The organism is Paenarthrobacter sp. NPDC057981, from assembly GCF_042886835.1.
Classification (GTDB): Bacteria; Actinomycetota; Actinomycetes; order Actinomycetales; family Micrococcaceae; genus Arthrobacter.
The window spans coordinates 1-112,748 of the sequence record NZ_JBHVQI010000010.1; the positions used below are offsets into that span (position 1 = coordinate 1).

Annotated in this window: 112 protein-coding genes and 1 tRNA gene (1 of these 113 running past the window's edge); 65 read left to right on the forward strand and 48 right to left on the reverse strand. The window is 63.5% G+C overall.

Annotated elements, in window-relative coordinates; all coding sequences use genetic code 11:
• Positions 1-88 precede the first annotated feature (88 nt).
• From ACFVSI_RS11000 to ACFVSI_RS11010, 3 genes are all read right to left on the reverse strand, one after another.
• Positions 89-922, reverse strand: a complete 834-nt coding sequence (locus tag ACFVSI_RS11000; protein WP_387823110.1) for an alpha/beta fold hydrolase — start codon at positions 920-922, stop codon at positions 89-91.
• Between the two features lie 81 nt (positions 923-1,003).
• Positions 1,004-1,858 carry an alpha/beta fold hydrolase gene (locus tag ACFVSI_RS11005; protein ID WP_387823112.1) on the reverse strand — a complete coding sequence of 285 codons (855 nt, stop codon included), beginning with the start codon at positions 1,856-1,858 and terminating at the stop codon, positions 1,004-1,006.
• Between the two features lie 9 nt (positions 1,859-1,867).
• Complete coding sequence (locus ACFVSI_RS11010; protein WP_387823115.1) at positions 1,868-2,764, reverse strand: alpha/beta fold hydrolase; 897 nt, start codon at positions 2,762-2,764, stop codon at positions 1,868-1,870.
• Between the two features lie 75 nt (positions 2,765-2,839).
• Between ACFVSI_RS11010 and lysS the strand changes: the two genes are divergently transcribed.
• From lysS to ACFVSI_RS11040, 6 genes are all read left to right on the forward strand, one after another.
• Positions 2,840-4,369: a lysine--tRNA ligase gene (gene lysS / locus ACFVSI_RS11015; protein WP_387823118.1), complete on the forward strand. Its 1,530-nt coding sequence runs from the start codon at positions 2,840-2,842 to the stop codon at positions 4,367-4,369.
• 2 nt (positions 4,370-4,371) lie between these two features.
• Complete coding sequence (locus ACFVSI_RS11020; RefSeq protein ID WP_387823120.1) at positions 4,372-4,545, forward strand: hypothetical protein; 174 nt, start codon at positions 4,372-4,374, stop codon at positions 4,543-4,545.
• A gap of 130 nt (positions 4,546-4,675) precedes the next feature.
• On the forward strand, positions 4,676-4,999 hold the full coding sequence (locus ACFVSI_RS11025; protein WP_144663185.1) for an Lsr2 family protein: 324 nt from the start codon (positions 4,676-4,678) through the stop codon (positions 4,997-4,999).
• Between the two features lie 358 nt (positions 5,000-5,357).
• Positions 5,358-7,850 carry an ATP-dependent Clp protease ATP-binding subunit gene (locus ACFVSI_RS11030; RefSeq protein WP_144663184.1) on the forward strand — a complete coding sequence of 831 codons (2,493 nt, stop codon included), beginning with the start codon at positions 5,358-5,360 and terminating at the stop codon, positions 7,848-7,850.
• 146 nt (positions 7,851-7,996) lie between these two features.
• Positions 7,997-9,223, forward strand: a complete 1,227-nt coding sequence (locus ACFVSI_RS11035) for a glycosyltransferase (RefSeq protein WP_387823124.1) — start codon at positions 7,997-7,999, stop codon at positions 9,221-9,223.
• 65 nt (positions 9,224-9,288) lie between these two features.
• On the forward strand, positions 9,289-11,385 hold the full coding sequence (locus ACFVSI_RS11040; RefSeq protein WP_387823126.1) for a prolyl oligopeptidase family serine peptidase: 2,097 nt from the start codon (positions 9,289-9,291) through the stop codon (positions 11,383-11,385).
• 21 nt (positions 11,386-11,406) lie between these two features.
• Here ACFVSI_RS11040 and ACFVSI_RS11045 read toward each other — a convergent pair whose 3' ends face one another.
• Entirely contained in the window at positions 11,407-12,645 is a 1,239-nt protein-coding gene (locus ACFVSI_RS11045; protein WP_387823129.1) for a Fic family protein, read from the reverse strand.
• A 149-nt stretch (positions 12,646-12,794) separates the two neighbouring features.
• Between ACFVSI_RS11045 and ACFVSI_RS11050 the strand changes: the two genes are divergently transcribed.
• From ACFVSI_RS11050 to ACFVSI_RS11100, 11 genes are all read left to right on the forward strand, one after another.
• A complete protein-coding gene (locus tag ACFVSI_RS11050) occupies positions 12,795-13,304 on the forward strand; it encodes an amino-acid N-acetyltransferase (protein ID WP_387823132.1) in 510 nt (169 codons plus the stop codon).
• Between the two features lie 125 nt (positions 13,305-13,429).
• Positions 13,430-14,878 (forward strand): FAD-binding oxidoreductase, encoded by a 1,449-nt coding sequence (locus ACFVSI_RS11055; protein ID WP_387823135.1) that lies wholly within the window; start codon positions 13,430-13,432, stop codon positions 14,876-14,878.
• Between the two features lie 14 nt (positions 14,879-14,892).
• A complete protein-coding gene (locus ACFVSI_RS11060; protein WP_387823138.1) occupies positions 14,893-15,081 on the forward strand; it encodes a hypothetical protein in 189 nt (62 codons plus the stop codon).
• A 73-nt stretch (positions 15,082-15,154) separates the two neighbouring features.
• Positions 15,155-15,757 (forward strand): type IV toxin-antitoxin system AbiEi family antitoxin domain-containing protein, encoded by a 603-nt coding sequence (locus ACFVSI_RS11065; protein WP_387823141.1) that lies wholly within the window; start codon positions 15,155-15,157, stop codon positions 15,755-15,757.
• Positions 15,754-16,623 (forward strand): nucleotidyl transferase AbiEii/AbiGii toxin family protein, encoded by an 870-nt coding sequence (locus tag ACFVSI_RS11070; protein WP_387823144.1) that lies wholly within the window; start codon positions 15,754-15,756, stop codon positions 16,621-16,623. Before ACFVSI_RS11065 ends, ACFVSI_RS11070 begins: the two co-directional genes overlap by 4 nt.
• A 161-nt stretch (positions 16,624-16,784) precedes the next feature.
• Positions 16,785-17,786 carry a dihydroxyacetone kinase subunit DhaK gene (gene dhaK, locus ACFVSI_RS11075; protein ID WP_387823147.1) on the forward strand — a complete coding sequence of 334 codons (1,002 nt, stop codon included), beginning with the start codon at positions 16,785-16,787 and terminating at the stop codon, positions 17,784-17,786.
• A gap of 2 nt (positions 17,787-17,788) precedes the next feature.
• A complete protein-coding gene (gene dhaL, locus ACFVSI_RS11080; RefSeq protein WP_387823150.1) occupies positions 17,789-18,445 on the forward strand; it encodes a dihydroxyacetone kinase subunit DhaL in 657 nt (218 codons plus the stop codon).
• Positions 18,442-19,140 carry a dihydroxyacetone kinase phosphoryl donor subunit DhaM gene (dhaM, locus tag ACFVSI_RS11085; protein ID WP_387823153.1) on the forward strand — a complete coding sequence of 233 codons (699 nt, stop codon included), beginning with the start codon at positions 18,442-18,444 and terminating at the stop codon, positions 19,138-19,140. The genes dhaL and dhaM overlap by 4 nt, the downstream gene beginning before the upstream one ends.
• An 89-nt stretch (positions 19,141-19,229) precedes the next feature.
• A complete protein-coding gene (locus tag ACFVSI_RS11090) occupies positions 19,230-19,406 on the forward strand; it encodes a CsbD family protein (protein ID WP_144663172.1) in 177 nt (58 codons plus the stop codon).
• 103 nt (positions 19,407-19,509) lie between these two features.
• Positions 19,510-19,770, forward strand: coding sequence for a DUF4235 domain-containing protein (locus tag ACFVSI_RS11095; RefSeq protein ID WP_377547784.1), 261 nt, complete (start codon positions 19,510-19,512; stop codon positions 19,768-19,770).
• Positions 19,771-19,773: 3 nt separating this feature from the next.
• The gene (locus ACFVSI_RS11100; protein WP_387823157.1) at positions 19,774-20,133 is read left to right on the forward strand and encodes a VOC family protein; all 360 of its coding nucleotides are present in this window, start codon (positions 19,774-19,776) and stop codon (positions 20,131-20,133) included.
• A 48-nt stretch (positions 20,134-20,181) separates the two neighbouring features.
• Here the strand turns inward: ACFVSI_RS11100 and ACFVSI_RS11105 are convergent, their stop codons facing one another.
• Positions 20,182-20,694, reverse strand: coding sequence for a glyoxalase/bleomycin resistance/extradiol dioxygenase family protein (locus ACFVSI_RS11105; protein WP_144663169.1), 513 nt, complete (start codon positions 20,692-20,694; stop codon positions 20,182-20,184).
• 65 nt (positions 20,695-20,759) lie between these two features.
• On the opposite strand from ACFVSI_RS11105, the gene ACFVSI_RS11110 reads away from it, so the two are divergent.
• Positions 20,760-21,566 (forward strand): helix-turn-helix domain-containing protein, encoded by an 807-nt coding sequence (locus ACFVSI_RS11110; RefSeq protein WP_387823160.1) that lies wholly within the window; start codon positions 20,760-20,762, stop codon positions 21,564-21,566.
• Here ACFVSI_RS11110 and ACFVSI_RS11115 read toward each other — a convergent pair.
• The 3 genes from ACFVSI_RS11115 to ACFVSI_RS11125 form a co-directional block, all read right to left on the reverse strand.
• Entirely contained in the window at positions 21,526-22,905 is a 1,380-nt protein-coding gene (locus tag ACFVSI_RS11115) for a cation:dicarboxylate symporter family transporter (RefSeq protein ID WP_387823163.1), read from the reverse strand. The genes ACFVSI_RS11110 and ACFVSI_RS11115 overlap by 41 nt on opposite strands.
• A 140-nt stretch (positions 22,906-23,045) precedes the next feature.
• Positions 23,046-23,528 (reverse strand): hypothetical protein, encoded by a 483-nt coding sequence (locus ACFVSI_RS11120; RefSeq protein ID WP_387823166.1) that lies wholly within the window; start codon positions 23,526-23,528, stop codon positions 23,046-23,048.
• Between the two features lie 31 nt (positions 23,529-23,559).
• Entirely contained in the window at positions 23,560-24,510 is a 951-nt protein-coding gene (locus tag ACFVSI_RS11125; protein WP_387823169.1) for an A/G-specific adenine glycosylase, read from the reverse strand.
• A gap of 125 nt (positions 24,511-24,635) precedes the next feature.
• On the opposite strand from ACFVSI_RS11125, the gene ACFVSI_RS11130 reads away from it, so the two are divergent.
• Complete coding sequence (locus ACFVSI_RS11130; protein WP_387823172.1) at positions 24,636-25,337, forward strand: hypothetical protein; 702 nt, start codon at positions 24,636-24,638, stop codon at positions 25,335-25,337.
• A gap of 51 nt (positions 25,338-25,388) precedes the next feature.
• On the opposite strand, the gene disA is transcribed toward ACFVSI_RS11130, so the two are convergent.
• The 5 genes from disA to ACFVSI_RS11155 form a co-directional block, all read right to left on the reverse strand.
• Positions 25,389-26,465 carry a DNA integrity scanning diadenylate cyclase DisA gene (gene disA / locus ACFVSI_RS11135; protein ID WP_144663141.1) on the reverse strand — a complete coding sequence of 359 codons (1,077 nt, stop codon included), beginning with the start codon at positions 26,463-26,465 and terminating at the stop codon, positions 25,389-25,391.
• A 181-nt stretch (positions 26,466-26,646) separates the two neighbouring features.
• Positions 26,647-27,270 carry a Pr6Pr family membrane protein gene (locus tag ACFVSI_RS11140; RefSeq protein WP_387823175.1) on the reverse strand — a complete coding sequence of 208 codons (624 nt, stop codon included), beginning with the start codon at positions 27,268-27,270 and terminating at the stop codon, positions 26,647-26,649.
• A gap of 54 nt (positions 27,271-27,324) precedes the next feature.
• Positions 27,325-28,698 (reverse strand): DNA repair protein RadA, encoded by a 1,374-nt coding sequence (gene radA / locus ACFVSI_RS11145; RefSeq protein WP_262276865.1) that lies wholly within the window; start codon positions 28,696-28,698, stop codon positions 27,325-27,327.
• Positions 28,699-28,708: 10 nt separating this feature from the next.
• A complete protein-coding gene (locus tag ACFVSI_RS11150) occupies positions 28,709-29,434 on the reverse strand; it encodes a phosphatase PAP2 family protein (RefSeq protein ID WP_387823179.1) in 726 nt (241 codons plus the stop codon).
• Between the two features lie 113 nt (positions 29,435-29,547).
• Positions 29,548-30,675 (reverse strand): aromatic acid exporter family protein, encoded by a 1,128-nt coding sequence (locus ACFVSI_RS11155; protein ID WP_387823181.1) that lies wholly within the window; start codon positions 30,673-30,675, stop codon positions 29,548-29,550.
• A 249-nt stretch (positions 30,676-30,924) separates the two neighbouring features.
• Between ACFVSI_RS11155 and pstS the strand changes: the two genes are divergently transcribed.
• From pstS to pstB, 4 genes are all read left to right on the forward strand, one after another.
• Entirely contained in the window at positions 30,925-32,046 is a 1,122-nt protein-coding gene (pstS, locus tag ACFVSI_RS11160) for a phosphate ABC transporter substrate-binding protein PstS (protein WP_387823183.1), read from the forward strand.
• Positions 32,047-32,176: 130 nt separating this feature from the next.
• Positions 32,177-33,109, forward strand: a complete 933-nt coding sequence (pstC, locus tag ACFVSI_RS11165) for a phosphate ABC transporter permease subunit PstC (protein WP_387823186.1) — start codon at positions 32,177-32,179, stop codon at positions 33,107-33,109.
• Positions 33,110-34,213 (forward strand): phosphate ABC transporter permease PstA, encoded by a 1,104-nt coding sequence (gene pstA, locus ACFVSI_RS11170; RefSeq protein WP_387823188.1) that lies wholly within the window; start codon positions 33,110-33,112, stop codon positions 34,211-34,213.
• Between the two features lie 60 nt (positions 34,214-34,273).
• Positions 34,274-35,053, forward strand: coding sequence for a phosphate ABC transporter ATP-binding protein PstB (gene pstB / locus ACFVSI_RS11175; RefSeq protein WP_039239203.1), 780 nt, complete (start codon positions 34,274-34,276; stop codon positions 35,051-35,053).
• 159 nt (positions 35,054-35,212) lie between these two features.
• On the opposite strand, the gene ACFVSI_RS11180 is transcribed toward pstB, so the two are convergent.
• Positions 35,213-36,229: an anion permease gene (locus ACFVSI_RS11180; protein WP_387823191.1), complete on the reverse strand. Its 1,017-nt coding sequence runs from the start codon at positions 36,227-36,229 to the stop codon at positions 35,213-35,215.
• Position 36,230: 1 nt separating this feature from the next.
• Positions 36,231-36,848, reverse strand: coding sequence for a DUF47 domain-containing protein (locus tag ACFVSI_RS11185; RefSeq protein ID WP_144663131.1), 618 nt, complete (start codon positions 36,846-36,848; stop codon positions 36,231-36,233).
• 191 nt (positions 36,849-37,039) lie between these two features.
• Between ACFVSI_RS11185 and ACFVSI_RS11190 the strand changes: the two genes are divergently transcribed.
• Positions 37,040-37,759, forward strand: coding sequence for a hypothetical protein (locus ACFVSI_RS11190; RefSeq protein WP_387823193.1), 720 nt, complete (start codon positions 37,040-37,042; stop codon positions 37,757-37,759).
• A 234-nt stretch (positions 37,760-37,993) separates the two neighbouring features.
• Here ACFVSI_RS11190 and ACFVSI_RS11195 read toward each other — a convergent pair whose 3' ends face one another.
• On the reverse strand, positions 37,994-38,653 hold the full coding sequence (locus ACFVSI_RS11195; RefSeq protein ID WP_387823195.1) for a hypothetical protein: 660 nt from the start codon (positions 38,651-38,653) through the stop codon (positions 37,994-37,996).
• Between the two features lie 239 nt (positions 38,654-38,892).
• Between ACFVSI_RS11195 and ACFVSI_RS11200 the strand changes: the two genes are divergently transcribed.
• Positions 38,893-38,965, forward strand: a tRNA-Lys gene (locus ACFVSI_RS11200).
• Between the two features lie 194 nt (positions 38,966-39,159).
• Here ACFVSI_RS11200 and ACFVSI_RS11205 read toward each other — a convergent pair.
• Entirely contained in the window at positions 39,160-39,486 is a 327-nt protein-coding gene (locus tag ACFVSI_RS11205) for a class I SAM-dependent methyltransferase (protein ID WP_387823197.1), read from the reverse strand.
• Positions 39,487-39,610: 124 nt separating this feature from the next.
• On the opposite strand from ACFVSI_RS11205, the gene ACFVSI_RS11210 reads away from it, so the two are divergent.
• Complete coding sequence (locus ACFVSI_RS11210) at positions 39,611-41,143, forward strand: alpha-N-arabinofuranosidase (RefSeq protein WP_387823200.1); 1,533 nt, start codon at positions 39,611-39,613, stop codon at positions 41,141-41,143.
• Here ACFVSI_RS11210 and ACFVSI_RS11215 read toward each other — a convergent pair.
• On the reverse strand, positions 41,140-41,511 hold the full coding sequence (locus ACFVSI_RS11215; protein ID WP_387823203.1) for a hypothetical protein: 372 nt from the start codon (positions 41,509-41,511) through the stop codon (positions 41,140-41,142). The two genes, ACFVSI_RS11210 and ACFVSI_RS11215, sit on opposite strands and share 4 nt — an antisense overlap.
• Positions 41,512-41,629: 118 nt before the next feature.
• Positions 41,630-42,400, reverse strand: a complete 771-nt coding sequence (locus ACFVSI_RS11220; RefSeq protein WP_387823205.1) for a GAF and ANTAR domain-containing protein — start codon at positions 42,398-42,400, stop codon at positions 41,630-41,632.
• Positions 42,401-42,649: 249 nt separating this feature from the next.
• Between ACFVSI_RS11220 and ACFVSI_RS11225 the strand changes: the two genes are divergently transcribed.
• The gene (locus ACFVSI_RS11225; RefSeq protein ID WP_387823208.1) at positions 42,650-43,654 is read left to right on the forward strand and encodes a LacI family DNA-binding transcriptional regulator; all 1,005 of its coding nucleotides are present in this window, start codon (positions 42,650-42,652) and stop codon (positions 43,652-43,654) included.
• 33 nt (positions 43,655-43,687) lie between these two features.
• Positions 43,688-44,788: a D-TA family PLP-dependent enzyme gene (locus tag ACFVSI_RS11230; protein WP_387823210.1), complete on the forward strand. Its 1,101-nt coding sequence runs from the start codon at positions 43,688-43,690 to the stop codon at positions 44,786-44,788.
• Here the strand turns inward: ACFVSI_RS11230 and ACFVSI_RS11235 are convergent.
• Entirely contained in the window at positions 44,785-45,306 is a 522-nt protein-coding gene (locus ACFVSI_RS11235) for a flavin reductase family protein (RefSeq protein WP_387823213.1), read from the reverse strand. The genes ACFVSI_RS11230 and ACFVSI_RS11235 overlap by 4 nt on opposite strands.
• A gap of 197 nt (positions 45,307-45,503) precedes the next feature.
• On the opposite strand from ACFVSI_RS11235, the gene ACFVSI_RS11240 reads away from it, so the two are divergent.
• The 14 genes from ACFVSI_RS11240 to ACFVSI_RS11305 all read left to right on the forward strand — a co-directional run bounded on the left by ACFVSI_RS11240 (position 45,504) and on the right by ACFVSI_RS11305 (position 57,352).
• Positions 45,504-45,806, forward strand: a complete 303-nt coding sequence (locus ACFVSI_RS11240) for an urease subunit gamma (RefSeq protein WP_214857918.1) — start codon at positions 45,504-45,506, stop codon at positions 45,804-45,806.
• An 8-nt stretch (positions 45,807-45,814) separates the two neighbouring features.
• Complete coding sequence (locus ACFVSI_RS11245) at positions 45,815-46,183, forward strand: urease subunit beta (RefSeq protein ID WP_387823217.1); 369 nt, start codon at positions 45,815-45,817, stop codon at positions 46,181-46,183.
• A complete protein-coding gene (gene ureC / locus ACFVSI_RS11250; protein WP_387823220.1) occupies positions 46,180-47,910 on the forward strand; it encodes an urease subunit alpha in 1,731 nt (576 codons plus the stop codon). The genes ACFVSI_RS11245 and ureC overlap by 4 nt, the downstream gene beginning before the upstream one ends.
• An 8-nt stretch (positions 47,911-47,918) precedes the next feature.
• On the forward strand, positions 47,919-48,392 hold the full coding sequence (gene ureE, locus ACFVSI_RS11255; RefSeq protein WP_387823223.1) for an urease accessory protein UreE: 474 nt from the start codon (positions 47,919-47,921) through the stop codon (positions 48,390-48,392).
• 132 nt (positions 48,393-48,524) lie between these two features.
• Positions 48,525-49,196 (forward strand): urease accessory protein UreF, encoded by a 672-nt coding sequence (locus tag ACFVSI_RS11260; RefSeq protein WP_387823226.1) that lies wholly within the window; start codon positions 48,525-48,527, stop codon positions 49,194-49,196.
• Positions 49,197-49,209: 13 nt separating this feature from the next.
• The gene (gene ureG / locus ACFVSI_RS11265) at positions 49,210-49,827 is read left to right on the forward strand and encodes an urease accessory protein UreG (RefSeq protein ID WP_387823229.1); all 618 of its coding nucleotides are present in this window, start codon (positions 49,210-49,212) and stop codon (positions 49,825-49,827) included.
• On the forward strand, positions 49,824-50,786 hold the full coding sequence (locus ACFVSI_RS11270) for an urease accessory protein UreD (RefSeq protein WP_387823232.1): 963 nt from the start codon (positions 49,824-49,826) through the stop codon (positions 50,784-50,786). Before ureG ends, ACFVSI_RS11270 begins: the two co-directional genes overlap by 4 nt.
• Positions 50,786-51,832 (forward strand): HoxN/HupN/NixA family nickel/cobalt transporter, encoded by a 1,047-nt coding sequence (locus ACFVSI_RS11275; protein WP_387823234.1) that lies wholly within the window; start codon positions 50,786-50,788, stop codon positions 51,830-51,832. Before ACFVSI_RS11270 ends, ACFVSI_RS11275 begins: the two co-directional genes overlap by 1 nt.
• A 104-nt stretch (positions 51,833-51,936) precedes the next feature.
• On the forward strand, positions 51,937-52,443 hold the full coding sequence (locus ACFVSI_RS11280; RefSeq protein ID WP_144663114.1) for an RNA polymerase sigma factor: 507 nt from the start codon (positions 51,937-51,939) through the stop codon (positions 52,441-52,443).
• A gap of 5 nt (positions 52,444-52,448) precedes the next feature.
• Entirely contained in the window at positions 52,449-53,492 is a 1,044-nt protein-coding gene (locus ACFVSI_RS11285; protein WP_387823238.1) for a hypothetical protein, read from the forward strand.
• A gap of 173 nt (positions 53,493-53,665) precedes the next feature.
• Positions 53,666-54,289, forward strand: a complete 624-nt coding sequence (locus tag ACFVSI_RS11290) for a hypothetical protein (RefSeq protein ID WP_387823241.1) — start codon at positions 53,666-53,668, stop codon at positions 54,287-54,289.
• A gap of 27 nt (positions 54,290-54,316) precedes the next feature.
• Positions 54,317-56,791 (forward strand): Ig-like domain-containing protein, encoded by a 2,475-nt coding sequence (locus ACFVSI_RS11295; RefSeq protein ID WP_387823244.1) that lies wholly within the window; start codon positions 54,317-54,319, stop codon positions 56,789-56,791.
• A gap of 136 nt (positions 56,792-56,927) precedes the next feature.
• Positions 56,928-57,125: a hypothetical protein gene (locus tag ACFVSI_RS11300; protein ID WP_144663110.1), complete on the forward strand. Its 198-nt coding sequence runs from the start codon at positions 56,928-56,930 to the stop codon at positions 57,123-57,125.
• Entirely contained in the window at positions 57,122-57,352 is a 231-nt protein-coding gene (locus ACFVSI_RS11305) for a hypothetical protein (RefSeq protein WP_387823247.1), read from the forward strand. The genes ACFVSI_RS11300 and ACFVSI_RS11305 overlap by 4 nt, the downstream gene beginning before the upstream one ends.
• A gap of 72 nt (positions 57,353-57,424) precedes the next feature.
• Here the strand turns inward: ACFVSI_RS11305 and ACFVSI_RS11310 are convergent, their stop codons facing one another.
• The 5 genes from ACFVSI_RS11310 to ACFVSI_RS11330 all read right to left on the reverse strand — a co-directional run bounded on the left by ACFVSI_RS11310 (position 57,425) and on the right by ACFVSI_RS11330 (position 62,244).
• Positions 57,425-58,459: a lactonase family protein gene (locus ACFVSI_RS11310; RefSeq protein ID WP_387823250.1), complete on the reverse strand. Its 1,035-nt coding sequence runs from the start codon at positions 58,457-58,459 to the stop codon at positions 57,425-57,427.
• A 10-nt stretch (positions 58,460-58,469) separates the two neighbouring features.
• Positions 58,470-59,300 (reverse strand): aldo/keto reductase, encoded by an 831-nt coding sequence (locus ACFVSI_RS11315; RefSeq protein WP_387823253.1) that lies wholly within the window; start codon positions 59,298-59,300, stop codon positions 58,470-58,472.
• 95 nt (positions 59,301-59,395) lie between these two features.
• Positions 59,396-60,430: an NAD-dependent epimerase/dehydratase family protein gene (locus tag ACFVSI_RS11320; protein ID WP_387823255.1), complete on the reverse strand. Its 1,035-nt coding sequence runs from the start codon at positions 60,428-60,430 to the stop codon at positions 59,396-59,398.
• Entirely contained in the window at positions 60,427-61,398 is a 972-nt protein-coding gene (locus ACFVSI_RS11325) for an aldo/keto reductase (protein ID WP_387823258.1), read from the reverse strand. Before ACFVSI_RS11325 ends, ACFVSI_RS11320 begins: the two co-directional genes overlap by 4 nt.
• Positions 61,399-61,422: 24 nt before the next feature.
• Entirely contained in the window at positions 61,423-62,244 is an 822-nt protein-coding gene (locus ACFVSI_RS11330; protein WP_387823261.1) for an aldo/keto reductase, read from the reverse strand.
• 216 nt (positions 62,245-62,460) lie between these two features.
• On the opposite strand from ACFVSI_RS11330, the gene ACFVSI_RS11335 reads away from it, so the two are divergent.
• A complete protein-coding gene (locus ACFVSI_RS11335; protein ID WP_387823264.1) occupies positions 62,461-63,339 on the forward strand; it encodes a helix-turn-helix transcriptional regulator in 879 nt (292 codons plus the stop codon).
• A gap of 52 nt (positions 63,340-63,391) precedes the next feature.
• On the opposite strand, the gene ACFVSI_RS11340 is transcribed toward ACFVSI_RS11335, so the two are convergent.
• On the reverse strand, positions 63,392-63,601 hold the full coding sequence (locus ACFVSI_RS11340; protein ID WP_387823267.1) for a dodecin: 210 nt from the start codon (positions 63,599-63,601) through the stop codon (positions 63,392-63,394).
• Between the two features lie 107 nt (positions 63,602-63,708).
• Positions 63,709-64,515 (reverse strand): SDR family oxidoreductase, encoded by an 807-nt coding sequence (locus tag ACFVSI_RS11345; protein WP_387823270.1) that lies wholly within the window; start codon positions 64,513-64,515, stop codon positions 63,709-63,711.
• Between the two features lie 160 nt (positions 64,516-64,675).
• Between ACFVSI_RS11345 and ACFVSI_RS11350 the strand changes: the two genes are divergently transcribed.
• A complete protein-coding gene (locus ACFVSI_RS11350; RefSeq protein WP_387823273.1) occupies positions 64,676-65,107 on the forward strand; it encodes a universal stress protein in 432 nt (143 codons plus the stop codon).
• Positions 65,108-65,186: 79 nt separating this feature from the next.
• On the opposite strand, the gene ACFVSI_RS11355 is transcribed toward ACFVSI_RS11350, so the two are convergent.
• The 7 genes from ACFVSI_RS11355 to ACFVSI_RS11385 form a co-directional block, all read right to left on the reverse strand.
• On the reverse strand, positions 65,187-66,881 hold the full coding sequence (locus ACFVSI_RS11355) for a thiamine pyrophosphate-binding protein (RefSeq protein WP_387823276.1): 1,695 nt from the start codon (positions 66,879-66,881) through the stop codon (positions 65,187-65,189).
• Positions 66,878-67,654 carry a cyclase family protein gene (locus ACFVSI_RS11360; RefSeq protein WP_387823279.1) on the reverse strand — a complete coding sequence of 259 codons (777 nt, stop codon included), beginning with the start codon at positions 67,652-67,654 and terminating at the stop codon, positions 66,878-66,880. The genes ACFVSI_RS11355 and ACFVSI_RS11360 overlap by 4 nt, the downstream gene beginning before the upstream one ends.
• 7 nt (positions 67,655-67,661) lie before the next feature.
• The gene (locus ACFVSI_RS11365; RefSeq protein WP_387823282.1) at positions 67,662-69,290 is read right to left on the reverse strand and encodes a phytoene desaturase family protein; all 1,629 of its coding nucleotides are present in this window, start codon (positions 69,288-69,290) and stop codon (positions 67,662-67,664) included.
• A 15-nt stretch (positions 69,291-69,305) separates the two neighbouring features.
• The gene (locus ACFVSI_RS11370; RefSeq protein WP_387823285.1) at positions 69,306-71,060 is read right to left on the reverse strand and encodes a flavin reductase; all 1,755 of its coding nucleotides are present in this window, start codon (positions 71,058-71,060) and stop codon (positions 69,306-69,308) included.
• Between the two features lie 25 nt (positions 71,061-71,085).
• Entirely contained in the window at positions 71,086-72,327 is a 1,242-nt protein-coding gene (locus ACFVSI_RS11375; RefSeq protein WP_387823287.1) for a styrene monooxygenase/indole monooxygenase family protein, read from the reverse strand.
• A gap of 33 nt (positions 72,328-72,360) precedes the next feature.
• Positions 72,361-73,149 carry an SDR family oxidoreductase gene (locus ACFVSI_RS11380; protein ID WP_387823289.1) on the reverse strand — a complete coding sequence of 263 codons (789 nt, stop codon included), beginning with the start codon at positions 73,147-73,149 and terminating at the stop codon, positions 72,361-72,363.
• Positions 73,150-73,272: 123 nt separating this feature from the next.
• Positions 73,273-73,422, reverse strand: a complete 150-nt coding sequence (locus ACFVSI_RS11385) for a hypothetical protein (protein WP_387823292.1) — start codon at positions 73,420-73,422, stop codon at positions 73,273-73,275.
• A gap of 150 nt (positions 73,423-73,572) precedes the next feature.
• Between ACFVSI_RS11385 and ACFVSI_RS11390 the strand changes: the two genes are divergently transcribed.
• Positions 73,573-74,541, forward strand: a complete 969-nt coding sequence (locus ACFVSI_RS11390) for an AraC family transcriptional regulator (protein ID WP_387823295.1) — start codon at positions 73,573-73,575, stop codon at positions 74,539-74,541.
• A gap of 13 nt (positions 74,542-74,554) precedes the next feature.
• On the opposite strand, the gene ACFVSI_RS11395 is transcribed toward ACFVSI_RS11390, so the two are convergent.
• The 4 genes from ACFVSI_RS11395 to ACFVSI_RS11410 all read right to left on the reverse strand — a co-directional run bounded on the left by ACFVSI_RS11395 (position 74,555) and on the right by ACFVSI_RS11410 (position 77,197).
• The gene (locus ACFVSI_RS11395) at positions 74,555-74,845 is read right to left on the reverse strand and encodes a hypothetical protein (protein WP_387823298.1); all 291 of its coding nucleotides are present in this window, start codon (positions 74,843-74,845) and stop codon (positions 74,555-74,557) included.
• Positions 74,846-74,934: 89 nt separating this feature from the next.
• A complete protein-coding gene (locus ACFVSI_RS11400; RefSeq protein ID WP_387823300.1) occupies positions 74,935-75,555 on the reverse strand; it encodes a nucleotidyltransferase domain-containing protein in 621 nt (206 codons plus the stop codon).
• A 66-nt stretch (positions 75,556-75,621) separates the two neighbouring features.
• Complete coding sequence (locus ACFVSI_RS11405; protein ID WP_387823303.1) at positions 75,622-76,323, reverse strand: FadR/GntR family transcriptional regulator; 702 nt, start codon at positions 76,321-76,323, stop codon at positions 75,622-75,624.
• Positions 76,324-76,393: 70 nt separating this feature from the next.
• A complete protein-coding gene (locus tag ACFVSI_RS11410; RefSeq protein WP_387823306.1) occupies positions 76,394-77,197 on the reverse strand; it encodes an alpha/beta fold hydrolase in 804 nt (267 codons plus the stop codon).
• Between the two features lie 127 nt (positions 77,198-77,324).
• Here ACFVSI_RS11410 and ACFVSI_RS11415 point away from each other — a divergent pair, with 127 nt between their 5' ends.
• From ACFVSI_RS11415 to ACFVSI_RS11435, 5 genes are all read left to right on the forward strand, one after another.
• Entirely contained in the window at positions 77,325-78,815 is a 1,491-nt protein-coding gene (locus ACFVSI_RS11415) for a four-carbon acid sugar kinase family protein (RefSeq protein ID WP_387823309.1), read from the forward strand.
• A 17-nt stretch (positions 78,816-78,832) separates the two neighbouring features.
• Positions 78,833-79,738, forward strand: a complete 906-nt coding sequence (locus ACFVSI_RS11420) for an NAD(P)-dependent oxidoreductase (RefSeq protein ID WP_387823311.1) — start codon at positions 78,833-78,835, stop codon at positions 79,736-79,738.
• Positions 79,739-79,850: 112 nt separating this feature from the next.
• Complete coding sequence (locus tag ACFVSI_RS11425) at positions 79,851-81,317, forward strand: GntP family transporter (RefSeq protein WP_387823314.1); 1,467 nt, start codon at positions 79,851-79,853, stop codon at positions 81,315-81,317.
• The gene (locus tag ACFVSI_RS11430; protein WP_387823317.1) at positions 81,317-82,192 is read left to right on the forward strand and encodes a class II fructose-bisphosphate aldolase; all 876 of its coding nucleotides are present in this window, start codon (positions 81,317-81,319) and stop codon (positions 82,190-82,192) included. Before ACFVSI_RS11425 ends, ACFVSI_RS11430 begins: the two co-directional genes overlap by 1 nt.
• A gap of 38 nt (positions 82,193-82,230) precedes the next feature.
• Positions 82,231-82,617, forward strand: coding sequence for a DUF1304 domain-containing protein (locus ACFVSI_RS11435; RefSeq protein ID WP_387823320.1), 387 nt, complete (start codon positions 82,231-82,233; stop codon positions 82,615-82,617).
• Positions 82,618-82,686: 69 nt separating this feature from the next.
• Here the strand turns inward: ACFVSI_RS11435 and ACFVSI_RS11440 are convergent, their stop codons facing one another.
• Positions 82,687-83,106: a VOC family protein gene (locus tag ACFVSI_RS11440; protein WP_387823323.1), complete on the reverse strand. Its 420-nt coding sequence runs from the start codon at positions 83,104-83,106 to the stop codon at positions 82,687-82,689.
• Between the two features lie 178 nt (positions 83,107-83,284).
• Between ACFVSI_RS11440 and ACFVSI_RS11445 the strand changes: the two genes are divergently transcribed.
• Complete coding sequence (locus tag ACFVSI_RS11445; RefSeq protein WP_387823326.1) at positions 83,285-84,628, forward strand: acyltransferase; 1,344 nt, start codon at positions 83,285-83,287, stop codon at positions 84,626-84,628.
• Entirely contained in the window at positions 84,625-84,987 is a 363-nt protein-coding gene (locus ACFVSI_RS11450; protein WP_387823329.1) for a GNAT family N-acetyltransferase, read from the forward strand. Before ACFVSI_RS11445 ends, ACFVSI_RS11450 begins: the two co-directional genes overlap by 4 nt.
• Before the next feature lie 10 nt (positions 84,988-84,997).
• On the opposite strand, the gene ACFVSI_RS11455 is transcribed toward ACFVSI_RS11450, so the two are convergent.
• Positions 84,998-85,333 (reverse strand): hypothetical protein, encoded by a 336-nt coding sequence (locus ACFVSI_RS11455; protein ID WP_387823331.1) that lies wholly within the window; start codon positions 85,331-85,333, stop codon positions 84,998-85,000.
• A 439-nt stretch (positions 85,334-85,772) separates the two neighbouring features.
• Here ACFVSI_RS11455 and ACFVSI_RS11460 point away from each other — a divergent pair, with 439 nt between their 5' ends.
• From ACFVSI_RS11460 to ACFVSI_RS11470, 3 genes are all read left to right on the forward strand, one after another.
• Positions 85,773-87,362 (forward strand): sigma-70 family RNA polymerase sigma factor, encoded by a 1,590-nt coding sequence (locus ACFVSI_RS11460; protein ID WP_387823334.1) that lies wholly within the window; start codon positions 85,773-85,775, stop codon positions 87,360-87,362.
• Between the two features lie 245 nt (positions 87,363-87,607).
• Positions 87,608-93,754, forward strand: a complete 6,147-nt coding sequence (locus ACFVSI_RS11465; protein WP_387823336.1) for a hypothetical protein — start codon at positions 87,608-87,610, stop codon at positions 93,752-93,754.
• A 94-nt stretch (positions 93,755-93,848) separates the two neighbouring features.
• Positions 93,849-94,277: a hypothetical protein gene (locus tag ACFVSI_RS11470; protein ID WP_387823338.1), complete on the forward strand. Its 429-nt coding sequence runs from the start codon at positions 93,849-93,851 to the stop codon at positions 94,275-94,277.
• Positions 94,278-94,325: 48 nt separating this feature from the next.
• Here ACFVSI_RS11470 and ACFVSI_RS11475 read toward each other — a convergent pair whose 3' ends face one another.
• The gene (locus tag ACFVSI_RS11475; protein ID WP_387823341.1) at positions 94,326-94,694 is read right to left on the reverse strand and encodes a hypothetical protein; all 369 of its coding nucleotides are present in this window, start codon (positions 94,692-94,694) and stop codon (positions 94,326-94,328) included.
• A 277-nt stretch (positions 94,695-94,971) separates the two neighbouring features.
• Between ACFVSI_RS11475 and ACFVSI_RS11480 the strand changes: the two genes are divergently transcribed.
• The 5 genes from ACFVSI_RS11480 to ACFVSI_RS11500 all read left to right on the forward strand — a co-directional run bounded on the left by ACFVSI_RS11480 (position 94,972) and on the right by ACFVSI_RS11500 (position 101,167).
• Positions 94,972-96,534, forward strand: coding sequence for a pyridoxal phosphate-dependent decarboxylase family protein (locus tag ACFVSI_RS11480; RefSeq protein WP_387823344.1), 1,563 nt, complete (start codon positions 94,972-94,974; stop codon positions 96,532-96,534).
• On the forward strand, positions 96,531-97,865 hold the full coding sequence (locus tag ACFVSI_RS11485) for a lysine N(6)-hydroxylase/L-ornithine N(5)-oxygenase family protein (RefSeq protein ID WP_387823347.1): 1,335 nt from the start codon (positions 96,531-96,533) through the stop codon (positions 97,863-97,865). Before ACFVSI_RS11480 ends, ACFVSI_RS11485 begins: the two co-directional genes overlap by 4 nt.
• Positions 97,862-98,452: a GNAT family N-acetyltransferase gene (locus ACFVSI_RS11490; RefSeq protein ID WP_387823350.1), complete on the forward strand. Its 591-nt coding sequence runs from the start codon at positions 97,862-97,864 to the stop codon at positions 98,450-98,452. Before ACFVSI_RS11485 ends, ACFVSI_RS11490 begins: the two co-directional genes overlap by 4 nt.
• Positions 98,449-100,290 (forward strand): IucA/IucC family protein, encoded by a 1,842-nt coding sequence (locus ACFVSI_RS11495; protein WP_387823353.1) that lies wholly within the window; start codon positions 98,449-98,451, stop codon positions 100,288-100,290. The genes ACFVSI_RS11490 and ACFVSI_RS11495 overlap by 4 nt, the downstream gene beginning before the upstream one ends.
• 97 nt (positions 100,291-100,387) lie before the next feature.
• The gene (locus tag ACFVSI_RS11500) at positions 100,388-101,167 is read left to right on the forward strand and encodes an SDR family NAD(P)-dependent oxidoreductase (RefSeq protein WP_387823356.1); all 780 of its coding nucleotides are present in this window, start codon (positions 100,388-100,390) and stop codon (positions 101,165-101,167) included.
• A gap of 47 nt (positions 101,168-101,214) precedes the next feature.
• Here the strand turns inward: ACFVSI_RS11500 and ACFVSI_RS11505 are convergent, their stop codons facing one another.
• Positions 101,215-102,258 (reverse strand): FUSC family protein, encoded by a 1,044-nt coding sequence (locus ACFVSI_RS11505; RefSeq protein ID WP_387823359.1) that lies wholly within the window; start codon positions 102,256-102,258, stop codon positions 101,215-101,217.
• A gap of 134 nt (positions 102,259-102,392) precedes the next feature.
• On the opposite strand from ACFVSI_RS11505, the gene ACFVSI_RS11510 reads away from it, so the two are divergent.
• Positions 102,393-102,863: an SRPBCC family protein gene (locus ACFVSI_RS11510; protein WP_387823362.1), complete on the forward strand. Its 471-nt coding sequence runs from the start codon at positions 102,393-102,395 to the stop codon at positions 102,861-102,863.
• Positions 102,860-103,375, forward strand: a complete 516-nt coding sequence (locus tag ACFVSI_RS11515) for a GNAT family N-acetyltransferase (RefSeq protein ID WP_387823365.1) — start codon at positions 102,860-102,862, stop codon at positions 103,373-103,375. The genes ACFVSI_RS11510 and ACFVSI_RS11515 overlap by 4 nt, the downstream gene beginning before the upstream one ends.
• Before the next feature lie 17 nt (positions 103,376-103,392).
• Here ACFVSI_RS11515 and ACFVSI_RS11520 read toward each other — a convergent pair whose 3' ends face one another.
• Genes ACFVSI_RS11520 through ACFVSI_RS11530 form a run of 3 tightly spaced genes read right to left on the reverse strand, consistent with a single transcriptional unit; the run spans position 103,393 to position 105,402 of the window.
• Positions 103,393-103,812, reverse strand: coding sequence for a VOC family protein (locus tag ACFVSI_RS11520; RefSeq protein ID WP_387823368.1), 420 nt, complete (start codon positions 103,810-103,812; stop codon positions 103,393-103,395).
• Positions 103,813-103,821: 9 nt separating this feature from the next.
• Positions 103,822-104,445 carry an FMN-binding negative transcriptional regulator gene (locus tag ACFVSI_RS11525; RefSeq protein ID WP_387823371.1) on the reverse strand — a complete coding sequence of 208 codons (624 nt, stop codon included), beginning with the start codon at positions 104,443-104,445 and terminating at the stop codon, positions 103,822-103,824.
• A 24-nt stretch (positions 104,446-104,469) separates the two neighbouring features.
• The gene (locus tag ACFVSI_RS11530; protein ID WP_387823374.1) at positions 104,470-105,402 is read right to left on the reverse strand and encodes a DMT family transporter; all 933 of its coding nucleotides are present in this window, start codon (positions 105,400-105,402) and stop codon (positions 104,470-104,472) included.
• Between ACFVSI_RS11530 and ACFVSI_RS11535 the strand changes: the two genes are divergently transcribed.
• Positions 105,401-106,816: a PLP-dependent aminotransferase family protein gene (locus tag ACFVSI_RS11535; RefSeq protein ID WP_387823377.1), complete on the forward strand. Its 1,416-nt coding sequence runs from the start codon at positions 105,401-105,403 to the stop codon at positions 106,814-106,816. The genes ACFVSI_RS11530 and ACFVSI_RS11535 overlap by 2 nt on opposite strands.
• 127 nt (positions 106,817-106,943) lie before the next feature.
• Here ACFVSI_RS11535 and ACFVSI_RS11540 read toward each other — a convergent pair whose 3' ends face one another.
• Entirely contained in the window at positions 106,944-108,569 is a 1,626-nt protein-coding gene (locus ACFVSI_RS11540) for an MFS transporter (RefSeq protein ID WP_387823380.1), read from the reverse strand.
• A gap of 291 nt (positions 108,570-108,860) precedes the next feature.
• The gene (locus ACFVSI_RS11545) at positions 108,861-109,637 is read right to left on the reverse strand and encodes a putative protein N(5)-glutamine methyltransferase (protein ID WP_387823383.1); all 777 of its coding nucleotides are present in this window, start codon (positions 109,635-109,637) and stop codon (positions 108,861-108,863) included.
• Between the two features lie 238 nt (positions 109,638-109,875).
• On the opposite strand from ACFVSI_RS11545, the gene ACFVSI_RS11550 reads away from it, so the two are divergent.
• Complete coding sequence (locus ACFVSI_RS11550) at positions 109,876-110,076, forward strand: hypothetical protein (RefSeq protein WP_387823386.1); 201 nt, start codon at positions 109,876-109,878, stop codon at positions 110,074-110,076.
• A gap of 50 nt (positions 110,077-110,126) precedes the next feature.
• Positions 110,127-110,387 (forward strand): hypothetical protein, encoded by a 261-nt coding sequence (locus ACFVSI_RS11555; protein WP_387823389.1) that lies wholly within the window; start codon positions 110,127-110,129, stop codon positions 110,385-110,387.
• 92 nt (positions 110,388-110,479) lie between these two features.
• Here the strand turns inward: ACFVSI_RS11555 and ACFVSI_RS11560 are convergent, their stop codons facing one another.
• A protein-coding gene (locus ACFVSI_RS11560; RefSeq protein ID WP_387823392.1) for an ATP-dependent DNA ligase crosses the window boundary here: on the reverse strand, positions 110,480-112,748 show its 3' portion. The gene runs 269 nt beyond the window's last position; only the last 2,269 of its 2,538 coding nucleotides appear in the window; its start codon lies beyond the right edge, outside the window; it ends in the stop codon at positions 110,480-110,482.

Consider the following 112,748-nt stretch of genomic DNA (forward strand, 5'->3'; position numbering starts at 1 on the left):
ACCCACGGTTGGGGGGTCTCCCACACTTAAACAACACACCAACACTGAAGGCCTCCCCCAGGGGAGGCCTTCACCCGTTAATACCCCACTAACCCGAGAAGAACTCCGACAATTCCGAGATCAGCTTGTCCGGAGCCTTATTCGGGCCGTCGTGGCCGAAGCCGGGCAGGATGGTGTAGCTGGATCCGGAGAGGACGTCGTGGATCTGCCCGCAGGCCACGCCGAAGTATGCGGGGCTCTTCTCGCCCACCACGATCAACGTCTCAAGGGGGAGGGCCAGGAACGGCTCTGCAGGCATATCGGCGGCGATGACCGCCTTGATTTCGCGGACACCACAAGTCATGAGCTCCCGCAGCTGCTTGCCCAGGGGAGTTCCTGCTGCAAGCTTGTTGGCCAGGGTCAGCATGGACAGCGGCATCCTCGCGAAGGCGCCGCCCGTCTCGACTCCCTTGATGAGCACGGCGAGGGCGCGATCATAGTCTCCTGCCGCCGTCGCGCGTTCATAATCGTCCGTCCACTCGGCTTTGACGCTGTGGTTGACCGAAACCGCGGGATCGTAGACGGCGAGGCGTTCCACCGGCAGCGTGCGGGCTGCGTGCAGTGCCACTGCACCGCCGAAACTGTGGCCGAACACATCAGTTGTGGACGTGTGCTCCATAACGGTCTGAAGATCCCGGATGTCGGCTTCCAGGGTGTAGTCCTCTGCCTGGGGCGATGAATCACCCCGCCCGCGCCTGTTGAACGTGTGGACCGGCCGGCCGAGGGCGTCACTGAGCTTCTGGGCGAACCGCGTGTAGTCCGAGGCCGTCACCATCGAGGCAGGGACCACCACGACACCAGAGCCCGCCGATGCATGTTCACCACCAGTGGTGAATACTTCGAGGTGTCCGCCGTCGTGGGTCATGATGATGTCGCGCGTCATGTCATGAGCCTAGCCGAGCCACCTGACAGCAGGCCGCATACCGGTCCCGCATGTGAATAAACCGCGTATGTGGAGGGCGGGTCAGTTCTTGAAGTACTCCGAAATATCCGTCACCAGCTCGTTAACTGCTGCAGGGACCGAGCCGTGGAAGCCTTTGGGTGAGACCTCAAGGGTGCTCCCGGGAACAGCCCTGTTCAGCCGTGCTGCGGTGACTTTATAGAACTGTGGACTCTTTTTGCCCACCATGAAATGAGTGTTCGATGGCAGCACGGAAAAGTCCTGGGGTGTGTCGGCATCCTCGAAAGCTGCCTTCAGTTCGCCCACCCCGGACGGCAGCAGTTGCCGGAACAATTTATTTACCTTGGTCCGGGAAACCACGGCCATCAGACCAGCCAGGACGGGCTCGGGCACCCGCGCCAACGCAGTCCCAGGCTCCATGCCGCGCCGCATCTTCGCCATCGCCCGGTTAAGATCACCCTTGTCCACAGCATCTGCGAAACCTTCAACCCAGTCGGTGTCCATGCTTCCGTCGATATTCACTGCGGCATCGTAGACAGCGAGCTTGCCGGGTTCGTGCCTGGTTCCGGCGAACGCCTGCGCGGCGTTCAAGGCAACGGAACCGCCGAGGCTATGGCCAAGGATATTGCGGGCGCCGGTAGCGTCCATGATTGTACGGACGTCTTCGATTTCCGTTTCCATGGAGTAGTTGTGCGGCTGGTCTGTGGACTTTCCCCGGCCGCGACGGTCGTACACGTCCACAGCCCAGCCATCGCCAAGGCCTTTCGCCAGCGCGACGGAGAAGGGCCGGTAGATCAGGGCCGTGAGAAACGCGCCGCCGATTACTACAACCCTGCGCTCCCCGGGCGCGTCTTCGGCGCCGTAGCTGTACAAGGCGAGGCTGCCGCCGTCGTGCGTCTTGATTCCGCGTTCCTTCACCGGAACATCTTAGGTGGCGTCAGCCCGTTCTTCCGGGAGGCGGTTCGCTGAAAGGAACCGCGCGATCCGCGCCGCCAGGCGCCGTCCAGGCCGCAGCGGACCTTCGTGGAATTGCCGCGGCACCACTGCGAACTCGATTGCGGGAACGGCGCCGGCCAGTGCGCGCCCGGTCTCGCCGAAGTACGACGGACTCCATCCTCCACTGAGCATGAGGGTGGGCGTGGACAGTTTCATGAAGTCGTGCAGGTGCGCGTCGGCGTCCAGGACCGCCCGCATTTCCACGACGGCGGTGGGCAGCAGGGAGCGCATCTCCAGTCCCAGCCGGGTTTGGGCCGACAGCACGCTGAGGGTGCGCAAGGCACGCAGCGGGAGGTAGGAGATGGGCCCGGCAGTTCCCAGTCCCTGCACCAGGTGTGCCCATGCATGGTCCAGCTGGCCGGCCGTGACTGCTTCCTCAAGCTCGGGCCGCCAACGGCTGCTCAGGTTGCCGGACAAGGACACCGCGGCGTCGTAGGTCACCAAGCGGTCGATGGGGATCTCCCGGGCTGCCTGCAGTGCCACGAACCCGCCGAAGCTGTGCGCCACAACGTCGGTGGAACCGCTCTTCTCCATGACTGCCTGGAGGTCCGCGATCTCAGTGTCAACGGAGTAGCCCGCAGGTTGCGGGGCGGAATTGCCGCGGCCCCTCCTGTTGTAACTGTGGACCGGGCGCCCCAGCATAACGCTTAAGGTCCGCGCAAAGGACCAGTAGAGGGAATCGGTCACCAAAGTGCCATGGACAAGTACGACGCCGGCCGTTTCCGCGGGCGCTTGGGCGCCGGGAATCGAAGCAGCCGCCGTCGGCCTGAAGCTGTGCACCTCAAGCTGCCCGCCGCCGTCGTGCGTTTCAACCATCCATGTCTCCACCGTCCGAGTCTATGCTTTTCCCCGCTGGGGACGTCCGGAAGTGGAGGTTGGTAATCAACGGTAAACTTAAGGACTGTGACTTCCGCAAACACCCCAGCCCCGAACACCTCCGCAGAGCCCATCGACGCCAGCGAGCAGATGCGCATCCGCATGGACAAGCGCGCCAAGCTGATCGAGCGCGGCACGGAGGCTTATCCCGTGGGCGTGGAACGGACCCACTCGCTGGGCGAAATCCGCGAAAAGTACGCTCACCTTGAAGCCGATGAGACGACGGGGGACGTCGTTGGCATCACCGGACGCGTGGTGTTCGTCCGCAACACCGGCAAGCTCTGCTTCGCTACCCTCCAGGAGGGCGGCGTCGACGGCAAAGGCGTGCGCCTGCAGGCCATGCTGAGCCTGGCGAACGTGGGCGAGGAAGCCCTGGCCGACTGGAAGGCCCTGGTGGACCTCGGCGACCACGTGTTCATCAAGGGCGAGGTCATTTCCTCCCGCCGAGGCGAACTGTCCGTGATGGCCGACTCCTGGTCCATGGCGTCCAAGGCTCTGCGTCCGCTCCCCGTCCTGCACGCGGAGCTCAACGAGGAAACCCGCGTACGCCAGCGCTACGTGGACCTCATGGTTCGCGACGAAGCCCGCGAGATGGTTTACAAGCGGGCGGCCATTACCCGTTCGGTCCGCGATACCCTTGACCGCCACGGATACGTCGAGGTGGAAACGCCTATCCTGCAGCTGGTCCACGGCGGCGCCACGGCGCGTCCGTTTGAAACGCACATGAATGCTTTCGACCAGAAAATGACGCTCCGCATTGCTACCGAGCTTTTCCTTAAGCGCGCAGTAGTCGGTGGAATTGACCGCGTGTACGACATGGGCAGGGTCTTCCGCAACGAGGGCGTGGACTCCACCCATAGCCCCGAATTCACCACGCTTGAATGCTATGAGGCGTGGGCTGACCAGTTCGTCATGGCCGAGCGCATGAAGGAAATCATCCTGAATGTGGCAGACGTTGTGGGTACGCGCACCATCCAAACGGAAGCCGGTGAGATTAACCTCGACGGCGAATGGGCCTGGCTTGCGGTTTACCCCGGTATTTCAGAAGCAGTGGGCGTGGAAATTACCCCGGACACCACTGTCGAGGAGTTGTTGGCGATAGCTGCCAAGCACGACGTCAAGGTGGACCCGAAATGGGATGCCGAGAAGATTGTGGTTGAACTCTTCGGTGAAATCGTGGAGCCCACACTCCTCAACCCCACTTTTGTGTACGACTACCCGCCGTCGGCCCAGCCATTGGCCCGCCCGCACCGCGGGGATGGCCGTTTGATCGAGGCGTGGGACCTCATTATTGGCGGCATGGAGCGCGGCACGGCATTCTCCGAGTTGATTGACCCTGTCATTCAGCGTGAACGCCTCACGGAACAATCGCGCAGGTCCGCTGCCGGCGATGAAGAAGCCATGCAGCTCGATGAGGACTTCCTCCGTGCCCTCGAATACGGTGCGCCGCCCATGGGCGGAATCGGACTCGGCATCGACCGCTTGGTCATGTTGTTTACCGGGGCCGGTATCCGTGAAACCATTCTTTTCCCCTTGCTGAAGCCCGAAGGACACTGATCATGGAGTACATCGCAGTCCTGGCGCCATCAGTGGTGGTCGGATTGATTTTCTGGTTTGCCATGAAGTCCATCTTCAATGCGGACAAATCCGAGCGCCAGGCAGAAGCCCGCGCCCAGGAGGAAGCCAATATGAGAAAACAGGGCCCCGCTCCGGAAGGTCCTGCCTCTAAATAGCCTGTATATGGGTTCCTCTAAGCAAGGGAATCCAATTGTGCTTTGACGCGCGTGCTTGCCGTGACAGATAATCAAGAAAGAAACCCGGGGAATTTCTGATTATCCGAACCCTCCGAATGAGAGGCAACTCATGGCACAGAAAGTAAAAATCATCCTCGTCGATGACTTGGATGAAGGGTCTGCGGACGAAACTGTCCGCTTTGGCCTCGATGGCGTGAGCTACGAGATGGACCTGTCCACGGCTAACGCAGCTTCCCTTCGGAAAGCCCTGGAGCCGTACGTTGCCAAGGCCCGGAAGACCTCCGGCCGCGCAACGCGGGGCCGCGCCACCGCAGCCCGCAACCAGGATTCCGCACAGATCCGGCAGTGGGCCCGCGACAACGGCTACACGGTCAACAGCCGCGGACGTATTCAGGCCGAAATTCAGGAAGCTTATCAAAAGGCGAATTCCTGATTCATCACTTCAATGCCCCGGCAGTTGCTGCCGGGGCATTCGTTGTTTAAGCGTGCTTTTTTGGTCCTGGGGCATCCATGCCTGGCAATTTTCTGTGAATCGGCTGCGATGGAAAGTGCCGGGGACTACATTATGATCCCCTGAATCCACGGGGGAACCTCCGCTCCCAGCAGTCCGGGCGGGATCCTGGCAGCCACCGGGCCGGCAAGCGGAGGATGTCACCGCCGTCGTTCCCGGTCAAGGGTTCCAAACGGATTTATTCCGCAACAGCGTCATGTTTCCCCTGTGGCGAACACGCTCCAAAAGTCTTCTCCGGGCACGTAGCATCAAAGTACGTCGTAGCTAGGAGTGTGGCGAAATGTTTGAGAGATTTACGGACCGTGCCCGTCGCGTGGTCGTCCTTGCCCAAGAAGAGGCAAGGATGCTCAACCACAATTACATCGGTACCGAGCACATCCTCTTGGGTCTGATCCACGAGGGTGAAGGCGTTGCAGCCAAGGCGCTCGAGTCCCTGAGCATTTCGCTCGATGGCGTTCGCGAGCAGGTGCAGGAGATCATCGGCCAGGGCCAGCAAGCCCCGTCCGGCCACATCCCCTTCACGCCGCGCGCCAAGAAGGTGCTTGAGCTTTCGCTCCGCGAAGCACTGCAGCTCGGCCACAACTACATCGGTACTGAGCACATCCTGCTCGGCCTCATTCGCGAAGGCGAAGGCGTGGCCGCCCAGGTGCTGGTCAAGCTTGGCGCCGACCTGAACCGGGTCCGCCAGCAGGTTATCCAGCTGCTCTCCGGCTACCAAGGCAAGGAGACCGCAGGAAGCGGCTCCGGTCAGGGCCAGCCGGAAGGCACCCCTGCCGGCTCGGTGGTGCTGGACCAGTTCGGCCGCAACCTGACCCAGGCTGCCCGCGAAAACAAGCTCGATCCTGTGATCGGCCGCGAGCAAGAGATGGAACGCGTCATGCAGGTCCTCTCCCGCCGTACCAAGAACAACCCGGTGCTGATCGGCGAGCCCGGCGTCGGCAAGACGGCCGTCGTCGAAGGCCTCGCCCAGGCGATCGTCCGCGGCGATGTCCCGGAGACCATCAAGGACAAGCAGCTCTATACGCTGGACCTTGGTTCCCTGGTTGCCGGCTCCCGTTACCGCGGTGACTTCGAAGAGCGCCTGAAGAAGGTCCTCAAGGAGATCCGCACCCGTGGCGACATCATCCTGTTCATTGACGAGATCCACACCCTCGTTGGTGCAGGTGCCGCAGAAGGTGCCATTGACGCTGCGTCCATCCTGAAGCCGATGCTCGCCCGTGGTGAACTCCAGACCATTGGTGCCACCACCCTGGACGAGTACCGCAAGCACATCGAGAAGGATGCGGCCCTTGAGCGCCGCTTCCAGCCGATCCAGGTCAAGGAACCTTCGGTTGCGCACGCGATCGAGATCCTCAAGGGCCTGCGGGACCGTTACGAAGCACACCACCGCGTCACGATTACCGACGGCGCCCTGGCCTCGGCCGCGCAGCTCGCCGAACGCTACATCTCGGACCGCTTCCTGCCGGACAAGGCGATCGACCTCATCGATGAAGCCGGCGCACGCCTGCGCATCCGCCGCATGACTGCTCCACCGGAGCTCAAGGCCATGGACGAGCGCATTGCCGACGTCAAGATGGAGAAGGAATCCGCCATCGACGCCCAGGACTTTGAGGGTGCTGCCTCGCTGCGCGACAAGGAGCAGAAGCTCATTGCCGAACGCGCCGAGAAGGAGCGCACCTGGAAGTCCGGCGGCATGGACGACATCTCCGAGGTTGACGAAGACCTGATCGCCGAGGTTCTCGCGAACTCCACCGGCATCCCGGTCTTCAAGCTCACCGAGGAAGAGTCTTCGCGGCTGCTCAAGATGGAAGACGAACTGCACAAGCGCGTCGTCGGCCAGGACGAGGCCATCAAGGCCCTGTCGCAGGCTATCCGCCGTACCCGTGCAGGCCTGAAGGACCCCAAGCGTCCTGGTGGCTCGTTCATCTTCGCCGGCCCCACCGGCGTCGGAAAGACCGAGCTCGCCAAGGCACTTGCCGAGTTCCTGTTCGGTGAAGAGGACGCCCTCATCACGCTGGACATGTCCGAGTACTCCGAGAAGCACACGGTTTCGCGTCTCTTCGGTGCACCTCCGGGCTACGTCGGCTACGAAGAAGGCGGCCAGCTGACCGAGAAGGTCCGTCGTCGTCCGTTCTCCGTGGTGCTGTTCGACGAAGTTGAGAAGGCGCACGCCGATCTCTTCAACTCGCTGCTGCAGATCCTGGAAGACGGCCGCCTGACCGACTCCCAGGGCCGCGTGGTGGACTTCAAGAACACCGTGATCATCATGACCACCAACCTGGGTACCCGCGACATCTCCAAGAGCGTCGCAACGGGCTTCCAGTCCGGTACGGACACCCAGACCGGCTACAACCGGATGCGTGCACGGGTTACGGAAGAGCTCAAGCAGCACTTCCGCCCCGAGTTCCTCAACCGCGTTGACGACGTCGTGGTGTTCCCGCAGCTGACGCAGGACGAGATCATCGAGATCGTGGACCTGTTCGTTACCCGCCTGGAGCGTCGCCTCAAGGACAAGGACATGGGCATCGAGCTCACCAAGGCCGCCAAGGTCCTGCTCGCTACCCGTGGCTACGACCCCGCAATGGGTGCCCGGCCCCTGCGCCGCACCATCCAGCGCGAGATCGAGGACCAGTTGTCCGAGAAGATCCTGTTCGGCGACATCCACACCGGCGACATCGTTGTGGTGGACGTCGAGGGCGAAGGTGACGACGCCAAGTTCACGTTCGAAGGCAACGCCAAGCCGCGCATCCCGGAGATTGCTCCTACCGCGTAAGTTATCTGGCCTGGCCCAACGAAAGCCCCGTCCGCTCCGGAAGGAGTGGGCGGGGCTTTCGCTTGGAGTTTTTGTACACCCAATGAGGTTAAGGTGGCTTCATAAGGGCATTATCTGTATAAGAACTCCAGTAGGGGGAGGGACGCGTGCGCGTTTTGATGGTGGCCCCCGGTACCAGGGGTGACGTTGCGCCCATGGCCGGCCTCGGCAGCCGCCTGCAGCACTTGGGCTATGAGGTCGCTATTGCCGCCAACCCCGCGTACGCCGCACTGGTTGTCGAGTCCGGCTGTGAATTCAGGCCGCTGCCGGGGGATCTGGCCCGGCTCATCCGGCGGCCAGCTCCAGGCGACAAGCCGAAACCGGGCAACTTTGTGGAGTTCTGGCGGCAGCTGGGCCAGTACATGGAGAATGCTGCGATCGGCACCCTGGCCGCAGCCGAGGCCGGAGCCGATGTCATTCTGGCGAACTCGGTAGCGCCCTACGCGTACGACGTTGCTGAAGCGTTCGGCATCCCGGCCATCGGCGCCCATCTGCAGCCCACGGAACCTAGCTCTGCCTACCCGCCGGTGATCATGAACTCGGCCCGAAGCCTTGGCCCGTGGGGCAACAAGCTTATTGGCGAGCGTGCTGCCGCAGGGCCGGCTCCCTATGACGGCCCCAGCAGGCGGCTTCGCAAGACCTTGGGGCTCGCAAAGGAAAGCAGGGCCGCGGGCGAGAGACGTAGAAGGAAGGCGCGGGCAACCACGCTCCATGGCATCAGTCCAACAGTGCTTCCGCGCCCCGCCGATTGGCACGACGGTTTGGTCATGGCCGGATACTGGTGGCCGGCAGCCAGGCGGAACTGGCAGCCGCCGGAGGATTTGGTGGACTTCCTTGCGGGCGGCCCACCACCCGTCTTCGTAGGCTTTGGCAGCAGCGCCCACATTGACCCCCGCTTCATCCTCGAGGCCACGCGGCGGGCCGGCGCGAGGGCTGTGGTCCAGGGGGTGGAGGGTGTCCTTGGCGACGATGCAATCGGCGTAGGGGATGTTCCCCATGAGTGGCTGTTTCCACGGATGGCAGCGGTGGTTCACCACGCAGGAGCCGGAACGACGGCGGCCGGGTTCCGGGCAGGCGTCCCTGCCGTAGCTGTCCCGGTGTACACGGATCAACCACTGTGGGCCTCCAGGATTGCCGCGCTCGGGGCTGGTCCCCGCCCACTTCCGCACAAGACGCTTACTCCGGAGCGCCTCGGCGAGGCCATTGCGCAAGCCGCCCACACGCCGTCGTACGGTGTGCGGGCGGGAGAAATCGCGGCAGCTGTCGCCGAAGAAAACGGGACCCTTCCCGTGGTCGAAGCACTGCGGCGGGTTGAAGCGCGCAGCAATATCTGAAAGTACTGTTTCACTGTGAGTGAACCAGGCTGTGATGTCGAGCACATTCGGTGTTGAATCGGTGCATGGACTCAGCTGATACCTCGGGCGAACAGCCCGAAACTCCCTTTCACGACCTGGACCACTACCTCGCCATCCCGCGGGTTGGGGGCCTGACTCTTAGTCCGGATGGAAAACGTCTGGTCACTACCGTGACGACGTTGGACGCCAAAGGAACCGCGTTCACTACCGCCCTATGGGAACTGGATCCCTCCGGCCAAAGCCATGCGCGCCGAATCACCCGTAGTTCCAAGGGCGAGACCGGTGCTGGCTTCGCGGCCAACGGCGACCTCTACTTCACGTCGGCACGCCCGGACCCTGAAAGCCCCGGCGCTGATCCTGTCAGCGCGTTGTGGCTGCTCCCGGCGGACGGCGGTGAAGCACGCGTGGTCCACTCGCGACCCGGGGGCATCAGTTCGGTCATGACGGCGAAGAGCGCCGACGCTACGTTCATCAACGCGGAGGTCCTCGCCGGCTCAGCCGACGAGGAGAACGATGCAGAACGCAGGAAGGCCCGCAAGGACAAGAAGGTCTCCGCCATCCTGCACAGCGGCTACCCTGTCCGCTACTGGGACGCCGACCTAGGCCCGGCAGAGCCTCGGATCTTCGCCGTGGAGCAGGGTGAGGAGAAGGAGTCCGGCAAGCCTTCAACGGTGGATGCTGCGGCGCCGCTCACGTTGCGGAACCTGACTTCCGGCGTCGGCGCTTCGCTTCGGGAAGCAAAAACCGTGGTGAGCCCCGACGGCAAGACCATCTACACGAGCATGGCCAAGGCGCTCGCGAAAGCCGACAGTCGCGAGGTTCTGGCCGCCATCGACGTGGCCACCGGTGCGGTCAAAGTGCTGCTTGACCACGAGGGCATGAGCTACTTCCCGGGCCCCGTCAGCCCGGACAACCGGACGCTGGTGGTGGAGAGCGAGAGCGACACAACGCCCACCCAGGCGCCCCAGGTGAAGCTGCACCTGCTGAACGTGGCGGGTGGAGAGACCGCTGACTTGGAGCCCCTGGCCCACCAGTGGGACCGATGGGCCACTGCGCTCGCATGGCTCCCGGACGGTTCGGCCATCCTGGTGAAAGCGGACGACGACGGCGCGTCGCCGGTTTTCCGGATCAACGTCGCCGACGGTGGTGTTACCCAGGTGACGAAAGACGGCGCAGCGTATACCGACGTCGTGGTTTCTCCCGACGGTAGCGCCGCATACGCGCTGCGCAGCTCCTATGAGTTCCCTGCCGAAGCGGTGCGCATCGACCTCGCCACGGGAGAAGTGGTCCGCTTGCAGGCCCCGGCGGAGCGCCCCGCGTACAAGGGTCGACTTGAGCGCGTGGAGGCAACGGCCGACGACGGCGTGCGGGTGCCTGCCTACCTCGCCCTGCCGGAGGGGGCGTCAGCGGAGGACCCCGCTCCGCTCCTGCTGTGGATCCACGGTGGACCCCTGGGCTCGTGGAACGCCTGGACCTGGCGATGGAACCCCTGGCTGTTGGTGGCCAAGGGCTACGCCGTCCTGCTGCCCGATCCTGCCCTTTCCACCGGCTATGGCCAGGAATTCATCCAGCGCGGATGGGGCGAATGGGGAAAGAAGCCCTTCACCGACCTGATGGCCATTACTGATGCGGTGGTGGCGCGACCGGACATTGACGAAACACGGACCGCGGCCATGGGTGGCTCGTTCGGTGGTTATATGGCGAACTGGGTGGCCGGGCAAACGGACCGGTTCAAGGCGATTGTCACTCATGCCAGCCTGTGGGCGCTGGACCAGTTCGGGCCCACCACGGATGCCGCCCAGTACTGGCTGAAGGAAATGACCGCTGAGATGGCCATGGCGAACTCCCCGCACCTAAACGTGGGCAACATCAAGACGCCCATGCTGGTGATCCACGGCGACAAGGACTACCGGGTGCCGATCGGCGAGGGTCTGCGGCTTTGGTACGAGCTCCTGTCCTCCTCACAGTTGCCCGCGGATGACAACGGCCAGAGCCCGCACCGCTTCCTGTACTTCCCGGACGAGAACCACTGGATCCTGCAACCGCAGCACGCCAAGGTTTGGTACGGCGTGGTGGAGCACTTCCTGGCCAAACAGGTTCTGGGCGAGGAGGTGGCGCTCCCGGAAGAGTTGGGAGTGTAGGTGTGTCGGGAGGCTGACGGATCAGCCTCCCGACATCCGTCGGATGTCGGCGGCGTAGGAGTCGAGGACATCGAGTATTCCGCGGTGCTGCCAAACCCGCTTGCGGCCGTGGCCTGACGTCTCGTTGAGCACGCCACGGCCACTGAGCGTGTCCAGTGCGCGAAGCGCCGCCATCTCGCCGAGACCGAGTTCGCTCATCAGGAACTTTGTGTTGACCGCGGGCTGCCCGATCAGTGCGGGCAGCACCTTCCAGGCCGCCGCGTCTGCCCGAAGACCAGCCAACTTTGCCCGGGACTCTTCGAGCTCGGCGACAAGGTCGTCTACAAGTCGTGATCCAGTAGTGGCCGCAATCCGGGCTGCCCCCGCGAACTGACGGACTATGGGTCCGGCATCGCCCTCCCGGAATGAGCCGAGCGCGGCGAAGTAGCGTGCTGTGTCCACCAGGAGGCCGGCGGAGATTGGCACAGCTGTGGAGTCGACGAGGCCCTTGTTACGGAGAATCGACTGAGCCAGTGCCCTGCCCGTCCTGCCGTTCCCATCGGGGAATGGGTGCACCGTTTCGAACTGCGCATGACTGACTGCCACCTGAACCAGTACGGAGACATCCTGGCGGTGGATGAACTTGACCAAATCCGTGATCGCCCCGTGAATACGGTCATGGTGCGGAGCGACAAATTCGGCCATTCGTGGTCCAGCTTGGCCAGGGCCGATCCACACCTGCTCATCTCTGAAGCGACCAGCGCCTGCCGGATCGAAGCCGGGCTGGTGGAGCATCAGCGCCTTGTGCATCGCCAGAATGGAGTCTTCGCTGATATTGTCGGCCAGCCGAAGAGCTGCTTCCATGGCGCGGACATTACCGACGACGGTCAGCGCGTTGGCCTTGTGGCCGGCGTCAATCTCGGCGAGGGCAAGTTGTTTCGCCGATGTGGTCAATTGCTCGATCTGCGAACTTGAGGCTGATTCCGTGCGCAAGAGGATCGCAGTCATGGGTCCAAGCGCGGGGTTGTCCGTGCCCAGCGTCTGTTGAGCGTGTTTGTCGAATTTCACGAGCTCACGAGTCGCGTCCTCGACGTCTGCGGCATCTTCCCCGGAAATTTCGGGAGTCCAGTGCTCAATATTCGCCGTCAAGGCTGCTTGATAGGGGCCGGTCTGTCGCTCAACCTCGGCGCGCGAGAACATCGCGGGCGCGCGAGGCTTCCAGTCGAAAGTCTCGAAAGAGACAGGATCAACCGTAATGCGTGGGGACGGAGACGTGGGCATGTTCCCACCATACCAACACTTAAGCCCATAAGTGTTGGTTAATTCCCGCCATACCAACACTTAGTGGTATAAGTGTTGGTTACCGTGAGCGGAACCCACACCTGCCTTCACGAAGCAGTGAGGGGCGGCCATCTCGTTAGGATGGGGGAGTGACTTCCTCCTTCAGCCTTCGCCCTGCCCGCACCAGCGACGTGGCGGCCATCAAGAGGCTCGTTGCCCCCCTGGCGGAGGAGCGGATTCTCATGGCGAAGGAGACGGTGGCGTACTACGAGAGCCTCCAGGAATTCCGGATCGCCGAATCCGACGCCGGCGAGGTCATTGGCTGTGGCGCATTGCATGTGATGTGGGAAGACCTGGCCGAAATCCGCACACTGGCGGCGGCAGACTCCTGGCGCGGGCGCGGTGTCGGGCACACCTTGGTGGAGGATCTCCTGGAAGAGGCGCGCGCCCTGGGCGTGAGCCGGGTCTTCTGCCTGACCTTCGAGGTGGACTTCTTCAAGCGCCACGGATTCGAAGTCATGGAGGACCAGTCCGCAGTGGATCCGCAAGTGTACTCAGAGTTGCTGCGCTCGCATGACGAGGGCGTGGCGGAGTTCCTGGACCTTGCCCGGGTCAAGCCCAACACCTTGGGCAACACGCGCATGATCAAGCAGCTGTAAGCGCTCCTCAACCGCCGCCCGATTATGGGTGATTTAAAACCTCTTCTCTTATATCCAGTTGATGGATAAACTGATCACGGCTTGCTGGGGAAGCTTCCACTACTCGGTCAATGTGAGAGAAGATCATGCAGTCCCACGCGTCCATTTCAGATGTTTCAGAACTCCAACTCAGCGTCCGCGGTCCAGTGTTCACGCCTGCCGATCCCGGATTCGCCGCAGAAGTAGCGGCCTTCAATCTATCCACCCAGCACCAGCCGGACCTTGCCTTCGGCGCCCTCGATGCAGAGGACGTCGCGGCGGCGGTCCGTTGGGCTGCAGAACGCCGAATGCCCGTTTCCGTGCAGTCCACGGGGCATGGCGCCACCAATGCCATCGAAGGTGGCCTGCTCATCAGTACGCGCCGCATGCTGGAGCTCAGTATCGATCCCGTCGAGAAGACCGCCCGTGTCGGTGCGGGTGTCCGCTGGAGGGCAGTGGTTGACCACGCCGCCACGTTCGGTTTGATGGGACTCTGCGGTTCAACCACCGACGTCGGCGTGGTGGGCTACACGCTGGGCGGCGGTTTGCCCATCCTTGGGCGCAAGTACGGCTTCGCTTCGGACCATGTGATCGCCTTTGAACTCGTCACCGCCGATGGCACCCAGCGTCGGGTAAGCAAAGACGAGAACTCCGAGCTGTTCTACCTCTTGAGGGGCGGAAAAGGGAACCTCGGCATTGTCACGGCCATGGAATTCCACCTCTTCCCCGGCTCGGACCTGTTCGCCGGCGGCCTGTACTACGACGGCGAGCACGCCCCGGCCGTTCTCCAGCAGTTCAGCGAATGGGTGCCCGGGCTGCCCCAGGAGGCATCGGCGTCGTTGGCTTTCCTTCGCCTGCCGGACATGGACATAGTCCCCGAACCGCTGCGCGGAAAGTTCGTAGTGCACCTTCGGTATGCCTATCAGGGCGATGCCGCGGTGGCCACGCGGCTGCTGGAACCCATGCGCCGGAGCGCTCCCATCATGATGGACGGGACCGGCCCCTTGGATTCAACCCAAATGGACATGGTCCATCAGGACCCGGAGCAGCCCGTGCCTGTGCGGGAGCGGGGATTCCTGTTGGATCGCTTGGACCAGGATGCCAGGGGCGCCATTCTTCGGCATTTCGGCCCCGGTGTCCCAAGCCCCGTGCTCATGGCGGAAATCCGTCTCCTTGGTGGAGCCCTGGCTGCCTGCGCTGACGGTGAAGACATGGTGGGAGCTCGCGATGCAGCGTTCAGCTTCTTCATGGCCGGCATGGTCGTCCCGCCCGTGGCGGAGCTGCTTCCAGGAGTGTTCGACGCCGTCCGCGAGGACTTGCGTCCGGCCTCCAGCGGTGGGACTTTCGTTAACCTGCATGGACATTTTGTGGACGCCGAGGACAGGGAGCGGCCGTGGGAGCCAAGTGTCCGTGAGCGTCTGCGCAAGGCGAAGGCCGAGTTGGATCCGCAGAATATGTTCAGTTTTGGGCACGTTGTAGGGCTGCCGGTCATTGATCAGACCGTCCTGCTGGAAGACGTTGCCACGGCCGGCGGCGACGCCGTGCTGAACAGCTGAAGGGGATGCGGACGATGGACCACAGGGTCACATTTCCCGATTTCTCCGCGTTCCAGATCGATCTCCCCTACGGGCCGTGGCCGCATGATGTTTCCTGGTCGGGCGACCGGCACAGCGACCCGGATCTCTACTCGGCTTTCTGGCCGGAGTTCCCGGTACGGCAGGAGGCCGGCGAGGTGGCGCAACCGGCCGGCGAGGAGTAGCCCGGAAGCGCGCTGCACTAAGGTGGCGGATACATTCTACGACAGATCTGATTATCTGTCGTAGAATGTATCCATGAATGGACGAAGCCAGCTCCTGGATCGGCTTCCAAACGGGGCCGCCTTTAGCGTTAAGGAGGCGAGTCACTACGGGGTGCCCAAAGCAAGCCTGTACCGGCTGCGCGATTCGGGGCTAATTGAACAGATTGGGGCAGGTCTCTACGTGACGGCGGAAGGTCTGGATGCGGACCTCGACTTGGTTGAGGCTGCGCATAAGGCGCCCTTGGCTACTCTGTGCCTGAACAGTGCCCTGGCACGCCATGGGCTGATCGACGAGATTCCGTCATCCATCGATTTGGCGATCCCTCGAGGAAAAACTCCGCCCCAGGTGTTGGCGCCGGTAAATTGGCATGTCTTCGACCGGGCGACTTTCGAGGTAGGCCGAACAGCCGTGCCTATCGACGGTGCGGACAGTGCAAGTATCGGAATTTACTCCCCTGAGCGTTCAATAGTCGATGCGTTTCGCCTCCGTGCTACCGCTGGCTACGAAACCGGCGTTGAAGCTCTCCGCAACTGGCTGAAGCGTCCAGACTCTCATCCGGCGCGACTAATGCAAGTGGCATCTGTTCTTCCCCGATCCAGCGGACCGCTCCGCCGCGCGTTGGAGGTCCTTCTATGACCGCCTCCAAGATTTACGACCAACTGCAGGCCCTCGCGCGCGACCGGGCTCGCCCCTTTGATGAAATTCTGGTCTTGTACGCGCTTGAGCGATTCCTGTACCGCCTCGAGGGCACACCCTACGCCGGGGATTTCTGCCTCAAAGGCGGAGTCCTCCTGTCTGCCCATTCACTTCGCCGGCCCACCCGTGACATCGATATCCAGGCGCTCGACTTTGAGCTGGACGTCACCCACGTCACCGAGGTAGTGGGAGCGGTCGCGGGTGTGATGGCTGAGGACGGTCTTTCCTTTCACACCGGATCTCTGGACATCGAGCAGATCCGTGATGAGGACGAGTACACGGGCCTTAGGGTTACACTCCCGGCAACGCTGCATAGGGCAAAACCCACAATCAAGCTGGACATCAGCACTGGGGACCCAATCTGGCCCGCTCCCGAGCAAATCGAACTTCCGTCACTACTGGGCGGTTCAGTGAAGATGCAAGGCCATCCTCTTGTAACGGTCATTGCTGAGAAAACGGTCACCATGCTGCAAAGAGGCACAACATCCAGATGGCGTGACCTTCTGGATGTTGTGGCCCTGTCAGAGAGATACCCTTTTGCGGCAGCACAGCTGAGGGAGGCGGCCAGGCAAGTTGCTCAGCACCGAAGTGTAGAGCTGGGGCCTCTCCGCGCGTTCCTCAACGGATACGGGCAGATTGGGCAAGCCAAATGGGCTGCTTGGCGCGCAAAAAACAGGGTGGAAGACCTATGCGCGAAAGACCTTGATGACCAGGTCGAACGCGTCCTGGGTTTCATGGATCCAATTTTCGATGGAACCGCGGAAGAGCACCACGTGTGGAGCCCTGATCAGAGATCTTGGGCGTAGCTCAGGCGAGGACGGCAGGGAAGCTTCGTCCCCGACACCGTGACCCAGTTCGCTGAGCCCAAGCGGCAGGATAACTGCGACGGTCGGCCCGGAAGGCCTACCGGGGCTGCGGCCCCGGTAGTAGGGTCAGAGCACCAGCCACACCACGCCAGGAGCATCCAATGAAAAAGCTCATTAATGATCCACGGGCCGTGGTGGACGAGTCCGTTGAAGGGTTCGGCATGGCGCATGCCGACATCGTGGACGTCCACCCCGAGCCGAAGTTCGTCGTCAGGAAAGGTGCACCGGTACAGGGCAAGGTCGCCCTCGTTTCCGGCGGAGGCAGCGGCCACGAGCCCCTGCACGCGGGTTTCGTCGGGCTAGGCATGCTCGACGCCGCCGTCCCCGGGGCAGTCTTCACCTCACCAACCCCTGACCAGATTATTCCGGCCACAGTCGCCGTCGACTCAGGTGCCGGCGTCGTCCATATCGTGAAGAACTACACCGGCGACGTCCTGAACTTTGAAACCGCAGCCGAGATGGCGCAGGCCGAAGGCGTTCACGTGCGTTCCGTTCTGGTCAACGACGACGTCGCCGTGGAGGACTCGCTGTACACGGCCGGACGCCGCGGCGTCGGCGGAACTGTTTTGGTGGAGAAGATCGCCGGTGCTGCGGCGGAGCGCGGAGACGATCTTGACGCCGTCACGGCCATCGCCGAGAGGGTGGTGGCGAACGTGCGGACCATGGGCGTGGCCCTGTCCGGATGCACGGTGCCGCACGCGGGAACACCGAGTTTCGAACTCGCCGACGACGAAATTGAAATCGGCATCGGCATCCACGGCGAGCCGGGCCGCCACAGGATCGCCATGGAAAGCGCCGACGCCATCACCGACCGGCTCCTGGAACCTGTGCTGGACGACCTTGGCCTGAGCTCGGGCGACAAGGTGTTGCTGTTCGTCAACGGAATGGGAGGGACCCCGCAGAGCGAGCTGTACATCGTGTACCGGCGCGCCGCGCAGGTTCTTGCTGAACGTGGCGTCACAGTGGAGCGCTCCCTGGTGGGCAACTACGTGACGTCCCTGGAAATGCAGGGCTGCTCTGTATCCGTACTCCGCCTGGACGACGAGATGACGGGGCTCTGGGACGCTCCCGTCCACACTGCCGCGCTGCGGTGGGGAGCCTGAGCATGGGCCTGGACGTCACATGGGCGCAGGAATGGCTGAAGTTGTCGGCCAAGGCGATGGCTGAGCATAGGGTCGAGCTGATTGAACTGGACCGGGCCATCGGGGATTCCGATCACGGCGAGAACATGGACCGGGGTTTCCAGGCCGTGCTGCAGAAGCTCGATGAAAGCCCGCCGGAAACTCCGGGTGCCGCGTTGAAGGCCGCCGCCATGGCGCTCATGTCCAAAGTGGGTGGAGCTGCCGGGCCTCTTTACGGAACGGCCTACCTGCGGGCGGCCACGTCGTTGGGGGAGGCGGTCGACGTCGACTCCGAGGCGCTCGCGGCGGCCCTCGCCGCGGCGAGGGACGGGGTTGTGGCGCGTGGCAAGGCCGAGCCTGGCGACAAGACAATGATCGACGCCTGGACACCGGCGGTGGAGGCTGCGGTGAAGGCGGCGTCCGACGGCGCAGAACCGTCGGCCGTGCTGGAAGCCGCCGCGAAAGCCGCGGAGGAGGGTGCCAAGGCGACGGATCCATTGGTGGCGCGGAAGGGCCGGGCCAGCTATCTCGGCGATCGCAGCGCCGGCCACCGGGATCCGGGGGCAGCATCAACCGCGCTGCTGCTGCGGGCTGCGGCCGAAGCCGCGGCCGGATCCGGCGGCACGGGAGCGGCCGAATGACGGTTGGGATTGTGGTGGTGTCCCACAGCAGCAAGATCGCTGAAGGAGCTGTTGAACTCGCCGCCCAGATGGCGCCCGACGTCGGACTCGTCGCCGCCGGTGGCACTGACGAGGACCGGATCGGGACCAGCCTGGAGAAGGTGCTGGCCGCCGTCGAACAGTCACTGGTCGACTCCGGTGGCGACGGTGTCGTGGTGCTGACGGACCTGGGCTCGGCGGTAATGACTGCTGAATCCGCGATGGAGTTCGCCAGCAATCCCGACGCCGTGCGGCTGGCCGACGCGCCCTTGGTGGAGGGACTCGTGGCGGCCGCGGTCGCCGCGCAGGGTGGTGCCGGCGTCGAGGATGTACGCAAGGCTGCCGAGGCGGCTGGCAGCACCAGCAGCCCCGAAGCGGCCAAGCGCACTGACTTGCCGGACCCGTACGGTCAGGATGAGCCGGACGCGAGCGGTGACTTCGAACTCATCAACCCCATGGGCATGCATGCGCGGCCGGCCGCGAAGATCGCCGGCGGCCTGTCGGGGCTGGACGCTGAGGTGACGGTGAACGGCGTCGACGGCATGTCCATCATGGCACTCATGGCGCTGGCCGCCGGGCAGGGCTCCAGCCTCCATGTTGAGGCCCGGGGCAAGGACGCATCCAAGGCCGTGGAGTACGTGGGGCGGTTGGTCAAGGAGGGCTTCGGGGAGCTCTAGGATGAACCGTTTTTCACCCAAATATTGCTAAGTACACTGATTAGTGATGTTGTAGAGGTACAAGGTTCCTACGACGAAAGAGGTGCGACATGGGTGCTGACGACAAGTTGGAGAACACTGGCGAGAAGCTTGGCGGCAAGGCCAAGGAAGCTGCCGGCAAGCTGACGGACGACAAGGGCCTCGAAGCTGAAGGCAAAGGCGACCAGGTCAAGGCTGACCTGAAGAATGCCGGCGAAAAGGTGAAGGACGCCTTCAAGAAGGACTAGGAATGTGGACAGGGCCGCTGCGCTTGCAGCGGCCCTGTCGCGTTGTGTGAACTTCTTGTGCGAAGCGCTGCTCCCGCGGTGCGCTGATTGATGGAGGATCGACGTGAACATAGTGGTAAAGCTGTTTGGACTCGCCGTGAGCCTGGGCGCCGGTGCGCTCGCCAACAAGACGTTGGAGGGGCTCTGGGAAAAGAAAACCGGCAAGCCCGCGCCCAAGGACGGCACGGACCTCGACGACTCTTTGCCAGGTGTCCTGGTGTTCGCCGTTGTGTCCGCCGCTGTTGGCGCAGTGGTTCACGTACTCACCCAGCGGGGCACCAAGAGTGCCCTGGCCCGCATGAAAAAGACGGCTGACGAGGTCTGAACCATGGCTATAGCTAAATTCCCCAACGTTGTTCTTGATTGCCCTGACGCGGCCGCTTTGGCCGGTTTCTACGGCGAACTTTTCGGCTGGGAAGTCACAGGCAAGGAAGATTGGTACGAGATCCGCCCCAGCGATGGCAGCAACTGCATCTCCTTCCAGCAGGTGGAGGTGTACCAGGCTCCTGTATGGCCCGGGCAGACCATCCCGCAGCAGATGCACCTGGACATGGTGGTGGAGGACCTGGACAAGGGTGAGGAGGCTGTGCTGTCACTCGGTGCGACCAAGGCCGACCACCAGCCGGGCGAAACATTCCGGGTTTTCCTTGATCCGGCCGGCCACCCTTTCTGCCTCTGCCTCAGCTAGCCGCCCGGGCTGGCCGCGCGCCCGGTTCGGTCAGCCCTGATGGGCCGGTCAGCCCTGTTGCGCCGCCCATTCTTCCACCCGGCGGTTGCTTTCTTCCTCGGAAAGGTCTTCAACGCGGGTCATGATGGACCAGCGAACGCCGAAGGGATCACGGATGCTGGCGTAGCGGTCACCTGAAACAAAGGTGGTCAGCGGCTCGCGGACAGTGGCGCCGGCTTGCTCCGCCTTCCGGACCAAACCGTCCGCGTCCGCGCAGTACAGGCCCATGGAGTAGCAGTCGTCTTCACCGTCCGGTGCTGGTACCAGGTGATACTCCGGGTTCGGTTCGCCGAGCTGGAGGTGGCCGTTTCCGAAGTCCAGCTCCGCGTGCACCACCACTCCGCCCATGTCGGTCTGGCCCACAACGCGGGCTCCGAAGACGTCGCGGTAGAACGCTATGGCTTCCCGGGCGTTGGGTACGGCGAGGAAGGGCGTGAGGCTGGTCAGCCCGTTGGGGACGCCGCGGGTGGTGTACTGCCCATCGGCTGCCGTGGTTGATTCTGTGCTTGTAGTATCGGTCATGGCTACGACGCTACGCTCCGGCCGCGCAGGGGCGCTTGCAGATTCGCGACAGGTTTGGAGGTCCGTTGGAGAGCTCCTTCAAGGGCATCCTGTATCCGGCGCGGCTGCCCACTTTCCATCGGCTGCCCGCCCCGGACGCGGTCGCGGAGCTCGTGGAATGGTTCTGGATTCCCGAATGGGACATCGAGCCTGGCCGCTCTTCCCGGCAGCATGTGATCGCCTACCCTGCCTCCAACCTTGTGGTCCAAGGTGGTGGCGTCGGGTTTTCCGGCCCAACCACCCGTGCCGGTTTCCGCGACCTCAGCGGCAAAGGTTGGGCCGTGGGCGCCCTGCTCCGGCCCGCCGCGGTGCCCCTGTTCACGGATAACCCCGAGGCCTTGCGCGACCAGGAAGTCGCCTTACCGCTGGATGGCCTTCACGCCGCGGTTTCGGCCGCCATGGACCCGCTTTCCCCCGCGGCAACGCCCGACGACGGCGCCCGCCGGGAGCGTGCAGTGGCCGCCTTTACTGCGTGGCTGGCTTCCAGGGATGTTGTTCCGACAGAGGAGGCGCTGCTCGCCAACCGCATGGTGGAGGTGATCGCCTCGGACCGCGAGGTACTCCTGATCGAGGATGCCGCACGGCGCTTGGCGGTATCGCCCAGGACCTTGCAACGGGTTGCGAAGAAGTACGTGGGGCTCAGTCCGTCGGCACTCATTAGGCGTCGACGATTGCAGGACGCCGCCGAGCGCGCACGGTCCGATCCAACAGCGGACCTTGCGGCGATCGCCGTCGAACTTGGCTACGCGGACCATGCGCACCTGACGAACGACTTCCGGAAGTACCTGGGCTTTACGCCGAGTACGTATCGGAGGTCAGCTGGGGAGTCTTGAGCGCCGGGGCCTGCGGTTCGGCTGCGGCGGGGTCCGGTGTGGTGCTGTCCCCGCGGAAGGCTGCAAGCATCGCCTCCCGGTCGAACTGGCCTTCCCATTTCGCCACCACAAACGTGGCTACACAGTTGCCGAGCAGGTTCACCACAACGCGCATGGAGTCCATGAGCCGGTCCGCTCCGAGGAGCAGTGCAACCCCGGCGACGGGGAAGATGCCCAGCGCTCCTGCCGTGGCGGACAGGGCCAGGAAGGCAGACCCTGGAACGCCGGCCATGCCTTTGGATGTCAGCATCAGCACTCCGAGTGCGGCCAACTGTTGCCCGAGGTCCAGATTGTGGCCGAAGGCCTGGGCGAGGAAAAGCAGGGAGATGGAGAGATAGAGCGCCGCGCCATCGAGGTTGAAGGAGTATCCGGTGGGGACCACGAGGCCTGTGGTCGCCCGTGAGCAGCCGGCGTTGGTCAGCTTGGTCATGATGCGTGGCAATACAGATTCGGTGGAGGCGGTGCCAAGAGCCAACAGGAACTCTTCGCGTGAGTACTTGATGAACTGCCACAGCGGGACACGCGGGTAGACCCAGGCGACAACGAAAAGCAGTCCGATGAAGACCAGGGCGGAGCCGTAGCATGCAGCGATCAGGAGTGCGTAGGTGCTGAGCGAGCTGAGACCGTACTGGCCGATGATGAAGGCCATGGCGCCGAAGGCACCCACGGACGCAACCCGCATCACCCAGGCCATGATCTTGAAGAAGAGCTCAAGGGTGGTTTCCATGACATCGATGACCGGCTTGCACTTTTCCCGGCCCACCACCACGATCGCGGCTCCGAAGAAGACCGCGAAGCACAGGACCTGAAGCAAGGAGTTGGAAGCGAACGCGCCCACCACGCTGGTAGGGATGATGCCCAGCAGGAATTGTCCTGCGTCCTTGGGCGGTGCGGTGGTGGTCTTCGCATTCACCGCATCCGCGGACAACGTGGCGGGATCGATGTTCAGGCCAGCGCCCGGCTGCACCAGGTTGGCCACCACCAGTCCGAATGCCAGGGCGAAGAGCGTGGCAGCGGTGAAGTAGATCAAAGCCTTCACACCTACCCGGCCCACTGCTTTCACATCTCCCACGGCGGAGATTCCTGTGACGATGACCAGGAAGATCAGTGGAGCGATGATCATCTTGATGAGCTGGATGAAGCCGTCGCCCAAGGGACGAAGCGCGGATCCAAGGTCAGGCCAGAGGTAGCCGATGCTGATCCCCAACACTACGGCCACCAGGATCTGGAAGAACAAGGATTTGTACAAGGGCTTCTTGGCCGCCGGGCTCACGGTGGAGGCGGGTGCTGGGATCTTCAAAGTGGCGCCTATCTGTGCGATGGCCGTGCAGGGTCACGGTCCGGGATCACCTAAGACGCTATGGACGGGTTGTTTCCGGGATGCTAATTCCAAGGGCTTGCTGTGTTTAATATCGGAATCAAGTTTCCGCCATGCGGAATCTATGGTTGTTGCCGCAGGCCTTCGGCAGCCAGCACCACACCGGCGGAAATGACCCGCCCGCACTTCTCGCCGTACGGATATGCGCCGCGAGGTGTAAAGCTCAACGTGCGCACCGGCAGCGCCACGCCGGTCTTGGACGTGCCGCTGACCGTGACTTCCATCGGAGACTCTGAAAGGGCGGGCAACTCCACGAAGCCCTGCAGGGTCCCGTCCGGAGACGACGTTGCCGAACACACGCCATCCGGTGTGCACTTCTCGCCCGAGGTCACGGCACCCGGGTTCAGCATTAGGTCCTTCCCGGTGCAGGCCGCGTCCTGGCAGGCCGTCAACCGCAGCGAGCCCACTTGGCCCGCGTAGTCGGCGGTTACGGTCAACGAGACGGCCGCTGTATGCCCGATCGCGGGACAAGCAACCGGCACGTCTGCGCAAGCGGATAGCAGCGCCGTCCCGGCAAGGGTCAAAGCCAGCCCGATTCTCCCCATGACTCAGGGTAGGACGGCAATCGTTCCGCCGCTACGCCGGAAGCCGCAACCCGTCGTCGTGCATTTCGGCCAGTCCGTCGGCGAGCAGGCCGTCCAGGGCCCTCTCGAGCTGCTCTGGTGCGGAGTTGAGCCGGTGCAGGGCTGCCAAGGGAATGCCGATACCCGAAGCCTCGAAGCCGAGGTCGGCGGGTGGGCGCTCGAACATGTCGCGCGGGACGGGGTGCGCGGCCTCGCGCAGGACAGCCATCACGGCACCTCGCACTTGGCGATCGGTGCCGTGCCAGGACTGGCCCTTTGGGGTGTACGACGGCGGCGGCTCACCGGCCGCGAGCCACGCGCAGCTGTCGCGGACAGGACACTCGGCGCACTTGGGACTGCGGGCCGGGCAGACCATGGCTCCCAGTTCCATGACCGAGGCGTTCCATCGCACGGAAAGGGCTTGGTCCTCCGGAAGCAGGGCGTCGGCAAGCCGCATTTCCGCAGCAGTGAGAGCCGGGGCCGGCAAAGCATTCCCGGAGACAAGTCGGGCGTGCACGCGCCGGATGTTGGTGTCCACCACGGTTTCCCGGCGACCGTAGGCAAAAGCCGCGACGGCGGCCGCTGTGTAACCGCCGACCCCCGGCAATCCAAGAAGCGCGGGATAGTTGTCAGGTACGTTGCCGTCGTGCTCCTCACAGATGGCGACGGCGGCCGCGTGCAACCGGAGGGCGCGGCGCGGATAACCCAGCCGGCCCCAATGACGTACGGCTGCGCCGGAAGGTTCGGCAGCCAGGTGCGCGGGCGTCGGCCACCGCTCCATCCAGTCGAGCCACACCGGGAGTACCCTGACTACCGGAGTCTGCTGGAGCATGATCTCGCTGACCAGAACGCCCCACGCAGTGCAGTCCGGCCGGCGCCACGGCAGGTCCCGGGCAGCCCCGGCGAACCACCGGTCCAGGGCATCGTGGAGCCGGGCAAGCTCATCGGAATCGGGGAGTGTCATACTGCCATCAACTGTAATGGAACCGAGGTGCGGGCCTGCTCATGGCCGACGTCACACAGGTCCGGATTGCTGGCGTGCGGCGTGGAGGTTAGGTGCTCCGTCGGCCACGAGCCTAGCCTAGATGCATGGCCACCAACGGTAAGCAGCACTCGAGCGCGCGCTCCGCCGCGCAGGCAAAGAGCGCTGCCCGGGGCTCCTCCAGCACCCCGGCGAACAGGCGGCGGCCCAGCCCCGCCGTGTACCGCCGTCGTCGTCAGGTCGTTTTCGGAGGGCTGCTGCTGGTGATCGCGCTGGTGGTCGTTGGTGTGCTGGCCCTGACTGGCCTGTTCGCCGGCTCTCCTGAGCCCCAAGCGGTCAACACCCCGGCACCAACACAAGCGCCCACGCAGGGGAGCGCACCGTCCGTGGCGGCGTCGCCGTCGGCCTCGCCATCACCGGTGTGCGACTTCAACCTCATGACCGTCGCAGCGAAAACCGACAAGCCCGCCTACGGTCCCGACGAAAAGCCGCTGCTGACCATGACCATCACCAACGGCAATGCGGCCCCTTGCGAGGTCAACGTAGGCACATCCCAGATGGAATACGTGGTGATGAGTGGCTCGGACCGTATCTTCTCGTCCAAGGACTGCCAGACCGGCGGAGTGGACCTGGTCAAGACCATCCAGCCCGGCAAGAGCGAAACCGCCAACTTCCCGTGGCAGCGCAACAGGTCGCTCGAAGGCTGCGGCGTGATCAACGCCAAACCAGGTGCGGGCGGCGCCTACTACACGTTCGAGGCACGGCTGGGGAACAAAGCCAGCCCCAAGGCTGTCTTCCAGCTGAACTGACCGCCCGGCCGTGGCCGGTTTGGGCAGCAACGCCCGACGGCGGAAGCCGGCTTAGAGGAACCGGTCCAGCAGGCTGGCCTCGGCCATGCGGCTCAGGCCTTCGCGGACCGTGCGCGCGCGCTGGTCACCGATGCCGTCCACAGTCATGAGGTCATCAATGGTGGCGGCCATCAGGTTCTGCAGGCCGCCGAAGTAGTCCACCAAGCGGTCGGCGACGGCCTTGGGCACGGACTTCAGGCCGGACAGCAGGCGGTATCCTCGCGGCTGGACCACGGCGTCCAACTGCTCGACGCCGCCGGCAAAGCCGATGATGTGGGCGATGCGGCTGAGGTCTATCAATTCCGTAGGCCCCAGGTTCAGCAGTGCCTGGACGGCTTCCTCGATGTCCTCGGGGGTGGCGTTGGGATCGGAGTAATCGCGGATGATCACTTCGCTGCCTGGACCGCGCCCGACCGTGAGTTCCTCCACCTGGAGAGACAACAAGCGACCGTCTTCACCGAGTTCAAGAACGTATTGGGCAATCTCCTCGGAGATCCGGCGGACCATTTCCTGGCGTTGCAGCGTGACGGCCACGTCCCTCACCGTCACCAAAGCCTCGATCTCCAGCGCTGAAAGGGAACTGGTGACCTGGTCCAGCCTGGCGCTGTACCGCTCCAGCGTTGCCAAGGCCTGGTTGGCGCGCGCAAGGACCTTCTCCGAACCCTCCAACACGTGCCTCAGCCCGTTCACATACAGCGCGATGATCTGCATTGACTGGCTGACGGAGATGACGGGGACACCGGTTTGGATGGCGACTCGTTCGGCCGTGCGGTGCCGGGTACCCGATTCCTGGGTTTCGATGCTGGAATCCGGCACCAGTTGGACGGCTGCCTTGATGATGTTGCTGGCATCCTTGTCGCAAATGATCGCCCCATCCATTTTGGCAAGCTCACGGAGCCGCGTGGGGGAGAAGTCGATGCCGATGTCGAAGCCGCCCGAGCAGATGGAATCAATGGTGCGATCGTATCCCAGCACAATCAAAGCGCCGGTGCGCCCGCGGAGGATACGCTCAAGGCCATCGCGCAATGGAGTTCCGGGTGCGACTCTGGCAAGAGTCGCCTTAAGCGATTCTTCCGGGCTCCGGGCCATAGGTTTTCCCTTCGAAGGTGCAAGCCATGGCTCGCAAACATGCTGAATCCGGCGTCAGCGGCCGCATCCAAAAATGGCCTTGTGGCGCCAAGCTCAATGATAGGGCTTCATTGCACCGTTAACCGCACCAGCAAGCCCCAAAGTGGGTCATTTCGTTATGTTCGCAGGTGCTTCGAAGTGGCTAGTAATCAACCTGCCGCTTGAGCTTGTTCCCGAGCCACAGCATCGCCAGGCTCACCACCAGGAAGCCGACGGAGATTGCCAGGGCGAAGACCACCACTCCGCCCCATCCGCCGGCGCGATCCGGGTTGATGAACCAGTACGGATACCAATTGACAATGGATCCACGGATGAGGCTGTAGACCAGATAGGCGATGGGGTAGATCAGCCAGTACCAAATGTGCCGGAGCTCAAGCTTGGCGCGGGGAGGCTGGAACAACCAGTCCGCCACCATCACCACGGGCATCAGGTAGTGCACGACGAAGTTCACCCACGGGACCATGGATCCCAAGTCCTCGCCGGCAAGCAGGGCGCCAAACACCAGGCCCACCACGGCCATGGCGATGGTGGCCGTACCCCGCGTGACGTCGTCCGCCTCGCTGGGACGTTTGCGGATCAGCACCCTGTAGCCGCTGATGAGCAGCACGATGGCGGCGAAGATATTGGACAGGTTGGTGAAGTAGCTGAAGAAGTTTCCGACGTCGTAGCCAAGCCCAATGTGGACCGTCAACTGCGTCGCCACAGCCACCAACGTCAAAAGCCCAAAGAAAAAGCGTCCCCCGATAAGCACATTCCGTTTGGTCATGGGCCAATCCTTGCCCAAGCCGGGCCGGGTAGGCGGTCCGACACCCCGAAAGGGTTAAGTGATGAGGAGCTCCAATGCCTCAGCCAGATGCCCCACCTCGCGGACCGAGAAGCCATCCGGGATGACTCCCGCCCCGGCGGGGCTTGCCGGAACGATCGCGTGGGTGAAGCCGAGCCGGTGGGCTTCCTGGATGCGCTGGTTGATGCCGGGCACGGGACGCACCTCACCCGCCAGCCCCACTTCACCAAAGGCAATCAGCCGCTGGGGGAGTGCCTTCCGGGACTTGGCAGAGGCAACAGCCAGCGCGACAGCCAGGTCTGTGGCAGGTTCCGTAAGCTTCACTCCGCCCACGGTGGCAACGTACGAGTCATCCTTGTGCAGCATGCAGCCCGCGCGTTGCTGCAGGACCGCCAGAAGCATGGCAACGCGGGAGCTCTCCAGCCCGCTGGTGGCCCGCCGGGGCTGGGAATTGGGGCTTTCGGCAAGGAGCGACTGGACCTCGGCCAGCAGTGGCCTTCTGCCTTCCATGGTTACCGTGATGCACGTTCCCGAAACCGGCTCCCTGGTGCGTGAAACGAACAACCCACTGGGATCAGCGAGTCCTTCAATGCCTGCCTCGTTGAGGTCGAAACACCCCACATCGTCCGTGGCGCCGTAACGGTTCTTGACCGCCCTCAGCAAACGGAGCCGCGAATGGCGCTCGCCTTCGAACTGGCACACGACATCCACCAGATGCTCCAGCAAACGCGGGCCCGCGATGGTGCCTTCCTTGGTGACATGGCCTACCAGCAGCGTGGTCATGTTGCGCCTCTTGGCTGCGGCAATGATGGAGGCAGCGACCTCGCGCACCTGCGAAACACCGCCGGCGCTACCCTCGACGTCGGCACTGCTGAGCGTCTGCACCGAGTCCACGATCAGGAGCTTGGGCTCAAGCTTCTCCACCTGGCCCAGGGCCTGGCCCAGGTCGGTCTCCGCCGACAGGTAAAGGGTGTGGGCGACGGCGTCGATCCGTTCGGCCCGCAACTTCACCTGCGCTGCGGACTCTTCGCCCGTGATGTAGAGGACGTCCTGCCCGGTGCGGGCGAACTTTGCAGCGACGTCGAGCAGCAGCGTGGATTTTCCGACGCCGGGTTCCCCCGCAAGCAGGATGACGGCACCCGGAACGAGCCCTCCTCCGAGGACGCGGTCCAGCTCGTCCACTCCCGTGGGCAGGAAGGCCGCAGTGGTCCCATCGACCTCGGCGATACGCCGGGCGGGTTCCAGAACGGTAGCGGCCGCCGTCGTACGCGCAACAGTGGCGCCATATTCCTCAACGGTTCCCCACGCCTGGCATTCACCGCAACGGCCCACCCATTTGATGGCCGTCCAGCCACATTCGGAACACTTGTAGGCGGGTGTCTTGGATGCGCGGGAGGTCTTTGAAGCCATGCTTTCCAGATTAGTCGGGAGGACTGACAGGATTAGCCCGGCCGTACCGCACAGCGTCAACGAACACCGCCAGGCCAAACACGCCCAGCGCCACCCCCATCGATGCCACGACGTCAGTGAGCCAGTGGTAGCCAAGGTAGAGCCGGCTGTAGGCGACCAGCAGCGTGAGCAATGCGGCGCCGGCGTAGGCGAGGACCGCCGTCGTGCGTGTCCCGGAACGCGAGACCAGCAGGTACGCCAGTACCGAAGCGAAAACTGCGGCGCCCAGCGTATGGCCGGATGGGAATGACAAGGCATCGTCGGGGCCAAGAAGGAAGTCCGACGACGGCGGCCGGGACCTGGAGACTTCCAGTTTGATGACAGTGGCCAGGACAACGGAGAGCACCATGGCACCCATCAGGATGGCCGGACGCCACAGCTCCCTCTTCCAGACGGCCCACACCACGGCCACCAGTCCACCGGCCACCGACATCACCGTGGGCGACGTAACCGCCGAGACGCGAGCCAGGAAGCCGGTAGCGAGGTCGCTGCGGGAGTCGACGACGAACGTGTGCACGGCGCCGTCCAGGGTTGCCAGGCCACTCGCGGACAGAACGGCCGCGAACATCAACCAAAAGACCACGTCCCCGGCCACGAAGAGCGCGCCCGCCCACAGGAACAGCACCCGCTGCGGCAGCCGAAGGGAGGGGGCAGGCCTGGGGCGCACGGACAGGCGTGGTGAAGATGCAGAAAGCATCGGCCCATTCTGCCAAACGGTCCTGAGGCTAGTCTGGGAGCCTCGCGAGTTGGCATTTAATGACAATGCCGGGCCGTGGGATTGTCATTAAATGCCAACTCGGCGGGCGAAAACTACAACGCCGGAAGCACCGCCCGGGCCTCCTCCGGCTCCATCCCGCTGGCCTCCAACAGATCAACCATGAGCGGCCGGAAGAGCATCACCACGGTTTCACCCTCAAGCCTTTGCACATCCAGCATCTTGGGATGCAGCCGGGCCGCGATGTCGGAAAGGTCGTTCCGGGCACGCCGCAAATGGACCCGGCGGGTGCCTTCGCTTTGCTCGGAGAGGCCAATGGTCATCTCATCGATGGCGGCAGCAGTTTCCTGCAGCACCTCCGAAATACTGTCGATCGCCTGGTCTGACAGGGCGGCGTGGTTGATGGCGCTGGTGAGGCGGCGGGCGAACACACGGCTGTTACGGAGAGCCAGATCAATGTACTCAAGGGAGTGCTCCAGGCTGGCCAGTTCATCGCGGTGCCTGCGATGCGCGGGTGCCAGCGTGGCGACCTCGCCGGAGGCCCGCAGCGTCTGCCGCATACGGTCAACCAAAGGCTGGCAGTTGCGGCCGCGGATCAATGCGTGCCAGGCAGCTGTCGAGTCGCTTTCGATCATGGCGGTGGCGCACTCCCGCAGGACCTCGGCGAGTTCGTGCAGGATTTTCTGGACGTCCTTCCGTGGCTCCCTGCGCGGATCCTTCGGCACCAGGATGGTCACCAGCAGCGCACAGATACCACCCACCACGGCGTCCAGGCTACGCGTGAACGGCCCGCCGGCCGGCGCCGGAAGCAGCACCACCAGCAATGACTGCAGACCCAGCTGCGTTGTGAAGATGGTCCCGCTGTCGAGGAACCTGGCCAGCAGGATGGAGAAAAGAAGGACGACGGCGGCCTGCCAGATTCCAGCGCCCAGCCAGTGGAGCAGGAGGTCGCCAACCACGATGCCCAGTGTGCAGCCCAGACCCACCTCAATGACCCGGCGCAGACGGGGATCGCGCGAGAAGCCCAGGGCGATCAAGGAAGACGTCGCCGCGAACAAGGGTCCTTGGTGGCCCAGGACGTATTCGGCGAAGGCGTAAGCGCCCACGGCGCACACTGTCATTTGGATGGCCGGGGTTAAGGAGTTCCGGCTCCGGACCAGACCGGTCCGCACTCTGGCCCGCAGAAACTTCTTGCTTGCGTTCAGTCCCTTAGCGGCAGCCATGCCTTTCAGTCTATTTGCCCGGCCACCTTCCACCGGGGAACGACGAGCGTAACGGTGGAACCACTCAAGGTGGCACGCGCCACATAACCCAATGGTCCGCCGTCGTTCACTTTCCGTTCACCTGCCACCGCAGATCCCGTTACCTGCGCTCCTTACCTTCAGTAAAGGAACAAAACGGTCCACAGCTCGCGCACGCCGAAATCTCCGTTCGGAACGCATCTGAGAAATCCCTGGAAGGGGCACATCCAAGTGAAGGCAACTCGCTTCGGCCGCAACGCGGCACTCGCGGTCATCGCAGCAGGCGCACTCGCGCTCACCGCTTGCGGTTCTGACAACGCAACCGGCACCACTGGCGGAACCCAGTCCGCAGCAGCCGGCACCAAGGTGACGGGCACACTGACCGGCATCGGCGCCTCCTCCACCGGCGCAGCCATGGACGCCTGGAAGGCCGGCTTCGCCTCCGCAAACCAGGGCGCCACGGTCCAGTACTCCCCGGATGGCTCCGGCGCAGGCCGCAAGGCCATCATCGACGGTTCGGCACAGTTCGCCGGGTCCGACGCCTACTTGAAGGACGACGAGCTTGAGGCTTCCAAGGCCAAATGCGGCCCTGAAGGTGCCATCAACATCCCGGTGTACATCTCCCCGATCGCTGTCGCCTTCAACATCCCCGACGTCAAGGAACTGAAGCTCGACGCCGCTACGGTCGCCAAGATCTTCCGCGGCCAGATCACCAACTGGAATGACCCCGCAATCGCAGCACTGAACTCCGGCGTCACCCTGCCGGACCTCAAGGTGACCCCGGTCAACCGCTCCGACGACTCCGGCACCACCTCGAACTTCACCGACTACCTCGCATCCGCCGCTCCCGAGGTCTGGGCGGATAAGGCTGCAGGCGTTTGGCCCGCCTCCCTGAAGGGCGAGAACGCCAAGGGCACCTCCGGCGTCGTCAAGACCGTCACCGACACCCCCGGTGCCGTGACCTACGCCGATGACTCCGCTGTTTCCGGCAAGCTGGGCACCGCCTCCATCAAGGTCGGCGACGAGTTCGTGAAGATCTCCGCCGACGCCGCCGCCAAGGCTGTTGAAGCCGGCAAGCCCGTGGACGGCCGCGCCAGCAACGACGTCGCCATCAAGCTGGACCGCAAGACCACCGCATCCGGTGCCTACCCGGTAGTGCTCGTGTCCTACCACGTTGTCTGCACCACCTACGAAACCAAGGCTGTTGCCGACCTGGTCAAGGCCTTCGAGACCTACGTCGTTTCCGACGAGGGGCAGAAGACCGCTGCCGACGCCGCTAAGTCCGCACCGCTCTCCAAGACGCTGCAGGACAAGGCCAAGGCTGCCATCGAAACCATCAAGGCCAAGTCCTAAGGCTTGCGTCAAGAGCACGGCTGAACACTGAGGTTCCCTGTCCCGCCCGCCGGTGGCCGCAACGCCGCCGGGGCGGGGCAGGGAACTTAGCCGTGTAAGACCAGTTCACTCCAGACTGAAGGATCGTGAAGTGACCACCAACTCCCTGACAACCTCCCGAGGCGCAGGACGCGCCGGGGATAAGGTTTTCTCCGGGGCCGCCATGGCCGCAGGGTGCCTTATTCTCGCAGTCCTCTTCGGCGTCGCGTTGTTCCTCGTGGTGCAGGCCATCCCGGCGCTCACCGCCCAGCCCGCGGACATCCAGGGCGGACACGGCTTCTTCGCCTACATCGCTCCGATCGTGGTGGGCACGCTGATCGCCGCCTTGATCGCGTTGGTCATCGCCACGCCTGTGGCGATCGGGGTGGCCCTGTTCATCTCGCACTACGCCCCGCGCCGGCTCGCTGCCGGACTCGGTTATGTCGTGGACCTCCTGGCCGCCATCCCCTCCGTTGTCTACGGTGCCTGGGGCGCGGCGTTCCTGGCCAAGGAAATCTCCCCCGCCTACGACTGGCTGGCCAACAACCTCGGATGGATCCCGATCTTCCAAGGACCGGCCTCCGCTACCGGAAAGACCATCCTCACGGCAGGCATCGTACTCTCGGTCATGGTCCTTCCCATCATCACCTCCCTGTCCCGCGAAATCTTCCTGCAGACCCCCAAGCTGCACGAAGAAGCCGCGTTGGCCCTGGGAGCCACCCGCTGGGAAATGATCAAGATGGCAGTGTTGCCCTTCGGCCGTCCCGGCATCATCAGCGCCGTCATGCTTGGCCTGGGCCGCGCGCTCGGAGAGACCATGGCCGTTGCCCTGGTGCTGTCCTCCGGCGTCCTCACCGCCAGCCTGATCCAGTCCGGCAACCAGACCATTGCCGCCGAGATCGCCTTGAACTTCCCCGAAGCCAGCGGCCTGAAGGTGAACACTCTGATCGCCGCCGGCCTGGTGCTGTTCGTCATCACCCTTGGCGTGAACATGATCGCCCGCTGGATCATCACCAAGCACAAAGAATTCTCGGGAGCCAACTAAATGACCGCCACAGCAGTCCGTAAGCGCTCCGCGCTCACCAAGGGCCAACTCCCGAAGTTCGCGCCCTACATTGTCTTGGCTGTCGCACTCATTGTCGGTGCGGCCATCCTCGCATTGATCGGCTTCAACGCCTTCGGCTGGGGGATTGTCTCCGCCATCCTCTTTGCCGTCGGATTGGTTTCCTGGAGCGGCGTTGTCGAAGGTTCCCGCAAAGCCAAGGACAAGCTCGCTACCTGCCTGGTGGTGGGTGCCTTCCTGGTCGCTTTGCTGCCTTTGATCTCGGTGATCGTTACAGTGCTGATCAACGGCATCCCCGGACTCATCACCCCCGGCTTCCTCGGCACCTCCATGAACGGCGTTACCGGCGCTTTCGACAACAAGGCAGCTGAAGAGGGTGGGAAGGTTCTTGGCGGTATTTACCACGCGCTGATCGGGACCATCCAGATCACGCTCCTTGCTACCGTCATTTCGGTGCCTGTTGGCCTGCTCACCTCGATCTACCTGGTGGAATACGGCAACGATCGTCCGCTGGCCCGCGCCATCACCTTCTTCGTGGATGTCATGACCGGCATCCCGTCGATCGTGGCCGGCCTTTTCGCGGCAGCGTTCTTCTTCGCCGTCGTCGGGCCGGGAACCAAGACCGGTGCGGTAGCCGCCGTCGCGCTTTCCGTCCTCATGATCCCGGTGGTGGTCCGCTCCAGCGAGGAAATGCTGAAGATCGTACCGAACGAGCTCCGCGAGGCGTCCTACGCGCTGGGCGTACGCAAGTGGCGCACCATCACCAAGGTGGTTATTCCGACGGCGATCTCCGGTATCGCTTCCGGCGTTACCTTGGCAATCGCGCGCGTGATCGGCGAGACGGCTCCCATCCTGGTGACCGCCGGGTTCGCCACCACCATCAACAACAACGTGTTCAGTGGCTGGATGGCTTCGCTGCCCACGTTCATTTACACACAGATCCTCAACCCGACGTCGCCGTCCAACCCTGGTCCTTCCGACCAGCGTGCCTGGGGCGCAGCTCTGGTGCTGATCATCCTGGTGATGCTCCTGAACCTCGGAGCACGCCTGATCGCCCGCATCTTCGCTCCCAAGACGGGCCGGTAGCCGGCAGCCGGCACTCCCGGCACGAAAACTTCCAGAACCCCCAAGGAACAAAGGAACACCATGTCCAAGCGCATCGACGTCAAAGACCTGAACGTCTACTACGGCAATTTCCTGGCCGTCGAGGACGTCAACATCAACATCCAGGCCAAGTCCGTGACGGCATTCATTGGCCCGTCCGGCTGCGGCAAGTCCACCTTCCTCCGTACCCTCAACCGCATGCACGAGGTCCTTCCCGGCGCCCGCGTTGAAGGCGAAGTACTGCTCGACGGCGACAACCTGTACGGTCCCGGCGTAGACCCCGTAACCGTACGCACGCAGGTGGGCATGGTCTTCCAGCGCCCCAACCCGTTCCCCACCATGTCCATCCGCGACAACGTGCTGGCCGGTGTAAAACTGAACAACAAGAAGATCTCCAAGGGCGCAGCCGATGCCCTGGTCGAGAAGTCCTTGGTGGGCGCCAACCTGTGGAACGAAGTCAAGGACCGCCTGGACAAGCCGGGCTCCGGCCTCTCCGGCGGCCAGCAGCAGCGCCTCTGCATCGCCCGTGCCATCGCCGTTGAACCCCAGGTGATCCTCATGGACGAGCCCTGCTCCGCCCTGGACCCCATCTCCACCCTTGCTGTTGAAGACCTCATCAACGAGCTCAAGGACCAGTACACCGTGGTGATCGTGACCCACAACATGCAGCAGGCTGCCCGCGTGTCCGACAAGACCGCGTTCTTTAACATCGCAGGCACCGGCAAGCCGGGCAAGCTCATCGAGTTCGCCGACACTACGTCCATCTTCAACAACCCGTCCCAGAAGGCCACGGAAGACTACGTCTCCGGCCGCTTCGGATAAGGGTTCTGCGGGTTCCGGCTTCCATGGGGGGAGTCGGCACATAACGACGGCGGCCGTCGCCTTGGGGGTACGACCGCCGTCGTTTTTTGTTACCCAACTAGGGGACAGATGAGGGTCCACTGAACGCTCAGTGGGCCCGTATCTGTCCCCTGGTTGGGTCTAGAGGCGCGTGAGCGGGGAGAACGCGAGTTCCAGGATGAACGCCGCGGCCGCAGTGACCAGAGGGGTTGCTACCCAGAACATCAGGATCCTCCGAACGAGGCGCCGGTTCACGGTGTGGAACCGCTGGTTGATGCCCCCGCCCAGTACGGACGCCGTGAGCGTGTGCGTGGTGGAGAGCGGCAACTGGAGACCAATGGCGCCGACAAACAGCATGACGGACGTCAGCGTCTGGGCCACGAACCCCCGCAGCGGGTCCACACGGATCAGTTTGTGTCCCAGTGTGTGCGAGATCCGCCAGCCACCCAACATTGTTCCTGCTGTAAGCATCACGGCCGTGAGCAGCAGAATCCACAGGGGTACGTCGTCGCCGCCGGACAACCCGGCGGCCACTACGGCCAGGAAAATGACCGCCGCGGTGCGTTGTCCGTCCTGTAGGCCATGCCCGAACGCCACGGCCGCGCTCGATACAGCCTGGGCCCGCCGGAAGCGCCGGTTCACCACATTCGGCTGCGTGTAGCGGGCCGCCCAGGTAACCGGCCACACCAGCAAATACGCCGCTCCGAAAGCTATCAACGGGGAAAGCACCAGCGGCAGCACCACCTGGGTGAGAACGATGCCGTCCACGCCACCGAGGGAGTTTCCACCGACCAGGATGCTGGCGCCGCCCGCACCGATGAGCCCACCCACCAACGAGTTCGTGGAGGACAGTGGAATGCCGCGCCACCACGCATAAACTCCCCACAGTATGGAAGCCGCCAAGGCTGAGGCGAGCATGGTGAGGCCGCCGGTGCCTTGGGGCAGTGTGATCCAGGACTGCGTGAAGGCCAGGACAAACGTCCCGCTGAGCATGGCGCCCACAAAGTTGAAGACAGCAGCCAGGAGCACGGCGACCGATGGCGTGAGGGCTCGGGTCCGCGTTGAAAGCGCGACGGCGTTGGAGACATCCCGGAAGCCGTTCAGGAATGCGAAACCCGAGGCCAAAGCAACTACCAGGACCAGGACGGCGATGGTCACGTCATGATTCCTTGACGATGATGCTGCCTACCTGCGTGGCGACCTTCCGCATGTCCTTGGTTACTTCCACCAACTGGTTGGCGATGTCCCGGTGCCGTGCGTACTGTGTGGACTTCATGTCCTTGAGCATCTCCGCTACCCAGATCCGGTGGGTGCGCTCGGCACGTTTCGCGAGCCGCAGAATTTCGATCCAGTAGTCCTCAAGTTCGTCGAGGTCTTCGAGTTTCCGCATGGCGTCCACCGTCAGCTCGGCCTGGCGGCTGATGATCTCCAGCTGGTCGGCTGCGCGTTTGGGGAGCCGGTCCAGCTTGTAGATCGCCACGAGGTCACCGGCGGCATCCAGCTTCTCCATGGCCTCGTTGAGGTGGCGGGACAAGGTGTACATGTCCTCGCGGGGGAGCGGGTTCACGAAACTGGTGCGCATATGCGTCAGGAGGGCGAAGTGCAGGTCCAGCGACTTGGACTCGTGCTCGTGGAGCTCTTCTGCGAGTCGTTCGTGCTCGCTGGCAGGGGCACCAAGAATTTCGGAGAGCGTCCCGGTGGCGGCCACGATGACGCCGGCCATCTGGGCCAGCAGTACGAGCCCGGCAGGTTCCTGGGGGAAAAGGCGCAGCTTCATGTCGCTTCCGGGCTGGGGACGGGTGGGCGCGGGCCGCTTGACTTGACGCGATCCGTTTCGCTCCCAACTTTACCGGTCGGCAGGAGTGCTGCGGGAAGCGCCCGGGTGTTGCGGGAACTTGTCCCCATCGCGGGGTGCCGCACAAACATGCAAGACTGGGCACATCAATTAATCCAATCAATGGGGGAACTATGCGTGTCAATAACCTTATGAAGATCAGCGGCCTGGCCGCCGCCGGGCTTCTTGCCCTGAGTGCCTGCGCTCCCGCCGCGACGAGCCCGACGGCGGGCGGTTCCGAATCGCCGTCGTCCTCCTCGTCCTCGTCGCCGTCTGCCTCGTCCGCAGCATCATCGGCTCCGTCCGAGGGCGCCTCCTCGGGTTCCTACAAGGTTGCGTCCTGGGCGCTCCCGGTCTCCGATGCCGGCGACAAGCTGGGCAGTCTGAAGGGTGACAGCTTCTCCGTCGACGTCTTCCAGGTGGCCACGGATGTCGCTTCCAAGGACAGCATGTTCGTGGATAAGGAAACCAAGGAGAACCTGCTGAAGAAGGGCGCCCCGATCGTCTACGTGAACTACGTGGTCACCAACACGTCATCGGCCGATATCCCCCTGAGTCACTCGCTGGTGACTCCCAACGCCAAGTACACGGACTGGAAGTACCTTGGCGGCATGCCGTCCGATTCCAGCAGCGACGGGTTCAAGAAGCATGGCCTGACGAGCTCGGGCATCAAGCTGAAGGAGAAGGACCCGTTCGTGCTGAAGCCGGGTGAGTCGTTCAACATTGCCGAGAACTTCGCCTACACCGCGGGCAAGGAAGCCGAGATCAAGGCGACCATGACGCCGCAGAACGCGGCCGGCGACCTCGATCACGACAAGAAGGAAACTGCCGAAACCACGGTCACGCTGAAGTAGTTTCTGCCGCGTTTTGCCCGGACCGCCTCAGTGCGCGTCCGGGCAAACTGCTTTTGGGCATAAAAATGGTGCCGAACCGGATACGCCTCTCGGCGGTAGGCCGCTCGAAGCGGCTATAAGTTGAAGCCCGGGGGTTTCGCGGTTCGACACCAGTTTTAGTTTTCCCCGTCTGGCTGGCTAAGTCAACATTGACAGTCCGGGCCGGGCGTGGGTAGGTTCCGCCCTTAGGGCGCCTCAGTCCAGCTCGCCCAGCCGCCAAGCGTTTGCCGCGTGCTCGAGGTCTTCCGCGGTTTTCACCAGCTGGTGGGAGTTGCGGGTGAGCTTGCTGGCGTGGCCTTCGTTGCTGTGCTCGGCGCCGTCGGCAAGCGTTGCCTGGCCGAGCGCCACCACGCGGCAGAATGCAGCGGAACGTTCCAACGCGACGTCGAACTCGCCGTCGAACGCTCCCGACAAAATGGCGTCCGCCATGGTCTTCATCTCTTCGGCTCCGGGCGGTTCGGCCGCCCCTGCCACTACGTTGGAAACCTGCGCGGTGTCGCGGCCGGCCCTGAAGTAGACGGAGATGCGCTCCGGGTTCTGGATGGTGGCGGCGCGGAGGGCGTACAGGCGCCAGAGCGCGCCGGGCAGGCTGCGGGCCGGGCTCTCGGCCCACATTTCGGCGATCGCATCCAGGCCCTGCTCGTCGGCGAGTTTCACCAGCCTGCGCGTGACTTTGGGGTCGTCGCTGTCCCGGCCGCGCTTCACGAGCGCCTGGGCCGCGAGGTGTGCGGCCTCGGACACTCTCGCAGGGTCCGCGCCGCCGGCAAACGGTTCGAAATCGATGGGCGCGAAGGGCTTGGGCTTGTGGTGCCTGTTTGCTCCGCCGTACGCACGTGATCCTGGCTGTTCGCTCATGAGTTCACCGTACTCCTGTGCTCTGGTGGGGTCGAGTAACGCTTGTTTCGCTTGCTTGGGACCGAGCGGCGTGCCTCCACGACCCACTTTGCCGCCGCCGGTGGGCCGACACGCCGCTGTCCGCGGCGCGCCGCCGTCGTACTTCCGCTCAAAGAAGGTCACGACGGCGCACGCCGCCTCGGGTTCCTTACCTGCCTTGACCTTGGGGTACAGTATTCATGGCTGTTTCAACAGCTGGAGGGCCTTTAGCTCAGTTGGTAGAGCATCGGACTTTTAATCCGTGGGTCGTGGGTTCGATCCCCACAGGGCCCACCCTTCTAGACAGGCCGGAGACGTTGAGTCTCCGGCCTGTTTTGTTTTCCCAAGCCCGGGCTACCGCCGTTCTGCCACGAGCGCCGCATGGGGGCGGACTCCGGGATCCGTCCGCGAGTGCGCGCTCACCACGGCGAAACCTGCACGCTCCCACAGGGCGGACATCTCCTCCGCGGGCGAGAAGTAGGCGGGCGTTACGGCGTGCGGGAATTCCTCCACCGCGGTGCCGTCAGCTGTTCGAGGGAGCCCACGGAGAAAGGTATGTCCGGGTAAGTTTCCCGGGCCGTGGCGATGAACTCCGGAACCAGGTCCACCCCTTCGACGTCAGTGCCCAGTGCGTGAAGGAGGCCAGCCCACTGCCCCGGACCACAGCCGGCATCGATGAGCTTTCCATCAAGCTCGACGGCCCATTCCCGGACCAGTGCCCTGTCGGAAGGATGCGTACTGCTGATGGATCCGAAAAGGCCCGTGTACTCGGCAGCTCGGGCAGCATAGGCGGCCCGAACGATGTGCGATCGCATGAACCCAGCGTAGGTGCACGCGAAGAAATCTCTTGACTCCCACCCCATCCACCGACAGCATGGTTTCTATAACGTTGTAAATTGACTCGCACGCCCCGCACACCAGCAGACAAGGACCCACGCTTTGGGAGCCCAGAACAACACCGCCAAAATCACCATCGACCCCGCGTTCGTCATCGGCCCCGTGAGGAGGAAGACCTTCGGGGCTTTCGTCGAGCACCTGGGCCGCTGTGTCTACACCGGCATTTTCGAGCCGGAGCATCCCAAAGCCGACGAGGACGGATTCCGTACGGACGTCCTGGAGCTGACCAAGGAACTCGGCGTCTCAACTGTCCGCTATCCCGGCGGCAACTTCGTTTCCGGCTACCGATGGGAGGACGGGGTGGGCCCGAAGGAGAACCGTCCCACGCGTCTTGACCTCGCCTGGCACTCGAGCGACCCCAACCTGGTGGGCGTGGATGAGTTCGCCAAGTGGTCCGTGAAGGCCGGGGTGGAGCCCATGATGGCCGTGAACCTCGGCACCCGTGGAACCCAGGAAGCACTGGACCTGCTGGAGTACTCCAACATCAAGGGCGGCACGGCGTTGTCCGAGCAGCGCAAGGCCAACGGTGCGGTGGAACCCCACAACATCACCATGTGGTGCCTCGGCAACGAGATGGACGGCTTCTGGCAGATCGGTCACAAGACCGCTACGGAATACGCCCGTGTGGCGGCCGAAACCGCGCGGGCGATGCGCATGGTCAACCCGGACCTGGAGCTGGTTGCCTGTGGCAGTTCCGGCCCCAACATCCCCACGTTCGGTGAATGGGAGCGTGTGGTCCTCAACGAAACCTATGAGCTGGTGGACCTGATCTCGGCGCACCAGTACTTCGAGGACTTCGGCGACCTGCAGGAACACCTGTCCGCCGGCCACAGGATGGAAGCGTTCATCAAGGACATCGTTTCCCACATCGATCATGTGAGGTCGGCTACCAAGTCCGAAAAGCAGGTCAACATTTCATTTGATGAGTGGAACGTCTGGCACATGACACGCGACGAGTCCAAGGCGCCCACGGGTGACGACTGGCCGGTTGCGCCGGTTCTGCTGGAGGACCGTTACACGGTGGCGGACGCAGTGGTGGTGGGCGATCTCCTGATCACGCTGTTGCGCCACACCGATCGCGTTCATTCAGCGAGCCTTGCCCAGCTGGTCAACGTCATCGCGCCGATCATGACCGAGCCCGGCGGCCGCGCATGGAAGCAGACAACGTTCCACCCGTTCGCACTCACGTCCCAGCATGCCTCGGGCGCAGTACTCAACCTCGCCGTCGAGTCCCCGCAGTTGAACAGCGAAAAGACCGCTGGCTTTGGCGCATTGTCAGCCGTGGCAACCTACGACGCCGACGCCAACCAAGCCGTGGTGTTCGCCGTGAACCGTTCGGCGACGACCGCGCTGACGCTGGAAGCCGCCGTCGGAAGCTTGAACGCCGGCAAGGTTATCGAGGCCGTGACCTACACGAACAAGGACCCGTACTGGCAGGCGACAGCCGACGATTCGACGTCGGTCCTGCCGTCTGAAAACGTCAGTGTAAAGCTCGACGGCGGCAACCTCACCGCCGAGCTTCCGGCCGTTAGCTGGACCATGATCAGGCTGTCCCTGGAGCCTGAGGGGAACTAAGCGATCTGCTGCGTTCCGTCGTGGAAGGTCGGGAACGCTGAGATGGGAGTGACGGTGGCGGGAGCCGGCTTTGGTGATTGCGTTGCAGCTTCCGGAGCCGGGCCGTCAACGGTCACGATTTCCATGGATTCCATGTCCAGCAGACGACGGGTCCCCGTCTGGTCGTTGAGCCAAAACAGGTCCGTGCCCGCCACGGTCTTGACCACGGTGCCTTGGTGGTAGAGGCGGCCGTTGTGCCACGCCTCGACGTAGTCTCCCTGGCTCAGCGGGTGCGGTTTTTCCTGGCCGCCCGGTACGGCGCCGAATGCTTGGGCCAGGGTGGCCTGTGTCTTCAGCGCCTGGAACAGGTCCCTGTTTGCAATGCCCATGGTTGCCTCCTCAGCTGGCTCCGCCATTTACTTGGATCCAGCTTTGCGCAACTATGTTGCGGGCGCGTTGCAGGGGTATGAGCGACGTGTGACGGCTGAAGGAGTCTGTCTGGAGGCCTTAGTCTTCAAAGGAAGCGGGAAGATGCCGGTCTCCCGCGATATGGGCGACGACGGCCTCCGCCACCGCGCGCAGCTTGATGTTGCGATGGCTGGATGCATCCGCCAGGATCTGGAAGGCAGCATCGCGGCCACACCTGTTTTGCGCCATGATGATGCCCACGGCCGTGTCGATGGTGGTGCGGGAATCCAGTGCCGCTGCCAAGTTCGCGCGTGCGTCCTGCAGCTGCGACATCTTCAGGGCCAGCTGCAGTGCCTTCGCTCCCGTGGTGGTCACCCGCTGGGCTGCACGAACGTCCTCCTCACCGAAGCTGTGTGGATGCGCCGAGTACAGATTTACGACGGCGGCAGAGGTGCTGTTCAAGTCCAGGGGCAGTGCCAGGATGGCACCAATATCCGTGTCCTCCACGGCGTCCATGTAGTCCGGCCAGCGGTTTTCATGCCGTATGTCGGGGACATGGGTCATGGTCCGTGTCCGGAGGGCGCTGAGGCAGGGGCCGTCACCCAGGTCATTTTGAATCTTGTCCAAGCGGCGTGCCAGCGGGTCGCTGTCCGCTACGGCGACCGGCTTTTTCTGCCGCATAACCGTCATTCCGCACGATACCGTGTTGGCCGACGTTGTGAGTTCGTCCGCGGTCAATTCCACGAGGTCGCCGAGAAAGCCGGGAATGTCCGCGTTTTCCACCAGCAGATCCTGGATGCGCTCCAGAAAATTTGTCAGGTCTGTCCGGGATCCTGCGGATGTGGCGCTTTCAGAAAGATGATGTTGCATTTTTGTAGAAGATTGCACTTCTTCGTTCCGGGCCATTATGGCCTCAATTCAGCAAGGCCGGACTTCAGGCTTTTCCGGCTGGGCGGCTGGGCACTCGTGTTCGCGCCCAACCCGGATAAATCAGTTCCGGACCGTCACCATCCGGGATCTCATATTTCGACACTACGCTTATGGCGTGCGACAAGATACCGCGCCCCGTGCGTTCTCTGGTTGCAATGATGTATTTCACCTGCACCTAAGGAGTGCCGCATGGCAGTCACCATGAACGACGTCGCGAAAGTCGCCGGGGTCTCGTTGAAGACAGTCTCCAATGTCATCAACAACTATGAATTCATCCGGCCGGCCACGCGACAACGTGTCTTGGACGCCATCGAGGAGCTTGGCTACGAAACCAACCTGACGGCCCGCAGTCTTCGATCCGGGAAGACCAACATGCTGGGCCTCGTCCTGGCCGACCTTTCCATCCCGTATTACGCGGAGTTGGCGTCCGACATTATGAAGGCAGCATGGCATCGCGGCTACCGCGTCCTGGTTGAGCAGTCCGGCAATGAGGCAGGCCACGAGAAGGCAGCCATCCAGGGCCAATTCCGCAGCCTCACCGACGGCCTCCTGTTCATCCCCCTGGCCCTTGGTGCTGAGGAGATCATTCAGGCGGCCGGCACCAAGCCGTTGGTCCTCCTTGGGGAGTATGTGCAGGACCCGCGCCTGGACATGGTCCTCATCCAGAACCAGGAAGCCGCCGCCGCCATCACCACGCATCTGTTGGCCGGTGGCCGCCGTCGTATAGCAGTCCTGGGGGCGGCCGACGGCGACACAACAGGCAGCGCCGGCCTGCGGCTCAGCGGCTACAAGGCTGCGCTCGCGGACGCCGGCGTTGAGTACGACCCCGCCTTGCTGCTGCGGTGTGAGTGGCGACGAGATGGGGGAGCAGAGGCAATTGCCGGATTGTTGGACAGTGGCGCAGAGTTCGACGCCGTGTTCGGCCTCAACGACGCCTTGGCCCTGGGAGCTCTTCACGAGCTCCTGGTCCGTGGAAAGAAGGTGCCGCAGGAGATCGCCGTGGCCGGTTTCGACGACATTGAGGAGGCACGGTTCGCATCGCCGTCGCTGACAACCGTGGCGCCGGGGCGTGCGGAAATTGCGGAGCGCGCCGTTGAACTCCTGATCGAGAGGATCGAAAGCGACCAAGCCGTTGCCGGCGTGCGTCAGTTGGAGGCCGCCTTTGAACTCCGGGTCCGGCATTCCGCGCCTTAAGAAGTTCGAGTCAGGGCAGTTAGTGTTTGAGGAATGAACGTGATTCCTGCTGCCGTCCGTACCCCTGCCGTCATGATCGACGTCGACATCCTTGACCGCAACATCCAACGGATGGCCGAGAGCATGCAGTGCCGGGGGCTGAATCTGCGCCCGCACGTCAAGACGCACAAGACCTTGGAGATTGCTCGCAAGCAGCTGGCCGCTGGGGCAGTCGGAATCACAGTTGCCACCATCGGTGAGGCTGAGGTTTTTGCGGCCGACGGCGTCAAGGACATCTTCATCGCCTACCCGCTGTGGGTGGAAGCTGAACACGCTGACCGCCTCCGGGCCCTGGCCGCGGTTTCCCGCCTCGCTGTGGGTGTGGATTCGGTGGAAGGCGCGACGGCGATGGGTCACCGGTTGGGGTCGGACGCTGGTTCCGTCGAGGTACTGATCGAGGTGGACAGCGGCCATCACCGCAGCGGCGTCCTTCCCGACGAGGCAGTGGAGGTGGCCCGTGCTGCGGCCGCCGCAGGTCTCACCGTGGCAGGCGTTTTCACCTTCCCCGGCCACAGCTACAAGCCCGGAATGCCAACAGGGGCGGCAGGCAATGAAAACGAAGCACTGGGGCAGGCGGCTGCCGCCCTGGGCTCGGCCGGCTTCGAGGTGCGGACAGTCAGCGGCGGGTCAACGCCGACGGCCCTGCTTGATGGCCCCACGGCTGCAACTGAGCTGCGCCCCGGCGTCTACGTCTTTGGCGATGCCCAGCAACTGGAGCTTGAACGGTGCACCTGGGACGACATCGCCCTGACGGTGGCCGCTACGGTGGTCAGCCGCCACGAAGCCCGCGGCGGCAACGTCCGGCGCGTGGTGGTGGATGCCGGCAGCAAGGTCCTGGGCAGCGACCGTCCTGACTGGGCCACAGGCTACGCCCGGCTTCCCGAGTTCCCGGACGCAAGGGTGACCGCACTGTCCGAGCACCACGCCACAGTAGTCTGGCCGGACTCGGCCGGGCTTCCGGCGTTGGGCACCCGGCTGCGGGTGATACCCAACCACGTGTGCCTCACCATGAACCTGGTGGACGAGGTCTCCGTGGTGCGTGAAGGGGCTGTGGTGGACACGTGGACCGTGGCCGCCCGGGGCAGGAACAGCTAACCCAGCGCCGGAACGCTCTCAAGCAGGGTGTGGAACGCCCGGTTGTGGTAGACCAGCGGGGCTGAATCGCCGTCGTTGGCCCGGATGTCCTGAACCGTCGCCGCGAGAAGCACCGAACCTCCCAGTGGCGCGCGGTGGATGATGTCGCAGCGCAGCGCCCACTGGGCGTCCCGGAGCAGGGGTTCGCCGGTCGGAAGCGACTGCCAATCCATGTCTTCGGTGAAGCGGGGTGCCGCCGGGTCGGCGAAAGTGCGGGCCAGTTCGAGCTGGTCGGCCCCAACAAGGTGCACCACGATTGACTCCGCCGCTGCGATGATCGACGCCGAACGGCCACCGGTCACGGAGAAGGCAAGCGTTGGCGGATCCACGGCCACCGATGCCACCGAGGAGGCAGTGAGTCCCACCGGTCCCTCCGGTCCTGAGGCAGTGACGATCGCGACTCCCGCCGGGTGTGCGCGGAACGCGGCCCGGAAGAGCTCGCCGACAGCCGGGGACGGCAGGGGATTGGGGTGGGTCATCGCTATACCTTTGATGGAAAATGCTCGAATGTGGCACCGCTGGGCGCGCAGTATTCGATGCTAGAACCTCAACATTAGTTGAGGTCAATTCAGGCGACTCCGACCCCCGGCTGAGACAGTTCGGAAACGTGGCTGAAACGTCCGCTCCTTACGCTGGTCACATCAGGCCCAGCTCTGCCCAGCCCTAAGGAGATGTCGTGCACCTATTGCCCCGTGAGCAGGAGAAACTCATGATCGTGGTGGCCGCAGACCTCGCACGGCGCCGCCAAGGCCGGGGGCTAAAGCTGAACTACCCCGAAGCCGTAGCCATCATCAGCTACGAGCTCATCGAAGGTGCCCGCGACGGCAGGACCGTGGCGGAACTCATGAGCTACGGAACCACCCTGCTCAGCCGCGACGACGTGATGGAGGGCGTTCCCGAGATGATCCACGACGTCCAGATCGAGGCCACCTTCCCTGACGGCACCAAGCTCGTCACCGTCCACAACCCCATCCGTTAGGAGCCCCCATGATCCCCGGTGAATACAGGCTCCGGCCAGGTTCCATCGCTTGCAACAGCGGACGTGAGGCGATCGCCATCGAGGTCGTAAACCGCGGCGACCGTCCCGTGCAGATCGGTTCGCATTACCACTTTGCCGAAGCAAACCCCGCCCTCGAGTTCGACCGCGAAGCCGCATACGGCCGCCGCTTGGACATCCCCGCGGGCACAGCCGCGCGCTTCGAGCCGGGTGACAGGAAAACGGTCCAACTGATTGAGCTTGCCGGGTCCCGCGAAGTGTTCGGCCTCAGCAATGCGGTCAACGGAAGGCTCGACGGCGGTACTGGGGTTGCCGGGGAACCCCGCCCGGGCATCGCAGCGGAAAGGGACCACCAGTGAGCTTCGAAATATCACGCAAGCAGTACTCCGAACTCTACGGACCGACCACCGGTGACGCCATCCGTTTGGCCGACACGGAACTCTTCCTTGAGATCGAGAAGGACTACACGGTCCACGGCGAGGAAGTGGTCTTCGGTGGCGGCAAAGTCATCCGCGACGGCATGGGCCAGAACGGCCAGTTGACCCGATCGCAGGAGATCCCGGATACAGTCATCACCAACGTCGTGGTCCTGGACTACACCGGGATCTACAAGGCCGACATCGCCCTGAAAGACGGGCACATCTCCAAGATCGGAAAGGCCGGAAATCCGCAGATCACCGACGGCGTGGACATCGTCATCGGGGCCAGCACCGAAATCATCGCCGGCGAACGGAAAATCCTCACAGCCGGGGGCATCGATACCCACATCCACTTCATTTCCCCGGAACAGGTCCCCGCCGCATTGTGCAACGGCATCACCACCATGGTGGGCGGCGGCACCGGCCCGGCCGAAGGCACCAAAGCCACCACCATCACGCCCGGCGCGTGGCATATCTCCAGGATGCTGCTCGCTGCTGAGGGACTGCCCGTGAACATTGGCCTGTTCGGAAAGGGCCACGCGTCCGCCGTCGAGCCCCTCGCTGAGCAGATCCGCGCCGGTGCGGTAGGGCTTAAAGTCCACGAGGACTGGGGCTCAACCACATCCTCGATTGACATGTCCCTGCGTGTGGCGGACGAATACGACGTGCAGGTGGCCATCCACACAGACACCCTCAACGAGTGCGGCTTTGTGGAGGACACCATCCGGGCCATCGACGGCCGCGTCATCCACACCTTCCACACCGAAGGTGCCGGCGGCGGCCACGCCCCGGACATCATCAAGATCGCCGGTCTGCCGAACGTCCTCCCCGCATCGACCAACCCCACGCTGCCCTACACGAAGAACACCATCGAAGAGCATCTGGACATGCTCATGGTGTGCCACCACCTCAATCCGGACATCCCCGAAGACGTGGCCTTCGCCGATTCCCGCATCCGGGCCGAAACCATCGCCGCAGAAGACGTCCTTCACGACCTCGGCATCTTCGCCATCACGTCATCGGACTCCCAGGCCATGGGGCGGGTGGGCGAAGTCGTGACCCGGACCTGGCAGGTAGCCGATGCCATGAAACGCCAGCGCGGGGTGTTGCAGGATCCCTCGGGAGCGGAGCATGGCTCGCCGGACTCGGACAACTTCCGGCTCAAGCGATACGTGGCCAAGTACACCATCAACCCTGCCATCGCCCAAGGTATGGCCGATGTGATCGGTTCCGTGGAAGAAGGCAAATTCGCGGACCTCGTGCTCTGGGATCCGGCGTTCTTCGGGGTGAAGCCCGAACTCGTCATCAAGGGCGGTCAGATCGCCTATGCACTCATGGGCGACTCCAACGCCTCCATCCCCACGCCGCAACCACGCACCATGCGGCCCATGTTCGCCACGTACGGGAAGGCGCTCCAGCAGACGTCCATCACCTTCCTGTCCCAGGCAGCCATCGACGCCGGTGTTCCCGCCAACCTCGGCCTCGAACGCGTCATCAAACCCGTCACCGGCATCCGCGACCTCACCAAAGCGGACCTCAAATTCAACGGCGAAACGCCGGACATCGCCGTCGACCCCGAAACCTACAAGGTGACGGTCGACGGCGAAGAAGTCACCTCCCAGCCGTCCGACGTGTTGCCCATGGCGCAGCGCTACTTCCTGTTTTAGGAGCCCGCATGATCATCGAAAAAATCCTGGGCAACCTGCACGAGCAACCCGGGGCATTTGTTGGCCACCACACGGAAAAGGTGGTGCTCCCCAGTGCGTTGCTGGTCAAACGCATCCAGCGCGTCACCACCGACCACGGCAAGGAACTGGGCATCCGCCTGCCCAGCGGTTCGGGGGACCTCCGTGATGGCGACATCCTGGCGGCCGACGACCACAACGTCATCGTCATCTCCGTGTTGCCCACGGACGTCCTGGTGATCGCGCCGCGGAGCATCCACGAGATGGGTGTCGTGGCACATTCGCTCGGCAACCGTCACCTGCAGGCGCAATTCTTCGACTCCGAATCCGAGTACGGGGCCCAGGTCATGGTGTGCCAGTACGATCACACGGTCGAGGACTACCTGAAGAGCGTCGGCGCCCCCTACGACAGGCAAGAACGGGTCATGCCGGTGCCGTTCCGCCATGCTGAGCACTCGCACTAATCGTGTGCCGGAAACTGGTGGCGGCTGGGGCGCCGCCCCGGATTTTGGGCCGTGCCCGCTTCGCGATGCCCGCCACGCCGCGGCCCAAAAATCCGGCGCGGCTGGCTGTCGTCTCACCCTTGAGGGCGCTCGATGAGCGCCGGATATCAGCTTGCTCTTCAACAGTTGACTGATTCGGCTTTGCCTACGGGGGCGTTTGCTCATTCGTTGGGGTTTGAGGGTTATATCGAGCGTGGGCTTGTTGGGGATGAGGGGTCGTTTGGGGTTTGGCTTTCCGCTTTTGTGGGGCAGCAACTGACCTATTCCGATGGGTTGGCTCTGCGCTTTCTTTATGAAGGGGTGGATGTGGGGTTGTTGGATTCTGTTCTTTCGGGGCAGCTGTTGGCTCGGGAGGTGCGGGAGGCTTCCGTGAAGATGGGTGGGCGGCTGCTTGAGATCGGCGGGGAAGTGTTCCCATCGATGGAGTTGGATGGCTACCGGAAGTTGGTGCGTGAGGGGGGTGCTTCCGGGCATCAACCCTTGGCTTTTGGAGTCATCGCGCGGTCATTGGGTGTTCCCTTCGAGGAGGCCCTTGGTGCCTACCTGTTTGCCACGGTTACCTCGCTGACGCAGAACGCCGTGCGCGCCATACCGTTGGGGCAGAACGCCGGGCAGCGGGTACTTCGCCACGCGCACGACGCCGTCGCTGCCGCCACCCGGGATATAGCACGGCTGTGCTGGGACGACTTCGGGGCTGTCAGCCCCGGACTGGAAATTTCACAAATGCGGCACGAACGGCAACGTGCCCGCATGTTCATGAGCTAATGAAGGAGGACAAATGACTGAACCCATCAAGATCGGTATCGGCGGCCCTGTCGGAGCAGGAAAGACCCAGCTCGTTGAGCGGATCACCCGGCACATGAGCCGCGACATCTCAATGGCCGCCATCACCAACGACATCTACACCATCGAGGACGCCAAAATCCTGGCCGCCAACGGCATCCTGCCCGAAGACCGGATCATCGGCGTAGAAACCGGCGGATGCCCGCACACGGCCATCCGCGAAGACACGTCCATGAACACGGCCGCCATCGAAGAACTGAAAACCCGCCACCCCGGACTGCAGGTCATCTTCGTCGAATCAGGCGGCGACAATCTCTCGGCCACCTTCAGCCCTGAGCTTGTGGACTTCTCGATCTACATCATCGACGTCGCCCAGGGCGAGAAGATCCCCCGCAAAGCCGGGCAGGGCATGATAAAGTCCGACCTCTTCATCATCAACAAGACCGACCTCGCACCCCACGTCGGTGCGGACCTGTCCATCATGGAACGGGACTCCAAGGAGTTCCGCGGTGATAAGCCGTTCTGCTTCACCAACCTCAAGACGGACGAGGGGTTGGAAGACGTCCTCAACTGGATCCGGCGGGATGTCCTGATGCTCGACTTGGCACAATGACCTCGCTCATCTCAGTGCCCGTGCCTGGTCCGGCGGCTTCGCCGGATTTTGGGCCGTGCCCGCTTCGCGATGCCCGCCACGCCGCGGCCCAAAAATCCGGCTCAGCCGCCTCGGTGGTCCAGTCGCCCCGAGGTGAACTCCGGCTGCGCATCGCCGAACGGGGCGGGAGGTCTGTGGCTTCGCGGCAGTTTCATGAGGGGGCTTTGCGGGTTTTGCGGCCGCACTATCTCGACGAGTCCGGGCAGGTTTGTTATGTCATGGTCAATCCGGGTGGGGCGTATCTGGGGGCGGATTTGTTCCTCATTGAGGTGGAGGTCGAGGACGGGGCTGACCTGCTTCTCACTACGCAGTCGGCTACCAAGGTGTATCGGACGCCCGGGTCCTTCGCGGAGCAGCGGATGAGTGTGTGGCTGGGGGAGGGCTCGCGGTTGGAGCTGTTGCCCGACCAGTTGATTGCCTACCGGGAGGCGAGCTACCGGCAGAATTCGCACATCAGTCTCCACCCGACGTCGTGCTTTGTGATGGCCGAAGTCATCACGCCCGGCTGGTCGCCCGACGGTGCGGTGTTCCGCTATGAGGAAGTGCGGCTCAGGAACGAGATCCGGGTCGAGGGCGCCGCCGGGGCGCAACTGCTGGCGCTGGACAACCTCCTGATCCGGCCTCCGCTCAATGATGTCACCGGGCTGGGGTTCATGGAGGGCTTCAGCCATCTGGGGTCGCTGGTGGTGGTGGATCGCCGGGTGGACCAAGGGCTGGCTGACCGGTTGCATGAGCTGACCCGCGGATTTGACGCGTACACCGGAGTTTCTTTGACGGCGACTATTGCCGGAACCACAGGGCTTGTGCTGCGATCGTTGTCGAACAGCACCGAAGAACTCAACACACTGCTGGGTGCCTGCACCACCTTCCTGCGGGAGCGCTGGTACGGGCAGGGGCCCCTGAACTTGAGGAAATACTGATGACTGCGCTGACCGGGTTCGCCGCCATGTACCGCGAGCGGGATGCCCTGTCCCTCCGGACGCGCATGCTGTTCACCTTCGGTGCCGTCGCCGCGTTGCATCTTGCCGGCGTCGTGCTTTTGCTTGCCGGAAGCGCCGGGGGAGCCCAGCCGCTGGCGCTCGGCTTGGTGGTCACCGCTTACGTTGCGGGCATCAAGCACAGCTACGACTGGGACCACATCGCGGCCATCGACAACTCGACGCGCAAGTTCGTAGCCCAGCGGAAGGACCCGGTGAGCGTTGGGTTCGCGTTCAGTCTCGGGCACAGTTCGGTGGTGATCCTGGCCGGTCTGCTGGTGGTTGCGGGCGCCACGTTGATCGGGCAGTTCATGGAGGACGGCACCACCGGCAACCTGGTGCTGGGCCTGATCGGCAGTGGAGTGTCCGGACTGTTCCTGTTGGCGATGGGACTGTTCAACGGCTCGGCCTTCATCCGCGCAACGCAGGTTTACCGGAAGGTGCAGAACGGCGGTGAGCTGCGCGCTGAAGACCTGGAGGCCAAAGGTTTTGTGGCCCGGCTGTTGGCAAAACCCCTGTCCAAGGTGGAGCGGCCCAGGAACATCTACGTGATCGGATTCCTGTTCGGCCTGGGTTTCGATACCGCCACCACCATCGGGCTGCTGGTCATCACGACGACGGCGTCACTCGCCGGCGTTTCTCCGCTCGCCCTGATGGCCCTTCCGCTGGCGTTCACGGCAGCCATGACCCTGTGCGACTCCATCAACGGGGTTGCCATGATGAAGCTGTACAAGTCCGCCATCCATGACCCCCGGCGGAAACTCGGCTTCAACGCCGTCATCACAGGCATTTCGGCAGTCTCGGCGCTGTTCATCTCGGTGATCACGCTGGGCGGCTTCGTCAACGCTGCCTTCGGACTGGATGATCCTCTGACAACCTGGCTCGGCGGGATCGACCTGGGCGATGCGGGATTGATCCTCGTGGCGTTGTTCGTGATCGTGTGGGCTGTCTCTGCCTGGCGCGGCCGGGTGTTGCGGCGCTCCGCGTAACCAACGGCACACAAATATTTTCCGCTCCCTGTAACCGGCGTGCCCGAGCCGGAAACTAGACAAGTATCCTGCAGGTCCGGGCTCTATATTTCAGGGGGAAAATCGTGCTTTCCGAGCGCGAATTGGCGTTCATCGCCATTCATAAAGACAGCTATCCGTCCGTCTTCAAGTTTGTTCGCCGACGCGTGGAATCGGCGGATATAGCCGAGGAGATCGCCGCCGACGTTTTCCGCGTCGTCTGGCAGAAGTGGACCGATGAGTCCACCCCGGAACTTCCATACCTTCTGACAGTCGCCCGCAACCTGGTGGGGAACGCGTACCGGAGCCGCGACAGGCGACTCGCCCTGCAGGAAAAGCTCCGGACGACGGCGGTCCAGCGCTTTGGGGATGACTCCGAGAACGTCGTGGTTCAGGACGCCTTAATGCGGATGCGGGAACAGGACCGCGAAATCCTGCAACTCGCCTATTGGGACGGTTTGAGCACGGCCGAAATTTCCGGAGTCCTGCAGTGCAGCGAATCAGCGGCGAAAGTCCGCTTGCACCGCGCACGTACGGCTTTCCGCAAACAGATGCCGGCGGCCGAATTTACTACACAGAAGTTGGGGGCGTGAAGATCATGGATCCTATCAAGAACCAGATTTCAGCAATTGACCCGTGGGATATGAGTGACGCTCCGGAGCCGAAGGGCGAGGAAGCACTCCACAAGATTCTGTCCGGGACCACGGTATTCAGCGATGCAAATATTCCATCCAATGTGACTTCCCTTGATAAGCGCAGGGCACGGAAGTTCCAGATTGCCGGTGGATTGCTGCTCGGTGCTGCAGCGGTGACGGCCGGCGTTCTGGTGGCCGCCAACTTCGGGCCGGTCAGTGCCACCCCGGCCCCTGCAGCGACGGTAGCTTCAGCCGAAGCCACTGCCACACCTTCTGTGTCTGCTTCGCCGTCGCCAACGGCCACGCCAACGCCTACTCCGACAGCTACTCCTACAGCAGTTGCAACGCCCCAACTCACCTCCACGCCTGTCGCCACAGCCCCGGTGGTGGCGCCAACGCCCGTTTCGACAACGACGCTGCCCCATGCTGCCCAGGTCCAGAGCTACACGTTCCCTGACGGGCACCTCTCGTTCAGCTACCCAGTCGGATGGAGCGTCAAGACGGAGCAGGGCCCCTACCTGTCAGAGGAAACGAAATCGGGTTCGCAAGGAGCCACTGTCATGGACAGCGCCGGGACGCCCGTTGCCTACGTCTACAGCGGTTTCTATGGCGACGGTACCGGCGCATTCGTCAAAAGGACGGTCTTTGATCAGGCGCCGGTCACGGGGGTTGTGGCTTCGGATGCGCCGGATGACCTGGTGCAGTTCGGGTTCTTCTCGGATGTGGGAGCCCAGATGGTTGAGCCTGGCCAGGATCCTTCGGCTGCCTTGGGGGACCAGACCCCGCACTACTCGATGGACGTCCGTCGTAGTTCACAACTTGGCTCCGGCGAAACCAGCTCGGGAACCAACCAGATCAAAATGCCCAACGGGGTCATGGCCGCCCGCGTAATTTTCGACTACGAGAAGCAGCCGATCTTTGCTTCGCCCGAGGCCGCGAGGGCATGGATGGGAACTACGCAGTACCAGCAATTGAAGTCTCTGCTGTTGAGCCTTCGGTATGAGTAAGTGCAGTTAATGACAAGATATATTACAGATTTGTCAATTGCATGACTTGCTTGTAGATAGATTTCCTTCATTGCGCTAGCCTGAACTCGTCGTTGCGCAGCAAATGGGGTGCCTGGTTTCGATGCTTCCCTTGCGTGCGGCCTCGTAATGGTCTCAAGCAAAGGAACCTCTCAATGAAATCCCCTTCCTCTCGTACCAGGGCCATAGCGGCCTTCACCGCTGGTCCTGTCGCGGTACTGATTGCCGGAGCGATGGTGTGGCAGGGCTCGCAGGCCGCGTTCACTGCCACCACCCGCAACTCCGGAAGCTCATGGAGCACCGGCAGCGTCACGCTGACAGATGACGACCTCGGGGCCGCAGCTTTCACAGTGGAGAACATCGTCCCGGGACAGACGGGCCAGAAGTGCATCGTGGTGACGTCGAATTCCAATGTTCCGGGCGAAGTGCGCGCATATACGCAGAACCTGATTACGGACAGGGGTCTGGAAAACCGCATCTTCTTCGACCTGGAGCAGGGTACGGGAGGCTCTTTCAACGACTGCACCGGTTTTACTCCCACGGCCAACACGGTTCCGGAGCTGCCCATTTCCACCTTGGCGGCGAACAGCCGCGACTATGCGACCGGTGGTTCCATCTGGGATACCGCGGGTACTCCCGGTGAGACGCAAAGCTATCGGGGCACGTGGCGTTTCGACACCACGGGTTTGACCCAGGATCAGGTGAACGCGCTGCAGGGTGCGCGGGTGGGCATCGACATCGTGTGGGAACTGCAGTCGGACACCGCCCCCACCCCGTAGCCGAGCGACTGGACACACCGCTGAACCGTGAGCTTGGACCATAAGGACAGCGCCGCACAGGCCCTGTTCTCCGCTGAAGGATGGGTGCCTTTTGTCGTTGGCATCGTTGCCCGGGTCTACCTGGGCATTTCCCTGAGCTTGGCGGTCATCGCACTGTTCCCCGCGCTCCTGGGGTGGGGTGGAAGCGTGGTTCAAAGCGGTTCAATGGAGCCGCACATCAGCCCTGGCGATGTGGTCCTCTCATCGACGCTTCCGGACACTTCGCCTGTTCCCCTGGGTGGTGTGGTGGAGTTCCTGAGCCCGGCCGAGGCCGAGCCGGACGGGGTCGGCAAAACGCGCCTGCACCGCATCGTCGGTGCCAACGACGACGGCAGCTATATCACTGCAGGTGACGCCAACACCGACGTCGACAGCACGCCAATGAAACGGGAGCAGATCACCGGGCAGGCCCGGCTGTTGGTGCCCATGGTTGGTCTACCGGGACTGTGGTTGACGCATGGGACACTGCCGCAGCTCGCTGTGTGGTCGGTCGGTACGCTCCTGGCGGTGGTCTGTGCGATCTACCTGGGCGGCTCGTCCGCAGATGGGACGGCGGGCACGGCGCGGGCCCGGCGGGACGGACAACAAGCCCGGCGGCGGTCTTCCGCAAGCATCCCGGCAGGGCTCGCCTTGCCGGTCCTGTGGACGAACCCGCGCGTCAAAGCCGTGGCAGCCTTCCTGCTCGCGGCGCTGATTGCGATCCTTGTGGTCCTCGGAGCCACGGCAGGAACCTCAGCTGCCGCCTTCACGTCGGTCACCTCCAGTACGGGGAACAAATGGGCGGCATCAGCTGACTGGAATCCACCCACGGTGTTGCTGGCGGATCCGGGCACTTCCGTCAGGGACACCGTTGCCCTCCAAGCCACAGCGCAGGATGCCGAATCCGGCATCAGAAGTATCGACGTCGAATACCTCCGCGATGGGGCGTCCGCCTGGACGAATATCTGCTCCGCTTCCAGCGCCGCCGTCACGTGCCAGTGGAACACCAAAGCAGCGCCCGACGGCGGTTACAGCCTCCGTGCGCGCGCTACTGATAACGCCGGACTCGCCTCAGTGACCGCGCTCCGCAGCACGACGGTTGCCAACAACCTGCTGGTGGTTCTTGCCAGCCCGGCCGAAGCCATCCGGGGAAACGTGCCGCTTTCCACCACCCTGCTTGGCGCTGGAAATTCCATTTACACGGTACGGGTGGAGTACTCGCTGGCCGGAGCGAACAAGTGGAGCATTGCCTGCCCCAGCATCCTGGCCCCCTACAACTGCACCTGGAACACCGCACTTGTGGCAAATGAAAGCTACGACCTCAGGGCCGTGGCTGTATCCGGCCTGACCACCACCTACTCGGCAGTCATTACGGATATCACCGTGGACAACCTTGCCCCCACCGTCGCACTTACGGACCCCGGAACGCCGCTCAGTGGTGTCCGGACCCTCGCGGCAACCAGTACGGATGCCCACTCGGGCGTTGCCCAGGTCAGCTTGCAGTACGCGCGCACCGGGACCAGCACATGGGGTACGGCGTGCACCGTCGTTGACAGCCCCTATTCCTGCCGATTCGACACCACGACCTTGACCGATGGGGGTTACTCCTTCCGGGCGGTCAGCATGGACGCGGCAGGAAACAGCACCACCTCTGCTGCCGTCAGCAGGACCGTGGACAATACGGTCGCATCTGTGTCCTTGGAGGATCCCGGCGCCTACCTGACGGGGACCGTGCCTCTGACCGCGGCGGCAAACTCAACGGCAGGGGTGGCTGCTGTCAAGATCCAGGCAGCCCCTGCCGGGACAACCACCTGGAGCACGCTCTGTACTTTGGCCGCCGCCCCCTATGCCTGCAACTGGAACACTGCTGGAAGTGCGGATGGGCCGTATGACCTCAGGGCCGTGCTGACGGATCGCAGCGGGAAGGACACTTTTTCGTCGACAGTGGCATCGCGAAGGGTGGACAACAGCCCACTCCGCGCGGCGGACATCCGCGCCACCAACGGAGGCCTCACCCAAGGAAGGTTGGAGTCCGGAGATTCCATGAGCTTCGTTTACAGCCAGCAGGTCAATCCGGCCACGGTCACCCCGGGCTGGGCCGGTGCGTCACTCCCGGTGACCGTGCGCCTGAGGGACGGCAACGTCCTGGGGCTGGGGAACTCACAGGACGTCTTGGACGTCCAGAGGGCGGGCAGCAGCGTGAATCTGGGCTCGGTGAACCTGAAGCAGAACTTCGTCAAGAGTCGGAAGACTGTGGTCTTCAACGCCACTATGACGGCCAGCACGGAGACCGTATCGGGCGTGCCGCGCACTGTGGTCACCGTGGTCCTGGGCACTGTGGTCAGCGGCGGTTCCGGTGTTCGAACTGCAGGGGCTGCGGCCGCCATGGTCTGGACTCCCACAGCTGCCGTCACGTCGCTCGCGGGAACAGCTTGCTCACTCGCCCCACTCACCGAGCCTGGAACTCTGGATCGGGACTTCTGAACAGCGCTGTGCTTTTGCATCTAGCTGAGTAGAAACGCTGTGCAAATGCCCATAACGAAGCGTCCGCAGCTTACATAGGGTTAGAGAGATCTACTTCACACAGTGCCCCGATCTACCCCAAGGATGAGTTTCAACGATGAAGAGCATCGCCCTCCTGCGCGAACGAGCCACCCGCGTCATGCCCACCGGTTCCCACTGCCCGGCGTCGGGTCTGTGGAGCCCGGACTGCGAGCCGGATACCGTCCAGGTTTTCGCTGAGGGCCACGTGCTGCCGGCTTACAACGGTGTTCCCACTCTCTGGAGGCGGCGGACTTCTGCCGAAGTATCGGCATGACCAGCTCCATCCTGAACCGCCCGGCCGACTACCGCCATGTGCCTGCTTCCGAGTGGGCAGAGCTCAACACCGGCGATCCCGTTTGGATTTACGACGTCGCGTGGGGCGCCGGCAAGGGCCGCGTGGATGATGTTTCCAAGCACCAGGAATTGCTCTGGGTGGTCCTGGAACCGACGGGCCGCAAACTCATCTGCGGCACGGACGACGTCGAGGTCTGGTCCGCCTAAAAGCCCGCCGAGGTGGCAAATAATGACAATGTCTGAGCGGATCATTGTCATTAAATGCCATCTCGGCGTTATTTAACTGGCTGGGAGCAACATGCTGGGTGCGCCTGTTTCCACGCGGCCCACAGGTCCGTCGGGCAGCCCGGTTTCCGGGTCCAGTCTGAAACTCACGACGTCGTCCGAGCCTTCGTTGGCGACGTACAGCCAGCCCTCGCGGACCAGGTGGTGGCGCGGCCACTCACCGCCGCAGGGCACCTCGCCAACCGGTTCGACCCCGGTGCCGTCGGGGGAAACTTCCAGCACGCAGATACGGTTGGTCCCGCGCACGCCCATGTAGGCGAAGCGGCCGTCCGGGGACAGCGCGATCTCAGCGCCGGCGTCGCCATCTTTTGCACCGGCGGCGCTGGCCGGGACCACCGAGGTCAGCTCATAGGTGCCGTCAGGCTCCATCCGCACGGCTGCGACCTCCACCGAGTACTCAGTGTCCACAAAGACAGTCCCTCTGTGGTGCCGCGCCATATGCCGTGGCCCTGAACCCATCGGCAGGACCAACTGGTGGTCGGCCTTCAAACCCTCACCGGGCACGTACTGCCACACCCGGACCAGGTCATTGCCCAAGTCCGTGGTCATCACCCGGCCGTCGGGAAGCATCAGGCTCGAATGCGCCCTGCTGGGCCTCCCGCCGTCGGGGGTTGTCCCGGCGTGGGGGTCGACGGCGGCTGCCGCACTGGCGCGCGAGGTGATGGCGCCGTCGTCGTCCAGTTCAAAGAGGATGACCTGGCCGTCGCCCCAGCAGGTCGCCATGATGAAGCGGCCCTGCGGATCCGCCGCGACATGGCAGGTCGCTTCCCCGGTGGGCCATGGATCGCCAAAGGCTTCGAGCTTGGCGTCGCCTGTCCGGCGGTAGGCCTGTACATGGCCTGCTTCTTCTGCCACGGCGTAGAGCACGGGGAGCGTGGGGTGCAGCGCGAGGAACGACGGCGAGTCGGCGGCGACGGCCAGTCCCAGTGAGGTGAGGTTTCCTTCGGAATCGGCGGAGAGGGCAGCGATTCCCTCGCCCTTCGCGTTCCGGTCAGCGGTGTAGGAACCGGTCCAGATGAGAGTTGCCATGTCAGTCTCCCTAGTGTCCCTGAACATCCGAGTCGACGCCTGCGTCAGGGCCGGCGTCGAGGGTTTGCAGTTTGCTGAGATCGTCCTGGTCCAGCTCGAAGTCGAAGACGTCCAGGTTCTCCCTCATGCGCTGGGGATTCGCAGTTTTGGGGATGGCGACAAGGCCCTGCTGGACATGCCAGCGGAGCACCACTTGGCCCGGAGTTTTCCCATACTTTTCCCCTATGGAGGCCAGCACCGGGGCGTTCAGCAAGTCGCTGCTGGCCCCCAACGGGCTATAGGACTCGGTGGCAATGCCATGCCGCTCGTTGTAGGCCCGTGCAGCAGGGCGGGGGATCGAAGGACTGAGCTGAATTTGGTTGACAGCAGGAACAACATCGGTTTCGCGGAACAACTGATCGAGGTGCGCCGGTTTGAAGTTGGATACGCCGATGGAGCGCACCTTGCCCGATGCCCGGAGCTCCTCAAAGGTTTTCCACGTGGAGATGAACTCACCCCGGCGGGGAAGGGGCCAGTGGATGAGGAGCAGGTCAACGTATTCCAGGCCCAGGCGCTGCAACGAACCGTCCAAGCCTTCCACCGCCCTGCCGGCACCTTGGAATTCGCCGTCGAGCTTGGTGGTGATGAAGAGTTCCTTCCTGTCCACGCCGCTCTTTCGGATCCCTTCGCCCACCCCCTTTTCGTTTCCGTACTTCACGGCAGTATCGATGTGGCGGTAGCCCTGCGAAAGGGCCTCAACGACGGCGTCGGCAACCTGGGCGTCATTCAATGGCCAGGTGCCAAGGCCCAATTGGGGGATCTTGTGGCCGTCATTCAGTTCAATGAGCGGGGCTTGGGCCATGGGCGTGCTCTCCTTCTGGCTGCGACTTCAGGCTGCGACGAAAAAAAGAAAGGTTCCTTGCTTTTCTACGCTGGTCACGCGGTGCTTGGCAACAGTTATCGACGGGACCAGTCATAGAGCCGGTCGCTGAGCTCCATGTACTCCTCACCCACTACCTGCAGTTCGGGATGCCGGTCATGCCACTCAACGATCTCCCTGGCGCCGTCTGCGAACGGAATCGTTGCCCGGTAGTCGGGAACGAGGGCTTTGATCTTGGAGTTGTCGAACACCACCGAGTGGGAGCGGTCGCCCAGCAGATTCGGCCCGAGCTCCGGACTGTGCCTGGCGATCGTGTCCGAGCAAACGTGGAACAGTTCCGGCTCCTCAACGCCGGCAGCCCGGGCGAACAGGCGATAGATCTGGTTCCAGGGCAGGAACTCGTCCGAGGTAATGGTGTAGCTCTCGCCGACGGCTTGCGGCCTGCCCAGCAGTCCCACGAATGCCTTGGCAAAGTCACGGCTATGGGTCAGCGTCCACAAAGAAGTCCCATCGCCGTGGACCATGACGGGCTTGCCTGCCCGCATCCTGTGGATGTCGCTCCAGCCGCCCACCATCGCTATCTTGGTCCGGTCATACGTATGGGAGGGACGCACCACAGTCAGTGGAAAGTCCAGTTCCCGGTAAGCCTCGAACAGCAGTTCCTCACAGGCGATCTTGTCCTGCGAGTACTTCCAGAACGGGTTTTTCAAAGGCGTCGACTCGCGGATGGGCAACGTGGTGGGCGGCTTCTGGTACGCCGAAGCGGAACTGATGAAGACGTACTGCCCTGTCCGCCCGCGGAACAATTCCAACCCGGCCCGCGCATGATCCGGAGTGAACGAGATAAAGTCCGCGACGGCGTCGTACTCCCTTCCCTGAAGCACCTCACGCACTGCCTCCGGGTTCCGGATGTCCGCATGCAGGAGCTCTGCTCCGTCCGCTACCGGCCGACCGACTGACTGTCCTCTGTTGAGGATGGTCAACCGATGGCCCAGCGCGACGACGCGTTCAGCCGCCGCCGCGCTGATGACCCCGGTCCCGCCGATGAACAGGATGTTCCGCGGAGAGACGGTGTCCGCCTCCGCCCCAAGGCTGTTGGGGAGGGCGGTCACCAGGCGTAATCCTCGGGTGCTGGACGATGGCCCGGGAAGATGTCATCAAGCCGCTTGAGCGCGTCCTCGTTCAAGGAAACGTCCAGTGCGCGGATGGCTGCGTCCAGCTGTTCCTGGGTGCGGGGGCCGACGATCGGTGCGGTCACCGCCGGCTGGTGAAGCAGCCACGCCAGAGCGACATCCCCGGGCTTCTGACCCAGCTCGTCCACGAAATCCTCGTACTGGCGGATCTGGTCCTCGTGCTTCTTGAGGGTCTCCAGTGCACGGCCTTCCGTTCTGCGGACGCCCTGCTCCTCCTTCTTGAGCACGCCGCCCAACAGGCCGCCCTGCAGCGGTGACCACGGGATCAAGCCCAGGCCGTACTGCTGCGCGGCCGGGATGACTTCAAGCTCCAGCTCACGCTTGAAGAGGTTGTAGATGGACTGCTCGCTGACCAGGCCGGTGTAGTTCCGCCGCCGGGCTGCTTCCTGCGCCTGCGCGATGTGCCAACCCGCAAAGTTGCTGCTGCCCGAGTAGAGAATCTTGCCCTGCTGGACGGCTACCTCGATGGCCTGCCAGATCTCGTCCCACGGAGTATCCCGGTCGATGTGGTGGAACTGGTAGATGTCGATGTAGTCCGTCTGCAGCCGCTTGAGGCTCGCATCCAGTGCCCGCCGGATGTTCAGCGCGGACAGCTTGGACTCGTTCGGCCGGTCCGTCATGGTGCCGTAAAGCTTGGTGGCGAGCACGGTCCGTTCACGGCGCTCGCCGCCCTTGGCGAACCAGCGGCCGATGATTTCCTCTGTCCAACCGCGATGCTCCACCCCGCCGTAGACATTGGCGGTGTCGAAAAAGTTGATGCCCGAGTTCAGCGCCGAATCCATGATGGAGTGCGCGGTTGCCTCGTCGGTCTGCGGGCCAAAGTTCATGGTTCCAAGGCAGAGGCGTGAAACCTTCAGGCCGGAACGGCCCAGATGGGTGTACTGCATTTCAATTGGTCCTTTTGTGTGGTCTTAGAGCTGGGTGAAAGCGGCGACGGCGGGATCGGAACCGATGCGCGCGCCCGCCTCCAGTGCGGTGATGGCCGCGAGTTCGGATTCGGTGAGGTTGAGGTCGGCGGCGCCGAAGTTCTCCCGCATCCGGGTTGAGTCGGCGGACTTGGGGATCACGATGGTTCCTTGCGCCAGGTGCCAAGCGAGGATCACTTGGGCAGGAGTAGTGCCGTGTGCTGCGGCGATGAGTGCCACCTGCTCCGCGTTCAGGTCCTTGCCCTGCCCCAGCGGGCTGTACGCCTCAACGGCAATGCTGAGGTCGCGGCACTTGTTGGCCAACTCGCCCTGCTGGAACGTCGGGTGTAGCTCGATCTGGTTTACGGCAGGCACTACCTCGGCTTCGCGCAGCAATGTGTCCACATGCTCGGCGAGGAAGTTGGAGACACCGATCGCCCGGATCTGCTTGTCCTGGTAGAGCTTCTCCATCTCCTTCCAGGCCTGCGTATAGAGCCCCTGGGAAGGGACCGGCCAGTGGATAAGGTAAAGGTCGATCACTTCCAGATCGAGGGCGTCGCGGCTTCGCTGGAACGCGTCATAGGCCTCGCCCTGCTCGCCGTTGCGAAGCTTGGTGGTGATGAAGAGTTCTTCCCGGGGAATTCCCGAGGCTTTGATCGCGGCTCCAACTCCGGCCTCGTTCCGGTAGGCGGCCGCGGTGTCTATGTGGCGGTACCCCGTCTCCAGGGCGTCTTCCACCACCTTCTGCGTTTCGTCGGCGGGCACTTGGAAGACACCAAATCCCAGCTGCGGGATGGTGACGCCGTTGTTCAGTGTCAGCTCTGGCATGCGGTCTCCTTCGACGGGATGGTTATGGCCTTGGCGCTCCGGCGTCACGCCTGTCCCGCGGAACGGGCATCAGAAAGCGTTTTCGGAGGCTCTGCTCTGAGCCTATGCAGTTTTGGGGGCAGAGTCAGCACTACAGCCTGATCCTGTTTTTCCTAGGTCTGGTAGTCCTACCCACAACAGTGGCCTTTCACACACCCTGGGCGGCAGAATGGACGGATGGGTCAGAGCGCCGAGTTCGGCAAATTCCTTAAAGTCATGCGTGCCCGCCTCCAGCCCGAGGACGCCGGAGCGCAGGAATCCAGCGGTTCACGAAGGGTCCCGGGGCTACGCCGCGAAGAGGTCGCGCGCCTCTCGGGCGTGAGCACGGACTACTACACCCGCCTGGAACAAGGCCGCAATATCCACCCGTCCAAGGCAGTCCTGGACTCCGTGGCGAGGGCACTGCGCCTGGACCCGGGGGAGCAGGCGCACATGATGGACCTGTTGGAACACTGCGCAAGTTCCGCCGGCAACCCCGGTCCCGTGCAGAAGGTCCGGCCTGGGTTGAGGCAGTTGCTGGACGCAGTGGGGGATGTTCCTGCCATGGTCCTCGGCCGACGCGCCGATGTCCTGGCCGGAAACCGCATGGCGCACCTGCTGTTCACGGACTTCTCCTTGTTACCGGCGGCTGAACGCAACCTCACGCGCTGGCTGATCCTGGACCCCGCGGCCGGTACATTGTTCCGTGACTGGAAGACTGTTGCCGCCGAGGCCGTGGGCGCGCTGCGCATGGACGTCGGCCGGCACCCCAACGACCCCGAAACGAACCAGTTGGTAGGCGAGCTCGCAGTCCACAGCGAACAATTCCGCCAATGGTGGGCGGGGCACCGGGTTGCCACGCGCGCCGCAGGCACTGTCAGGCTGCACCACCCGGTGGTGGGAGACCTGGAACTGAACTTCGAAACACTCAGTCCCCCGGACGATCCCGACCAGCACCTTCGGGTCTATTCGGCGAAGGCCGGTTCGCCGTCGTCGGACGCTTTGATGCTGCTCAGCTTGGGCGCGGTGGAAGCGGTGGCTCCCCAACCCGAGCCGGCCCGCCGGGATGACAGTTAATGCCAATGTTCACCTGGAACATTGGCATTAACTGCCAACTCGCGTAGGAAAGTCAGCGCTCCAGCCGGAAGCCGAGCTTGATGGTGACCTGCCAGTCGGCCACCGCGCCGTCCTCCAGGTGCCCGCGGATTTCCTTGACCTCGAACCAGTCGAGGTTCCGCAGTGTTTGGGCCGCTGTTGCAATGCCGTTCTTGATTGCGTCGTCAACGCCTTCGGTGGAAGTTCCTACAATCTCGGAAACGCTATACGTGTGGCCAGCCATGGTGCTCCTCATCAACGTGTTACGAATCTTGGGACATCCAGGCCTGCGGGGCAGGCCGTTCATGCAGACTAGCCCACGGAACTCCGTGCGGCCAGAGGTGGTGTGGCTTAGCTTTCACGCCAGTCGTGGCTGGTGATGTGGGAGCCAGCCTGGGGTCCCATCTGCAGCATCCCGCCGTCAACGGGCCATGAAGCTCCGTTGACGTAACTGGAAGCCGGGGATGCCAGGAAAGCGATGACGGCGGCTATTTCCCGGGCATCTCCCGGGCGTCCCAATGGTACGCCCGGACGGTCCTTGGTGGTGGGGTCCTCATCCTCCTGGCCGGTCATCGGGGTGGCGATCTCGCCCGGAGCCACGTTGTTGGCGGTGATGCCGTGTTCGGCGAGTTCCAGGGCCATCGTCTTGATGAGTCCGCCGAGGCCGTGTTTGGAGGCGTCGTAGGCCGAGGCGCCAACCCGCGGCTGGAATTCGTGAACGCTGGTGACCGCGATGATGCGGCCGCCACGGCCCGCTTTGACCATGCGCTTCGCAGCGGTTTGCATGGCGACGAAGGCGCCGTTGAGGTTGGTGTTCAGCGTGGACATCCACGTCTCGTAGTCCAGATCCAGGAATTTCGTGCCGTCGCCCGTTCCGGAGTTGTTTACGAAGACGTCCACGCCGCCGAGCTCTTCGGCGAGCTTGTCCACCGCGGCTGCGGTTCCGGGAGCGTCGGTGGTATCCAGTTGGTGGACCACGGCCTTGCGACCCAAGGAACGGACTTCCTCCGCCGTCTTTTCGGCGCCCTCCTGGTCCGAGTACCAGGTGATTCCCACATCCATGCCTGCCTGGGCCAAGGCCACCGCCGTGGCACGCCCGATTCCTGAATCCGAGCCTGTGACGATGGCGGTCTGCGGGGCAAATGGTGCGTCGCTCATGGTCCTGCCTTTCAGTGACGTGATGGTTCAGATGATGTATCCCTACCCTCACGTCGGCGCGGCAAACACTCCCGGTGCAAAGTGGTCATCCCCGTGGATGGCTATGGAGTGTAGATTTCTCTGCAGCAGCACCCAGCGAATCCCACAACCAGGAGTACTCATGTCAGAAGTTATTGTCGTCGGCGTTGACAACAGTGAAACTGCCAAGCGGGCAGCCATCACCGCAGCAAAGCTTGCCACCGCCCTCGGCGCTGAACTGCACGTCATCAGCGGCTTCTCCGATGACCGCATCGAGGAATTCGGCAGCGGGAGCGACCGCATCACTGTGTCCTCGGCCGACTCCGCCGAATACGTGGCCCGCAAGGTTTCCGAAGACCTCGACGTTCCAGCGGACAAGATCAAATACTTCGCTGCCCGCGGCAACCCGGCCAACGCCCTGATCAACTACGCCGAGACGAACAACGCTTCCCTGATTGTGGTCGGCAACAAGCGCATGAAGGGCCTGGGCCGTGTACTGGGCAGCATCGCCAACAGCGTTGCCCACGGCGCCCCGTGCGACGTGTACATCGTGAACACCGAAGTAGACGCGTAGAACCCAACTAGGGGACAGCACATGTCGCAGCGCGTGCTCGTAGCGACACGTGCTGTCCCCTAGTTGGGGAGCCCGGCACTTAGTGGCCCTGGAACGCCTCAGCCAGCCACCACGAACCGCCGTCGGAGGCGATTTTTGCGTCGATGACCAAGGGGCGGTCCTGCGTTCCGGCGTCGTAGGCCTCAAGCCAAGGTTGGATGGCGGCGAGGTCGGCCACGGAACGCACAGTCACTCCATCGGCACCGAATCCCCGGGCGATCGCCGCGATGTCGGTATCCGGGAAGACGACGCTCGCGAGGTCCTGCCCGGAATGCTGCCCGGCAAAGTGGTGCACTTCAGCTCCGTAGGCGGCGTCGTTGTAGACAATGCACACCAAGGGCAGCTTCATCCGGACGGCGGTTTCGAGCTCGCTGATGCCCATGAGGAACCCGCCATCACCCGCGCCCAGCACCGGCAACCGGCCCGGTTGCGCGACGGCGGCGCCGATCGCCGTGTACAGCCCCAGCCCGATTGCCTGGAATGCCTGCGTGAAGCAGAAACCGAATTCGTCCGGCACGGCAAGGTACTGGCTGGGGTAGCCCATGAAGTTACCGGAATCGACGGACACGATCCGTTCGGCCGGGAGCAGGGTGTCCAGTTCACGGGTCAGCTCGCGGGGGTCGATGGACTCCGCCGTGGACAGGTCGGGCGTTTCAACGTCCCGCCACCGCGAGCCTCCCTTGATGGCGAGGGCGTTGGCTTCGGTGCGGTACTTTTCCGCGGGCTCAGGCTGTGAACTGCGCAGAACGGCCAAAGCGTCGACGGCGGTCAGCCCCGAATCGCCCAGAACGCCCAGCGAGATGGGCCGGTTGGCTCCCAGCGATGAGTCCTCCACATCCACCTGGACCACTGTCGTGCCGGCCGAAATTAGCCGCCCGTGCCGCATGGTCCACATGTTCAGCGTGCATCCCCATCCCACAATCAGGTCCGCACCGCTGATCAGCTCCGCGGTGAGGGGAGATGAGAATCCACCGGAAATTCCAAGGTTGTGCGGGTCGCCGTTGAACAGCCCGCTCGCCACCGCGGAGGTAGCTACCAGTGCCCCGGCATGCTGCGCCAGGGCCAGGATTTCGTTGCGCGCGCCACGCCCACCCCGTCCGGCGACGAACACGGGCCTCTCCGCAGCGGCCAGCAGTGCCACGAGCTTTTCAACGGCTGCGGTATCAGGCCTCGTCACCGACGGTTGAGGTACGACGACGGCACCCACCTCGTCCGCAGCGGTGGCACTTTGGACGTCCAACGGCAAGCTGAGCACCACTGTGCGCCGCTCATTCACCGCTGTCCTGAAGGCGCGGACGGTATCGGCGATGGCTGTCGCGGGGGAGTGGATCCGTTCGGCCACAGCTCCGACGCTGCGCGCCAGGGCGTCCTGGTTAATCTTGAAGTTGGACCTGGTGGCGGCGGCCTGGGTGTCGGCGGTCAGCACGATCATGGGCGTCCGGCTTTTCGCCGCTTCACCTACTCCTGTGATGGCGTTCGTGAGTCCACAGCCCTGGTGCGTGGTGACCACGCCGACCCTGCCGGACATTCGACCGTAGGCATCGGCCATTGTTGCTGCGCCGCCTTCGTGGCGGGCCGCGGTGAACGGGATTCCTTCGGCCATGAGGGTGCTGGTGACATCGAAATTGCCGGACCCCACCACGCCGAAAACATGCCCGACACCCAGCGCAGCCATCGTCCTGCCGACGAGGGTGGAAACCCTCACCTGGCCTGTCACGTCCGATCCGCCGCTCATGCGCGCTCCACCAACGCGTAAACACGGCTTGGGCTGCCTGTGCCGCCCACGATGGGCAGGGGAGCCACCACCAATGTGGCGCCAGTGACGGGAAGCCGGTCCACGTTCCGCAGGGAGGTCACACCGTACTTGTCCGCTCCGAGCAGGAAGGAGTGGACGGGGAACACCGGATCCAGCGATCCGGCCTGACCGGCGTCGATACCCACAGTTTCCACGCCGAAACCACTGATCGAAGCGTTTCCGGCAAGCCACTTGGCACCTGCCGCAGAGACCCCGGGAGTGTGGGGTCCGGCGTCGTCCGCGTTGACGAAAGCCGCAGCGTCCGCGCCGCGGGCCGCCCAACCGGTCCGGAAAATAATCCAACAGTTCTCAGGGAACAAGCCATGCTCGGACTGCCACTGCTCAAAGTGTTCGGGCTCCAGCAGGAAGTCGGGGTTGTCGGTAGCCTCGGCCGTCTTGTCGATGACCACCAACGGCCCCACCAAGCGGTGTGGCTCGATCTGGTCCACTGACTTGCCATCCTTGCCCGTAATCCAGTGCACGGGGGCATCCAGGTGCGTCCCGGCGTGTTCGCCCACAGTGACGTCGTTCCACGCCCACGCCGGGCCGGCGTCGTCGAAATTGCTTACCGGGGAGACGGAGAGCCCCACCGTGTTGGCGAACGGCTGCGGCAGATTCAGGATTGGCGTCTCGGAACTCAGGGGAGTGGTGAGGTCGATGATTTCCACCGAACCATTCGAAAGGGCTGCTGTGAGCCCGGCCAGAACAGACATTGTTCTCCTATCGCTTGCGTGGTGTCAGTGCTGCTTGAATGCGGGAAAAACGTGAAGGCGGTGCGGTGAGCTTCTGCGCCACCAGGTGCCCCGAACCGCCGGAGAGCCCCGGGCCGGGGTGGGTTGAGGCGCCGATATGCCAGAGCCCCTGGATGATCGTCCGGTGACCGGCGGCCTCCGGGAAGGGCCGCCACAGCAGATTCTGGAAGAGCTCGGCCGAACCACCATAGGGATCGCCGCCCACGGCGTTGGGATTGATGGAGGCAAGGTCCGTCGGAGCCAGAATGTCAGAGGCCAGGACACTCGCGCACGTCCCGGGAGCGAACTGTTCCAGCCGGGCCAGGACCCGTTCCAGATAGCCATTCTTCAGTCCCTCATCCCAGCCGTTGGCCACGTCCAGCTCACCGGCGGCGTCACCCACGGGCATGAAAGGCGCTTCCTGAAGCTGCAGCCAGAGTGTCGCCTTGCCCTCTGGCGCACGGGAAGGATCCAGCACGTACTGTTGCCCCACCACCACAGTTGGTTCAGCGGGCAGCAGCCCGGCCTCTGCCTGGGCGCAGGCGATGCCCGTGCTGTCCGAACCGTTGCTGATGTGGATCAGCGGCACCTGGTCCAGGCGGGAATCCAACCATGCCACGGGCTTGTCCAACGCGAGGTGGATCTGCATGGCCCCGCGGCCGTTCTGGTACCTGCCCGCTGCTTCGGAGAGGCCTGCGGGAGCGTCGGGGAGCAGCCGGTTATACAGGGCTTGCGGTGAAACATTTGCCAAGACGGTGGCCGCGGAGACAACGCCAGCGGAGGTTCGGACACCGGTCACTGAACCGGACTCGGAGAGGATCTCCTGGGCCTCTGTACCCAGCATGATCCGGACTCCGTTGTCTTCCAGCAGGGAGCGGAACGCCTCAATGAAGCGGGAAGCGCCACCTTTCACCACCGGCAGCCCAAACCCGTGCATACTCATGGCCATCACCGGCAGCATCACGCCACCGGTCGCCTGGTCCGGGCCCAACCCGGCATGCAGGAGCCACGCAGACCACAGCTGATCCGTTTCCCAACCATCAAAGCGGCTGCGGAGGTAGTTTCGGCCGCTCATCACGGAGTCCCGGATGAAGGCTTCATTGGCCTTGATTTTGCCAGTTCGCACCGCTCCGAAAGCGAGCTTGGCCAAGTCCGGGAACGAACGCAGCTCCGCGCCGAAAGCCCCGAAAACAGTCCCCGAGTGCTTGCCCAGATCGTCCAGCATCGCGACATACGCGGCCCGGTCGCGGGGCTCAGTGAATGCTGCCGCCGTCTCCGCCGGATCCCGGTGGGCAATGGCTACCCGTTGTTCGCCGGTTGCCGGGTCCAGGGCAACCGCGGCGGTTACCGGCCCGGAAGTGTTGCAGTACTCCAGGCCCCTCGCGTGCAGTTCTTTGCCCAACACCCCGTAGCCGCCACCCGATACAAACAGTGGGTGCCAGGAAGAGAAGGTGTCGTGGATGAAGCCCGGCAGGGTCCGCTCCGAGGATTCGATGAAGCCACCCAAACGGTCTGCGCGCTCAATGAGGCACACCCGTTTTCCTGCCAGGCCGAGCTCGGCTGCTGCGACCAGCGAGTTGATGCCCGAGCCGATGATTGCGACGTCAACGGAGTCCATGCGGTGCTGTTCCTTTCAGAAGTCGGGGTGGCTGGCAGTGGCGTGGTACTTGCCGCCGTGGAACACCAGGGGGGCGCCGCCGTCGTGCTTGTAGCTTTCCACCTCACCGACGTAGATGACGTGATCCCCGGCGTCATGTCGCGAGACGGTGCGGCACTGGAAGGTCGCGACCGCTCCGTCCAGCAGCGGAACGCCGGCGATGCCTTCGGTGGTTTCCGCGCCCGCGAACTTGTCGGTTGCCGGTGTGGCGAACTGCCGGGACAAGACGTGCTGGTCACTGGCGAGGATGTTGATGGCGAAGTGTGTGGCATCCTCGAAGTCGACCAGGCTGGGTGCGCGTTTGCTGGGGCACCACAGGACCAGGGGCGGTTCCATGGAGACGGACGTGAAGGAGTTCGCTGTTATGCCCACTTTCCGGCCGTCAGCCGAGACGGTGGTGACCACGGTGACGCCGGTGGCGAATTGCCCCAGCGCACTCCTGAAATCACGGACGTCGAAGGAGGAGGTGTCTTCTTCCTTCCGGGCCTGCATGAAGTCGGCGGCAGCGGTGGAGTCGAACCACCAGGGGTACGAGGTTCGGGGGTCGTCGAACCCGTTCACGATGCTTGCCGCCAACGCCGGATGTTCCGCCGCTTCTCTGAGGAGCGTCTTCTGGTGGTCCCGCCGAGGCTTCAACAGGTCATTGGTCCATTCCACGGCCCACTGTCCCCACCCGCGCCAGAACTCGTCGAAGGTGCGCTCCATCCATTGGCGGTCGAACGGTTGCTGGCCACGGCGGACAATCGAGTCAAGGTAGTACTTGGCTGCGAGGGTTGCGTTGTTGGAGCCCTGACCCGTGAGGGGATCGTTGAGGACGACCGCGTCGCCCAGGCCGAACACCAGCTGTCCGTTGCCGAGTTCCCCGACGGCGGACCTCACGGTTGGCGTAATGCGCCCCAGGAGCGTGGCGCCGTCGTCGGTCAGTTCCGCCCCCGCGAAGTTCTCCGCCTCGTGCGGGAAATGCTCGCGCAGGATTTCCAAGGAACGCTCGAGCTGCTCCTGCGGACTTCCGACGTCGGTCCAACGGTCCATGGGGCCGCCCACCACGCCCTCGAACACCATCATGCGGCAGGGGCCGGACACCGTCAGTCCGGGGAAGGTAAAGAATTCGCCGACGCCGGGGGCCATGGACATGCGGATGGCGTCACCGGCGGTGCCGGTGCCGTCCGCGCCGGTGCCGGCGGCAGCAGCGGCGTCGGGCTTGACGTAGTTCAGCGCCAGGACGCGCTGGGGGCGGTCGAACGGCGACTTGGCTTTATCCCGCGGAAAGATCTGGCCGATTTCGCCCTTGCCGGTGCTCACGATGACAAGTTCGTAGTCCCGGGTGAGTTCCTCAAGCATGCGCGCGGTGACCTTCTCGATGCGGAAGTCGCCGCCGGCCGCAACGAAGGTCTCGATCCACAAGGCGCTCTTGATCCGCTGGTCGATGGAGCGGGCGGGGCCATCGAGTGGTGCTTCCCACTCAATGGGCTCTTCGGCCTGCACCCGAAGCCGGATGGAGCCAATGGCCGGTACCGATCCCGATTCGTAGTATTCCGTGAGCGCCGCGCCCAGCTGGGCCTCGGCATCCAGCGCTGTGGAGAACATGCACTGGCTGGACATGACTTTCCCGGAACGGATTTGGGCTGCTGAGCGGTCTGAGAACAGCGTCACCTCGTACCCCTCGCGTTGCAGGCCCAAAGCCAGCTGTGCGCCGGATTCGCCGGCTCCGATGATTGCTATTTTTCGCATGGTAAGTCCTTTTAGCAGGGCTGTGCTAGGAAACCTTGGCCGCAGCCAAGTCCGCCAGGTAGTTGGCCGCTTTGTCCGGGTACATGAACCAGTCCTGGAATTCCGGCGGGTGGTTGAAGCCGTTGGCGAAGCGGTGGGCAATGTCGGGCTCGCTGCCGGCGGCGCCGAGGAGTTCGAGGACGTGAGGCGGCGGCGGAGCCAGGAGCGCATTCGTCCAGTGGGCAACGTGCTGTGCGTAGTCCCAGTAGCGCTCAAAGACGGCCTGCATGAACTCCGCGTCGTAGGCCCGGTCGCCCTGTTGGATGATGCTGTCCAGGTACGACGCCGCGCATTTGCTTGCGTTGTTCGAGCCCTGTCCGGTGATGGGATCGTTCAACACCACGACGTCGGCCAAGCCCAGTACCTGCGCGCCACTGGGCAGGGTGGCAATGGGGTGGCGAACGGTGGGTGCGAAGCGGCCCTGAAGAACGCCGTTGGGGTCGGTCAGTTCAACGTCTTTGGCGCGTTCTGCTTCCCACGGCAGGAAGGTCTTGAGGATGTTCTTGGAATTCTCCAGGTGTTCCTCGGGGGAGAGCCCCTTCCAAGAGTCCATGGGTCCGCCGGGCACACCCTCAAAGACCATGATTTCGCAGGGGCCGGTGGTGGTGAGTGCCGGGAAGACGAAGTACTCGCCAACGCCGGGGATAAGGTTGAACGAGACCGCCGAGTACTCCTCGCGCGGCGTGAGGCCCTTTACATACGTCAGCGCCAGGGCGCGCTGGGGAGCGTCATAGGTGCTGCGTTCGGCGTCGCGCGTGAAGAGTTGCGCAATCTCGCCCTTGCCGGCGGCAACAATGACCAGGTCTGAATTGCGGGCGTATTTCTCCAGCTCCTCGACGCCAGCGTCCTCGAACACCAGCTCACCTCCACGGGCGATGAATTCCTCCATGAACCGAGGAAACTTCACCCGCTGGTCGATGGACTTGGCGTGATGGTCCAGGCGTGATGCCCAGCTAATGGCCTTCTCGCCGGGAAGCTCCGGATGTGGAATCGTGAAGGAAATGCCATCCACGGTGGGTGCGTCCGGCCAGAAGTCCAGGCCCAGCGCCCGTTCGTGCTCCAACGCGTTGTGGAAGATGCATTGGCTGGAGGCGACTTTGCCCCCGGCAATTTCCTCGGGCGTCCGGTTGGAGATGGTGGTGACCTGGTAGCCGGCGTCGAGCAGGCCGATTCCCAGCTGGAGGCCGGATTGCCCGGCGCCCACGATCGTGATGTGGCGTTGCGTCATGGTGGTCTCTTTCCTTTTCGGGTTGCGATGCGGTCAGTTGGCGGCGAGCAGGGGGATGGTTTCTTCGGCGCGCTCCGGGCCCAAGGCGGAATAGCCGCCGTCGACCGCCCAATCGGCGCCCGTCACGAAACTCGCCTGGTCGCCGGCGAGGAACGCGACGACGTCCCCTACCTCGTGCGGGCGTCCCACGCGTCCCAAAGCGTGGAACGGCGCCGCAACGGAGTCCGTTTTCTCCAGGTTTCCGTTGCTGAGGGAGTCCATGATGTTGCTCCACACCCAGCCCGGGCTGACTGAATTCACGCGGATGCCGTCGCCCGCGAAGTCCACGGCCATGCTGCGGGTGATCTGCACCAACGCGGCCTTGCTGGCGGGATAGAGCCACCGGCCTGTTTGGGCCACCGAGCTGGAGATCGAGGTGAAGTTGATGATGGCACCGTGGCCGGACTGTGCCAGGTGCGGGCGGGCCGCGTTGCTGGCCATGACTGCGCTAACCAGGTTGACGTTCAGTGCGTCCAGCCAGTCGGCCCGGGGTGACGCTGAGCCTTCATCCTTGTAGGTGCAGGCCAGGTTGACCAGGATGTCCAGGCCGCCGTGCTCCTCCACGGTCCGCGACACCAGCGTGTTGACGGCGTCGTCGTCGGTGATGTCCGTGTGGGAGAACGTGACGCGTTCGCCCAGGGCCGCAGTGACGGAACCGCCGTCGGGGTCTATGTCGGCAACAACGACGGCGGCGCCGGCGTCCCGCAGCGCCGTCACCACTCCCTGGCCCACCTTGGTGACGCCGCCGGTGACGATTGCTGTCCTGCCGTGAAGTCCTGACATTGCCAAACCTTCCTTCTGTTGGGGTGTGTTACGTAAATATGACGTGCGTCATAGTCACTCCATGAGTGACTCTAGGCAGCCGGTGTCCGCCGGACTATCCACAAAGCGCAGAGCCCATCCGAATTACGCAGGGTCTTCCTCTTCTTCGTGCCAACCAACCCAGGCCGCAGAGGTGAGCTGAATGTCCTTGGCCCGGAGCTCCGCCGCCCAGAGTTCGAAGTGGGTTCGGTCCCATTCGTCCCGTCGGTCACGTGCGAGCTTGATGTTCTTCACTGGTCCTCACCTCGCTTTCGGTGCTGTTATCGTGGTGTGAGCCGCGTCATACTTGTCCTAACAGCGACTCTAGGTGGCCGTTGAAATGCGGAATATCCACGTCGCGCGGGGATCATCCGAAAAGCGCAAAACTGTGGAATGGGTGCCCGAATGGTGAAGATTCTTCCCCGTGACGTCCTGCGGGGGCAGCCAACGATGGCCACAACTGACGTGGACGAGGCACACGCCAAGATTGCCGAGCTGTTCTGCAGCCATGAACTCGCGCCACGGACGCGGAAATCGGCCGTGGACATGAAGCTGCGGTCCCTGCATCGGGGCGACGTCGGGATCGAGTTCCTGGATTATGGCGCGGACGTCCGCATCGACCCGGAGGGTCTGCAGGATTTCCATCTGGTGCAGATTCCGCTGGCTGGGCACGCGTCCATGCAGGTGGGTGCGAGCACTGTGGAATCCAGCCCCCGCACTGCGACCGTCCCACCGATTGACCGGCCGTTCTCCATGAGCTGGGACGTGGGCAGTCCGCACCTCATCGTCTACGTGCGCCGCCAGGCGCTTGAGCGTGTGGCGTACCAGCTCAACGGCACCGCTCCAGGTGAGTTGGGCTACGGCATGGACCTTTCAACCGCCGCGGGCCGCGCATTCCTGAGGTCCGTCGTCGAACTTCATGACGACCTCATCAGCCAGCCGCAGTCCGAATCCCCGGCTTTCGTTCAGGGTTTGCTGGCGGACAGCATGATGTCGCGGCTCCTGATGGCCCTTGAACCTGCCTCTGAGGGGGTGCCGGATGGCGACAAGGAAAGCCGCCTGGTCCGGGAGTGCCGCGAGCTGCTGGAGCGGCACGCCTCCGAAGAACTGACGGTGCCGGATATCGCAGAACGGCTCGGCGTCGCGGTCCGCACCCTGCAAACCGCGCTTCGGGCCGAAACCGGAGCAACGCCGTCGGACCTGCTCAGGAGCATCCGACTGGACCGGGCGCGGGAAATGCTGCTGGAAGCCGGTCCCCGCGAGCAAAGCGTGACGGCGGTCGCTGAGTTGTGCGGCTTCACGCACCAGGGACGGTTCTCGGCCCTGTATCTGAAGACGTTCGGTGAGTTGCCGTCGGAGAGCTTGCGGCGGTGAGGGGGCGAAACGGCTATGCTTTGGCTCGCTCGATGAGCGCGTCCATTGCCCGGGTCGCCCTCTTCAACTGCTCCGGTGTCACCGGGTCAAACCCATACCCTGCGCGGGTCTTCATGTGAAGGAGCGCCGCGAGCTGCCTGGCGGCGTTGCCGTCAACGGACTTCAGCAGGTTCACCGCATCATTGTGGTCTTGACCTTGGGAGAAGTGACCCAGGCCCGCTATGCAGATCGCATCTGCAGCGGCGATGCCCGCGTGCACGCAGAGCGTCACGACGGCGTCGGCAACCTCGCGATGTTCGTCCACGAGATCAAGCGCATCGATGGCAACGCGCTGAAACTGCAGGGCTTTGCCCAGGCGACCACTGCGGATGTTCTAGTTCCCCTTCGACGTCTTCAGGACGCGGCCTTTGCTTCACGTAGCCTGCGACCCAGCCAATTCGTGTCACCGTAGACAGTGAGCCCCTCGGTGACGATGGAATCGAAGATTGGCGCTGGCGCGATTTCCGATGCCCTGTACACAAGGGGGCGGGCATCATTTCCGGTCCAGATACTCACTTTTCCGGCGAGATCCGCAACGCACGTTTCGGCCACCACGTCATCCGTTTCATCGGAGAGGCCAACAAACAGGTCAATATCACTATCAGTCCGCATGTCTTTACGTGCAGCGGAACCGAAGATTGTGACGACAGTTGGACTGAATTCCCACAGGTCAATGGCGAGGCGAATTCTCTCGGAAAGCCGATCCCTCGCCGACGCGAGCCCAAGAACAGCCTCCGCGAGCAGATGTTCGCGGTTGAGGCTATACATATGCGTTCGCCCGGCAACTTTATCCGCGACAATGCCTTGCTCCACGAGTCTTCCCAGCGCCTTGCGAACTCCCGCCAGCGAGCCGCCTTCAGGAAGGAGGGCGTTGATGGTGGGCGCAGTGAACTCTGCATCCGCCCGCGCGAGAACGAACAGCACGCCCATATCGAGCGTCGGGCTGATGGCACTCAATGGATTTTGCAGCCTCATCACTGCCTCCGGATCTACTATTGTGCACCTATAGACACAATAGTAGACATCAGCCGTGCGGAACGGCTACGCCTCCAGCACGTACGTCTTCAGGTCATCCAGCGTCTGCTGCATGTGGGCATCCATGGCCAGCCTTGCCTCGTTGGGATTCCGGGACTCCAGGGCTGCCGCGATCTTCCGGTGGTGCCCGATGGCGTGCGCCTGGATCTCCGGGAACGCGGAGGTCTCCGCCCGGCGCGCCTCGAGGACCCGGTGCAGGGGCTCAAAAAGGACCGCCGCGAAGACATTCCCGGACGCGTGGAGAATCACGTCATGGAATGCAAGGTCCGCTTCCACGAAACCGGCGAGGTCGTTGACTTCATGCGAGGCCCGCATCTTGTCGACGTGCTCGTTGAGCGTGCGGAGATCGTCGTCCGAGATGCGTTCTGCGGCGAGTTCGCAAGCGCCGGTCTCGAGCATCCGGCGAAGCTCGATCAACTGGACCGCGGCGGCGGCGTCTTTGGTGCCCTCCGATGCTGCGCGGAGCACTGCTTCAAGCGACGCCCACTGGTTCAGGGGGTTCACAAACGTTCCACGGCCGCGCTCAACACTGAGGATCCGCTGCGCTTCCAGGGTCTTCATGGCTTCACGCACGGTCATCCGGCTCACTTCGTGCCTGGCGCTGAGCTCCAGCTCACCCGGAACAACTGTGCCGGGCGGAAATTCTCCCGCGATGATCCGGTCCAGCAACTCATCAGCTACGACGCCAACCAGCGACTTGCGTGCCATGTATCCCCACTCCTGTTTTCCCGCCCATCGTGTGCCCGCGTAACCCGGGGCGGGATGGATGTCAGACATCTTACGCTGGCGATGGCCAGTTGCTTCTCCAAAACTCCTGCAACGTTTCGGCGCATTGCTGAGGTTGTTCCCAGTGCACGCTGTGACCGGCCGTCGGGATCGCCCTGAGGATCCTCCCCGGCCCGGCGTCCACAAAGGCGGACATTTGGTCCATCGACCGTATCCGGTCTTCCATTCCAGCCAGGACCAGCAGTGGCGCGTGAACACGCCCGGGTACTGAAGGGTCGACGCCGGTCACGGCCGCCTTGCCGCTCGGGCCCAACACCTCGAAAGGTACGTCAAAGCCGCGGCTGAGCAGTTCTTCCTCCCGTCGGGGCAGCGTTCCGTACCAGGCCTTCATGCAGCGTTCCTTGCTTTCGCCATCGATGAAGCCCTGCTTCCATTGCGACTCCAGCATCGATCGGAAACCGTCGTTGGGAGGTGCCGGGACCATGCCAACCAGCGTCACGGTTGCCGCCACCTCCGGATAATTGGCGGCCAGGGTAAGGGCCACACTGCCACCCAGCGAGTGTCCCACCAGATGGACGGGCCCGCTGCGCTTGGCATCGAGGGTCGCTTCCAGGGATGCCGCCACTGAGTCCAGGGTCCAGTCAAAGCCCGGCGGCAGAATCTCCCCCGGGTGGTACCCGGGAAGGTCCAAGATCCACACCGGCGTCCCGGCGTCGAGCAGCTTTTCCGCCAGAGGTTCCCAATAGGCAGAGGTGGAGGCCCAGCCATGGATCAAGACGGCAGGAACGGACTCACCTGCGGAAACGCGTGGCTCGCGAAAATCCACGAACGCTGGCGGCTTTATGCTCTCTGCCATGCCCCCAGCCTAGTGACGGGGGTCTCCTTGCGCAGTGCGAATGCTTATGTCACACTGATTCAAATGTTAGATGTCTGACATCTGACATTCACAAACCGCAGCAGAGATTTTCACGATGGAGTGCACAGTGATCCTTGAAGCCGACGTTCTGGCCGCCTTCCCGGCGGAAGTCCGGATTCCCGCCCAGCTCGTGGCTGACGCCGTCGCCGCGTCCTCGGCGAGCAGCCCCCGCATCCTGGTGGTTCTCGACGACGACCCCACGGGCACTCAGTCCGTTGCAGATCTCGCTGTCCTGACCAGCTGGGACGTCGCCGACTTCGCCTGGGCCTTCACCCACATCCAGGACAACAACACCAAGCCCGCGGTCTACGTGCTGACCAACACGCGCAGCCTTGATCCCGCGGAGGCTGCAGCGCGGAACGAGGAAATCGTCCGCAACGCGCTGGCGGCAGCCGCTTCTGCCGACGGACTGCGCTTGGGTTTCGTCAGCCGCAGCGACTCCACCCTCCGTGGCCACTACCCTCTGGAACCGGACACCATTGCCGCCACCGTCACCGCCGAAACCGGCGAGACCACTGATGGCGTCGTGATCGTTCCGGCGTTCCCCGACGCCGGCCGCGTCACCATTGGCGGCGTGCACTACATGCGTGGCGACGCCGGTTCCCTCACCCCGGTTGCCGAGACGGAGTTCGCCAAGGACGCGAGCTTCGGCTTCGTCAACTCAGAGATGGCCAAGTACGTGGAGGAGAAGTCCCAGGGACGATTCCCCGCGAGCGACGTCATCGTTCTGGACCTCAACATCATCCGTGCCGGCGCTGCGGCAAACGACCCCGCCATCTCCGCCAAAGCAATCGCCGACGCCATCGAAACCGCCACCGATTCCACCCCGATCGTGGCCGACATTGTCACGGAAAACGACTTCCGCGCCCTCGCTCTCGGCTTGGAAGAAGCAGAACGCCGCGGCAAGAAGCTCCTGTACCGCGTGGGTCCGCCGTTCGTCCGGGGCCGCATCGGCCAAGACATCCGCGAGGCCCTGACGGGAGAGGAAGCCTTCGCCGGCAACACCCCCTCCACAGCCGGTGGCTTGATCGTTGTCGGCTCCCACGTTGGCGTGACCACCCGCCAGCTCAACGACCTCACCTCCCAACACAGCTCGGCCCGGACCATCGAAATCGATGTCGAGAAGCTTCTGGCCGGCGAGGCGGAAGCCGAGGGCTACATCGCAACTGTTGTGTCCGACGTCGTCGACGCCCTCCGTCAAGGCGACGTCATCGTCCACACCAGCCGCCTCCTCATCAAGACCGACGACCCCGCAGCGAGCCTGAAGATTGCCCGCACTGTCTCCGCCGCCGTCGTGGCTGTCGTGAACCGTGCGCTCAAGACCTTCCCGCCACGGTTCGTCATTGCCAAGGGCGGCATCACGTCCTCCGACGTCGCAGCGCACGGCCTGGAAATCCGGCATGGGATCGTCCGCGGACCCATGCTGCCGGGCATCGTTTCGCTCTGGGAGCCGGTTGACGGGCCCGCGAAGGGCATTCCCTACATCGTCTTTGCCGGCAACGTCGGCGACGACCAATCACTGACCCAGGTCACCCGCAAACTCAGCGCCACTTTCTAGATTCAACGGAGAACACCATGACCACCAGCAGCAACTACACCGTCACCGTCCTCGGCCTGGGTGCCATGGGATTGCCCATGGCCACGCGGCTCGCGTCCGAGGTCACCGTCCACGGCTTCGATATCGCCGAGGCACGCCTCGATCTCGCCGCCGCGGCCGGCATCAAGACGTTCGCCTCCGCCCGCGAGGCCTCCCAGGATGCGGATGCACTGCTTCTGGCCGTCCGCAACGGCGAACAGCTCAACGACGTCCTCTTTGGTGAGAACGGTGTGGCCCCCGTCCTGAAGCCGGGCGCCGTCGTGATCCTCGGAAGCACTGTCGGTACGGAAGCCATCCCGGCTACGGTCGCCAAACTGGCCGAGTATGGCGTTGCACTCGTTGACGCTCCGCTGTCCGGCGGCCCCAAGCGCGCTGGCGAAGGCGACCTCCTCATCGTCGTGGGCGCCGAACCGGAGGCCCTGGAAAAGGCCCGTCCCGCCCTGGAACTGCTGGCCTCCACGCTCACCATCGTTGGAGACAAGCCCGGCGACGGCCAGGCCCTCAAGACCGTCAACCAGCTGCTGTGCGGCGTCCACATCGCCGCAGCCGCTGAAGCCCTGGCACTCGCTGATGCCCTCGGACTCGATCAAGCCAAGACCCTGGCAGCCCTTGAAGCCGGAGCGGCCTGTTCCTTTATGCTCTCCAACCGAGGCCCGCGTATTCTTGAGGCCTACGACGAGGAAGGCGCCGAAGTCCTCAGCCGCCTGGACATCTTCGTCAAGGACATGGGAATCGTGGGCAAGGCTACCCGTGCCGCCGGACTCGCCGCACCCGTTGCCGCTGCCGCAGAACAGCTTTACCTCCTCGGGCAGGCCCAAGGCCTTGCCGCCGCTGACGACTCCGCCGTCATTAAGGTTGTTGCGCCCGCCAAGCGCACCGCCTAAACAACTCCGCCCACCCCAGAACGCGCGACGACGGCGATCCCCCCTTCGTCGTCGCCGCCACCTCCCGCCGGTCTGCTCAGCGGACCGGTCTGTCAAAGGAGACACCGCCCCAATGAATCCCCTTGTCAACCCGCTTCTGGTCGGGGCCGCTGACGCCCCCGCCATCAAGCCCGCAGTGGAACTGGGAACACCCCTTCTGCTGACCATCGCCGCGGCTGGCATCGCCTTGTTGCTCGTGTTGATCATCCGCTTCAAAATCCAGGCGTTTGTTGCCTTGCTTGCCGTAAGTATCCTGGTGGGTGTTGCCGCGCAGATCCCGCTTAAGGACATCTTTACGGTGGTCACCAACGGCGTGGGCAGCACGATGGGCAAGGTGGCGTTGCTCATTGCCCTCGGCGCCATCCTTGGCCGCATGATCGAGGTCTCCGGCGGCGTGCAGTCGTTGGCGACCCACTTCACCGAGAAGCTCGGCGCCAAGCGGGTAGCTGTGGCCCTTACCGCCGTCGGCTTCCTCGTCGCCATCCCGGTGTTCTTCGAGGTCGGCGTCATTGTCCTGGTCCCGATCGTTTACGCCTTCGCCAAGATTGCCAAGGTCCACCCGATCAAGTTCGGCCTGCCCATGGCCGGCATCATGCTCTCGATCCACGTCGCAGTCCCCCCGCACCCGGGCATCGTTGCAGGCGCCGGCGTCTTCGGCGCCGACATTGGACTCATCACTCTCATCTCGCTGATCATCTGTGTGCCCCTCGGTTTCCTGTCCTACTGGGTTGCCAGCATCATGAACCGCAAGGATTACGAACTGCTCCCCGGCGTGAAGGCCCAAGTTGAAGAGTTCGGCTCAGATTCCCTGGTGCACGTTGGCCACGACGGCCCTGGTGCCCGCGCGGTTGCTCCGCCGCGTCCGGGCCTGATCATGTTCCTGATCGCCGCCCCGATTGTCCAGATCCTCCTCGGCACTGTCGGCACGCTCACCATCGCCAAGGACAACTACTGGTACGGCGTTGCCTCCTTCATTGGAAACCCGTTCTTCGCTCTCCTTGTTGCTGTTGCCCTGTCCTTCTTCCTGTTGGCTGTCCGCCGGAACTGGTCGCTCAAGGAAACCGGCGAGATCTTCGAAGGCGCCCTGCCTCCCATTGCCTCCATCCTGATGGTGGTCGCTGCCGGTGGCGTGTTCGGTGAGGTGCTTCGCACGTCCGGAATCGGTGCGGCACTGTCCCACACCTTGGACAGCCTCGGCCTTCCAGTGATCGTGCTCGGCTTCATCATTTCGCTCGCCCTGCGCGCTGCCCAGGGTTCGGCGACGGTCGCCATTGTCACGACGACAGGCCTGCTCACCTCCGCTGTCATGGAAGGTGGCTACTCGCCCGCCCAGATCGCGGTGATCGTTATCGCTATCGGTTTCGGCGCGCTGGGACTGTCCCACGTCACCGACGCCGGCTTCTGGACCGTGATCCGCTACTACGGCCTCACCGTGTCCGACGGCCTCAAGACCTGGACCGTCCTCACCACCATCCTGGGCCTGGCCGGCTTCGTTCTTACATATGTCGCCTGGATTCTGGTGGGAGGCCTGGCCCACTGATGCGAGCTTCCTTGGACAAGCTTGTCGGCTCCGCCCTGGCTTCGGGTTCGGCTGTTCCCGCTTTTACCTGCTACGACTTCACCACCGCGCTGGCCGTCGTGTCCGCAGCAGAGGAAGCCGGGCTTGGCGTGATCGTGCTGGTGGCTCCGAAGACTGCTTCCACTCCCAACGGGCTGCGACTCATTTCTGCCCTCCGCGGTCTGGCTGACTCCGCCACCGTTCCGGTGTCAGTCCAGTTGGACCACGCTTCGGACGTGTCCGTGATTCTTGGTTCCGTGGACGCCGGCGCCGATGCTGTGCTGGCAGATGGCTCCTCGCTTGCCTACGCCGACAACATCGCCCTGGTACGCGAAGTCCGAGCCGCGCTGGACGCCGCCGGATATGCCGACGTCGTGATTGAAGCGGAACTTGGTGGCCTTGCCGGCGATGAGGACAAAGCCTTCGGCACCTCCGCGGAAGAGTCCGACGCCGGTCCGGCCGTTGCGGGGCTGACGGACCCAGCACAGGTGGCTGATTTCGTTGAACTCACCGGCGCGCAGTTGCTCGCCGTCGCGGTGGGGAACGTGCACGGGAAGTACAAGGGCGAGCCCAACATCCGCTGGGATGTGCTGCAGGAGATCGCCGCACGGACGGAGGTTCCGCTGGTGCTGCACGGTGCCTCGGGCATCCCCGCTGCGGAGTTGGCCAAGGCCCCTTCCCTCAACGTTGGCAAAGTGAACTTCAACACTGAGCTGCGGACTGGCATCCTGTCCACGCTGGAGTCCGAAACGGCGTCTTACCGGGCGGACGGCGAGAATCTGCAGGGGTTGCTGGCCCGCTGGGATGGTTCCGCTGCGGCCTTCGCGGGCGCCACGCTGGAGCTGCTCAGGGCCTGACGCGCAGCCCGGGAATACAGGGAGGCTAGGATCAAACCATGATCCTGGCCTCCCTGATTTTTGCCCTGATTGCCGCCCTGCTGCACGTTTACATTTTCACCATGGAGTCCATCACGTGGACCCAGCCAAAGACATGGAAGACGTTCAGCATCACCTCCCAGGCTGACGCAGAAACCACCAAACCGCTTGCCTACAACCAGGGCTTCTACAACCTGTTCCTCGCCATCGGAGCCCTGGTTGGCATCATTGCTGTGTGGGCCGGCTCTCCGCAGGTGGGCTGGACCCTGGTCTTCAGTTCATGCGGGTCCATGCTCCTTGCCGCACTGGTCCTGGCGGCCAGTGGTAAAAAGTACCTCCGCGCGGCGGCCATCCAGGGCACAACGCCGCTGCTCGCCGTCGTGCTTGGAATCCTCGCCCTCCTTTAAAAGCAACGCGGGGTCTTTTATGGCCCATGTTTCCTTCCAACATCGGCCATAAGTGACCCCGCGTTGTCCTTAGTGCTCCGGCGGGCCTGCCTGGGCCGCGGCCTGGTCCATCCACAGCACCTCCCAGTGGTGGCCGTCGAGGTCCCTGAACGCCCGGCTGTACATGAAGCCAAGGTCCTGGGCGTCGTAGGTTTCCGAGCCGCCTGCCTCAAGTGCCTTGTTGGCAAGCGAGTCCACCGCTTCCCGGCTGTCGGCTGAAAGGGCGACGATGGCCGCCGTCGAGTTCTTGGTATCCGCGATCGGCTGCTTGGTGAACTGGCTGAATTTGTCGTGGGTCAGCAGCATGGCGTAGATGGTGTCGCTGAAGACCACACACGCCGCTGTTTCGTCGGTGAAGTTCGGGTTGATGGTGTAACCGAGCGCTGTGTAGAAGGCCTTGGATGCCTCGAGGTCGCTCACGGGCAGATTCACGAAAATGGACGTAGTCATGCGTCTGATCCTGCCGGTATATGGGCGTTCCGTCCAGACTTAATGGTCCCCTGTGGATGAAGCAGGACCCGGCCAGCCTTCTGGCCCGATCCGCCCACGTGGGCGGACAATGGACTCAGCATGTGGGAGTCAACACCCGGGGAGCCAACCCGCGGGTGCCTGCCTGGTAGGGAGAGCCATGAAGCGGGAGGCGTTTCCTGTAGTCGGCACAACGGCTGCGCAGAGGGACCCGGCGATCGACCTTGTCCGTTTCACCTGCCTGCTCCTGGTGGTGGTTGCCCATTGCATGATGGTCAGTCCAGTACTGCACAAGGACGGCACGGTGGAGACCCGCAATGTGCTGATGGAGCAGACGTGGTTCACCCCCGTGCTGTGGGTGTTGATGATCGTTCCCCTGTTCTTTGTCTTGGGCGGCGTTACCGGTCTCCAGTCGTGGCGGCGCTTGAAGGCTGCCGGTGGAACCGGGTTCGATTTCGCCCAGCTGCGGCTTCTGCGGCTGGTCCGTCCCGCCATGGCCTTGCTTGCTGTCATGTGGGGAGGCCTATGGATTGCGCTTCTGCTAGGTGTCCACCCGCAAGTTATCCAGCTGATGACTACCGGAGCCGCGATGCCTCTGTGGTTCCTGGCCGCGTACCTCACCGCCCAGCTCAGCATCCCGCTCATGGCCAGGTTCCATGAACGAGCGCCGCTGCTGACGTTCGTGTCACTGCTGATTGCGGTCAGCACCATCGATTCCCTCCGCGGCACCATCCCGGTGCTCGCGTACACCAACATGATCTTTGTTTGGTGCGCCGTCCAAGAGCTTGGCTTCATGAAAGCTGACGGCTTTTTCGAGGACCGCAGCCGCACGTGGCTGGTGGGTGCCGTCGTTTCCAGCAACCTCGTGTTGGGGCTTATTACGGGCGTTGGCGTGTATGCGGGGAACATGGTGGTGAACATCAATCCGCCCAACCTGTGCTTGGTCCTGTTGGGCATCTCCCAGACGGCCACGCTGCAACTCCTGGCCCCGGGTTTGCGGTGGCTCGGCGAAGTCCGGTGGATCCGGGCGGTCATTGCCGTGGCAGGGCGTCGCTCGATGACCGTGTATTTGTGGCATCTTCCCGTATTGGTTGGCATGTCCGGGATGCTGTTGCTCACCGATGTGCCGAAGCCGCTGCCCGAATCAGCTGAGTGGTGGTGGGCGCGCATCCCCGTTTTCCTCGCCGTGGTGGCCCTGCTCGTCCCAGTGGTATTGCTCTTCGGCAGGCTTGAGGATCGTCCCATGGCCGCCAGCCACGCGCGGGGTCCGGCGCGGACGGCAGTGGTGACGGCCGCCGTCGTGGTTTTCGTCCCGGTGACGGACGCAGCCCTGAATGGGTTGACGCTCGCCTTGCTGGGTGGGGGAGCGGCCTGCTTCGCGCTGTCCGTTCTGCTGCTGGGCAGGGTCCCGACGCCGGTGCTGTCGCCGGCAGAAGCGGTACCTGCGGAGGTACCGGGCGTTACGTTGCCAGCGCACGATTTACGTGCAAACCTCGAATCATGACCGAGAATACCGAATCACTGGCCGAGTCGTTCCGCCCTGGCGTTACCACCCTTCGGAACGACAAATTCCACCGCTACGAGCTTCATGTGGACGGGGAATTGGCGGTGATTTCTCAGTTCATGGACAAGCCCGGGCATATCGATTTCATCCACACAGAGACAAAGCCCCAGTTCAAGGGACAAGGTCTGGCCAACGTTCTGGCCCACTTTGCTCTGGACGACGTCGTGGCCTCCGGGAAACGCATCATTCCGCACTGCCCCTTTATCGCCGGATACCTGAAAAGGCACGAGGGCTACGAGCAGGATGTTGATTGGCCGAAGGAGAAGCCACCGGTTGAATCGGAGCCGGATAACAACTAGGCGCCCGGAATCAGTCCCCCCGAACGCCCGGGGAAGGTGGTTTCCGTCGCGGTGAAACCGACGTGACGATCGCTGAACTCCAAAGGCCCAGCCCTGGGCGTATTGGAGGGGTTGGCAAGGTGGGGCGTGTGCCCGAGAGTGCCACCATGGCGTCGTGTTCGTCGAGGACTTCCTGGCCGAGGCACCACGCCCTGACCTGCATCGCACTCACGAGGCTTCCACCATGGACGTGGTCAGCCTCTGTGACGCGATAGGAGAAACTGCGCATCACGCCTTCGCCAGGGGCCAACGAGCCAACAGACAGATGGCGGCGGTCCGGACTGGAGGTGTAAGCGAGGGTTTCCATGGCTTCATTGGTGAAGGACCGCGGAATAAGTCGAATGTTACGCAGATGGCAGGTGGACTCATTCATGATCCAGGCCGTGAAGATCACCGTCTCTCCGGGTACGGCGGTGGGCTTGTCTGCCCCATGGACCAATGTGATGCATTTCGATTGCCCGCCCAGGGATCTGCACCCGTAAAGACGGGCGCCCGCAACCGGTGTTGCCGCACTTCGAGTACGCCTGGCCGCCACTTTCCGCGTTAAACGGACTCCTCTGGCCACAGAAGACCTGCCCCTGAAACGCGTGGCTGCCCGTGCCGAACCTGGGTTGTAAAACCTCATGTCTGTTTAGTGCGCTTCCGGACAGTTTTATGTCGTGAATTCGACGAAACTTTTCGCCCCTTATAGTCCTAAGTAACCTGTGATTCAAGTCAAGTCGCAATCCGATGTCACACTACTGTTTATGGATCAACTATTAGTGGCTGGGGCCGGTGGGGCGAGCCCAGTATCGGCTGCCGGTAACGAGAGCGATCCCCACCTCCTCAACCTGGTCCGCCAGGGCGTCGCGGAAGCTTTCGACACTCTTTATCTGCGGCATGCACAGATCGCCCAGTACGTTGCCCGCGCGCAGTCGGACAACCCAAGTGACGCCGATGACGTCGTCGCCGAGGCCTTCGCTTCCATTTTCCAATCGTTGAAGGACGGCAAGGGCCCCCGCGAGTTTTTTCGTTCTTACCTGTTGACCGTTGTGCGCCGCACTGCCCACGAGCGCAACAGGAAAGCCAGGCTTACGCAGACCGCGGCAGACGATGCCGTACTGGACGCCGTGGTCCATGATGACGACCACGTGGTGGGTGACCTTGAGTCAAGCATCATGGCCCAAGCCTTCAAGTCCCTGCCTGAACGTTGGCAGGCCGTCTTATTCCACTTGGATATCGAAGGATTGAAGCCTGCTGCCGTCGCGCCGTTGGTTGGCCTCACCCCTAACGGCGTGTCATCCCTGGCCATCCGCGCCAGGGAAGGCTTGCGCCAGGCGTACCTGCAGCACCACATCAGCCGAAGCGTTGATGAGGCCTGTGACGAGTTCGCCAGCCAACTCGGCAAGTACGTGCGCGATGCCCTCAAACGCACGTCCAAGGAAAAGGTAGATGCCCATTTAGCGGGCTGTGCCAAGTGCACGGCCTTGCTGATGGAACTGAACGACGTCCAAGGCGGCATGCGTGCCATCCTCTTCCCCTTGGTTGCGGGTGTTGTTTTTACCCCGGCGGCAGCCGCGTCTGCGGGATGGTCCGGGGCTGGAGCCGCAGCAGGAGCCACATTAGCCTCAGGCAAAGCCGCAGCCGTCGGTTTCCACGGAATCAGCCAAGCCTGGAAGATCACGGCAGCCTTGGTGGTTGGCTCCGGCACTCTTGCCGGGGTGCTCACGTTGCTCCCGCAGCCGAACAACGGTTCCAGTGTCGCCGTCGCCGAAGCTCCGGCCAGTGTCCCGCCGGTCAAGACGCCGGCGCCGCTGCCGGTTCCAAGCATCACACTCGAGCCCGTACCAAGTGTCGCCCCGGTGCCGCCGCCCGCGCCCGAGAGCCAGCCTCCCGCCGTCGTGATTCCGCCCGAAGAACCGCTGCGAAGGAGCGCTGTCGTGGTGGATCCCGGTGTTGTCTCTTCGACGACGGCGCCACAGACTGACGCTGCAGCGGCACCTCTGACGCGCACGGTTGAGGCGACGTTCTCGGCAGGCAAGGCTTCGGCACCCCTTGAGCGGGAGCTGCAAATCCAGTTTTCCCTTGATGGCGACGGTTCTCTGACGTCCGGCGAAGCACTTTTCACGTTGCCCGATGGTGTCACGTTCGTTGCTGGCCAAACGGTGGCGCCGGAGGGCTGGGACTGCAGTGCGTCAGCGCAGCAGTTACGTTGTGCCTCTGATGCGCTGGACCCAAACCAGCTGACTTTTGTCCTGACAGTGACCCTGCCTGACAACGCTGAGAGTGGAACCTTGGACTACCAGTTCGGCGGCCAGGGGATTGTCCCCAAGTCGTTCATCAGCACGTTCCACTAAGCACTCTCTTCCTGAAGCACAAAAGTTTTTCTCGATTTCGCGTCATGAACCGGGGAGTTCCCGTACTAAGTGGTTGGGCCGCTTTGTGCCTTGGCTGACCCACGAAGAATGTCGAAATATTTCGTCATGAATTGCTGTGGAGATGCACAGGTCTATTGCGGCAGACGTTCGCATCCACAGCATCACGCGAGGAACTCCGTGCTTCGACCGGGTTCCCGGGATGATCCAAACAGGCAAGAGAACATATGAAATATTCACGTCCACGAAAGCTGTTGGCGGGTGTGCTCGCTACAGCAATAATCACCTTGGGGGTGGGCGGCGCCTTGGCGCCGCCATCCCTGGCCACTGTCCCTGGAACACCGGGGGTGACGCAGCCCGGAACCGTCGTTTTCAATGAGGATTTCGAAAATGGGACCGACAACACCGCCCTCGGCGCCCAGTCCTACTCGGCGCCGGGTTCCACGACGTACGTCGGAGCCACAGGACAGACCTACACGGGTTCGCCATACTGGATCAACGGGATCCGGTGCAACGGCGTCATCCTTAGCTACGACAACACGGATACGCCGCCCTGGGCCGTCTCCGGCCCCGCCGGATCCGGTACAGATAATCGCTGCGCGGACGTCGACACACGTCGCAGCTACCAGTTCCTTCGCATGTTGGCCAAAGCCATGGGGCAGCAGTTCACCCCAGGCTCGCCCGACACGAACCACGTCACCAGCTCCTACACCGAGTGCCTGTCCACGGATACGGCCGGCGGCTTCTGCGCCAAACTGCCCGCCGGGCCCAACAACGGTGTGATGTTCAAGACGGCCAATCCGCTGGCAACCACTGCGGGCCACTACTACACCTTCGGTGTGGACACGGCTTACATGAACTGCTTCGGTGGAGCGGCTGATCCGTCCTACCAATTCGCCCGCATTGACGCGGACGGAACAGTTACCCCCATCGGTGATCCGCTTAACGGCTGCCAGGCGGCGTCCGATCCCAACGTCCAGGCCTACCAGCAGCAGGTCACCAGCGACGCCGGCGGTGCCTTCGGCACCGTCACCAAGACGGTCAACATCAACTCCATGCTCACCAACCAGGCCTTCCAGTCAACTGGCGGCTCTTTAGGACTTGAGATGTGGAACAACAACGGCACCTCCAACGGCAACGATGGAGCTTTCGACAACGTACGCCTGGTGGATGTCACGCCCCAGCTGGACAAGTCGTTTTCGCCGTCGTTGATCGGTCCGGGCCAGTCGTCGACATTGACGCTGACGGTGACGAACACCAGCGAACTCAATGCCAAGGACGACTGGTCCATCACAGACACCCTGCCCACCGGGCTGAAAGTGGCAGGCACGCCGAACATTGGCGGCACGTGTGTTCAATCCGCCGGTAACCCGCTGACCACCACTGCGGCTGCGGGCAGCAACGTCATTGCCGTCACCGGTGGAGACCTGGCCAAGGGCATGGCGTCCTGCACCATCACCGTGGACGTCACAGCGGATACCGAGGGCACCTACGTCAACGGTCCTGCGAACATCGAGACCAACCTCAACCCGCCGGCCGACGCCACCCTGGTGGTAAAGGCACCGCGCATCGAGTTGAGCAAGGCCCTGAACTCTCCCCGTCTGGTTGATTCGGATCAGTTCACCACTGCCATCCACTCCGGTTCGGCAACTGGACCCGTGGTTAACAACACGGGCAATTCCACCACTGCAGGAACGGGCTCCACGGTAACCGCGGGGACGGGCGTTACGGGCAAGTATGTTGCCGACACCGCCACCACGTACTACCTGACGGAGTCTGCCGCCAACCTGGCTGACTACGACAAGTCGATCACCTGCATGGACGCGAATGGTCTGCAGCCGGGGCTCCCCTCCGGTGCCGCGTTCGACCAGTCCTTCGCCCTGACCCCTGTTGCCGGTGCGGACATCAGCTGTGTCCTGACCAACACGGCCTTGCCGGTTTCGCGGATGGAGTTTGCCAAGTCCGCGGATGCTTCAGCCGTCCACTCGCCGTCGCAGGTGGGTGACATCATCACCTACACGTTCTCGGCGAAGAACACCGGAAACGTTGCCCTCACGAACGTTGTGATCAACGATCCCCTGGCAGGTCTTTCCCCGCTGGCATACACCTGGCCGGGAACTCCGGGCACTTTGCTTCCGGGCGAGACTGTCACGGCGATGGCAACATACGCCGTGACGCAGGCGGACATCGATGCCGGGCACGTAGCCAACTCGGCCACCACCTCGGGTAATCCTCCGACCGGACCTCCGGTCACGCCGCCGCCTGGCACGACCGACACCCCGTTGACGCCTGGCCCGGCCATGGAGTTCAGCAAGTCGGCCGATGCCTCGGGCATCAAGAACCCGTCGGCTGTTGGCGACATCATCACCTACACCTTCACGGCCAAGAACACCGGGAATGTGAAGCTGACTGGTGTTGTGATCAACGATCCCTTGGCCGGCCTCTCGGCGCTGACTTACTCGTGGCCCGGTGCCGCAGGTGAGTTGCTTCCGGGGCAGACCGTGACCGCTACAGCAACGTATGGGATAACGCAGGCTGACATCAATGCCGGCCACGTGGCCAACTCGGCGACCACCACGGGTACTCCTCCCACTGGTCCTGCCGTGACGCCTCCTCCGGGAACCACGGACACGCCGCTGACTCCCGGCCCGGCCATGGAATTCAGCAAGTCCGCTGATGCCTCGGCCGTGGGTAACCCGTCCAAAGTTGGCGACGTGATCACGTACACGTTCACGGCCAAGAACACCGGTAACGTCACGCTCAAGAACGTTTCCATCACGGATCCGTTGGCTGGTCTTTCGGCCCTTAGCTACACCTGGCCGGGTACGGCCGGTGAACTGCTTCCGGGCCAGACGGTCACCGCCACTGCCACATACGCCGTCACGCAAGCGGATATCGACGCCGGCCACGTGGCCAACTCGGCGACCACCACGGGTACTCCTCCCGCGGGTCCTGCAGTAACGCCTCCTCCGGGAACCACGGACACCCCGTTGACCCCGGCTCCGGCGATGACGTTCAGCAAGTCGGCAGATGCTTCCGGTGTCCAGAACCCGTCAGTTGTCGGTGACCGCATCACCTACACCTTCACGGCGAAGAACACGGGCAACGTCACGCTGAAGAATGTTTCCATCACTGACCCGCTGGCCGGCCTTTCGGCCTTGGCCTACGCTTGGCCCGGTGCTGCAGGAGAGCTGCTTCCCGGTCAGACTGTCACGGCTACGGCGACATACGCCATTACGCAGGCGGATATCGACGCCGGTCATGTGGCCAACAGTGCGACCACGACGGGCACTCCGCCTACTGGTCCGGCAGTAACGCCTCCTCCCGGAACGACGGATACCCCGTTGACTCCCGGCCCGGCGATGGTGTTCAGCAAGTCCGCCGACTCGTCGGCGATCCACGATCCGTCCGTCGTCGGTGACATCATCACCTACACCTTCACGGCGAAGAACACGGGCAACGTCACGCTGAAAAACGTTTCCATCACCGATCCGCTGCCTGGTCTGTCTGCCTTGGCATACACCTGGCCGGGCACTGTGGGCGAGCTGCTTCCGGGACAGACCGTGACCGCCACGGCAACGTACGCCATCACACAGGCCGACATCAACGCCGGCCATGTTGCCAACTCGGCCACCACCACGGGAACTCCGCCCACTGGTCCTGCCGTGACGCCTCCTCCGGGAACGACGGACACCCCGTTGACTCCGACTCCGGCAATGCAGTTCACCAAGACGGCTGACGCATCTGCCATCAAGGATCCTTCGACGGTGGGTGACGTCATCACGTACACCTTCACAGCGAAGAACACCGGCAACGTGGACCTGACCAACGTGTCCATCACCGATCCGCTGGCCGGTTTGTCTGCCTTGAGCTACACGTGGCCGGGCACCCCGGGCACACTGCTTCCGGGCCAGACCGTGACTGCAACGGCCACGTACGCCATCACGCAGGCGGATATCGACGCCGGTCACGTGACCAACAGTGCAACCACCACGGGTACTCCGCCTTCCGGTCCTGCTGTAACGCCTCCTCCGGGAACCACGGATACCCCGCTGACCCCTAAGCCGGCCATGGAGTTCACCAAGACGGCTGATGCCTCAGCGGTCCAGAACCCCACCAAGGTGGGCGACGTCATTACGTACGCGTTCTCCGCGAAGAACACGGGCAACGTCACGTTGAAGAACGTCTCCATCACGGATCCGTTGGCTGGCTTGTCCGCCCTGGCGTACAACTGGCCGGGGACAGCTGGAGAGCTGCTTCCGGGCCAGACGGTGACCGCGACGGCAACGTACGCGGTGACCCAGGCGGATATCGAGTCCGGCCATGTCGCCAACTCGGCGACCACCACGGGTACTCCGCCTACCGGTCCTGCGGTAACGCCTCCTCCGGGAACGACCGACACTCCGTTGACCCCGGCTCCGGCTATGGAGTTCACCAAGACGGCTGATGCCTCGGCGGTTCAGAACCCCACCAAGGTGGGCGACGTCATCACGTACACGTTCACGGCCAAGAACACCGGCAACGTGTCCCTGAAGAACGTCTCCATCACGGATCCGTTGGCTGGCCTCTCGGCATTGAGCTACGTCTGGCCCGGTGCTGCAGGAATCCTGCTGCCCGGACAAACGGTCACGGCTACGGCAACGTACGCAGTTACCCAGGCGGATATCGACGCCGGCCATGTTGCAAACTCGGCGACCACCACGGGTACTCCGCCTACTGGTCCTGCTGTGACGCCTCCTCCGGGAACCACGGATACTCCGTTGACCCCGGCTCCGGCCATGGAGTTCACCAAGACAGCGGACGCTTCTGCCATCAAGAACCCCGCTACGTCTGGCGACAAGATCACGTACACGTTTACGGCCAAGAACACCGGTAACGTCACGCTGAAGAATGTCACCATCACGGATCCGTTGGCTGGTCTTTCGGCCCTGACGTACACCTGGCCGGGCACGCCCGGCGAGCTTCTTCCGGGCCAGACCGTGACTGCAACGGCAACGTATGCAGTGACCCAGGCGGATATCGACGCCGGTCATGTGGCCAACAGCGCGACCACCACGGGAACACCTCCCACGGGTCCCGCTGTGACGCCTCCTCCGGGAACCACGGACACCCCGTTGACCCCGGCTCCGGCCATGGAATTCACCAAGTCCGCAGATGTCTCGGCACTCCAGGATCCGTCAAAGGCGGGCGACACGATCACCTACACCTTGACGGCCAAGAACACCGGCAATGTCACGTTGAAGAACGTCGTCATTGACGATCCCCTGGCTGGCCTCTCGGCTTTGAGCTACGTCTGGCCGGGCGCTGCAGGCACCCTGCTGCCCGGTGAGACCGTGACAGCTACGGCAACGTACGCCATCACCCAGGCGGATATCGACGCCGGTCACGTAGCCAACTCGGCCACGACCACGGGAACACCTCCCACGGGTCCCGCTGTGACGCCTCCTCCGGGTGAAACGGACACTCCGTTGACTTCGGCGCCGGGCATGGAGTTCACCAAGACGGCTGACGCATCCGCAGTTCACTCGCCGTCCAAGGTGGGAGACGTGATCACGTACACGTTCACGGCCAAGAACACCGGGAACGTCACGCTGGCCAACGTCACCATCGACGACCCCCTGGCTGGCCTGTCCGCACTGAGCTACACTTGGCCCGGTGCTGTGGGAACCCTGCTGCCCGGCCAGACGGTGACGGCTACGGCAACGTACGCCATCACCCAGTCGGACATCAACGCCGGTCACGTGGCCAACTCGGCGACCACGACGGGAACTCCTCCCACAGGTCCTTCAGTCACGCCGCCTCCGGGAAACACGGATACCCCGTTGACCCCTGCGGCTGGGCTGGAGTTCACCAAGAAGGCTGACGCTTCCGCCGTCGGTGATCCCGCCCATGTGGGCGACCTGATCACCTACACCTTCACTGTGAAGAACACCGGGAATGTGGAGCTGAAGGGCGTTGAGGTCAATGATCGTATGCCTGGCCTGTCGGCTCTGGTTTACAACTGGCCAGGTGCCGCGGGAACCCTGCTGCCCGGCCAGACGGTGACGGCTACGGCAACGTACGCCATTACCCAGGCCGACATCAACGCGGGCAAGGTCGCCAACTCGGCCATTGCCACAGGTACTCCGCCGAAGGGGCCGTCCGTGAATACGCCGCCTGCCACCGCTGTGGTGACCCTCCCGCCGGCTGGGCCGTCGGATCCGGGCAACTCCGGAGGATCCCATGACAACAACCAGGGAGGATCCCAGAGCAATACCGGAGGATCACTGGCAAGCACTGGTGTTGTTCTCACCGTCCTGCCTATCAGCCTGCTGGTAGTTGGTGCGGGTGTCTTCCTCTTCCTCGTTGGACGCCGCAAGCGTTCTGAGGTCTAGGTAGCAGAGTGCGCGGTAACCGGGTTCAATCGCCCGGTTACCGCGCATTCGTCCGTTCACGTACGCATCACGAAAAGATACTGGGAGCCATCACATGAACAAACCAGTAGCGTGGATCGTTGGCTTGCTGGTAGCAGCTTCAGCGCTCTCCGCTTGCACTTCGGCGGAGAGCAACCAAGCGGGGAACCCGCCGTCGACGACCACAACCCGGCCAGCCACCACAGGCGAGGCAAAACCGGCCAATCCGGGCACCGGCATCATCCAGGCCACCACCATGACCTCCTGCGACACCGCACCCGGGAAGGTAACCGCCACGGGTACGGTGACCCCTCCGGCGGGCACCAAGGGTGCAGTCAAGATCACCGTCAGTTGGGTTGATCCGGGCACTTCCGCCGTCCTTGCCCGTGGGGAGCAGACCTTCAACGACGCCCAGCCCGGCAAGCCGCTGGACTGGGTAGCCAACGCCGAGGTGACGAAACCGGCCAAGGACATCAGATGCGTTCTTGGTGCGGCAGTGCTCTAGCTGCAGGGCACGTCACTCACCTACAACGGAGAAGCGGTCACCAGGTATTTACGGCCTGGCTGACCGCTTCTTTTGCCATTGGAGCCCATGCCAGAACAAGAGAGCCGCAATAATCAGAATGCCGGCCAGGAGGGCGTAGGGCGCGTTGGACAGCATCATGTACATGAACTGTGCGGACTGGGTGGACTGGTAGGGAGCCGGTGAGGTCATGGCCCCGGCAGCGGTGGCGACGGCCCACAATCCCAGCCACAACAGTCCAGCGGCAATGACCCACAGGGCAACAATGAAGGGATTCACCGGGAAGCCCTTCCGCGGCGGGTCCAGCGACTCAGGTACGTGGGGGCTGACCGCTTGAACGGCATTCCCGTGCTCGTCGATTTCGCGGAAGCCGATCCGTTCGTGGACGTGGTCTTTCAAGGGGTCCCCCAACCGTTAATGGGATAGTCCTTGCACTCTACTCCCAGGGCGGAGCGACCCCTGGGAGAAGGAGGTCCGGACAGTCTGTGGCCAAACGCGGGCAGAATTTTCCACCCAAACCCGCCAGAGCGAAAGTCAATGACGCGGAATCGGGCAGCGATCCAATGAAAAATGGCCTCGCAAGCGAAATAGGTCACAAAAGTTTGACGGAAAGGGTTACCTAAGTAAGGCTTGCCTTTGCTAACAAGTGCCCCAATGTAAACGGAAGGAAGCTGTCGTGACGTCACCCAGTGTCGAAGAGCGGATTGCCCAGGAGCCGGATTTCGGTTCCAAAGTGGAGCTGGCCCTCGCTGCCACCAACCAGCTGTTCAACGCCCGCAATTCGCCCAGCTACGTGGCCCAGGTGCTTCAAGGAGTCAATGCCGTCTCCACCAAGGTCCAGCGGACCACGCAGCCCTTCACCGGCGTCGGACACGCAGCCCTCAAAGCAAAGGTGGGCGCCGTGGACCTCGACCGACCGCTTCCGGACACTGCTGCTGCCTTGGAAGAGCTTGATGAGCTGTACCTCAAGGACGCCATCTACTTCCACGATTCCCGCTACGCTGCGCACCTGAACTGCCCTGTCGTCATTCCGGCGCTGGTGGGTGAAGCCGTGCTCTCGGCGGTGAACTCCTCCATGGACACCTGGGATCAGAGCGCCGGCGCCACCATGATCGAACGCCGCCTGATCGATTGGACCGCAGAGCGAATCGGCTTCACGGACAAAGCTGACGGCGTCTTCACTTCCGGGGGCAGCCAATCCAACTTCCAGGCCTTGCTGATTGCCCGCAACCACGCGGTCGCCAAGTTGCGTGCCGGTGACCACGAAGCCCGCCTGCCGCAGCTGTTGGACCGGCTCCGCATCTTCACCTCCGCGGACAGCCACTTCAGCATCCAGAAGTCCGCATCGATGCTGGGCCTGGGCTTCGATGCCGCCATCGCCGTCCCCACCGCCGAAGACCACCGCATGGACCCTACCGCGCTCGCAGCTGCTTTGGCCGAAGCGCACGACGCCGGGCTGGTACCCATGGCGGTTGTGGCAACCGCCGGGACCACCGACTTTGGCTCGGTAGATCCGCTGTCCGAGCTTGCAGCGCTGGTCCGCGCCTACGATTCCTGGCTCCACGTCGACGCTGCCTACGGCGGCGGTCTGCTGGTCTCCGGCCGATACCGCCACCTCCTGGAGGGTATCCACCTGGCGGATTCCGTGACCGTGGACTTCCACAAGACCTTCTTCCAGCCGGTCAGCTCCAGTGCAGTCGTGGTCCGCAACGGATCCATGCTCGGCCACGTCACGTATTACGCCGACTACCTGAACCCGGAAAGCGCTGCCAAGGCCGAGATCCCCAATCAGGTGGACAAGAGCATCCAGACCACCCGCCGATTCGACGCCCTGAAACTCTGGCTTACCCTGCGCATCATGGGCGCCGACGCCATCGGCGCGCTTTTCGACGAGGCCATTGACCTGACGGGCCGTGTGGGCTCGCTGCTTGCCGACGACGTAGAGTTCGAACTCGCGGCTGCGCCCCAGTTGAGCACCCTGGTGTTCCGTTACCGGCCTTTCGTTGGCGGTTCACAGCTCGACGAAGACGCAGCGGATGCTCTCACCCCTGCCATCCGCTCAGCCATCTTCGCCTCCGGCGAAGCCGTAGTGGCCGGTACCAAGGTCGCCGGACGGCACTACCTCAAGTTCACCCTCCTCAACGCGGAGGCCTCCTTGAAGGACATTCAGGAAATCATCGAACTCATCCGCAGGACTGGCGCCAGCCTCCTCGCAAAATCCACGGAGGCAGCAGCATGAGCACCCCCAACAACAGCAGGATTTACGACGTCGCGGGCATCGGCGTCGGGCCCTTCAACCTCGGGCTGGCAGCCCTGAGTGAGCCTGTCGACAACCTTGACTGCGTATTCCTTGACCGCCGCGAATCCTTCGATTGGCACCCGGGCATGATGCTTGAGCCAGCTCACTTGCAGGTGCCTTTCATGGCGGACCTCGTGACGCTGGCAGATCCGACGTCGCCCTTCTCGTTCCTGAACTTCCTGAAGCAGACCGGCCGCCTGTACCGCTTCTATATCCGCGAGAACTTCTACCCGCTGCGCGCCGAGTACAACCAGTACTGCCAGTGGGTGGCGGGGCAGCTGGAATCGGTTCGTTTTAGCACGGATGTGCTGGATGTTAGCTACGACGACGGCGTGTACAGCCTTTCGGTACAAGGCCCGGATGGCGCTGAGGTCCTTCGCGCCCGCCGCCTGGTCCTGGGTACCGGCACCTCTCCCTATGTTCCGGACTCCTGTGCAGGGATAGTCGAAGCCGGGGGACTGGTCCTCCACAACGCCGACTACCTGTCGAGGAAGAGTGAGCTGCAGTCCAAGCGCAGCATCACCATCGTGGGCAGCGGACAGAGCGCCGCGGAGCTCTACTTCGAGCTCCTGTCGGAGATCGACGTCTACGGCTACCAGCTCAACTGGGTCACGCGTTCCGGCCGCTTCTTCCCGCTGGAATACACCAAGCTCACGCTGGAAATGACCTCGCCGGAGTACGTGGACTATTTCCACTCGCTCCCGGGCGAGCAGCGCGATTCCCTGATCAAGAACCAGAAGAACCTCTACAAGGGCATCAACTCGGACCTGATCGACGACATTTACGATCTCCTCTACACCAAGAGCCTCACCGGCATGGTGGACACGCAGTTGCACACGCACTCGTCGCTGACCGCTGCCGATTGGGACGCGGCGTCGGGCACCCACACCCTGCAGTTGCGCCACGAGGAGCACGGCCGTGATTACCGCTTGGAATCCGAAGCTGTAGTGCTCGCCACCGGCTACAGCTACAAGGAACCTGCCTTCCTGGGCGGCATCGAGGACCGGATCCGCCGCGACCACAAGGGCCGGTTCGACGTCGAACGCAACTATGGAACCGGCGTCGAACCCGGGGAAATCTTCGTCCAGAACGCAGAGCTGCACACTCACGGATTCGTCACCCCCGACCTCGGCATGGCCGCCTACCGGAACTCCGTGATCCTGCGCGAAATCACCGGCCGCGAGATCTACCCGATCGAGCGCAGCATCGCCTTCCAACAGTTCGGGGCACCCGCGGCCATGGCAGCTGAAACCGCAGGAGCCGCACTGTGAGCTTCACGTTCCGGCTCGTAAATCCTGTGGACGACGCACCCGTCCTCCACAGCTGGGTCAGCCAGGAGTACGCTCGCTTCTGGGGCATGGTTTCATCCACGGAGCAAGACGTTGTGGAGGAATACTCGAAGATCGCCGCCTCTGGTCACCACCAGGCCTTCTTAGGGCTCGACGACGGCGACCCCGCCTTCCTGATGGAGCGGTACCTTCCGGAATCGTCGCCGTTGGCGGACGTTTACGAGGTCCAACCGGGCGACGTCGGCATGCACCTCCTGGTGTCGCCGCCCAACTTTGACCCTCAACCGGGCTACACCACCGCTGTCATGCAGGCAGTCATGACCGAACTGTTCGCCGACCCCGCAAACCAGCGGGTCGTCGTCGAGCCTGACGCCCGTAACCACAAGATCCATGTGCTCAACGAAAAGGTGGGCTTCCGTCCGCACGGCGTGGTGACCCTTCCCGCCGTCGACCCTGCCGAAGACCACAAGAAGGCCCTGCTGAGTTTCTGCACCCGCGAAGATTTCCTGGCCACCCTGACCCCGATCCTGGCCGCGCCCACCGCGGCGACCAGAGGAGCATCCCTGTGACCACAAGCATTGATACACCCGTCCATGAAGTAGCCGTGCCCGTCGCCCACCTCACCCCGGAGCGGTGGTCCATAGCCAACCGGCACCTTGTCCGCAAGGCCATCGCCGAGTTCTCACATGAGCGCATCCTGGTTCCGGAACTGGTTCGGGAGGAGGGGGAGGGCACCGGGCTCTACAGGATCGCCAGCGACGACGACACAATTGAGTACCGCTTCCGCGCCCGCGTGCTGCAACTTGACCATTGGTCCGTAGTGCCGGAATCCATTGCCAGGCTGCGTGACGGCGCAGAGTTGCCGATCGATGCGCTGGACTTTATCGCGGAATTCCAGGAGGCCTTGGCCATCAAGCAGGACATGCTCCCCGTGTATCTCGAGGAAATCAGCAGCACTTTGGCCAGCCACGCGTACAAGCAGGGCAAGCCTTTCAGCTCGGCCGAATTGGTGGCCGGGGTGACCAAGGGGGAGGACCGCGCGGCGGATTTCCAAGCGATCGAGCACGGCATGACCGAAGGCCACCCCTGCTTCGTTGCCAACAATGGCCGGCTTGGTTTTGGGATTGCCGATTATCACGCATTCGCTCCGGAAGCGGGTGCGACGGTGAAGCTGCAATGGATCGCGGTGCACCGCAGCAAGGCCGTGTTCACAGCCAGCGCCGGGTTGGACTACCGGACCCACTTCGAGGCGGAACTGGGCCCCGCAACCTTGGCGTGGTTCAACGCGGAGCTTTCCGCTTCCGGGCTGGACCCCGAAGACTATCTCCTGATGCCGGTGCACCCCTGGCAGTGGGACAACAAGCTCACTGTGACGTTCGCGGCAGAAATCGCCCAGCGCCACATCGTCTACTTGGGCACCGGCGATGACAACTACCAAGCGCAGCAGTCCATCCGTACGTTCTTCAACACCACCTCGCCGGAGAAGGCCTACGTGAAGACGGCGATGTCGGTGCTGAACATGGGCTTCATGCGGGGACTGTCGCCGCAGTACATGAAGGCCACGCCGGCCATCAACGATTGGCTGCAGGAACTGATCGACAATGACCAGGAGCTCCAGAACCGGGGCCTGGCCATGATCAAGGAAAGCGCTGCCATCGGCTACCACAACCACTACTACGAGGCAGCGTCTGCGAAGGGCTCTCCGTACCGGAAGATGCTCTCTGCCCTGTGGAGGGAAAGTCCCCTTCCGTTGCTTGAGGAAGGGCAGCAATTGGCCACCATGGCATCGCTGCTGCACGTGGACCAGTCCGGAGCCTCGGTTGTCTCGGCGCTGATCTCGCGGTCCGGACTGGCACCCGCCCAGTGGCTTCGCCGCTACTTCGAGGCCTACCTCGTACCGCTGGTCCACTCCCTCTACGAATACGAACTCGCCTTCATGCCCCATGGCGAGAACGTCATCCTGATCCTTGAGGACGGTGTTCCTGTCCGGGCCATCATGAAGGACCTCGCTGAGGAAATCGTCGTGATGGGGGACAGGCTTGAACTCCCGGAGGACGTCTCCCGGATCAAGGCTGAGATCCCCGCCGAGGAAATGGTCCTGGCGATCTTCACGGATGTGTTCGACTGCATCTTCCGGTTCCTGTCGGCGATCCTCGTTGAGGACGGGACACTTGGCGAAGACGAGTTCTGGGGAACCGCCGCGTCGGTGCTTAGGGAGTACCAGCAGCGCCACCCCGAGCTCGCAGACCAGTTCGCCATGCACGATCTCTTCGCTCCGGACTTCGAATTGTCCTGCCTCAACCGGCTGCAGCTGCGGAACAACCAACAAATGCTGGACATTTCGGATCCTTCGGGCGGTCTCCAAATGGCCGGCCGCCTCGCCAACCCGCTGGCCAAGTTCGCCTAGCAACCCCCACCGAGTTGGCATTTGATGACAATCCCGCGCCCGGACATTGTCATTAAATGCCATCTCGCGGGGGGAGTTGGGGGACTAGTCTAGGCGCATGACCACTCGAGCCAATGAACTTACTGCCCTGGTGACGGGAGCAACTGCCGGGCTTGGTGCCGAGTTCGCCCGTCAACTGGCCGAATCCGGGCACCACCTGGTCCTGGTAGCCCGCGACGAGCAGCGGCTCAAGGACAAAGCCGAGGAACTTGAACGCGACTTCAGTATCTCGGCGGAGGTGCTGTCCGCGGACCTGACTACCGACGTCGGGGTTTCAGCGGTTGCCGACCGCCTCAAGGACGCAGGCCGACCGGTCGACGTGCTGGTCAACAATGCGGGGATCGGGCTCTTGAAGTCCTTTGAGAACAACGACTTGGACGAGGAACGCCGACATCTGCGCCTCCACGTCCAGACGCCCATGGAGTTGTCGCACGCTGCGCTGGAGGTGATGTTGGCGCGCGGCAAGGGCCGGATCATCAATGTCGCCAGCGTGGCCGCGTTCGCGAACCGGGGGACGTACTCTGCGGCCAAAGCCTGGCAGGTGACCTTCAGCCGGTGGGCCAACATCACGTATGCGAAATCGGGTGTCCAGGTCACGGCGGTTTGCCCCGGTTTCACGCACACGGAGTTCCACGACCGCATGGGCATGGACAAGTCCGTAGCGCCACGTTCCCTGTGGTTGACCGCCGAGCGGGTGGTCCGCGAGGGCCTTGAGGACAACGCCAAGGGCAAAGGCGTGTCCATCCCGACCAAACGCTACAAAGTGGTCAGCTTCTTCGCGCGCGTCCTGCCTGCGAAGTTGACGTCGGGACCTCCGCGCCGGCCTTTGGAACCCTGATTTTCACGCGCGAGTGATCTGGCGCAGATGTCCCGCATCCCAGGTGCTCACCGACGCCGCTGAACCACCACGGCCACAGCGATCCCCACCACGGCACCCACAAAGGTCTCGATGGCACGCTCCATCACCAGCACACCCGGATCCATCGGCGAGGCAAGCTGCGCGATCAACAGGATCACCGGAGTGAAGAACACCATGGCCCACCCATAGTGCCGGGCCATGAACAACTCCGTGGGGAACTGGCACAGCATCACCACCGCGGCGAGGACCACGGCTTCGTGGCCTGGAAAGTACTGCAGCGGAGACAGCGGAGTGGGGAAAAGCACGACGGCGACCACCGCCAACCCGAGGAACGTTCCCACGATGCGGTGGATACCGCGGTGGACCCGGCTTGGCAGGTCGGCACCGGCGAGGGGGACGGCTGCTGCCGCCATGGCCCAGTGCGGATGGCCGCTGCCACTAAGAACACCAATGACACCAGCCAAACCCACCGCCAGGGAATAGCGGGCCGCGTGGATAAGGGCGGCTGTTCGAAGCGGACCCCGGAGGGCAGGAAGATCCCGGCCAGCTCCGGCTACCCAGGTGCGGCGACGGAACCACCCGGCGAAGCCAACCAGCATCGAAAAGGCGGCCGAGGCCGCTCCGACGAGTACCGCCGTCGTGAACGGGACGCTGGTGGGGACCGAAGCGCAGGCGCCCAAGGCCAGGATGCCGAAGAATGGCCCGATCGGTTTCAAGCGCACGCGGTCCGAATACAAGGACCCTGCGCCGGCGAACATGGTGGCCACCACCACCAACCACCACGAGTGGATGTGGTTGAGCGAAAGGAACACGCCAATGGTGAGGCCGCCGACGAGGATCAGCGCGGCCTGGGCCTGGTGTTTTAGCCGGAGTTGGTGGCTTTCGTTGCGGCCGTACATCCCCGTCAACGCGCCGAAGACGGCATACAACATGAGCTCGGGGCGGCCGAGAAGAATCAGGAAAAGCCCCGGCAGTGCAACGCTCAGTGCGACGCGGACGGCTGACAGGCGGTCGTTGTTTGCCGGACCAAGCCTGTGGAGTTCGCGGGCATGCCTCAGGAGTGCGGGCACGGGCGGACACCACCAATCGTTCAGGGTTTGTTTCCGAAGTTATCAGGGCTGTCAGCGGTGCCGCCATAAGCCCGGTCACAACCCGTAGCGAATTCCGGAGCCCGGAACAGGGACAGTTCTGGGAAGATCGAGGTATGCCCGTCGTTTTCGTCTGCCGCACCCGTTCCAGCATGCCGCCGCAAGAACTGTTTGACCTGTCAAGGAACATCGATGCCCACGTTGGTTCGATGACAAAGAGCCGCGAAAAGGCCATCGCCGGCACCACCACAGGCCTCATCTCGGAAGGTGAAACTGTGACCTGGCAGGCCTGGCACCTGGGAGTCAGGTTCCGCATGACCAGCAGGATCGTGCGGATGGAGGCGCCGTCGTCGTTCACTGATGAACAGGTGAAGGGCCCTTTCAAGTACCTCCGCCACACGCATGAGTTCCGGCCGGACGGCAGTGGCACTCTGATGGTGGACACCGTGGAATTCGCCGCTCCCTTTGGTCCGTTGGGCCGCCTGGTGGAGAAGCTGGTCCTCGGTCGGTACCTTCAGAACCTGATCGAAGAGCGCAGCGGGTTCCTGGTGGCCCAAACACCTCCAGCTCTGGACACCCGGCAATGATCAGGCCCGCGCATGGAGACGACCTGGTGATCCTGCAGGAGATCGAACGTGCCGCGGGTGAGGCATTCCGGGCACTGGGGATGGACACGGTGGCCGACGACGAGCCACTGTCCATTGAGGAGCTGAACAGCTACGCCACCGCCGGCCGCGCCTGGGTGTCCGTGGACGGGCTGGATTATCCGGTGGCGTACTTGTTGGCCGACGTCGTCGATGGGCAAGGCCACGTGGAGCAGGTCAGCGTCCACCCGGACCATGCGCATCAAGGGCTGGGCCGTGAGTTGCTGCACGCAGCACGGGTGTGGGCCCGCGGTCATGGCATGCAGCGCCAGACCCTGAGCACCTTCCGGGACGTGCCATGGAACGCCCCGTACTACCGCCGCCTTGGGTTCGAAGTGCTCGACGCCGGCAGCTGGGGTCCGGAGCTGGCCCGCCTGATGGAGCACGAGGCGGAGCTGGGGCTGACCCGTTGGCCGAGGGTAGCCATGTGGCGTCCGGCCGTTCCCCCGACGTAGCAGTTTGGCCGCGCCCGCTAATCAGCCACCAATTCAACCTCGTAGCTGTCAGTGTTCAGCAGGTAGGCGGCGTAGTGGTCCGGTCCGCCTGCGTGCGGGTACTTCGACTCGAACATCTCATACCAACCCGCGTCCGCGCCGAGTGCACGGATCCTGTCCACGTCCTCGCGAGTGCCTGCATGGAACGCCACGTGGTTGACGCCGGGATCGGTCCGGCGATGGGCCGTGCCGGTGATGGCATCGGTTTGCTCCACCACCACGTACATTCCATCGAGCTTCCAGCTGCACCCTGTGGGCCACTCCTGGAACGGCTCATAGCCGAGCTGTCCCAGGAGCCAACCCCACTCTTCCCTCGCGCGCTCCAGGAATGGCACCCAGATCTCCAAGTGGTGGATGGATCCCCTGGGCCCTGGGGTTTGAGCAGAATCGTCACGCATGCGCCGAGTCTACGAGGTCCGGGCGCGTTCCACATCCGCTGCGCTCCCGGGCTTGCCCGCAGCGCGCAGTCCGGCGATAACCCCGTCAACGTCGGCAGCGTTGCGGTTTTGGCTGAGTTTCGTCTTGGCCTCCACCCGGGTAATCACAAGTTCGACGCCGACAATGGCCCTCAGCTGCCCGGCGATGAACCGCTCGGGTGCTTCGTCGACGGACCACGGCCGGTCCATGCCGGACTCGTGCTGATCCGAGAGGCGGCGGACGTGCCTGCCCAGCCATTCGACGTTGTCGTGGACAACAAGCTCACCGTAGACGTGCGCTGTGGAGTAGTTCCACGTGGGCACCACCCGGCCGTGTTCAGCCTTCGAGGCGTACCACGACGGGGATATATAGGTGTCCGCGCCCTGGACGATCATCAGCGCCTCACCGGAAACGGGGGATGACCACTGGGTGTTGTTGCGGGCCATGTGTGCTTGCAGGGCGCCGTGCTCACCCACCGACGGCTCGTAGACGAACGGGAGAAGGGTGGCGAGCAAGCCGTCCGGAGACATGGTGACCAGGTTGGCGGCCCCGCTGTGGGTGAGAAGAGCTTGGATGGCTTCGTCAGAGGCGGCAAAATGCGCTGGGGTGTACATTGCTTTCTTCCTTCGGGTTCAGCTTCAGTGTTTCGACGGCGGGGTGAGTCGGACGCGGACGGCGGCGCCTGCGCAGAGGATCACGGCGAGCCCGCCTACGACAGTGGTCCAGGTCATCGGCTCACCCAGCAGGAGACCGGCCCAGGCGATGGTCATGACGGGCTGTACCAGTTGGATTTGGCTGACCTGCGCCATGGGTCCGATCGCAAGTCCGTGATACCAGGCAAAGAATCCCAGGAACATGCTCACCGCTCCGAGGTAGGCGAAGGACAACCATTGGACGGGGGATGCCTCGGGCAATCCGGAAGCAAGCGCTGCCAGCGTCAGCACGATCATCACGGGAGAGGCGACGACCAAGGCCCAGGAGATGGTCTGCCAGGCGCCCAGCTCACGGGCCAGCAAGCCGCCCTCCGCGTAGCCGATGGCAGCTGCGAGCACGGCTCCGAGCAGCAGCAGATCAGCCCAGTGGAGCGAACCGAAACCGCCGGATTGAACCAGCGCGAAGACCAACGCGGCCGCGACTCCCACCGCGGTAAGGACCCAGAACAAGGGGCGGGGACGTTCCCGGCCACGGATCACCGCTATCGTCGCCGTGGCAGCTGGCAGTAGCGCGATCACGACGGCGCCATGGCTGGCCGACGTGCTGGTCAGTGCGAAGGTGGTCAGCAAAGGGAATCCCGCAACGATTCCGCCGGCCACAACTGCCAGTCGGAGCCACTGCCGGCCACGGGGAAACCGTTGCCGCGTCAGGCCGAGGGCAAGTGCCGCAAGAAGGGCCGCCACCACTGCCCGACCCGCGCCAATGAACAGGGGCGACATACCCTCCACCGCCACACGCGTGAGCGGGACAGTGAAAGAGAAGGCAACGACGCCAAGGAGGCCCCACCAGATACCGCTGGATGTTCTGGTAGATACCACTGGCCGTGAAATCGTAGTAGCGCTACTATTGTGACTCATGAATAACGATAGCAGTTCCCGGATCGTCTCGCGAGTAAAAGAATGGATCGCGGGAGCCGCCCCCGGAGCAAAGCTGCCATCCACCCGGCAACTCGTGGCCGAGTACCAAGTGAGTCCCGTGACGGTGCAAAAGGCGCTGCGAACCCTCACCGCCCAGGGCTTGATCGAGAGCCGTCCAGGCGTCGGAACCTTCGTCCGCGCCTACCGCACGGCCCGGCCATCAGACTACGGCTGGCAGACCGCAGCCCTTCGTTCGGCCCAGGCTGCCAGGCCCCTGAACTCCGCCGCCATGCGCAGTGCCTCCAATGATGTCATCGCCTTCCATTCCGGTTATCCGGACCGCGAGCTCCTCCCGGAAAGGCTGGTCCGCGCCGCGCTGACCCGCGCAGCACGGGGAGACGCTGCATTGTCGCGGCCGCCGGCGCAGGGCCTTCCGGAACTGCAATCCTGGTTCGCGCACGAACTCAGCACCTCGACGCCGGTGGGCGTCACGCCGCCCCAGCCGAGCGACGTCGTCGTACTTCCCGGGAGCCAAAGCGGCCTCAGCTCTATCTTCCGCGGACTCGTGGGACACGGCCAGCCGTTGCTGGTGGAGTCGCCAAGCTATTGGGGTGCGCTGCTGGCCGCGGGGCAGGCGGGTGTGAACGTCATCCCTGTCCCCAGCGGGCCGGAGGGCCCGGATCCGGACGAACTGGACAGGGCTTTCGAGGAATCGGGCGCCCGGCTGTTCTATGCCCAGCCCAACTTCGCGAATCCCACCGGAGCACAATGGTCCGCGGAGCGAAGCGAGGAAGTGCTGCGGATTGTCCAGCGCCACGGCGCCTTCCTGGTGGAGGACGATTGGGCCCACGATTTCGGCATCACAGCCCCGTCGGTGCCGCTTGCCGCCAAGGACGACTCGGGGCACGTGGTCTACATCCGCTCCTTGACCAAGAGCGTCTCCCCATCCATCCGCGTTGCCGCGATCATCGCCCGCGGCCCGGCACGCGAACGGATCATGGGCGCGCAAGCGGCGGAGTCGATGTACGTCAGCGGCCTGCTGCAGGCTGCGGCGCTCGACGTCGTCACGCAGCCCGGGTGGCAAACGCACCTTCGCGGACTGAGCCACCAGCTGCAGTCGCGGCGCGACCTGCTGGTCACGAGCCTGCGGGAGTTCGTTCCGCAGGCGCACCTCAGTCACCTGCCCAAGGGCGGCCTCAACCTGTGGTTGCGGATGCCGGACGGGTTCGACGTCGAACGGCTCACCAAGGATTGCGAGGCGGCCGGGGTGCTCATTGCGGCCGGGTCCGAATGGTTTCCCGCGGAACCGGAGGGTCCGTACATCAGGCTCAACTACGCCGGGCCGAACCCGGGCCGCTTCCCGGAGGGTGCGCGGATCATCGGTGAGGCTGTCGCGGCCCAGCTGGGGTCTTAACGCCCGTAGCCACCAACACCAAGGAGAGCGCCTTGGGGCTGGTGGCTACAGTGGGCGGCGGATTGCCGCGGACTATCCGTGTCGCTTGAGTAAGCGTCGCTGTGCAGAAGTTGCAGGCAAACGGTTCCTACGCGGGGGTCATGTCCTTCTTGCCTGAGCCGAACACGGCATCATCGATGGGCTGGCCGTCGAACGGCATCTCGTCCAGGTTGATGAGCGGGTTGGTGTCCTGCGTTTCCACGAGTTCGCGGGCTTCGGCCTGCGTGTCCACGCTGGGCATGGAGCCCGGCAGCGGGCGCTGGGCCGATTCACGCAGGAAGTAGATGGCGATGGCGCCCACGATGGATGTTGCCATCAGGTAGTACGCGGGCATCATGTCGTTGCCCGTGCCCTCGATGAGGCCCTGCACGATGAACGGGGTGGTGCCACCGAAGATCGCCACGGAGAAGTTGTAGGCAATGCCCATTCCACCGTAGCGGCTGGAGGTCGGGAACAGGGCAGGCAGTGCGGATGCGAGGTTCGCAACGTAGAACGTCACCGGGAACGCCACCAGGGCCAGGCCTGCCAGCGTGGACCAAATCTCGCCGATGCCGATGAGCATGAAGGCCGGGACTGCGAACAGGACAGTGCTGCCTGCACCGATCCACAGGACCGGACGACGGCCGATACGGTCCGAGAGCCGGCCCGTGAGCGGGATGCACACGGCCATGATCACCAGGACCGGGATGGTCAGCAGGGTGCCGTGTACGGGGTCGTAACCCTTGGAATCCGTGAGGTAGGTAGGCATGTAGGAGGTCAGTGCGTAGCCGACAGTGTTGGCAGCGGCGGCCAGGATCATGGCCAGCACAATCTGGCGCCAGTAAGCCTTGATGATGCCCACCGGGCCCTTGGCAACAGCGGCATCGTGCGACGCTGCGTCCTTGGCGTTCGCTTCCTGGGCGTCCAGGGCGGCCTGGAACTGGGGGGATTCCTCGATCTTGCTACGGAAGTACACAGCGATCAGGCCCAAGGGACCGGCGATCAGGAATGGAAGCCTCCAGCCCCATTCCTCCATGGCGGCCTGTCCGAGCGTGAGCTGCAGGATGGATACCAAGGCGGCACCCAGGGCGAAGCCGATGTAGCTGCCCATGTCGAGGAAGCTCGCGAAGTAGCCACGGCGCTTGTCCGGCGCGTACTCGCTCACGAAGGTTGTGGCACCGGCGTACTCACCACCGGTGGAGAAGCCCTGGACAAGCTTCAGGATCACCAGCAATGCGGCGGCCCAGATGCCGATCTGCGCATAGCCGGGAAGAAGGCCGACGGCGAACGTACTTGCCGCCATCAGCATCAGTGTTGCGGCGAGCACCTTCTGGCGGCCCACCTTATCGCCGAGCCAACCGAACACGACGCCGCCGAGGGGGCGTGCGATGAAGGTCGCGGCGAAAGTGCCCAGAAGGAAGAGTGTCTGGACAGACTTGTCAGCCTCGGGGAGGAAGACCGGACCCATGGTGGTGATGAGGTAGCCGAAGACACCGACGTCGTACCATTCCATGGTGTTGCCGACGATGGTTCCGCCGAGTGCTTTGCGCAGCATCGGCTTGTCCACCACGTTGACGTCCGATTCTTTCAACCGGCGCTTCGGGCGGAGCTTCGCTTTCTTCGCTGCGTTCTTTATTGCGTTGGTGGCGGCCGGGGTGTGGCCTGCCAATGCTGTGTTTCCGGCGGCGTTCCTTGCGCCATCCGGAGAGACGGTGTTGCTTTGGTCTGTGGGCATTTGGGCTTCTCCTAGGGAGGTCATTTGCTTGCGACTTCTGCTGCCCCGCTCTGGGCAGGGTTTCAATTTTACGCGGTTTGGGCCTTAAACCCGAGTTGAGATCCGATTTTTGGCCCTCTCAGGGGTGCAAATTGCCTAGGTGTGTTGCATCTCATTACCGGCTTTTGCCCTGCAAGGACGCGGATTTCGGGCAGTTTTTGCCCCGCGAAGCACGTTGTTACCAAATTGTTTAGCTATGCCCACGTAACGGGCCCAATCCCGGCCCTGAAAGTGACGAATCCAGTACGGCCCTCAGTGACCGCCTACCACCAGTGTGGCATCGAGATCCGCGTCCGTCACCACGTCCACAGTAAGCCCGGCCCGTGCCAGGAGCCCCGCCGTCGCGGCGGCCTGCTGTCTGGAAGTCTCGATCAGAAGCAGCCCACCCGGCGACAACCACGGAGGTGCCCCCAGCGCAACGCGACGCTGGACACCCAAGCCGTCAGGGCCGCCGTCGAGCGCTGCCGCCGGCTCGTGGACCCGCGCTTCCGGCGGCATCATGCTGATGGAACCGGTAGGGACGTACGGTGCATTGACCAGGAGCACGTCAACCATTCCCAGCAGTCGGCGGGGGAGCGGCTCGAAGAGATCGCCCAGGTAAGCAGTGCCGCCACGAGGCCCCAGGTTCCGTTGCGCGCACGTCACCGCGGCGGGATCGATGTCCGCCGCATGCAGTTCGCAACCGCCCAGAAGATCGTAAAGTGCGGCACCTATGGCGCCGGAGCCGCAACAGAGATCGACGACGACGGCACCGCGGCTGGCGGTTAACGCCGCCTGTCGCACCAGGAACTCCGTGCGACGCCGCGGCACGAAGACGCCCGGGGCAACGGCCATGCGGGTCCCACAGAAATCCACCCACCCGAGGATGTGTTCCAGCGGAAGGCCGCCCACCCTCAGGGCCACCATGCGGTCGAGTTCGTCAGGATGGCCAGCGGCATCGATCAGGAGCCGGGCCTCGTCCTCGGCGAAAACACAGCCCGCATCGCGAAGGGCGGCGACGATCGACCTGCTCCGGCTCACGAGAGCCATGCTAACGGAGGGGTTCACAAATGTGCAGGATGATGGTTAGGGTATGACGCATGGGAACACTGATTTTTGAGTAGACCAGCCGTGCTCTTCGATTTGAGCATGCAGCTGCGTTTCAGATGACAAAAATCCACGCCTGTCGAGGCTTGCCTCCACGCCGTTCCCGTTGTCGACGCCTTTTCTTTAACCAAACGCCACGGGATACGTGTCTCTTCAGGACTCACACACTTTAGGAGTCCATATGACTGCCAACCCTTCAGACGACAACAAGCAGCCCGCATCCGGCGGCATCAAGTCCAAGCTCACTGACGCCCAACGGGCAATGCTCGCCAGGAAGTCGGGCGGCGGCGCTCCGGCCGGCTGGCAAAGCACCGGCAAGGGGCACAAGCCCACCGCCGCCAGCGGAAAGCAAGCCAAGACCGAGAAGAAGGTCCGCTGGTAACTCCGGCGGACAGGCCCATAGGAAAACAGGCGCACTGGAAAGGAAGAACCATGACTGCGAACCACAACGCTGAGGGCATTGATCCTGAGGTGGCAAACCACTTGGTGGAGTCCATGGACATGGCACCGATGCCCGAGCCGACCGTCATTGCCGTGGCTTTGGGAACGGAGCAAGCCAATCAATGGCCGGACGGCAACGGCAAACGCCGGCACCCGAAGGACCGCGACCAAGCCCACGGCCGCATGGGCCAAGGTGCAGCGCTAACGGCGATCCACCGGACCAGCCGACCGCAGATGCCGCACTCGTCCTAAACCGTCACCCGCAACACAACCGACCACCCCCCCAGCCCAACTGGGGGACAGCAAACGCACTACTGAGGCCTCGTAGGAGCGTTATCTGTCCCCTAGTTGGGCTGGCTGACGTCGGAAGGGGACTTGTCCGTGCGCCACCCACGCCACACCGGATGACGCAGCCTGCCAGGCCCCGTCCAGTTACCAAAAGTCACCTCGGCCACCAGCTCAGGTCGGACCCAGCGGGCACCGGCGGCGTCCTCCCTCGGAATGTCCTTAAAAGGTGAAGCGTCCACCGCCAGGGGTTCCAGCCGCTCCATAATTTCCCGCAGCTGCCAGTCCTTGAACCCCGTGCCGACCCTGCCCACGTAGTGCAAGACATCGCCGTCGGGGATGCCCAGGAGCAACGCCCCGAAAGTCCCGCTCCGGGCCCCGGCTCCCGGGCGCCAACCGCCCACCACCACTTCCTGGCTTTGCTCCAGCTTGAGCTTGATCCACGACCCGCTGCGACGTCCCACGGTGTAACGGCTGTCGGCCTTTTTGGCCATAACGCCCTCCAAGCCCAGATCGGCAGCGCTTGTCATGAGGTCCTCGACATCGTGGTCCAGCACCGCTGACACATGGAGCGGGCATCCACCGGGCAAGCGCTCCGCGAACGCATCCAGCCGCTTGCGCCGCTCAAGCAAAGGCAGCCCGCTCACGTCCGTGCCGGCGTCGTACAACAGATCAAACAGCATCAGCTGTACCGGAACCGAGGCCCGCGCCCGCTCTATGTCGGCGGCCTTGACGAGGTTCATGCGCAGCTGAAGTCGGCCGAAGTCCGGCCTGGACCCCTTGCCCAGGGCGACGATTTCACCGTCCGCCACAAAATCACCTTCGGGCCAGCAGACGCGGTCGGTGAGCTCGGGGTAGGTGGCTGTGAGATCGTTCCCGTTGCGGCTCATCAGCCGGATCCGCCCCTCGGTTCCGGTGATGATGGCCCGGATGCCGTCCCACTTGAGTTCGTAGAGCCAGTTGCCGCCGCGGAGATCGGCAGTTGTTCCGGAGGTAGCCAGCATGGGGGCGTAATCGCGCATGGGTTGCGGCTCGGGTTCACGCGGTTCGGCGGCGGGCTTAGCAGCAGGCGTGGCTTTGGCGCTCCGCTTGCCGCCCGGTTGCTCCTTCATCAGGTGAATCAGCCAACGATCCCCGGTATTGATCAGGGCCAGTCGCTTGGTGCCGCCGAGGCCACCTCCAGGCTCACCCGTGAGCGTCGCGATGACCTCCTTGTCATCGCGCCACTTCTCGCACGTGAACTCGCCGCGGTCCCAAATGGTCATGGTTCCGGCCCCGTACTCACCCTTCGGAATCACCCCCGCAAAGGTGGCGTACTCCATGGGGTGGTCCTCCGTGTGGACGGCCAGGTTGTTCCGGTCCGGCGTCTCCGGGACTCCACGCGGCAGCGCCCAGGACGCCAGGACCCCGTTGTGTTCCAGCCGCAGGTCCAGGTGGTAGCGGCGTGCATGATGCTCCTGGATCACGAAGATCCCCCCGGGCGGCGCGGGGTCGCCGGGTTTGGGCTGCCCGTCTGACGTTCCGCCGGACACCGCTGTGGAAGCGGCCGACGACGACGGGAACGGCTCCGGGGTTTTCTCCGGATCGCGCATCCCGACGTACCTGGCGAGACGATTCTCCACCGTCACCACGCGCTCGCGGGCCCCGGCCGAGCTGCGGGAAGTACCGCCGTCGTCGGTCCCGTCCTCGGTGTGGGGCGGCAGGTGCCGTTCCGAAATGGGGGCGAAGTGGTCCTCGCCCGAACTGGCCCGCTCCATCACCTCCGTGTAGTCGAGGTGCTCCAGGTCAGGGTCCTCAAGTTCCTCCCACGTCCGGGGCGCCGCTACCGTTGGGTGGGCCTTGCCGCGGAGGGAGTAAGGCACGATGGTGGTCTTGTTGCCGCTGTTCTGGCTCCAGTCCACCAGTACTTTGCCTTTGCGCAAGGACTTTTTCATGTCGCTGACCACGAGCTCAGGATGGTCGGCTTCCAGTGCCCGGGCGAGCTCATGGGCGAAAGCGGACACCTGCTCGGACTTCAGGGTGCCGTCCAGCCCCGTGTACAGATGGATACCTTTGCTCCCGCTGGTAACAGGGACGGGCGCCATGCCCATGTCCTGCAGGATGGAGCGGGCCAGCATGGCAACCTCGACGCACTCCGAAAGACCTGCGCCGGGGCCTGGATCCAGGTCGAGGACGAAGCGGTCCGGCCTCAACGGCGTCCCGGACGCGTCCACCTGCCACTGCGGGACGTGGATCTCCAGGGAAGCGATCTGGGCCATCCAGGTGAGGGTCGCCAGGTTGTTCACCATGGGATAGACGTTGGTGTGGTCCGAATGCTGGATGGCGGCC

Bases quoted from the DNA above. Each gene is read 5' to 3' on its own strand.
- ACFVSI_RS11400 (WP_387823300.1), bottom strand. From the start codon at position 75,555: ATGAGGCTGCAAAATCCATTGAGTGCCATCAGCCCGACGCTCGATATG.
- ACFVSI_RS11300 (WP_144663110.1), top strand. From the start codon at position 56,928: ATGAAGAGCATCGCCCTCCTGCGCGAACGAGCCACCCGCGTCATGCCC.
- ACFVSI_RS11445 (WP_387823326.1), top strand. From the start codon at position 83,285: ATGAAGCGGGAGGCGTTTCCTGTAGTCGGCACAACGGCTGCGCAGAGG.
- ACFVSI_RS11045 (WP_387823129.1), bottom strand. From the start codon at position 12,645: ATGCCCACGTCTCCGTCCCCACGCATTACGGTTGATCCTGTCTCTTTC.
- pstA (WP_387823188.1), top strand. From the start codon at position 33,110: ATGACCGCCACAGCAGTCCGTAAGCGCTCCGCGCTCACCAAGGGCCAA.
- ACFVSI_RS11550 (WP_387823386.1), top strand. From the start codon at position 109,876: ATGACTGCCAACCCTTCAGACGACAACAAGCAGCCCGCATCCGGCGGC.
- ureE (WP_387823223.1), top strand. From the start codon at position 47,919: ATGATCATCGAAAAAATCCTGGGCAACCTGCACGAGCAACCCGGGGCA.
- ACFVSI_RS11465 (WP_387823336.1), top strand. From the start codon at position 87,608: ATGAAATATTCACGTCCACGAAAGCTGTTGGCGGGTGTGCTCGCTACA.
- ACFVSI_RS11060 (WP_387823138.1), top strand. From the start codon at position 14,893: ATGGACCACAGGGTCACATTTCCCGATTTCTCCGCGTTCCAGATCGAT.
- ACFVSI_RS11335 (WP_387823264.1), top strand. From the start codon at position 62,461: ATGGGTCAGAGCGCCGAGTTCGGCAAATTCCTTAAAGTCATGCGTGCC.
- ACFVSI_RS11275 (WP_387823234.1), top strand. From the start codon at position 50,786: ATGACTGCGCTGACCGGGTTCGCCGCCATGTACCGCGAGCGGGATGCC.
- ACFVSI_RS11090 (WP_144663172.1), top strand. From the start codon at position 19,230: ATGGGTGCTGACGACAAGTTGGAGAACACTGGCGAGAAGCTTGGCGGC.
- ACFVSI_RS11325 (WP_387823258.1), bottom strand. From the start codon at position 61,398: ATGCAGTACACCCATCTGGGCCGTTCCGGCCTGAAGGTTTCACGCCTC.
- ACFVSI_RS11070 (WP_387823144.1), top strand. From the start codon at position 15,754: ATGACCGCCTCCAAGATTTACGACCAACTGCAGGCCCTCGCGCGCGAC.
- ACFVSI_RS11155 (WP_387823181.1), bottom strand. From the start codon at position 30,675: ATGGCTGCCGCTAAGGGACTGAACGCAAGCAAGAAGTTTCTGCGGGCC.
- ACFVSI_RS11425 (WP_387823314.1), top strand. From the start codon at position 79,851: ATGAATCCCCTTGTCAACCCGCTTCTGGTCGGGGCCGCTGACGCCCCC.
- disA (WP_144663141.1), bottom strand. From the start codon at position 26,465: ATGGCCCGGAGCCCGGAAGAATCGCTTAAGGCGACTCTTGCCAGAGTC.
- ACFVSI_RS11020 (WP_387823120.1), top strand. From the start codon at position 4,372: ATGGAGTACATCGCAGTCCTGGCGCCATCAGTGGTGGTCGGATTGATT.
- ACFVSI_RS11065 (WP_387823141.1), top strand. From the start codon at position 15,155: ATGAATGGACGAAGCCAGCTCCTGGATCGGCTTCCAAACGGGGCCGCC.
- ACFVSI_RS11315 (WP_387823253.1), bottom strand. From the start codon at position 59,300: ATGGCCCAAGCCCCGCTCATTGAACTGAATGACGGCCACAAGATCCCC.
- ACFVSI_RS11245 (WP_387823217.1), top strand. From the start codon at position 45,815: ATGATCCCCGGTGAATACAGGCTCCGGCCAGGTTCCATCGCTTGCAAC.
- ACFVSI_RS11310 (WP_387823250.1), bottom strand. From the start codon at position 58,459: ATGGCAACTCTCATCTGGACCGGTTCCTACACCGCTGACCGGAACGCG.
- ACFVSI_RS11190 (WP_387823193.1), top strand. From the start codon at position 37,040: ATGCGTGTCAATAACCTTATGAAGATCAGCGGCCTGGCCGCCGCCGGG.
- ACFVSI_RS11510 (WP_387823362.1), top strand. From the start codon at position 102,393: ATGCCCGTCGTTTTCGTCTGCCGCACCCGTTCCAGCATGCCGCCGCAA.
- ACFVSI_RS11430 (WP_387823317.1), top strand. From the start codon at position 81,317: ATGCGAGCTTCCTTGGACAAGCTTGTCGGCTCCGCCCTGGCTTCGGGT.
- ACFVSI_RS11220 (WP_387823205.1), bottom strand. From the start codon at position 42,400: ATGCAACATCATCTTTCTGAAAGCGCCACATCCGCAGGATCCCGGACA.
- ACFVSI_RS11205 (WP_387823197.1), bottom strand. From the start codon at position 39,486: ATGCGATCGCACATCGTTCGGGCCGCCTATGCTGCCCGAGCTGCCGAG.
- ACFVSI_RS11285 (WP_387823238.1), top strand. From the start codon at position 52,449: ATGGATCCTATCAAGAACCAGATTTCAGCAATTGACCCGTGGGATATG.
- radA (WP_262276865.1), bottom strand. From the start codon at position 28,698: ATGGCTTCAAAGACCTCCCGCGCATCCAAGACACCCGCCTACAAGTGT.
- ACFVSI_RS11225 (WP_387823208.1), top strand. From the start codon at position 42,650: ATGGCAGTCACCATGAACGACGTCGCGAAAGTCGCCGGGGTCTCGTTG.
- ACFVSI_RS11390 (WP_387823295.1), top strand. From the start codon at position 73,573: ATGGTGAAGATTCTTCCCCGTGACGTCCTGCGGGGGCAGCCAACGATG.
- ACFVSI_RS11470 (WP_387823338.1), top strand. From the start codon at position 93,849: ATGAACAAACCAGTAGCGTGGATCGTTGGCTTGCTGGTAGCAGCTTCA.
- ACFVSI_RS11340 (WP_387823267.1), bottom strand. From the start codon at position 63,601: ATGGCTGGCCACACGTATAGCGTTTCCGAGATTGTAGGAACTTCCACC.
- dhaM (WP_387823153.1), top strand. From the start codon at position 18,442: ATGACGGTTGGGATTGTGGTGGTGTCCCACAGCAGCAAGATCGCTGAA.
- ACFVSI_RS11520 (WP_387823368.1), bottom strand. From the start codon at position 103,812: ATGCGTGACGATTCTGCTCAAACCCCAGGGCCCAGGGGATCCATCCAC.
- ACFVSI_RS11365 (WP_387823282.1), bottom strand. From the start codon at position 69,290: ATGGACTCCGTTGACGTCGCAATCATCGGCTCGGGCATCAACTCGCTG.
- ACFVSI_RS11235 (WP_387823213.1), bottom strand. From the start codon at position 45,306: ATGACCCACCCCAATCCCCTGCCGTCCCCGGCTGTCGGCGAGCTCTTC.
- ACFVSI_RS11120 (WP_387823166.1), bottom strand. From the start codon at position 23,528: ATGGGGAGAATCGGGCTGGCTTTGACCCTTGCCGGGACGGCGCTGCTA.
- ACFVSI_RS11515 (WP_387823365.1), top strand. From the start codon at position 102,860: ATGATCAGGCCCGCGCATGGAGACGACCTGGTGATCCTGCAGGAGATC.
- ACFVSI_RS11040 (WP_387823126.1), top strand. From the start codon at position 9,289: ATGGACTCAGCTGATACCTCGGGCGAACAGCCCGAAACTCCCTTTCAC.
- ACFVSI_RS11500 (WP_387823356.1), top strand. From the start codon at position 100,388: ATGACCACTCGAGCCAATGAACTTACTGCCCTGGTGACGGGAGCAACT.
- ACFVSI_RS11420 (WP_387823311.1), top strand. From the start codon at position 78,833: ATGACCACCAGCAGCAACTACACCGTCACCGTCCTCGGCCTGGGTGCC.
- ACFVSI_RS11410 (WP_387823306.1), bottom strand. From the start codon at position 77,197: ATGGCAGAGAGCATAAAGCCGCCAGCGTTCGTGGATTTTCGCGAGCCA.
- ACFVSI_RS11440 (WP_387823323.1), bottom strand. From the start codon at position 83,106: ATGACTACGTCCATTTTCGTGAATCTGCCCGTGAGCGACCTCGAGGCA.
- ACFVSI_RS11535 (WP_387823377.1), top strand. From the start codon at position 105,401: ATGAATAACGATAGCAGTTCCCGGATCGTCTCGCGAGTAAAAGAATGG.
- ACFVSI_RS11355 (WP_387823276.1), bottom strand. From the start codon at position 66,881: ATGAGCGGCGGATCGGACGTGACAGGCCAGGTGAGGGTTTCCACCCTC.
- ACFVSI_RS11530 (WP_387823374.1), bottom strand. From the start codon at position 105,402: ATGAGTCACAATAGTAGCGCTACTACGATTTCACGGCCAGTGGTATCT.
- ACFVSI_RS11460 (WP_387823334.1), top strand. From the start codon at position 85,773: ATGGATCAACTATTAGTGGCTGGGGCCGGTGGGGCGAGCCCAGTATCG.
- ACFVSI_RS11545 (WP_387823383.1), bottom strand. From the start codon at position 109,637: ATGGCTCTCGTGAGCCGGAGCAGGTCGATCGTCGCCGCCCTTCGCGAT.
- ACFVSI_RS11230 (WP_387823210.1), top strand. From the start codon at position 43,688: ATGAACGTGATTCCTGCTGCCGTCCGTACCCCTGCCGTCATGATCGAC.
- ACFVSI_RS11380 (WP_387823289.1), bottom strand. From the start codon at position 73,149: ATGTCAGGACTTCACGGCAGGACAGCAATCGTCACCGGCGGCGTCACC.
- ACFVSI_RS11195 (WP_387823195.1), bottom strand. From the start codon at position 38,653: ATGAGCGAACAGCCAGGATCACGTGCGTACGGCGGAGCAAACAGGCAC.
- ACFVSI_RS11270 (WP_387823232.1), top strand. From the start codon at position 49,824: ATGACCTCGCTCATCTCAGTGCCCGTGCCTGGTCCGGCGGCTTCGCCG.
- ACFVSI_RS11330 (WP_387823261.1), bottom strand. From the start codon at position 62,244: ATGCCAGAGCTGACACTGAACAACGGCGTCACCATCCCGCAGCTGGGA.
- ACFVSI_RS11435 (WP_387823320.1), top strand. From the start codon at position 82,231: ATGATCCTGGCCTCCCTGATTTTTGCCCTGATTGCCGCCCTGCTGCAC.
- ACFVSI_RS11055 (WP_387823135.1), top strand. From the start codon at position 13,430: ATGCAGTCCCACGCGTCCATTTCAGATGTTTCAGAACTCCAACTCAGC.
- ACFVSI_RS11000 (WP_387823110.1), bottom strand. From the start codon at position 922: ATGACGCGCGACATCATCATGACCCACGACGGCGGACACCTCGAAGTA.
- ACFVSI_RS11375 (WP_387823287.1), bottom strand. From the start codon at position 72,327: ATGACGCAACGCCACATCACGATCGTGGGCGCCGGGCAATCCGGCCTC.
- ACFVSI_RS11405 (WP_387823303.1), bottom strand. From the start codon at position 76,323: ATGGCACGCAAGTCGCTGGTTGGCGTCGTAGCTGATGAGTTGCTGGAC.
- ACFVSI_RS11455 (WP_387823331.1), bottom strand. From the start codon at position 85,333: ATGGAAACCCTCGCTTACACCTCCAGTCCGGACCGCCGCCATCTGTCT.
- dhaK (WP_387823147.1), top strand. From the start codon at position 16,785: ATGAAAAAGCTCATTAATGATCCACGGGCCGTGGTGGACGAGTCCGTT.
- ACFVSI_RS11450 (WP_387823329.1), top strand. From the start codon at position 84,625: ATGACCGAGAATACCGAATCACTGGCCGAGTCGTTCCGCCCTGGCGTT.
- ureG (WP_387823229.1), top strand. From the start codon at position 49,210: ATGACTGAACCCATCAAGATCGGTATCGGCGGCCCTGTCGGAGCAGGA.
- ACFVSI_RS11125 (WP_387823169.1), bottom strand. From the start codon at position 24,510: ATGACACTCCCCGATTCCGATGAGCTTGCCCGGCTCCACGATGCCCTG.
- ACFVSI_RS11025 (WP_144663185.1), top strand. From the start codon at position 4,676: ATGGCACAGAAAGTAAAAATCATCCTCGTCGATGACTTGGATGAAGGG.
- ACFVSI_RS11540 (WP_387823380.1), bottom strand. From the start codon at position 108,569: ATGCCCACAGACCAAAGCAACACCGTCTCTCCGGATGGCGCAAGGAAC.
- ACFVSI_RS11030 (WP_144663184.1), top strand. From the start codon at position 5,358: ATGTTTGAGAGATTTACGGACCGTGCCCGTCGCGTGGTCGTCCTTGCC.
- dhaL (WP_387823150.1), top strand. From the start codon at position 17,789: ATGGGCCTGGACGTCACATGGGCGCAGGAATGGCTGAAGTTGTCGGCC.
- ACFVSI_RS11345 (WP_387823270.1), bottom strand. From the start codon at position 64,515: ATGAGCGACGCACCATTTGCCCCGCAGACCGCCATCGTCACAGGCTCG.
- ACFVSI_RS11485 (WP_387823347.1), top strand. From the start codon at position 96,531: ATGAGCACCCCCAACAACAGCAGGATTTACGACGTCGCGGGCATCGGC.
- ACFVSI_RS11215 (WP_387823203.1), bottom strand. From the start codon at position 41,511: ATGGGCATTGCAAACAGGGACCTGTTCCAGGCGCTGAAGACACAGGCC.
- ACFVSI_RS11140 (WP_387823175.1), bottom strand. From the start codon at position 27,270: ATGACCAAACGGAATGTGCTTATCGGGGGACGCTTTTTCTTTGGGCTT.
- ACFVSI_RS11305 (WP_387823247.1), top strand. From the start codon at position 57,122: ATGACCAGCTCCATCCTGAACCGCCCGGCCGACTACCGCCATGTGCCT.
- ACFVSI_RS11100 (WP_387823157.1), top strand. From the start codon at position 19,774: ATGGCTATAGCTAAATTCCCCAACGTTGTTCTTGATTGCCCTGACGCG.
- ACFVSI_RS11555 (WP_387823389.1), top strand. From the start codon at position 110,127: ATGACTGCGAACCACAACGCTGAGGGCATTGATCCTGAGGTGGCAAAC.
- ACFVSI_RS11260 (WP_387823226.1), top strand. From the start codon at position 48,525: ATGAGCGCCGGATATCAGCTTGCTCTTCAACAGTTGACTGATTCGGCT.
- ACFVSI_RS11350 (WP_387823273.1), top strand. From the start codon at position 64,676: ATGTCAGAAGTTATTGTCGTCGGCGTTGACAACAGTGAAACTGCCAAG.
- ACFVSI_RS11290 (WP_387823241.1), top strand. From the start codon at position 53,666: ATGAAATCCCCTTCCTCTCGTACCAGGGCCATAGCGGCCTTCACCGCT.
- ACFVSI_RS11105 (WP_144663169.1), bottom strand. From the start codon at position 20,694: ATGACCGATACTACAAGCACAGAATCAACCACGGCAGCCGATGGGCAG.
- ACFVSI_RS11150 (WP_387823179.1), bottom strand. From the start codon at position 29,434: ATGCTTTCTGCATCTTCACCACGCCTGTCCGTGCGCCCCAGGCCTGCC.
- ACFVSI_RS11185 (WP_144663131.1), bottom strand. From the start codon at position 36,848: ATGAAGCTGCGCCTTTTCCCCCAGGAACCTGCCGGGCTCGTACTGCTG.
- ACFVSI_RS11360 (WP_387823279.1), bottom strand. From the start codon at position 67,654: ATGTCTGTTCTGGCCGGGCTCACAGCAGCCCTTTCGAATGGTTCGGTG.
- ACFVSI_RS11130 (WP_387823172.1), top strand. From the start codon at position 24,636: ATGGCCACCAACGGTAAGCAGCACTCGAGCGCGCGCTCCGCCGCGCAG.
- ACFVSI_RS11525 (WP_387823371.1), bottom strand. From the start codon at position 104,445: ATGTACACCCCAGCGCATTTTGCCGCCTCTGACGAAGCCATCCAAGCT.
- pstB (WP_039239203.1), top strand. From the start codon at position 34,274: ATGTCCAAGCGCATCGACGTCAAAGACCTGAACGTCTACTACGGCAAT.
- ACFVSI_RS11370 (WP_387823285.1), bottom strand. From the start codon at position 71,060: ATGCGAAAAATAGCAATCATCGGAGCCGGCGAATCCGGCGCACAGCTG.